A 112,865-nucleotide genomic window follows, 5' to 3' on the forward strand; every position below is an offset into this window, starting at 1 on the left:
AAGCTGCCGTTTCCCGAACTGGAGCGCTTCTGATGCGACGCGACATCGAATCGATCGACGACAGCGCGGCGCTCGTCGCGCAGGTCGACGCGGCAATCCACGACCGCCAGCCGCTGCACATCCGCGGCGCCGGCACGAAGGCGTTCCTCGGCCGCCCTGTCGAAGGCCGCACGCTCGACGTGCGCACGCATCGCGGGGTCGTGTCGTACGACCCGACCGAACTCGTCGTCACCGCGCGCGCGGGCACCCCGCTCGCCGATCTCGAAGCGATGCTCGACGCGGCCGGCCAGATGCTGCCGTGCGAGCCGCCGTCGTTCGGCGGCACGGCAACGGTCGGCGGGATGTTCGCGGCGGCGCTGTCGGGTCCGCGCCGCCCGTGGGCCGGCGCGGTGCGCGACTTCGTGCTCGGCTGCCGCGTGATTACCGGCCACGCGAAGCACCTGCGCTTCGGCGGCGAAGTGATGAAGAACGTCGCGGGCTACGACGTGTCGCGGCTGCTCGCGGGCAGCTTCGGCTGCCTCGGCGTCGTGACCGAAGTGTCGTTGAAGGTGCTGCCGAAGCCGCGCGCAACCTGCGATCTGGCGTTGCCGCTTGCCGCCAGCGAAGCCATGCAGCGCATCGCCGCGTGGCGGCGCGCGGGGCTGCCGCTCGCAGGCGCGTGCCACGCGGACGGCGTGCTGCGCGTGCGGATCGAAGGCGGCGAAGGCTCGGTGAAGGCTGCACGCGACACGATCGGCGGCGATCCGATGGACGACACCGGCGACGCATTCTGGGCACGGCTGCGCGACCTCGCGCTGCCGTTCTTCGACGATCCGCGTCCGCTGTGGCGCGTGTCGGTGCCGGCCGCCGCGCCGCTCGACGCGTTGCCGGGTGCGCAGCTCGTCGACTGGGGCGGCGCGCAACGCTGGCTGGCGAGCGACGCGGCGCCGGCCGACGTGCAGCGGCTAGCCGCGCAATGGGGCGGCCACGCGACCTGCTTCACGCCGGGCTCCACCCACGAGCCGTTCCAACCGCTGCCGCCTGCGCTGATGCGCGTACATCGACAACTCAAGGCACAGCTCGATCCGCATGCGATCTTCAATCCCGGCCGGCTCTACGCCGGCTTCTGACGCGAACCCGATCCGGACCCGCCGATGCAAACCAATCTCAGCGAAGCAAGCAAGGCCCTCGCCCGGGCCGACGAAGCGGAAGCGATCCTGCGCGCGTGCGTGCACTGCGGCTTCTGCAATGCGACCTGCCCGACCTACCAGGTGCTCGGCAACGAGCTCGACGGGCCGCGCGGCCGCATCTACCTGATCAAGCAGCTGCTCGAAGGCGAGCCGTGCGGCGAGCGCACGCAACAGCATCTCGACCGCTGCCTGACGTGCCGGAACTGCGAGACGACCTGCCCGTCCGGCGTGCGCTATCACACGCTGCTCGACATCGGCCGCGCGGAAGCCGAGAAGCGCGCACGGCGGCCGGCGCGCGAGCGCCTGCTGCGCGCGGGGCTGCGGCACGTCGTGCCGCGCCCGGCGACGTTCGCCGCGCTGCTGAAGGCCGGTCGCGCGCTGCGCCCGCTGCTGCCCGCCACGCTGCAGGACAAGATCCCGGCCGCTGTCCCCGCGGCCGCACCGCGCCCGGCCGTGCGCCACGCGCGGCGCGTGCTGATGCTCGAAGGCTGCGTGCAGCCGTCGCTGTCGCCGAACACCAATGCGGCCGCCGCGCGCGTGCTCGACCGGCTCGGCATCAGCGTCACGCCGGCGCGCGAAGCCGGCTGCTGCGGCGCGACCGAATACCACCTGAACGCGCAGGACGCGGGCCTCGCCCGCGCGCGCCGCAATATCGACGCATGGTGGCCCGCGATCGAAGCCGGCGCCGAAGCGATCGTGCTGACGGCGAGCGGCTGCGGCGCGTTCGTGAAGGAATACGGCGACCTGCTGCGCTCCGACCCCGTCTATGCGGAGAAAGCGCGGCGCGTCAGCGCGCTCGCGCGCGATCTCGCCGAAGTGATCGCCGCCGAGCCGCTCGACGCGCTGGCGGACGAGACGCCCCGCCGCGTCGCGGTCCACTGCCCGTGCACGCTACAGCACGCGCAACGCCTCGGCGGCGCGGTCGAAAGCGTGCTGACACGCCTTGGCTTCGATCTGACGAATGTCGCCGACGGCCATCTGTGCTGCGGCTCGGCCGGCACGTATTCGCTGACACAACCCGAACTCGCGACCCAACTGCGCGACAACAAACTCGATGCGCTCGAAGCCGCGCGGCCGGACCTGATTGTCACGGCCAACGTCGGCTGCCAGACTCACCTGAACGGCGCGGGCCGCACGCCCGTGCGCCACTGGATCGAGCTCGTCGACAACCGACTCGTCAACTGACCTGATTCCGGAGGACATCCATGCAGACGAAACCCGAACTCGAACTCGCCGATGCCGACCGCATGCTCGCCGCCGCCCGCGCGGAAGCGGAACGCCACGGCTGGGCCGTGTCGATCGCCGTCGTCGACGACGGCGGCCACCTGCTCGCGTTCGCGCGGCTGAACGGCGCCTCGCCGGCCAGCACCTACATCGCGCAGGACAAGGCGCGCGCGGCGGCGCTCGGCCGTCGCGAGACGAAAGCGTATGAGGATATGATCAACGGTGGCCGCACCGCGTTTCTCAGCGTGCCGCTGACGGGGTTGCTCGAAGGTGGCGTGCCGGTCTCGGTCGGCGGCCGGATTGCGGGCGCGATCGGCGTGTCTGGCGTAAAGTCGGAGCAGGACGCGCAGATCGCTCGCGCCGGCACACAGAGCGTCGCGGAATAACCAGCCAAGCCGCGCGCGCATTTTTCCCCGGGAGGATTCACGATGATCGACCAAGCAGGACTGCAAGTCGCGCCAGCGCTCAGCCAGTTCATTGAAAACGAAGCGTTGCCGGGCACCGGCATCGACAAGGCCGCGTTCTGGAGCGGTTTCTCGGCCCTGGTGCATGACCTGGCACCGCGCAATCGCGAGCTGCTCGCGGAACGCGATCGCCTGCAGCAGGAACTCGACGCATGGCACCGCGCACACCCCGGCCCGGTGCGCGACCATGCCGCGTATCGCGCATTCCTCGAGAAAATCGGCTACCTCGTGCCGGTCCCGCCGAACGTCGCGGCAGCCACCGCGAACGTCGACAGCGAGATCGCCACGCAGGCCGGCCCGCAGCTCGTCGTGCCGCTGTCGAACGCGCGCTATGCGCTGAACGCCGCGAACGCCCGCTGGGGCAGCCTGTACGACGCGCTGTACGGCACCGATGCGCTGCCTGAAGACGGCGGCGCCGAACGCACCGCGGTCTACAACCCGACGCGCGGCCAGCGCGTGATCGACTACGCGCGCAACGTGCTCGACAACGCGGCGCCGCTCGCGAGCGGCTCGCACCGCGACGCGCTGCGCTACCGCGTGCAGGACGGCCAGCTCGCCGTCGAAACCGCGCAAGGCATCGTGTCTCTCGCGCAGCCGGCACTGTTCGTCGGCTACCAGGGCGCGGCCGACGCACCGTCCGCGATCCTGCTGAAGCACAACGGCCTGCACCTCGAGATCCAGATCGATGCATCGACGCCGATCGGCCGTGCCGATCTCGCGAACGTGAAGGACGTCGTGCTCGAAGCCGCGGTCAGCACGATCATCGACTGCGAGGATTCGGTCGCGGCGGTCGACGCCGACGACAAGGTCCAGCTCTACCGCAACTGGCTCGGCCTGATGCAGGGCACGCTGGTCGAGGAAGTCGCGAAGGGCGGCAAGCGCTTCACGCGCCGCCTGAACGCCGATCGCGAATACACGACGCCCGACGGCGGCACGCTGTCGCTGCACGGCCGCTCGCTGCTGTTCGTGCGCAACGTCGGCCACCTGATGACCAACGGCGCGGTGCTCGACCGCAACGGCAACGAGATTCCGGAAGGGATCCTCGACGGCGTCGTCACGACGCTGTGCGCGCTGCACGACCTGAACGCGAAGCGCAATTCGCGCACGGGCTCGATCTACATCGTGAAGCCGAAGATGCACGGTCCGGTCGAAGTCGCGTTCGCCGATACGCTGTTCGCGCGCATCGAGGATCTGTACGGCCTGCCGCGCAACACGCTGAAGATGGGCATCATGGACGAGGAGCGCCGCACCAGCGTGAACCTCGCCGCGTGTATCGCCGCGGCCGCCGCGCGTGTCGCGTTCATCAACACCGGCTTCCTCGACCGCACCGGCGACGAGATGCACACCGCGATGGAAGCAGGCCCGATGATCCGCAAGGGCGACATGAAGTCGTCGGCATGGATCCAGTCGTACGAGCGCAACAACGTGCTCGCGGGCCTGTCGGCCGGCCTGCGCGGCCGCGCACAGATCGGCAAGGGCATGTGGGCGATGCCGGACCTGATGCACGCGATGCTCGAGCAGAAGATCGCGCATCCGCGCGCCGGCGCGAACACCGCCTGGGTGCCGTCGCCGACCGCCGCGACGCTGCACGCGTTGCACTACCACCTCGTCGACGTGCAGGCCGTCCAGCAGGCACTCGAGAAGACGCCGTACGCGAGCGAACGCGACGCGCTGCTCGAAGGGCTGCTGACCGTGCCGGTCGTCGAGCGCGCGGAGTGGAGCGACGCCGAGATCCTCAGCGAAGTGGAGAACAACGCGCAGGGCATCCTCGGCTACGTCGTGCGCTGGGTCGAACAGGGCGTCGGCTGCTCGAAGGTGCCGGACATCCACGACGTCGGCCTGATGGAAGACCGCGCGACGCTGCGCATCTCGAGCCAGCACATCGCGAACTGGCTGCGCCACGGCGTGATCACCGAGGCCTTCGTGCTCGACGTGTTCAAGCGGATGGCCCGCGTCGTCGACCAGCAGAACGCCGGCGACCCGAACTATCGCCCGATGGCGCCCGGCTACGACCAGTCGACCGCGTTCAAGGCCGCGTGCGCGCTCGCACTGCAGGGCACGTCGCAACCGAGCGGGTATACCGAGCCGCTGCTGCACCGGTTCCGCCTCGCGTTCAAGGCGCAACAGCACGGCGCATAAGGTTGCGCATGCGGGTCCGCCCGCATGCCGGCCTGACGAAACGGGCGGCCCTCTCGGCCGCCCGTTTTCATTTTCGCGTTCACACGGTCGTTGAATGGGTCCGTTGAAACCGATAATCGGTACATATTGCGCGCTTTCGTTTGTGGCACGCGCCCGCCGTTAAAACCCCGGGCTCGGCGGCCACGCGCGGCGCGACTTCTTCTGCCATGCCGCAAAACCTTGCACAGCAACGTTCTGCCCGATATGCGCAAGTTCGGGAATGCACTGAAATTTGATCCGGATCAACGGGTCGCAACATTTTCCTCGCGCGCGAACGCGCGCGCTATACTCCGATGGATTCGCATCGCCCGATTCGTCGGATCGTCGAATCGCGAGAGATGTCACCTATGAATAAGTGATTTATCGGTTTATCCAGCCACGATTACCGATAATCGGTGTCCGTTTTCTCCGCTGAACGGGAGGAATGCGCGGGAAGGGCGCGCAGCGGATCGCCGCCGTCACGTCATACGAACAATCGCATCGGCCCGCCGCCAGGCGACGATGCCCATCGATCCATACGGACCATGGCAGAAACCGACTACGCAATGCCCAGCGAAACCGGCCTGACGAGCCGTGTCGCCGCGCATCTGCGCCGGTTCCTGCTGCCGCACCTGATTTTCTATACCGGGCTGCTGATCGCGCTGCTCCTGCTGCTGCTGTGCGGGATCGTGCTGTACGAAGGCCGCATCGACGCGCGCGACCGCTCGGCCGCGATGCAGCAGAACCTTGCGCTGATGGCGTCGTGGGACATCGAGCGCAACATCGAGATCTATTCGCTGTCGCTGCAGGCCGTCGTCGAAGGCGAGAACGACCCCGAGGTCGTCAGGCTGCCGATGTCGCTGCGCCGCCAGGTGCTGTTCGACCGGGCGACGACGGCCAAATACCTCGGCGGCATCTACGTGCTCGACGCGAAGGGTGACATCTCGGTCGACGGCAAGAGCGACGTGCCGCGCAAGGCCAACTTCGCCAACGAACCGTACTTCGCCGTGCACCGCGATCACCCTGACGTCGGCCTGTACGTCAGCCCGCCGTACCATTCGCGGCTGCGCGGCGGCTCGCCGAGCATCGCGCTCAGCCGGCGGATCACGAAACCCGACGGGTCGTTCGGCGGCGTCGCGGTGATGTCGATCCGGCTCGAATATTTCCAGAACCTGTTCTCGCGGCTGTCGCTCGGCGATCGCGGCTCGATCGCGCTGATCAACACGGACGGCAGGATGCTCGCGCGCGAGCCATACGACCCCAAGATCGTCGGCCGCGACATCAGCCGTGCCAGCACGTTCCGGCGCTTCATGACGGCCAGCGAAGGCAGCTTCGCCGACACCGCGTCGATCGACGGCGTGCGGCGCCTGTACGTGTTCCGGCACCTCGACCACCTGCCGCTCATCATCATGGTCGCGCGCTCGGAAGCCGACACCTACGCCGCGTGGTACGACCGCGCGATTCCGATCGGCTCCGCGATGGCCGCGCTGGCGATCGGCTTCGTCGGCCTGTCGCTGCTGCTCGACGTGCAGTTGCGCAAGCGCCACCGGGCAGAAACCGAATTGCAGGCGCTCGCGCGCACCGATGGCCTGACGGGCCTCGACAACCGCCGGATGCTCGACGTGACGCTCGCGCGCGAATGGCGCCGCGCCGCGCGCTCGCAGCACGCGCTGTCGCTGCTGTTCATCGACGTCGACTACTTCAAGCGCTACAACGACACGCAGGGCCACCAGGCCGGCGACGACGCGCTCGCCGCGGTCGGCCACTGCATCGCCGGCTGCCTGCGCCGCCCGGCCGACTATGCGGCACGCTACGGCGGCGAGGAATTCGTCGTGGTGCTGCCCGACATCGACACGGCCGGCGCGGTGACGATCGCCGAAACGATCCGCACCGGCATCCTCGATCTCGGCATCCGGCATGACGCCGGCACGGTCGGCCGCCTGACCGTGAGCATCGGCGTGACGACGAGCTATCCCGAACACGACGACGACATGCAGGCCGCGCTGAAGCTCGCCGACGACGCGCTGTATCGCGCGAAGGAAGGCGGGCGCAACCGCATCGTCGTGCAGACGACTTCGCCCTCCGACAGTTTCGAGTCGCGGCAGGCCTGAGCGGGGCCGCATCGGGGCCGCCGCCGGGCCACCGCCGCCCGCGCGCAAAATCACCGACAATGTCGGCTCGATACGCCACCGCACCGCCGCGCGGTTGACGCGCCCGGCCGGCCCGCGCCGGTTCGCGGCCGCTTCGCACCACCATGAGACTCAAGGCAAAGATCTTCCTTCTGGCCATCGTGCCGTTCCTGCTCGCGATCGCCGGCATCGGCTTCGGCGTGCGCCAGCAGGCCACGTCGCTCGCGCGCACGCAGCACGCGACGATCCAGGCCGCGTACCTGTCGAGCAAGGAAGTCGAGCTGAAGCACTACGTCGAGCTCGCGACGAGCGCGATCATGCCGCTCTACGACGCGAGCGGCCGCAATGCGCGCGACGACGCGCTGCTGCGCACGCAGGCGCTCGCGATGCTGCAGAAGATGGATTTCGGCCCGGACGGCTATTTCTTCGTGTACGACCTGCACGGCAATTCGCTGATGCATCCGCGCGAGCCCGAACGCGTCGGCCACAACTACTGGTCGATGCGCGACCCGCAGGGTGCGCTGACGATCCAGAAGCTGATCGGCGCGGCGTCGAGCGGCGGCGGCTACGTGCGCTACGCATGGCAGCGGCCGTCGACGGGCCGCGTGGCGCCGAAGCTCGGCTACGTCGTCGCGCTCGAACGCTGGGGCTGGATGGTCGGCACCGGCATCTATCTCGACGACGTCGACACCGCGCTGCAGCGCATCGACGCGCGCGCGTCCGCGAACATCGAGCGCACGATGAGCTGGCTCACCGCGATCGCACTGACCGGCGCGGCGGCGATTGCCGTGTGCGCGCTCGTGCTGAACGTCAGCGAGTCGCGCAGTGCCGACGCGAAGCTCAAGCTGCTCGCGCAGCGCGTCGTCGAATCGCAGGAGCAGGAGCGGGCGCGGCTGTCGCGCGAACTGCACGACGGGATCAGCCAGATGATGGTGTCCGCGAAGCTGATGCTCGAATCCGCGCTCGCGCGCTTCGAGCGCGGCACGGCGCGCATGCCCGAGGCGGAGCAGGCGCTCGCGTCGGGCGTCGGGCGGCTCGGCGATACGCTGCGCGAAGTACGGCGCATCTCGCATGCGCTGCGGCCGTCGATGCTCGACGATCTCGGCCTCGCGGCCGCGCTCGAGCAGCTCGTGCGTGAACTCGGTGCGGAAAGCGGCATCGATATCGGCTATACGCAGGTCGCGCACAGCGGCACGCAGCCGCTGCCCGAGGCCGTGAACACCGCGCTGTTCCGGATCGCGCAGGAAGCGTTGAGCAACATCGTGCATCATGCGCAGGCGTCGCGCGCGGCCGTCACGCTCGACGTCGGCGCGCACGCCGTGACGCTGACGATCGCCGACAACGGCTGCGGCTTCGATGCCGAACGCTCGCAGGCCGATGTGCGCCGCGGCATCGGCCTGCGCAACATGCGCGAGCGCCTCGACGCGCTCGGCGGCATGCTGACGATCTCGTCGCAGGTCGGCCACACGATCGTCGCCGCGCGCGTGCCGCTGCGCAGCGCGGTGTGACGACACGCACCATAACAGGAGACCTTTGACGCATGAGCGCCCCCGACACCGCCCGGCCCGCCGCCCGACTGCTGCTCGTCGACGATCACCCGCTCGTGCGCGACGGCCTGCGGATGCGGCTCGAAGCGGCCGACCTGTCGGTGGTCGGCGAAGCCGGCAACGCCGACGAGGCCCTTGCGCTCGCCGCGTCGCTCGAACCCGATCTCGCGCTGATGGACGTCGGCATGAACGGGATGAACGGCATCACGCTCGCGGGCGTGTTCCACGATCGTTTTCCGGGCATCCGCGTGCTGATGCTGTCGATGCACGACAACGTCGAATACGTGACGCAGGCCGTGCGCGCCGGCGCGAGCGGCTACCTGCTGAAGGATTCGCCGGCGAGCGAGATCGTCCGCGCGATCGGCGCGGTGCTGGCCGGGCAGACGTTCTTCAGCGAAGGGCTGGCCGCGCGGATGATCCAGGCCAGCGCGACCGCGTCGCCGCTCGACCGCTTGACGCCGCGCGAACGCGACATCCTCGACGCGCTGGCGGAAGGGCTGTCGAGCAAGCAGATCGCGCAGCAGACGGGGCTGTCGGTGCGCACGGTCGAGACACACCGGCTCAACCTGAAGCGCAAGCTGGAAATCGAAGGGCAGGCCGAGCTGATCAAGTTCGCGGTCGAGCACCGGCGGCGGTAGGAGCAGCGCGCCGACGGCGTCGCTACCTCGCAATTCGTCGTCCAATTTCATACTCGTCCAATCGACCTCTCCCCGGGTCGATGAAATCCTTTCGCTTGCCGCGGCGAGCGACATCCTCACAAGCCACGCTTTCGAGTGCGCGACGTCGTCACGCGGCACACGGTATCGCCAACATGGGTTGGTGACCGGAACCGAGGAGCGAAATCATGATGCGCCGTATCGCGGTGGTCGGCGACGCGCTGGAAACCGGGGGAAGGATTCTTGCCTACGCGGGGCCGACATTCACTTTCGGCAATCCTGGCCACCAGGTTGCACTGATCGGCGGTCTCGCATTCTGCGATGCATGTAGAGGCACCGGACCGATCGCCAAGGCCGGCGGGCCACGGCGCCTCAATTTCATGGGTGAAACGGCCGCCGACGGAGACATCGTCTTATGCGGCTGCCCGACGCCACCGCGCATCAAGGCAACGCTCGCTGGCGAATCATGGTGTGACGATATGGCGGAAACATCCGGCGTGGTTGCCTCCGAAAAAAATCGGGAAGGGGGGTCAGTAATCGCGGGCGCTTACGATGAATCCGTTCACGCAATTGGAAGTGGCGCATCGACAGGCTATCCGTACGTTATCGAAACGTCAGACGGACGCATCCATTCAGGCCACCTCGACGATCGCGGGTATTTGCCTCGCATTCACACCGCAGACGAGGATGAATACGTTGTCTACTGGGGCGACGAAGCCCTCGCAAGATTGAGCGGGGACGCGTAATGCCGAACGGAAAGACAACCGTCAAGACGACCGCCGTGCCGAAATCGCACAAGGAAGTCGAGTTGAAGTCCGTGACGTTTTCCGAGCTTTGGAACAACTATGCTCACGGAAACCCGTACGATGATCCCAACGGGCATTACCAGAACCAATGCGCGATCCGGATGAGCGTAACGCTGCACAACGTCGGCATCGAGATGAAATCGTTCTCGCAGAAGCAGATCCAGCCGATGCCGGGCAAACCAACGCTGGGCCGCCTTCTGCTCAACGGCAAATCAACAGCCACGCGCGCATACGAATTCGCGGAGTGGTTGAAACTGCGTCCGATGGCAGGGTTGCCTGCGCCGGAAAATGTGACAGGAGCCGATTGGGAAAACAAGGTCAGAGATCGAACCGGCATCATTTTCTTCTTCGGGTACTGGCAACAACAGGGAGACGCTGCCGACAACTTGAGCGGCGGACACGTCGACCTCTGGAATGGCGCTCGCCTCCCGGTATCCAGTACGCGAGGCCTCTTCGCCTCGATAGGCAGACAGATCGGAATTTCCAGTCTGCAAATTCCGTTCACTGACTTCGGTTACTCCGATCTGGCAAAATCGAAAACCATTCTTTTCTGGGAAATCAGGTGAGACGCGCCGGCTTGTCGCTTGCCTACTGGGTAGCAGGCCTGATCACGACCTGGTTTGCATTCTGGATCGGGAGTCGGATCGATTGGAGGATTCATACCGGTTTGCGACTGCACTTCGGCCGCCATTCCTGCCACGAAATCGACCTCTGCTCACCACCCTGGCCAATTTTCGCGCTACTCATCGCGATTCTGCTCGGCCCGTCACTTGCATTCGCCTTCGCAGGTTGGAAGATCGGTCGTCAGCGCGTCACAGCACGAAAACTGGTACTTTCCTTGATCGCATTGGCGACGCCCACGATGCTGTTCTACATCGCTTCATACGTGATTCGATAGCATCAGAGGTTGATCGGCCACGTTCATTCCGGCCGTGATTGCGTCGCGCACGGCACCGGCGCAATACCCTGTTGCCGACTGACTTCACGCCGCATCATCAGCATCACCGCCACGCCAACACTCAGGATTCCAGAACACAAAACCGCGATCGAAAACCCGTGCGCCATCGCCTCCCGATACGCACCGAGCATGTCCGGCCGCCCCGCCGCGAACACATGCTCCATCACGGCCTGCCGCGCCAGCGTATCCGCGTGCGCGCCGCCTGCCGCCTGCATCGCGGCCGTCATCCGGTGCAACGCACCGACGCTCATCATGCTGCCCAGCACCGCGATGCCCATGCTCATTCCGGTCTGGCGCAACGCGTTCATCGTCGCCGACGCCATCCCCGCGCGCTCGGCCGGCGCCAATTCCATCACGGACATGCCGGTCGCCGGCACCGCGAGCCCCATGCCGACGCCGAGCAGCGCCAGCGCGACTCCAACCGCCATGTAGGGCGTTCCCGCCCCGAAGCCGGCCATCACCGCGAGCATCGCACCGATCAGCCCATACCCGGCCACCATCAGCGTGCGCAACGGAACGCGCGCCGCGATGCGCCCGAACAGCATCGACGTGATCGCCGTCATCACGAACTGCGGCATCAGTTGCCAGCCGGCCACGGCGGGCGCGCGCCCCTGCGCCTGCTGCAGGAACAGCGACAGGAAGAACAGGCTGCTGTACCCCGAGAATCCGAGCACGAACGACGCGAGATTGGCGCGCACCAGCCGCCGGTCGCGGAACAGCCACACCGGCAGCAGCGGCCGCTCGACGCGCGTTTCGACACGAACGAACAACGCAAACGCCACTGCGGCGCCCGCCAGCGGCGCAAGCACCTTCGCATGCGCCGCGCCGGCTTCGCCGATGCCGATCAGCCCGTACGTGAGCAACCCGAGCCACACCACGCTCAGCGCCTGCCCGAACGGATCGAACGCCGCGTGCTCCGGATGCCGCCGCTCCGGAATGCCCCATGCGCCGAGCAATACGGCCACGATGCCGATCGGCACGTTGACGAGGAAGATGTCCTGCCAGCCGCCATGCTCGACGAGCAGGCCGCCGACCAACGGCCCGAGGATCAGCGCGAGCGCGCTGAACGCGGACCAGCCGCCGATGACGCGGGCGCGTTCGCGCGCATCGGGAAACGCATGCGTGAGGATCGGCATCGCGCCGGGAATCAGCAACGCGCCGGCGAGCCCCTGGATCGCGCGGCCGATCAGCAGCGGCCCGAGCCGTCCTGCACACGCGCAGACGATCGACCCGGCCGTGAACAGGATCACGCTCGCGAGCCACACGCGCTTGTGACCGTAGCGGTCGCCGAGCGGCCCGGCCGACAGCATGAACGCCGACAGCGCGAGCGCATACGCGTTGACGACCCACTGCAGGCCGCCGATATCGGTATCGAGCGCCGTCTGCAGCGTCGGCAATGCGACGTTGACGATGCTGATGTCGAGCGTGGCGAGAAAGGTGCCGAGACAGGCGGCCAGGACGAGTGCGGCGCGACGGTAACGAGGCATGGCGGTCGGCCCTCGATGGGCTCATGAATAAGAATGATTCTTATCTTATATATCGACTGACCGTCGGTCAATGGATTGCATTGCCCGTGAGCGGAGGGCTTGGCCTAAACTGCGGGCTTTGCACGAACGGGCGTCGAGCCGCGCGATGACGGACAGGACAAAGGCAGAAACCAGGACAGCGAATGACGACGTGCCGGCAGGCAAGCCGCGTACCAAGCCGGCGGAAGTCCGCCTCGACGAATTGATGGCCGCGGCCGAGACGCTGTTCCTCGCGCAGGGCGTGGAAGCGACGACCATCAGCGAGATCGTCGAGCACGCGCAGGTCGCGAAAGGCACGTTCTATCACTACTTCGAATCGAAGTCCGACATGCTCGCCGCGCTCGCGCAGCGCTACACGGCGTCGTTCCTCGACCGGCTGCAGCACGCGGTGGACGCGTGCGACGCCGACGACTGGCTCGCGCGCCTGCGCGCGTGGATTCGCGCCAGCATCGAGACCTACGCAGCGACCTACCGCACGCACGACATCGTCTACACGAACCATCACCACCACGATCGCACGAATGCCGACAAGAACGCGATCCTCGAGCAGCTCGGTGCGATTCTCGACGGCGGCGTCCGCGCCGGCACCTGGCAGCTCGCGCACCCGCAGGTCACCGCGCTGCTGATCTACGCCGGCGTGCACGGCGCGACCGATCACATCATCGCGGCGCCGGAAACGGATCGCGCCGCGTTCGTCGCCGCGGTGGTCGACGATTGCCTGCGGATGCTCGGCGTCGCCGCCTAATACGCAGTCAACGCGCCGCCGCCATGAAAAAGGGCGCCCGAGGGCGCCCTTCATGCATCCGGATCCCGGCCTTGCAGCAGCCGTCAGTTCGTCCGCGAATTGTGCTTCTGCAGATACGCGATCAGCCCGTCGATCCCGCCCGACGCGAGCTGGCTCTTGAACTGGCCCTGGTAGACCTGGATCAGCCACGCGCCCGACATGTCGATGTCGTAGATCTTCCAGTCGTTGCCGACCTTGCCGAGACGGTAGCCGACCGACTGGCTGTCGCCCGGCGTCGTGACCGTCGACTGCACGAGCGCGTCGGCGCCCGACGCACCGCCGGCCTTGAACGAGAACTTCGCGTCCTGGCTGCCGAGCTGCGCGAGCGACGCGGCGTAGGTGCGCGTCATCAGCAGCTTGAACTGCTTGTACAGCTCCTGCTGCTGTTGCGGCGTGGCCTGCTTCCATGCGTCGCCGACCGCGATGCGGGTCGTGCGCTCGAAGTTGGTCGCGGGCAGGAAGCGCTGCTCGACGACTTGCGTGACCTTCGTCATGTCGCCGCCGCGCGCGGCCGGGTCGGCCTTCATCGCGGTAACGGTACCCTCGACCGCATTGCGGACGATGTCGACCGGCGCGCTCTGCGCGAAAGCGGAAACCGACACGGCGGCGGCCGCGACGAAAGCAAACAGATGACGTTTCATACGGATATCGCACTCGATGAGAAAAAACGACCGGCTCTTTGCATCGGCCGGTGGACCAAAGTATACCGGGCCTGACGCCCGGCTGCCGCACGGTGACCGACTGTTACCTTTCGGCTTCATTTGTCACACGCAATGCAGCCCCGCACCGATTATGTAAATATCCCCATACAAATGAACCGGTCGCCGGTATCGATTCCGCCGCCGCGAACAAATCTCCTTCCCGCCCCGAAACCCCCAACGTCACGACCGCCGCCACGCCGCGCCGGTATACTTGGCTACTTTGCCCTTGCCAGCCGCTCCCCACCGCCACATGGTGACATCTCTCATCGTCCGACTCGTTGCGTGGTCGGTGCGCCGCCCCGTCTGGGTCGTCGTCCTGTCGCTCGTCATCGCCGCCTTCAGCGGCGTCTACGTCGCGCAGCATTTCAAGATCAACACCGACATCAGCAAGCTCGTCGATGCGGAACCTCAATGGGCCGCGCTCGGCCAGGCCGTCGACAAGGCGTTCCCGCAACGCAACGGCACGATCCTCGCGGTCGTCGAAGCGCCCGCGCCCGAATTCGCGAATGCCGCCGCGCATGCGCTGACCGAAGCGCTGCAGAAGGACGCCGATGCCGGCCGCATCGGACAGGTCGCCGAGCCCGGCGGCGGGCCGTTCTTCGAGCACAACGGTTTGCTGTTCCTGTCGCCGCAGGACGTCTCCGATACGACGTCGCAGCTCGCGAGCGCGCGTCCGCTCGTCAACGAACTCGCGAAGAACCCGAGCCTCACCGGGCTCGCCACCACACTGGCCACCACGCTCGGCCAGCCGCTGCTGACCGGCCAGGTGAAGCTGTCCGCGATGGCGAAGCTGCTCGCGCGCAGCGCCGCGACGGTCGACGACGTGCTGGCCGGCAAGCCGGCCGCGTTCTCGTGGCGCGCGCTGGTCGACAACGATGCCGCGCGGCAGCCCGCGCGCGCGTTCGTCACCGTGCAGCCGGTGGTCAACTACGGTGCGCTCAAGGCGGGAGCGGAAACGAGCCAGGTTATCCGCGACGCGGCCCGTTCGCTCGACCTCGAAACGCGCTACGGCGCGGCCGTGCGCCTGACCGGCGAACAGCCGCTCGCCGACGACGAATTCGCTTCGGTCGAAGACGGTGCCGCGCTCAACGGTGCGCTCACGCTGCTCGCCGTGCTCGTGATCCTGTGGCTGGCGCTGCGCTCGAAGCGGATGATCGGCTCGGTGCTCGTCACGCTGTTCGTCGGTCTCGTCGTGACGGCCGCGCTCGGCCTCGCGATGGTCGGCTCGCTGAACATGATCTCGGTCGCGTTCATGGTGCTGTTCGTCGGCCTCGGCGTCGACTTCTCGATCCAGTACGGCGTGAAGTACCGCGAGGAACGCTTCCGCGATCCGCGCATCGATCACGCGCTGATCGGCGCCGCGCACTCGATGGGCATGCCGCTCGCGCTGGCTACCGCGGCCGTCGCCGCGAGCTTCTTCTCGTTCATCCCCACCGCGTATCGCGGCGTGTCCGAGCTGGGCCTGATCGCGGGCGTCGGGATGTTCGTCGCGCTGCTGACCACGCTCACGCTGCTGCCTGCGCTGCTGCGCCTGTTCGCGCCGCCGGGCGAATCGAAGACGCCGGGCTTCCCGTGGCTCGCGCCGGTCGACGATTACCTCGATCGTCATCGCAAGCCGATCCTGATCGGCACGCTCGTGGTCGTGATCGGTGCGCTGCCATTGCTCGCGTTCCTGCGCTTCGACTTCAACCCGCTGCACCTGAAGGATCCGAACAGCGAATCGATGGCGACGCTGCTCGCGCTGAAGGATTCGCCGGAAGCCGCCGTCAACGACGTGACGATGCTCGCGCCGTCGCTCGCCGAAGCCGACGCGGCTGCGAAACGCCTCGACGCGCTGCCCGAAGTCGGCCACACGACCACGCTGTCGACCTTCATCCCTGCCGACCAGCCCGCCAAGCGCGCGGCGATCGCCGCGGCCGCGAGCGACCTGCTGCCCGCGCTGACGCAGCCGGCCGCACCGCCCGCGACCGACGCGCAGCGCGTCGCCGCGCTCAAGCGCGTGTCGGACCTGCTCGGCTACGCGGCCGAGGATCACCCGGGCCCGGGCGCGGCCGCCGCGCAGCACCTGTCCGCGTCGCTCGCGAAACTCGCGGCCGCCGACAGCGCGACGCGCGACCGTGCCGAGCGCGCGTTCGGCGACACGCTGCGCATCGCGCTCAACCAGCTCGCGTCGCTGCTGCAGCCGCAGGACATCACGCGCGAATCGCTGCCGCCGCAACTCGTGCGCGACTGGGTCGCGCCGGATGGCCACGCGCTCGTGCAGATCTCGCCGAAGGTGCCGAAGGGCGTCGACCCGAACGACGACACGATGCTGCGCCGTTTCGCGAAGACGGTGAAGGCCGCGGAACCGGGCGCGACCGGCGGGCCGATCTCGATCCTGCATTCGGCCGACACGATCATCAACGCGTTCCTGCATGCGGCGCTGTGGTCGATCATCTCGATCACGGTCCTGCTGTGGATCACGCTGCGCCGTTTCGGCGACGTGCTGCGCACGCTGGTGCCGCTGCTCGTGTCAGGCGTCGTGACGCTCGAGATGTGCGTCGTGCTCGGCATGCCGCTCAACTTCGCGAACATCATCGCGCTGCCGCTGATGCTCGGCGTCGGCGTCGCGTTCAAGGTGTATTTCGTGATGGCGTGGCGCGCGGGGCAGACGGGGTTGCTGCACTCGAGCCTCACGCATGCCGTGCTGTTCAGCGCCGCGACGACGGCGACTGCATTCGGCAGCCTGTGGCTGTCGCACCATCCGGGCACGTCGAGCATGGGCAAGCTGCTCGCGCTGGCCCTGACCTGTACGCTGATCGGCGCCGTGGTGTTCCAGCCCGTCCTGATGGGCAAACCGCGCGTCAAACGCGCCAAGAACCAATCGCAAGGAATCAATGAATAAGGTGCGAATCATTGCGGCGACCGTCGCCGCCAGCGCGATGCTGTCCGGCTGCGCGACGGGACCGAACCGCAATCCCAACGACCCGCTCGAGCCGATGAACCGGGCGATGTACAAGTTCAACGACACGGTCGACACGAACATCGCCCAGCCGATCGCGAAGGGGTACCAGAAGGTCACGCCGACCCCGGTACGTACCGCGATCAGCAACTTCTTCTCGAACCTCGGCGATCTCGGCAACATCGCGAACAACCTGCTGCAGCTGCGCATCACCGACGCGACGGAGGATCTGATGCGCGTGGCGATGAACTCGCTGTTCGGCGTCGCCGGCCTGATCGACATCGCGACGCCGGCCGGGCTGCCGAAGCACCACCAGGATTTCGGGCTGACGATGGCGCGCTGGGGCGTGCCGTCCGGCCCGTACCTCGTGCTGCCCGTGTTCGGGCCGAGCACGATCCGCGACGGCGTCGGCCGCGCGGTGGACGTGCGTTTCAACCTGCTGAACTACATCGAGCCGGCCGCACGCAACCCGATGTACATCGCGCAGTTCATCAGCGCGCGTTCCGACCTGCTCGGTGCGACCGACCTGCTGAAGCAGGCCGCGCTCGATCCGTATTCGTTCGTGCGCGACGCGTACCTGCAGCAGCGCAAGTCGCTGACGTACCGCAGCCAGTCGTCGTCGGCCGCGCTGCCGACCTACAACGAACCGGGTGAGTCGGGCACCGTGCCGGCCGCGACGCCGGCCGTGCCGGGGCTGCCGAACTACGAGGATCCGGGCGAGTCGGGCGGCGCATCGGGTGCCACGCCGAACAGCGCGCCGGCTGCGCCGGGGTTGCCGCAGTATGACGATCCGGGCGCGGACAACGCGATGCCCGCGAGCGCGCCTGCTGCAGCACCGGCAGCAGCGTCGGCCGCCGTACCGGCGTCGTCCCGTTCGGCGACCGTGCCGGCCGCACCTGCCGCACCTGCCAGCGGTCCGGCCGCGCAGTAACGCCGCAACGGCGACCGCGCAAAGACAAAGAGCGCTGCATCATGCAGCGCTCTTTTTTTGTCCGTACGAAGCGGGAAACGGGGAAGCGGGGAAGCAGGGAGAAAGTCGCTCAGACGATCCGCATCGCGCCCGTACGCTCGAACGCGTGCCGCGCCTGGATCAGCGTCGTGCGCGCCGCGCGCGCGTCGCTTGCGACCTGCAGCAGCGGGCCGAGCTGCGACGGTTGCTTCAGCAGTTCGCGCAGGATCGGCAGGATCGCCGTGCTGCCGTCGTCGCGCAGGCCGGCCGTCGCCGCGCGCGGCAGCGTGCGCCACGCCGGATCGACGATCGCGCGGCACACGGCGAACGGCACGCCGCGCGCCGCCGCGAAGGCCGCCGCGATGTGCGACTCCATGTCGACCGCGAGTGCGCCTTTCGCCTGATGCAGCGACGTCTTCTCCTGTTCGCTGACGACCGGCGCGCCGACGGCCGCGATCGTGCCGCGCGTGACGCGCGCCCAGACCGGTGTGTCGTGCAGCGAGGCGACGAGCCGTGTGCTCCAGCCCGCATCGGTCTCCACGCGGCCGAACGGCCCGTCGATCGCGTTCGCGATCACGAGCGCGCCGGGCACCAGGTCGGGCGCAAGCCCGCCCGCCGTGCCGAAGCTGATGATGCCCGCGCAACCGCGCGCGGTCGCGTCGGCCAGCGCACGTTCGAGCCGGTCGGCCCGCGCGGCGAACACGGCCTCGACGCCATCGCCGCGTGCGATGCGCGCCTCGAATGCCATCCCCGTCACCGCGATGACGGGCAATGCGCCGTTGTGTCGTGATACGCCCACGCGTTACATCCCGACCGTGACGCGCGTCGCGTTGTCACGCTTCAGGTTGCGGTAACGCGCCAGCGCCCACAGCGGGAAGAACTTGCGATAGCCGTGGTAGCGCAGGTAGAACACGCGCGGGAAGCCCGTCGCCGTGAAGCGCGTCTCGTCCCACAGGCCTGCTTCGTTCTGCTGGGCAATCAGATAGCCGACGCCGCGCGCCACGGCCGGGTTGTTCACCTCGCCGGCCGCCATCAGGCCGAGCAGCGCCCAGGCCGTCTGCGACGCCGTGCTCGGCGCCTGCTCGAAGCCGCGGTAGTTCAGCTTGTAGCTGTCGCCGTCCTCGCCCCAGCCGCCGTCCTTGTTCTGGATCGACAGCAGCCACTGCGCGCCGCGCTTCATGCGCGGATCGTCCGGCGTCAGGCCGGCCGCATTCAGCGAGCACAGCGCGGTCCACGTGCCGTACACGTAGTTCATCCCCCAGCGGCCGTACCAGCTGCCGTCCGGTTCCTGTTCCTTCAGCATGTAGTCGAGCGCGCGGCGGGCCGGCTCGCTGTTCAGCGGCGTCTCGCCGAGCTGCGACAGCATCGACAGGCAGCGGCCCGACACGTCGGACGTCGGCGGATCGAGCAGCGCACCGTGATCGGAGAACGGGATGTTGTTCAGGTAGTACTGCGTGTTTTCCGGTTCGAACGCACCCCAGCCGCCGTCGCTGCTCTGCATGCCGACGACCCATTCGCGCGCACGCGCCATCGACTCGCGATACGTGTCCGATTGCTCGAGCTTCTGCGCACGATCCATCGCCATCACGACCACGGCCGTATCGTCGACGTCCGGGTAGTGCGCGTTCGCATACTGGAACGCCCAGCCGCCGGGCCGCACGTGCGGGCGGCGCGAGATCCAGTCGCCGCGCACGTCGAGGATCTGCAGCGGACGCAGCCATTCGAGGCCGCGCATCACCGCCTGTTCCGCGCGTGCATCGCCGGTCTCGAGCAGCGCATGCGCGGCGAGCGACGTGTCCCACACCGGCGACAGGCACGGCTGGCAATACGCTTCGTCCTCGTGCACGACGAGCAGCTTCTCGAGCGCCTTGCGCGCGATCGCACGGTTCGGATGATCTTCCGCGTAGCCGAGCACGTCGTACATCATCACCGCGTTGGCCATCGCCGGGTAGATCGCGCCGAGGCCGTCCTCGCCGTTCAGGCGCTCGTCGACGAACGACACGGCCTGGCGGATCGCGCGTTCGCGCGTGTAGCTCGGGAACAGGCCGTCGACCGCGCGCAGCGCATGGTCGACCACGCGGAAGAACGCGAACCAGCCGGCGCTCTGGTGGCCCTGGCGCGGCAGCAGCCCGGCGTTGACGGGCGGATCGATGAACAGCTCGTCGATGCGCACGCCGCGCGGGTTCTTCGCGATCGGACGCTTCGCGTTCAGCACGAGCAGCGGCACGATCACGGTACGCGCCCAGTACGACACCTTCGACAGGTGGAACGGGAACCACTGCGGCAGCAGCATGATCTCGACCGGCATCATCGGCACCGCGCGCCACGGAATCGCACCGTACAGCGCGAGCTGGATGCGCGTGAACACGTTCGACATCTCGGCGCCGCCCATCGCGTGGATCGCCTTTCGTGCGCGCTGCATGTGCTCGGCGTTCTCGTCGTCGCCGATCACCTTCAGCGCGAAATACGCCTTCACGCTCGCGCTGATGTTCGGCGCGCCGTCGGTGAACAGCGGCCAGCCGCCGTCGGCCTGCTGGATGCGGCGCAAATACTTGCCGATCTTCTGCTCGAGCTCGAGGTTCGGCGTCTCGCCGAGATAGTGCACGAGCAGCACGTATTCGGCGGGAATCGTCGAATCGGCTTCGAGCTCGTAGACCCAGTGTCCGTCCGCTTGCTGCGCGGCCAGCAGCGCGTCGGTCGCACGTGCGACGGCCGCGTCGACGCCGGCCGGCACGGCGCCGGCGGACAAGGTAGCCATTTCGGTGAGATCGTTCATCGGTCCCTCTCTTATTGTGTCTGGAGCACGTCCGCGGCCAGCTGGCCGGAACGGATCGCGCCCTCGATCGTGGCGGGCAAGCCGGTGGCAATCCAGTCGCCCGCCAACACAAGATTGGTCCAGCGCGTACGCACGGCCGGACGTTTCATTTCCTGCGACGGCACCGCCGCAAAGCCCGCGCGCGGCTCGACGACGAGCTGCCACGCGGGGATGGTTTCCGGGTTCGCGCCGGTCACGCGCGCGACGTCTTCCCAGATGCGCCGCGCGAGCGTATCGCGCGGCGTGTCGAGCCAGCGGCCCGCGTCGCGGATCGTCGCCGCGAGCTGGCCGCCGCCGGTGCGCACCGCATCGACGACGCCGTTCACGACGGTCGTCTGCAACGCTGCGCCGACCGGCGATTCGACCGCGAAATACGCGGTCACGACCGCGCTGAACGTGTCGGGCGCGGTGAGTTCAGGTACGAGCGGCTGCGCGACCTCGGGCGGCACGGCCAGCACGACCGCGTCGCCCGGCGCGAGATCGATACGCTCGCCGCCGACCGAAACCGCATCGACCGCATTGCCGTGCGCGCCGAATTCGAACGCGTCGAGCCGCGAATTCAGCCGGATCTGCGCGCCGCCATGCTGCAGCATCCGCAGCGCGGGTTCGACGAATGCGCTGCCGAGCCCGTGGCGCGCGACGAGCGGACGGCAGCCGGGGCCGCCTGCGGCAAACGTGCCGCACAGCGCGGCGCGCGCGAGTTCGGCGCTCGCATGGCGCGGCTCGACGTTCAGCACACCGAGGAAATACGGCCGCAGCCAACGATCCCACAGCACGCCGTCGCATCGCATCGTCTGTGCGAGCGAGCGGCCCGTGCGCGCGAACGCGAGCGGGGCAAGCGCGAGGTAGTCGAGCGGCGTCGTGCCCGGCGCGCGCGACGCGGCATCGAACAGCCACGACGGCCAGCGCCCGTTGCCGAAGCGCAGCGTCCAGCGCTGCTGCGACGCGACGTCCACGACCGGAAACTCGGCCAGCGCAGGCCCCGCGAGCTGATCGGCCGCGCCGATCGCGCGCAGGTAGCGCTGCGTCGCGGGCTGTCCCGCGAATACCGAGTGCAGCCCGCTGTCGAGCGTCGTGTTCAGCGTCCCGTCGAACCACGAACGGCAGCGGCCGCCCGCGTGGGCATGCGCGTCGTGCAGCACGATGCGCCGCCCGCGGCGTTGCAGCTCGACCGCGGCCGACAGGCCCGCGAGTCCGGCGCCGATCACGTGGACGGTTCTGGGCATCGACGCAGTCGACTCAGAACAGCGCGTAGCGCGCGGCGATCATCAGCATGCGTGCCTTCGGCTTGCGCAGCGGCGCGCGCGGCGCGGCAAAGCCGCGTGCGATCGCGGCTTCGAGAATGCAGCGATACGCGCCCGACATGATGCGCGGCGCCTTCACCTGCGCACGCGGGCAGGTATCCATCACGGCGTCGGCCTGACGGAAGTGCTCGAGCGCGCGCTCGACGAGCGTCGCGCACACGCGCGGCAGCGCCGGATCGCGCACGATCGTCGCCGGATCGGTGATCGCGATGCCTTCGCGCGCGAGCAGTTCGCGCGGCAGGTAGCAGCGGTTGATCGCCGCATCGTCGTCGATGTCGCGCAGGATGTTCGTCAGCTGCAATGCGCGGCCGAGGTGGTGCGACAGCTTGATCCCTTCGGCTTCCGGCATCCCGAAAATCCTCACCGACAGCCGGCCGGCCGCGCTCGCCACGCGATCGCAGAAGAGGTCGAGCGTCGGCTCGTCGGGCGCGCAGATGTCTTCGACCGCATCCATCGCCATCCCGTCGATCATCGCGTGGAAATCGTCGCGCTGCAGGTTGAACGCGTGGATCTCGCGGTCGAGCGCGGCCAGGTGGCGCGGCGGACGGCCGGCGAAACACGCGTCGATGTCCGCGCGCCAGCGATCGAGGCCCGCGTTGCGCTCGGCGCGCGGCAGGTCGCTGTCGGCGATGTCGTCGACTGCGCGGCAAAACGCGTAGACCTGGAACATCGCATCGCGCTGCACCGCAGGCAGGATGCGCATCGCCAGATAGAAGGAACTGCCCGATGTGGCGGCAGCGGCGTCGGTTTCTTGTTCGTCCACGACGGAATTGGAAACGGCCAAGACGAGCTCCACGGAGACACCCACGCGGGGCGATTGAAGAAGCCATGCCCGGCTGGGATGGTCAGGGTGTCAATGCGTGCGAGATATGCGAACGATCGACGCAGACAGGCACAAATTACCGGCCGGAAGCCGGAATTGGGCGAAAGTATAGCAATCTTTGAAGTTCGATGGCGGACACGCGCCGCGCCCGGCGGGGCGCCGGGCACCGCTGTCGGGCCGGCGCGGCGGCCTCGGCGGCAACGGGTGCCGCACGGCGCGTCAGCCGTAAACGACGTCTCGCTGCAGGTCGAGCGCAATGAGCCCCATTTCACGCGTGAGCTGCAGCATCGAGCGGCGCTCGAGGCGCGAACCCATGAAGCTCGTCACGCGGCCGTCGGGCTCGGCGGTGAACTGGAAAACCGCGCCGCCGGTGCCGAACCACGCGCCCGGCACGTCCGGCGATTCCCGCCAGTCGATTTGCTCGAACACGCGCGCGATACCCGCGCGCACCAGGTCGCCCGGGCCGATCGGCGGTGCGATGTCGCCCAGGTCGTCGAGCGAATAGGGGCCGGGCTTGTCCGGCTTCCGGTAGAAGAGATAGTCGACGTTCATGGGGCGCAATCGCGGGCAAAGTCACAAATTAGCGCGCTTCGGCACAAATTCAAATCGTATCCGGATGAAATGTGGCCTGCGCGAGACAAAGGGGTTGGATCGAAGCCGGACACGCGATCGCGCTGCGCGTTCGCGTCTGGATACCGGCGGGTTCGTCTAAGATGACACCTTTCTCGAAAAAATACGGACACCATGGAGACGAACGACACCGCCCCCCCGCAGTCCGGCCATCCCGTTTTCGTGCTCGTGCACGGCGCCTGGCATGGCGCGTGGTGCTACGCGCACGTCGCGGCTGCGCTGGCCGCGCGCGGCCACCTGTCGATCGCGCGCGACCTGCCCGCGCACGGCATCAACGCCCGCTTTCCCGCGTCGTATCTCGCACGGCCGCTCGACAAGGACGCGTTCGGCGCCGAGCCGTCGCCGGTCGCGAACACGACGCTCGACGATTACGCGACGCAGGTGATGCAGGCCGTCGACGACGCATACGCGCTCGGCCACGGCAAGGTCGTGCTGGTCGGGCACAGCATGGGCGGCCTCGCGATCACGGCGGCCGCCGAACGCGCGCCGGAAAAGATCGCGAAGATCGTCTACCTCGCGGCCTTCATGCCGGGCTCGGGCGTGCCGGGCCTCGACTACGTCCGCGCGCCCGAAAACAAGGGCGAGATGCTCGGCCCGCTGATGCTCGCAAGCCCGCGCGTGGCCGGTGCGCTGCGCATCGATCCGCGCAGCGGCGATGCCGCGTATCGCGACACGATGAAGCGCGCGTTGTACGAAGACGTGCCGCAGGCCGACTTCGACGCCGTCGCGAACCTGATGACCTGCGACGTGCCGGCCGCGCCGTTCGCGACCGCGATCCCGACGACCGCCGCGCGCTGGGGTGCGATCGACCGTCACTACATCAAGTGTCTCGAGGATCGCGTGATCCTGCCCGCGCTGCAGCAACGCTTCATCGACGAAGCCGACGCGCTCGCGCCCGGCAACCCGACCCACGTGCACCAGCTCGACAGCAGCCATTCGCCGTTCATGTCGCAGCCGGCCGTGCTGGCCGGCGTGCTCGCCGACATCGCGAAAAGCTGAGCGAAGCGGGCGCGGTTTACGCGTAGGCGACCGAACGATCGCGCCCGAGCCGCTTCGCGCGATAGAGCGCGGCGTCGGCCTCGTTGACGAGCACGTCGCTGGTCGGCGCGCCCGTCTTCGCGCACGCGCCGCCGACGCTCGCCGTCACGGGCACGCTGACCCCCTCGGCATCGACCGGCAGGCTGCCGATCGCATCGCGCACCTTGTCGGCCACCAGCATCGCCTCGTCGAGATTCGTGCACGGCAGCAGCAGCGCGAATTCCTCGCCGCCGAAGCGGCCGAACGTATCCTGCGCGCGCACGATCGACGCGACGCGACGCGCCGTCTCGCGCAGCACGGCGTCGCCGGCCGCATGCCCGAAGCGGTCGTTGATCGTCTTGAAGTGGTCGAGATCGAACAGCAGCACCGACATGTCGCCGCCGTAGCGCTGCCAGCGCGCGAATTCGTCGCCGAGTCGCGCCTCGAAGAAGCGCCGGTTCGCGATACCGGTCAGCCCGTCGCGATTCGCGTGTTCGCGCAGCTTCGCGACCGCTTCCTCGCGCTCGCGCTGCATCACGCTCACATGCGTGACGTCCGAGATCGTCACGCACACGGCCTCGACGTCGCGGCCGCGCGTGAGCGGCATGAACGTGCAGTCCTGCTGCATGTAGTCGACGCCGCCGGTAATCGGGCGGTCGTGCTCGAAGCGGAACAGGTAGGGGCGCTGCTCCCATGAACTGAAGGCGAAGCTGCCGAGCTGGAACACGCTCTCGAGCTTGCGCGACAGCCACGCGTGCGGCAGGTCCGGAAAGCGGTCGAACAGGTTGCGGCCGATCACGTCGGCCGCCGGGATGCCGCTGTGGTCCTGCATGAAGCGATTCCACATCAGCACGGTCATCGAACGGTCGAGCACGAACAGGCCGAAGCCGACCCGCTCGATCACGAGGTCGCTCAGCGACGGGGCGGCGGCCGTCATAGCGCGGACAGCAACGCGTCGAGCGCGTCGCCCATCAATCGGATCGAATCCTCGGCCATCAGCATCACGAAGTGGGCGCGGAACGTGTGGTCCTCGAGCCCGAAGTTCACCTCGAGCAGCAACGCGACGCTCCACGCAAGCATGTTCGGCTCGAAGACGTCGTCGAACGACACGTTCGCGCCGAGCAGCCCAGGCGGAAAAAACACGGGCTTGCGGCCGAGTTCGTCGAGGATCGACGCGACGCACGCCCCCATCAGCACGTTCGCGACGTCGAACACGAGCTCGTCCGGCGTCGCCATCCCGCCATACACGCCGTCGCCGAACGTGCGGTCGACGACCGACATGAGCCGCGCGACGCCCGACGTGCGGCACAGCACGATCGCCTCGCCCTTGATGTCGGAACGGAAGCCCTGGCGCACGGCGGTCACGTTGTCGTGAATGCCCGTCATCTCGCGCAGCGCGTTGCCCGCGTCGGCCGCTTTCACGACGCGCACGCGCGGCACCGACAACTCGATGAAGCGCCCGAGCAACAACGCAAGCCGCGCGGCGGCGCGGCCCATTGCAAGGTTGGCGATCTCCTGCAACGCGTCGCGTTGCTCCGCCGTGAACACCGATTCAGGCATACAACCCATACTCCTTGAGAATGGGCAGCAATGCCTCCGACGTCACGGGCTTGGCAACGAATGCGATCGCGCCCAATTCACGCACGCGTGCTTGCGCCTGCGGCTGGATATCGGCGGATACCACGATCACGAACGTGTTCAGATCTTCGTGGCGCAGTGTTTCCAGGACCTGATATCCGCTCATGTCGGGCATCGTCAGGTCCAGAAACATCACGGAAGCTTTGCCGTCACGATAGAGCGCCAAGGCCTCGCGACCATTCGCTGCATACGCGACGTCAACGTCCCAGTCTCCCGGCAGCGCCTTTGTCAGAAGTTTGCGAGCGAGCAGCGAATCGTCGGCAATTACAATCGGCAAAGGCATGGGGCGATGCGGTATACGGAATGGTCTCTCTCGCGTTAACGACCGCGCGGCGCACTTCTTTAGGGGGCCATGCGTTCGGGCGCGGGCAACCGCCTTGCGGCCGTGCGCGGGCGTCGCGACGCAGGTGCGCGCGACGCCCGCGCGGCGATCGCCGGCGGGCGCATATATCTGTCATAGGGAAAGCAAGGCGCGATTCTCGGAGTAAACCGGAGGCGATGCAACTCGCCATTTTCACCATTTCGAACAGAATCGGTCCGATCCCACGCCATTCCGAAAACAGCCCCGATCATTTTCGAGATAAGCACGCAAAATTTTTCCTTGTGTACGTTTGCGCTGCCGGATTCGTCGCGTTTTCAATCTAACAGTTTCCCTCTGTCAGATTCGACAGGATCTCGCACGTCCGGCGCGGCGCGGCGGGCCCCCCCAACTCGTTTATGATGGCAGGCACCTCTGCCTCACCCGCTTTCCTCGATGACGTCCGAACGGCCTGCCGACTCCCACGCTCCCGCCCATCCGCCCGCCGACGACTGGCAGGACGACGGCAGCTACGCGTCCGGCGCACCCGAGCACGATTTCGCGGTTCGCCGCGTGACGCTGATCGTGCTGCTCGTCGCGGCGATCGTGCTGCCGTGCATCTACGTGGTGGTGATGGCGTACAACGACCTGAAGGCGCGCGAGGCCGCCGCGGGCGACGTGACGATGCGCACGGTGCGAGTTGCCGAGGAACACGCGCTCAAGGTGTTCGACCTGAGCGAGACGCTCGATGCGCGCATCGTCGACCTCGTGCAGGACATGGACGACGCGACCGTGCGCAACAAGGAATCCGACATCCACGAAGCGCTGAACACGATCGGCGGCGGCTATCCGCAGGTGGCCGCCGTGTCGATCTTCGGCGCGAGCGGGATGCTGCTCGCCAACAGCCTCTACTATCCGGCACCGTATGCGTCGATCGCGAACCGCGACGACTTCGCGGGCATCCGCGACGGCAAGGTCATCGAACACATCTCGCGGCTGATGATGGGGCCGCTCAAGCTCGAGAACATTCCGGTGTTCAACACGGGCGTCGCACGGCGCCATAGCGACGGTTCGTTCGCCGGAATGGTGTCGATCGCACTGAAGTCGTCGTATTTCAACGCGTTCTACCGCGACCTGCTCGGCGGCGCGGGCACACCGATGACGATGGCGCTCGCGCGTTCGGACGGCGCGGTGATCGCGTCGTATCCGCCGCCGCCGTCGCTCGCGCACACCGATCGCTCGGTCACGTTCGGCGACGCGCGCAACGATGCGCGTGCGGGCGTCGTGCGCGTGCGCCACGATGGCGCGAGCAGCGAGATCGTCGCGTACCGCCAGGTCGGCAGCTACCCCGTCTACGTGACGTGCGCGTACCGCACGTCGGCAATCTGGCATGAATGGTACGAACACCTGAGCGTCCTGTTCATCTCGATGTTCGCGCCGTCGGTCGCGCTGTGGTCCGTGATCTGGCTGTCGCTCAAGCGGCTGAAGGCGGAAGAGGAGGCGTGGGACCGCTGGCAGGCCGAAGCGTCGATGCGGCGTTCGATCGAGTCGGCGTACCGGCAGTCGCGCAAGATGCAGGCGCTCGGCAACCTCGTCGGCAGCGTCGCACACGACTTCAACAACCTGCTGATGATCATCTCGAGCAACGTGCAGATCGCACGGCGGCGCGGCGTCCAGCATCTCGACAAGGAACTCGGCGCGATCGAACGCGCGCTGAAGAACGGACAGTCGCTCACGCGCCAGCTCCTCGGCGTCGCGCGCAAGCAGCCGCTGCACAACGAGACGATCGACGTCGGGCAATGGGTCGGCACGTGCCGCGAATTGCTCAAGACGTCGCTCGGGTCGAAGTCGTCGCTGGTCGTCGCGATCGAGCCCGGCGTCTGGCCGATCCGCGTCGACGTCGCGGAGCTCGAGCTCGCCGTGATCAACCTCGCGGTCAACGCGCGCGACGCGATGGCGACGGGCGGGCGCTTCACGGTCGGCGCGCGCAACGTGACACTGCGCCGCGAGGACGGCTTTCCGCTGACCGGCGATTTCGTGCAGATCTCGCTCGACGACACGGGTTCAGGCATGGCGCCCGACGTGCTCGCGCGCGCGTTCGAACCGCTGTTCACGACGAAGGCGCAGGGGATGGGAACGGGGCTCGGCCTGCCGCAGGTGTTTGCATTCTGCGAACGCTCGGGCGGCCTCGCGACGATCGACAGCGCGGTCGGCGCCGGCACCTCGGTGCGCCTCTACCTGCCGCGCGCGCGCGCCGAGGATGTCGTCGCGCGGCCGCCGGCCGTCGCACACGAAGCAGGCACCGGCGCGCTCGCCGGCCTGCACGTGCTGCTCGTCGAGGACAACAGCGAAGTCGCGGCCGGCACGGAAGCGCTGCTGTCGCTGCTCGGTCACCGCGTGACCTATGCGCCCACCGCCGACGATGCGCTGCGCCTGATCGAAGGCGCGGCCGCGAACGATGCGTTCGATCTCGTGATTTCGGATATCCACATGCCGGGCAGCCTGAACGGCATCGACCTGGCCGAAGCGGTCGAGAAGCGGCCGGGGAAGCTGCCCGTGATTCTCGTCACGGGTTATGCGGAGGAACTCGACCGCACGCGCACCGTCAACGTCCGCGTGCTGTCGAAGCCGTTCGACATCGCGCTGCTCGACGAGATCCTGCTGGGCATCCGCGAAGCGCGCGACGCACGGCACGCCGGCACGTGACCCGCTGTTGTGCGGGCCGGCGCCGGCGGTGTGAGCGGGGGAGCCGATCAGGCCGGCGTCATCAGGCCGATTTCAGCAGGCGCACCCAGCCCGCGTAGCGATCGACGAAGCCCTGCAGGAACTTGCGGGTGTCCTCGCTGACGATCTGGCCTTGATCGTCGATGCGCGCCGGGTCGTGCTTGACGAACATCTCGGGCTGGCCGAGCGTCTTCACGTCGAGGTATGCGAGCACGTTGCGCAGGTGCTGCTGCGCGAGCGCGGTGCCCGCGGCGCCCGGCGACGTGCCGAGTACCGCACCCGGCTTGCCCGACCACGAGTTGGCCCCCCACGGGCGCGAGCCCCAGTCGAGCGCGTTCTTCAGCACGCCCGGGATCGACCGGTTGTACTCGGGCGTGACGAACAGCAGCGCGTCGGCGGCTTCGATCGACTGCTTGAAGCGCTTGGCGACTTCCGGGAAATCCGCGTCGTAGTCCTGGCTGTACAGCGGCAGTTCGCCGATCTCGACGAACTCGAACGAAAAATCGGCAGGGGCGAGCGAGATCACGGCGTGCGCGAGCGCACGGTTCGTCGATGCGCGGCGCAGGCTGCCGACGACGACCGCAATACGATAGGACATGGCATTCTCCTTCCAGTGAGTGAGGAATCGGATCGATTGCTTCCGAATGGGCGACAAAGGTCTGTTTATAGGCAAGCCAGCCCGCGAGCCGTCCCACGGGGCCGTCCGGCCGACTTTCCACAAGGTTTTCCACAGAAATTGTGGATAACTCGACCGTTATGTTCTGACGTTACAGATTGCCTGCCGCGCGGCGCCGTCGACGCGCGAGCCGGGGTTCGGCAAGCATAGCGCAGCGCGCCGGCCGGTTTCGTGAATTCGTGACGGAACATGCGTTGCAGGGTGGCGATGCGCCCAGTAAGCTGCTCGCACGGCGACGCGCCCGCTCCATGACGTCCGCGCGATCGCTTCGAGACACTGCAACCCAGACATGCCGTCCACCTACGACGATCCCGTTTATCTCGCGCAACTGCGGCGCGACCTGCTGCGCTTCGCGCGGCTCCAGCTCCGCGATGCCGACGCGGCCGAAGACGCCGTGCAGGAAGCACTGGCCGCCGCGTGGTCGCACGCGGGCGATTTCGCAGGGCTGTCGGCCCACAAGACCTGGGTGTTCGGCATCCTGCGCAACAAACTGATCGACGTGCTGCGCGCGCGGCAGCGGACGGTCAGCCTGGCCGCGCTCGACGCCGAGCTCGACGGCGAATCCGTGCTCGATCGCGAACTGTTCAAGGAAAACGGACACTGGGCCGCACATGCGAAACCGCGACCGTGGCCGAAGCCCGAAACGCTATTGCAACAGCAGCAGTTCTGGACGCTGTTCCAGGTCTGCCTCGATCACCTGCCGGAGCAGATCGGACGCGTGTTCATGATGCGCGAGTTTCTCGATGTCGAGATTGCGGACATCTGCAGCGAATTGACGCTGACGACGAATCATTGCAGCGTGCTGCTGTATCGGGCGCGCACGCGCCTGCGAACCTGCCTGAGCGAAAAAGGACTGACGACCGAAGATGCTGCCGGGGAAATGTACTGACATCACGCGACTGCTGTCGGATGCGCTCGACCGGCATCTGACGCTGCACGAGCGACTACAGGTGCGCTTGCATCTGCCGACCTGCAGCGGATGCAGAGCCTATCGAGGGCAGATTTCGCTGTTGCGGACGGCCGCGAAAGCGGCGGCAGGGCGGGAGCCGGACGATGACGGTACGTCGTCCGGGGAGCGCTAGGGCGCTCGTGTTGTGCCGCTACCGTTCGCGTCGCGAGCGGCGGGCTGCCCGGCGATCGCATCGGCATCGCGTGCCGGTGCGTGTGCCGGGCTGATGCTGTAAGAAAAATACACCCATCAAGAATTATTCGAACAACGCCTTCACCGATTCGGGCGGCCGGCCGATGGCTGCCTTGCCGCGGTATACGACGATAGGCCGTTGCAAAAGAATCGGGTGCGCGGTGATCGCTGCGTAGGCTTCCGCGTCGGTCAGATCTGCGCGAGCCAGATCGAGTGCCTTGTACGGCTCCTCGCCGTCGCGCAGCATGTCGCGAACCGGGCGGCCGAGCTGCCGATGCAGCGTTTCCAGTTCCTCGACCGTCGGCGGCGTCTTCAGGTACTCGACGACGTTCAGCGGCGTGCCAGTGGTATTCAGCGACTCGACCAATGCAAGCGTCTCGCGCGACTTCGAGCATCGGGGGTTGTGGTAGATCGTGATCATCATTCAGGCCTGGATGGTAGAGCCCAGTATTGTAGCCAGTCTGTGTCGAGCGGCCGGTGGGATGGGCCAGGCCAGGCCAGACCGGTCGCGGATTCGGCCACGCGCTATACGGTCGAGCGACGTAGTGCGTCTTGAGCGCGAGAGGGGAGTGCCACAGGGCACACTTCAAAGCGTGGGTGTGTTTATGCGCATAAAGCCGGGGGGCACTATCTCGAGGTGATGGATGGCGACCCGCGAGCCAATGCCTTGTGACGGCCGCCTTGGGTGGAGGGAGGCTCGGATAATCGCGACGCAAGTCGGTTGGTTTATGCGCATAAAGCCTGCGATCGTCGGGTGAGATGCCTCACGATTCTGAGCGCAGCCGTATGCCGATGTGCCACCGCACCGAGGGTCTCGTTGGATCGGTATGTCGCCCCGTAGCGGTATCGTTGCCCTCGGATTCAGGCGACGTCGGCCCGTGCACCTTCGACTCTCGCCATCCATTGCCTCCGGTTTATGCGCATAAACGTCGCTTCCGGGCAATGCGTTGTGCCGGCGCACGTCGGTTCAGTGACTCGCCACGAGCCTGCGTACCTGGCCACGGTGTGCAGATCCCGATCCTCGCTCGCGCATGCCTGGCAATCTCGCACCCAGATCCGCTCTCTCGGTCTCCGCAGAGTTTATGCGCACAAACCCGTTCGCTCGCCGACAAGACCACTCCCATCCAGCGGAAGGGCAGCGCGTGAGCGACGATCGGCCCTCCCCGACGATGCAGCACGTCAAGGCAGAATCAGCGAGTAGCCCATCGACCTCTTCGAGCATCAGCCACGCCCTCAAAAGCCGGCCACCGATCTCCGCCGGCTCGTTTATGCGCATAAACCAATAGCCCGAATGGCTAATGCGTAGTTGTTGAACGACAATTTCATTGAAATTCAAATATCGTCCTGTAGAATTCCAACGACCAAAACAGGAGTGAAAATTGGCCGCGGAAATCATTGCAGTCACTCAACAAAAAGGTGGCGTCGGCAAAAGCACGATTGCCATGCACCTCGGCGCCGCGTTCCATGAAAAAGGGAAGCGCGTCCTCGTCATCGACGCAGACCGTCAAAACACGCTGGTTCACTGGTCGAGCGCATCGGGCGACAGCGAAAACGGCATTCCGTTTCCGGTCGTCAACCTTGCCGAAGCCGACGGCCAGATCCATCGCGAGATCAAGAAGTTCATCAACGACTACGACATCATCGTCGTGGACTGCCCGCCGTCGATCACCGAGAAAGTCTCCGGCGTCGTCCTGCTGGCCGCATCGATTGCCGTGATCCCGACATCGTCGTCGCCGGCCGATTACTGGTCGAGCGTCGGGCTGGTCAAACTGATCCAGCAGGCGCAAGTCATGAACGAAGACCTCCGCGCAGTCTTCCTGCTGAACAAGACCGAAGAGAAGCGCATGCTGACCCGCGAGCTCAAGCGTGCGCTCGAGGAACTCGGCTTCCCGCTGCTGAAGACGCAGATCCCGACGCGGGAGGCGTACAAGCAGGCGATGGCGCTCGGTCAGACCGTGCTGCAGATGAACGATCGCGGCGGCAAGCTGGCCGCTGCCGAAATTCGCGCATGTGCCGACGAAATCGTCGCCATGCTGCCCTGACTTTATGCGCACAAAGGAGTCACATGAAACCTTCCCAATTTGCCAAAGGATTCCAAGCGCGCCCGGATATCACGACGAGCGAGAAACGCACGGCGCTTGATCGGCTCAACGCGATTGACGGCATCGTCAAATCCGAGACGCCCGCCGCGGCACCGACCAAATCCGCGAAGAAAGACATCGCACCGCCGCCGGCGCCAGAACTCACGATCGATCCGTCGATCGACGAATCGCAGCAATATCGCGCGTGGCGCCTCGAAAACCGCTATGCGCCGGGGCAGGTGATCGAGCTGTCGCTGAAGGCGATCAAACATAGCCCGTTCAATCCGCGCCACTTCTATCTGAAGTCGTCGATTGCCGAACTCGCGGTCAACCTCGCGAAGCAGGGGCAGCAGCAAGCGATCCACGTGATTCCGGATTACGACAACCCGGGCACGTATTTCGTCAGCGACGGTGGCCGTCGCGTGCGGGCACTGAAGGAAGCGAACAAGGAAGCGGTCAAGGCGATCGTGATCGATGTGCCGATCGGTATCCAGAGCTACAAGCTCGGCTACGACCTCAACGTCCAGCGCGATTCGCAGACGGTGTTCGACAACGCCGTCGTGTGGCGTCGCTTCCTCGACGACAAGCATTTCCAAAGCCAGAAGGAGCTTTCCGAGCACCTCGGCCTCGACGAGTCGACGGTGGCCGTCGCGCTGTCGATCGGCAAGCTGCCGGAAGCGATCATGCAGGAAATGGTTGCGCGTCCCGATCGCTTCGGTTCGAACATGGCGTATCAGGTCGGCCGCTATCACAACGCGCGCGGTACCGAGGCCACGCTGCGGCTGATCAACAAGATCGTGTCGGACGATCTCAGCACGCGCCAGGTGTCGGACATCGTCAAGGGTCGCGTCGCGGCGCAAGAGACGCCGAAGGCAGCAGGCCGCCAGCGCTATGCGCAGCGTCTCGAGATCAAGCTCGGCGGCAAGTCGGTCGGCGACCTGAAGTCGTATGGCGAAGATCGCATCGAATTGCGCCTGCGCGGCCTCCCGAAGGACAAGCGCGACGCGATCCTCGAGCAGCTCGAGCGGATGCTGTTGTCGGAGTGATGGAAACGGCCGGCAGGGCCTGGTGAAGACGCCGGGCCCGCCCGACTGAAGGGCGGGGCCGGCGGCGGCCCGTCAGCGGGCCTGAGCGGGCCTCAGGCGGCCCGCGACTGGTTCAGCGTGAACGACAGCAGATCGCCGTCCGTCGGCTCGCCCCAGGTCTTCTGGGCCAGCCAGTCGAAAAATGCCGTCTCGGCCAGCTTGGAATCGAGGCCGCGCTTGCGCCAGTCGTCGCGCAGATGCGAACCCATCGTCGGCAGCGCCTCCGCTTCGAACGACTCGCGCGCCACTTCGCGTTCCGCGTCGCCCTGCTCTTCGTACAGCACCTTCGCTTCCTTGCGGCGGAACGCCGAGAACTCGCTCAGCAAACGCGCCTTCAGATCGTCCGGCTGGGCGGCCACGACCTTCGCGGACGGCGTGCCCGCAGGCAGCGCGTCGACCGACTCGACCGGCGGCGCATAACCCTTCTTCAGCGCATCCTTGAACAACGCCGGCGCGCTGCGCACCGGCGGCAGCGTCGTGCTGCGCATCCGCTGCTCGGTCATCTGCAGTGCGGCACGAATCCGGTTTTCCTCGCTGTCCGCGTACAGCGTCTGCGCTTCCTTCAGCGGGATCCCGAGTTTCACCATCCGGTCGACCAGCGTGCTGTCGAACACGTTCGGGTGTTCATCGAGCGCGAGCATCGGCTGCTTGCGTTCGGTTACGCGGAACTGGATCTCGGCGACCCGACGCCCTTCGCGATGCTCGATCAGCTCGACGAAGATGTTGGTGACCGCGTTGACTTCCGCGATCGCGGGGCGCAGGTAGTCGCGCTTGAAGTACTTGTACTCGCGCTTTGCCTCGTCGCCGGCTTCCGTGTCGGGCGTACCCGACAGGATCGGCCGCCACCATTCCCACGGCTCGCGCATCGTCAGGTGGCTCGGGTTCGTCAGGTAACGCACGCAGATCTCGTACAGTGCGAGACCGGCGCTGCTGCGCAGCTGGCTCTGGAACTGCAGGCTCAGGCGCGCATACTGGACCGGGTCGAGCAGCTTCTTCTTGATCTTCGGCGCGAACGAGAATTCGACCCACACGCGGCGGGTCGTCGGATCCTCGAGAATTTCCGCGTCGGCGATCAGTGTGGAGATCCCCCACTTGCGGCCGGGCTTCTGGCTCGACGTTCCCGTGCTCCATTCGACCTGCACCGACACCATGCGGCGCAGGTGTTCCTTCACCAGAGCGGTGTCGTTCGAATCGAAAGCGGAGTTGGCGACGATGTCCGACAGCAGCGCGCGATACGTATCGCCCGAGTCGTCGGCCTGCTGCGCGACGGCCAGCAGGACATTGAACAGCTTGCGAGTGAGGAGCGTGATCTTGCCGCTTTTCGGCTGAATGGCAATCGCCTCGACGGCCTTGCGCAATTCGGCTGAACTGGCACTCACCACATCCACATCGGTTTTCTTGGCGCGCTTCGTCGTGGCCATACGTCGGGTCGGAGGTGAAGTTTCCCGGAAGGATAGCGCCTGCGGTGATGTGCGTCCAGAACGACATGCTCACCATAGCCGGTGAAGCGCACCGGCAAAACGGCACTCACCCCAACCGCTCCCGAAAACGCTCACCGGTCCGCCGTTGCAGCGTTTCGGACTCTTCCAGACGTGCCGCGGGATGCGCCGATTCACAGAATTTCACCTGTGCACGACACGTGCGAATTTCGCTCCCGTATCGGCTCACCTTTCGAATTGTCGTAATTTTGCGACTGCGCAACCGTGGGTTTCGCACAGGGTTGCGATTGCACCTCGCCGCACCTTCCCGATCACCTCGCATCGGCCTGTATGCATGTACAGGCACGGCTCGCCGGAATGTCGAATCCGGATCCGGCGCCTGGAAAAGCGCCGTCGAAACCGGCCTGCCCGGCCCGATCGGGCCTGTTTGATCGGCCCGGGCGCGCATTGTACAGCGCGCCAATCGCGCCGGGTCCCGAAAATGCTCACCTTGAGCACAGCATGTTCATTCGTTCGAATGCCGACAAACGCCCGACACACGCGGGATCGACTGCCGGCGCCTCCCGAAAACACTCACCCTGAAGGAAAAATGCGGCACAGCAGCGGGCACAAGAAGGGCTCCCGAAAAACCTCACCGTAACCGCTCCGGTATCAAAAATCTCAATCCCTTCCGATACTTATGCACAAAAGGCATTTGGCTGTGCATCGCAGGGATCCCCCGAAAAACCTCACCTTTCGGGCTCAACCCTTCATACGACAACCGTATGTCAGCCCCCGAAAAATCTCACCTGTGCCAAAGAGTGGCACAGCAAAAACGAGATTTCTTCCAGTCCTGGTGGGCTTTTCGGCGAATCTGGCCGGTCAAGGGTCCCGAAAAGCCTCACCTGTGACCATTTTTTCAGCAAATACCGTTCCCGAAAAACCTCACCAATGGGTCAGGTCACAGCCTGTGATCCATGTCCCGAAAAACCTCACCTTAACGGGATCGGGGCAGGAAAACCCGGATTTCCCTCCCGAAAAACCTCACCTTTGGTGCACCACAGGCCCCCGAGAGCACTTTTGCTGTGCAAAATAACGTTCGTTTCCCGGAAATCCTCACAGCAAAATCCCGTGGAGTCCCGTGAAACCTCACCTTTCGCCAAATCTGCCCAAAAGATGGGCAGAAACGGGGCGCGAAGCAGGTCCCGCAAATTCTCACCTATGTCTGCACAGGCAGAAAACTGTGCAGTCAGGCACTGCGCGGGTTCTGTGGCTGTGCGGCCCCGAAAAGCCTCACCTTTGGGAAATCTCGTGTTTCACTGTGATCCCGAATCCGCTCACGACCTTTCCTGCAACGGCTCACGCAGCTCCCCGAACCCCATCACTTCAGCTCCCGCAGAAGATCACCTTGGCTCCCGTAAAACTTCACCTTGGCTCCCGGAAAGCCTTGCTACATAAGGCTGTGCCGTGGCGTTAACGTTTTTAACTAAGGGTTCAAGGGTGTTTACTTCTAATACTCTCAAGACATTGGCTCACGAGTTTTCCACAGACACCCCAACCCCTGAACACCCACAGGCAACCGGATCCGCTGTCATGTGAAACAAATGCCGAAATTCGGGGTCCGCAGGAAAATGCTTGTGCTACAAGGACTTGGCTAACTTTCTTCGCTTTGTTTCACGGAATCGTTAGCCATCGTCAACCAGATAGGCTCACAGATCCGATTTCTGTGCGAAACGACGTAAATTCACAACGTCAGCACGAAACAAGTATCAAGAAATACGTATTTCGTTATGATTGCCACAATTCAATGTCTGTGAGCACGGTCATGACCCTGGACGAAATGCGTCAAGTCATTCGGGAAGAACTGGAATCGCTGCGTGCCAGCGGCGCCCGGCGTCAGGAATTGTCGCTGCATGCATGCAAGCGCTTGTTCTTCGATCTCGGCATCCGGCCGTCGGCCGCCAACGTCCGCGATCTCACCCAGACCGGCAGTGCCAGCGATATTCCGAAAGACATCGACCATTTCTGGGAACGCATCCGTTCCGCGTCCAAGATCAGGCTCGACGGTGCAGCCATTCCGAAGGCGGTCGAGGAAAAGGCCGGAGCGTTACTCGGCGCACTGTATGAAGAAGCATTGAAAGCGGCGCGGGACAGCCTCGATGGCGACCGCGAGCAGGTTCGCGCCGATGTGGCTGACGCCGAACAACGGTTGCGCGACGCAACTGTCCGCCAGGAAACGCTCGAAGGCGCGCTCGCTCGTGGTGAAACCCGAAACGAGCAGTTGCAGGCCCGTGTGACGGAACTCGAGGTGCAGCTCGCGTCGCAGACGACTCACGGTTCGGCAAGCGAGGCAACGTTGCTCACCACAGTCGCGCGACTGGAAAAGGAGCTGGCCGCGGCGGCCACGCGCATCGACGCCGAACAGGCGCAGAACGCTGCGCTGCGCGACCGCATCGATGCGCTGCAGGCCGAATTGCAGCAGCGTACCGAACACTACGCGCAACAAATCAAGGATGCGGTGGCCGAAGCCGAACGCCGCGTAAAGCCGATGCTGGTCGAGCTGGACTCGCTGCGCAGCATGGCGTCGACTTACCAGAGCGGTTTGCGCGACGTTCAGCGCAAGGAATTCGATTTCCTGCAGCAACTGAGCTCGGCCAAAGCCCGCGCGGATCGGCTGGAAGAACAGCTGCGCACCCAGAGCGATGAGCTGGACCGCGCGACGCGCGACGTGAATTCGTTGCGTGCGAGCCGAGGCATGAATCCGGAAATCGCTGCGTTGATCCGGCGCCTGGCCGATGCCGGGCAACTGGATGCGGAAGCGTACGCCGCGATCGGCACCTCGCTCGATCAGGAGATTCCGGCGCCGACGCAGTGCCCGCATTGCGATGGCGAACCGGAGTTGTCACATGGTGACGAGGGTTTCGAGGTGGCGTGCCCCGAGTGCGAGCACGCTTCGGGCGCATGGCCGTCCCGGTTGGAAGCCGTCGCGCGGTTTGCCCATAGCTGACCCGAAGGCCGGCGGCACCGCACAGGTGAGACGATCCGGGACGCTTGAGGTGAGGTTTTTCGGGAGCTGTGAAACGGTGAGGCTGCGCCACGCAAGGCCACTCACGGATCGTTTCGCGTGAGTAGCCATTTCCCGATCAGTGAGTTTCGTCGCTGTCCGTTGCGTCACCGTTGTTGTCGGCCAGTCCGTCGCGCCAGTTTTTCCATGCGCGATGCAGGCGGTTCGACGAGACCGGCCGCATGAAGCCGAGCCATTTGCCGACCCGCTCGGACGGCACGTCGTGTTCGAACAGTTCGGCCGCATAGGTATTGCGCAGCGTCTGCGGGCTCGCGCGTGCGGTGCGCGACGATGTGAGCCCGGCCGATTCGACGATCGCGTCGATGGCGCGCAGCATCGTCGCCTTGTGCATCGGCCGTCCGGCATGCGATGCGGGGAATACGAGTTCTCCCGGAATCTCCTGGCGTTTGCGCTCGGTGAGCCATGCTTCGAGCAGCGCGATCGCAAACGATGCGAGATGGGTTTCTCGCGCGTAATCCGGATGCGTCGACTCGATCTGCAGCGACGTGCCGCTCGTATTGATGCAACTAATCGTGAGTGCGCGCGCTTCGCCGGTTTTGATGCCGGCGCCGAGAAATGCGGCGACGAGCGCGCGATCGCGCCGCTCTTTCCAGTAAGCGGACCCCGATACGCCGATCGGTGAAAACAGATAGGCGAGCAACGTCGCGCGCTCGGCCGGCGTGAGAAAACCGGTGGGCTCGTTGTCGCGTGCCTTTCGCCAGTTCGCTTCGCCATCCTGAGCAATGAAGCGCGCCGGATTGGTCGATGCGTATTCGGTGCGCCGGATGTGGTCGAGCACACGCTCGATCAGTCGCAGATAGCGCATGCGCTGGGTTTTCTTGATTGGCAACTCGCCGACGAAGTTTGCGATGGTTGCCGTGTCGACCGTTGCCAGATTCTTCTGATGTGCACGCATCCACGCGAGAAACGCGCCCCATTGCGCGCGATAGACATCGGCCGACGAGCGGCGATAGTCCTGCATTGCAAGCCAGGCGTCGAACGCGGCTTCGGGCGACACGATCCAGTCGGATGCGCCGCGGTCGAACAGATCCTTTTCTTCCGGGCGCGCAGCGGTGTCGGGAGAGGCGGGAGGGGACATGGTGTTTATTCCGTTAGTTGCGTATATGGTAACCCTTTCCGCAACATGTCGAGCAGCAGGAGACTGGACCGGCCGCCGTGCGTTGCGGCCGGGGCCTGGCCATCAGTCGCCCCACGCCTTGGACTGACGGGGAGCGCGCTCGCGCGGCGCCGTGTCGTGCGACGTTGCCGCGGCTTCATACGCGAGAACCGCGAACGAAAAGACGGCGGGCAGCGCATTCGAGCGCCCGAAGTCGATTGGATCGTCCGTTTCGGGAAACGTCATGTCCGACGGCCGTTCGAACAGTTGACGCATGCCGGCTTCGTGCCGGCTGGCAAAGCCGAGATCGGCGAGTGCCTCGGCTTCGATCGCGTGCAGCAGGCGCCACGTCAGCGGCACGCGCTGGCGGATGTAGCGCCCGGCGATATGCCGGACGATCAGCTCGAGATCGTGCGCGGCAGCCTTGAAGCTGAGCGCGGCCAAATCTTGTTCTTCTGTCATTGCAGGCTCCTGTCGACCGGGGCGGGCGCCTCGGTGCACCGGCTCCGGCCCGTGCATGGCGGAATGTCCGTATACTGTACAAACATACAGTATTTTCCGCAACTGGCCTGCAATCGACCTTTTGGCCGGCTATCCGCGCCGTCAGCGATGGATCACGATCAGTAGTGCCCGCGCCTCGGCCTTGCCGGGATTGCGGATCGCGTGCGGCTCGTCGGCCGGGTAGCGTGCGGTGTCGCCCACCTTCAGGCGCCGGCTGGCCGCTGCCGCTTCGATTTCCATCGCGCCCTGCAACACGGTGAGGTGCTCGCGCGTGCCGGGTTCGTGTGCGTTCGATACCAGCGCGCCGCCGCCCGGCAGTGTCAGTTCGTACCACTCGAACTTGCCGGCGAGGTCGATCGGGCCCCATACGCGCAGCTGGTACCGGCCGTCGTGGCCGGCGAGCGTCGGGATGTCGTGCGGGCCGTCCACGCGGATCGTCTCGGGCGCCTTTGGCTGCGAGAACAGTTCGTCGAGCGTGATGCCGAGCGCGTTCGTCAGCCGCCACGCGACGGCGATCGTCGGGTTGGCCTTGTCGCGCTCGATCTCGGAGAGCATCGATTTCGATACGCCGGCCGCGCGCGACAGGTCGTCGAGCGTCAGCTTGCGCTCGTTGCGCAGCCGCTGGATCTGCTCGCCGACACGCGGCGGCGTGACGGCCGGCGGTTGCGGTGCGGTGTCGGCAGGCGTGCGCCGCGACCGGGAGGAACTTGCCATTTGGATTCCGTTCGCTTAGAGTTGTTCGATATTTCGAATTCTAGTTCGGAATATCGGATAAATGCGGTCAACCGAACGACCGACTATAACAGTAGCAGGCCGTTGCGCCGCCGCCACGAGCGGTGCGCAGCGGAATGCGAATCCCTGTCAGGAGCTTTGCGATGCGTGATGCCTTTCTCGCCCAGGTGCGCGGGACGCTCGACCAGATCCGCGCGGACGGTTTTTACAAGACCGAGCGCGAGATCGCGAGTCCCCAGGCGGCGGCCGTGCGGCTCGCCGGCGGTGCCGGCGTGCTCAATTTCTGCGCGAACAACTATCTGGGTCTGGCGAACGATTCGCGCCTGATCGATGCGGCGAAGGCCGGCCTCGACCAGGACGGCTTCGGCATGGCATCGGTGCGTTTCATCTGCGGCACCCAAACCGTCCACAAGCAACTGGAAAGCGCACTGGCCGCGTTTCTCGGCACCGAGGACAGCATCCTCTATTCGAGCTGCTTCGACGCGAACGGCGGGCTGTTCGAGACGTTGCTCGACGAGAACGACGCGATCATCAGCGACGAGCTGAACCACGCAAGCATCATCGACGGCATCCGCCTCTGCAAGGCGAAGCGTTTCCGTTACAAGAACAACGACCTGGCCGACCTCGAGGCGAAGCTGAAGGAAGCCGACGCGGCGGGCGCGCGCCACAAGCTTATCGCGACCGACGGCGTGTTCTCGATGGATGGCATCATCGCCGACCTGAAAGGCATCTGCGATCTCGCCGATCGCTACGGCGCGCTCGTGATGGTCGACGATTCGCATGCGGTCGGCTTCATCGGCACGCACGGCCGCGGCACGCCCGAGCATTGCGGCGTCGAAGGCCGTGTCGACATCATCACGGGCACGCTCGGCAAGGCGCTCGGCGGCGCATCGGGCGGCTACGTCGCCGCGCGTCGCGAGGTGATCGAGCTGCTGCGCCAGCGCTCGCGTCCGTACCTGTTCTCGAATACGCTCACGCCGAGCATCGCGGCGGCATCGCTGAAGGTGCTGGAACTGCTCGGCAGCGACGAAGGCGCGAAGCTGCGCGAGCGCGTGCGCGAGAACGGCGCGCGTTTCCGCCAGCAGATGACCGAAGCGGGTTTCACGCTCGTGCCCGGCGCGCATCCGATCATCCCGGTGATGCTCGGCGATGCGCAGCTCGCGACGAACATGGCCGACAAGCTGCTCGCCGAAGGCGTCTACGTGATCGGCTTCTCGTTTCCCGTCGTGCCGCGCGGCCGCGCGCGCATCCGTACGCAGATGAGCGCCGCGCATACGCCCGAGCAGATCGACCAGACGGTCGCTGCGTTCGTGCGCGTCGGCAAGTCGCTCGGCATCATCTGAAGGAGGCGCGACCATGAAAGCACTGGCAAAGCTCGAGCGCGGCCCCGGCCTTACGCTCACGCGCGTGAAGCGTCCCGAAGTCGGCCACAACGACGTGCTGATCAAGATCCGCCGCACGGCGATCTGCGGCACCGACATCCATATCTGGAAGTGGGACGACTGGGCGCAGAAGACGATTCCCGTGCCGATGCACGTCGGTCATGAATACGTCGGCGAGATCGTCGAGATGGGGCAGGAAGTGCGCGGCTTCGCGATCGGCGATCGCGTGTCCGGCGAAGGGCACATCACGTGCGGTTTCTGCCGCAACTGCCGCGCGGGGCGCCGGCATCTGTGCCGCAACACGGTCGGCGTCGGCGTGAACCGCGAAGGCGCGTTCGCCGAGTACCTGGCGATTCCAGCATTCAATGCGTTCAAGATTCCGCCGGAGATCTCCGACGATCTCGCGTCGATCTTCGATCCGTTCGGCAATGCGACGCATACGGCGCTGTCGTTCAACCTCGTCGGCGAAGACGTGCTGATTACCGGCGCTGGCCCGATCGGCATCATGGCCGTCGCGATCGCGAAGCACGTCGGCGCGCGCAACGTCGTCATTACCGACATCAACGACTACCGGCTGGAGCTCGCGCGCAAGATGGGCGCGACGCGTGCGGTCAACGTTGCACGCGAGTCGCTGCGCGACGTGATGTCCGACCTGCACATGACCGAAGGCTTCGACGTCGGTCTCGAGATGTCCGGCGTGCCGAGCGCGTTCACGAGCATGCTCGAGGCGATGAACCACGGCGGCAAGGTTGCGCTGCTCGGCATCCCGCCCGCGCAAACCGCGATCGACTGGAACCAGGTGATCTTCAAGGGGCTCGAGATCAAGGGTATCTACGGCCGCGAGATGTTCGAGACCTGGTACAAGATGGTCGCGATGCTGCAGAGCGGCCTCGACCTGTCGCCGATCATCACGCATCGCTTCGCGGCCGACGATTACGAGCAAGGCTTCGCCGCGATGCTGTCCGGCGAAAGTGGCAAGGTGATTCTCGACTGGACGGTTTGAGTCGCGTGTCGAAACGGGGCAGCGCGGCAGGTTTGCCGCCTGCCCCGTTTTCTTTTTCACGCTCGCCGTCGCCACCGGAATGCGCGATTCAGCGCTTGAGGTGAGATTATTCGGGAGCTGTGTTTGCGCGCCGAATCGCAACACGATCTCGCATCGGTGACTTGCAATCGCACGTTCGCTTCACCCGTCGACTGCCGCCCCGCTTCTTCCCGTCACGCGATTCGGCGCCTGCTGCCTCCTCTTCCGCGTAATTCCCTGCTTCGCTCGTCGTGCGATCGTTCGCTGTCGGCCGCATGCGATGTCGCGTCGGACCGGAACATCAACCGTGAGCTGCGCGCCGCGTTGCAACTCACTCATACTCGCGCACGATGCAATGGCATCGACCGGTGCGCAGCGCGTTACCTGATCCGCTCACCATTCAATCCGCGCGGGTCGAGCTGAAGATTCAACACGACGAGCCAGCGTTTCGGGCACTGCGGCGCAACGTCGATCGGCTCGCCGGATGTGCCGGGAACCGTGACGAACCCGTGTTGCGCCGCGTACCGGTACGCGCGCAACGCATCCGCCTGCAGCCAGAAGCTGACGAGCGCGCACGTCACGAAACGGAACAGCAGCACCGCCGCGGCATCCGGCGCGAAACCGGCGGTGACCAGCAGGCCTTCGAACGCGAACGTCAGCGCGTGCGCAACCGCGATCGCGACGATCGTCAGCTTCATCACGCCGCGCAGCCGCAGCGCTGCACGCACGCGGGCCTGGCGGACGTCGAGCTGCGTGCGATCGTCGCCGCCATCGTGCTTCGGTGCATCGTGTTTCATGACGCAGCACCGGCTTGCCGCACGACGTCGATCTGCGTCGAGTCGTACGCATGCAGGCGCCCGTCCGCGACGCTGACGGCCATGCACAGGATCGTGCTGTCGTAGTTGTGTCCCGGAAAGCGCACGACGTCGACCGGCTGAAAACCTTCGCGACGATAGAAATCGACGAGCCGGACGGCCGCGTACGGCGCGTCGAGCGCGAGATGCGTCGCGCCGCGCGCGGCCGCCCGACGTTGCGCGAACGCGAGCAGCGAGCGGCCGATGCCGCGATCCTGCCAGACCGGATCGACGGCCAGCTGGCCGAGTGTTGCGACGCGCCGGCTGCGATACGGATCGCAACGGGAATCGGGATCGTGCGACAGCATCGTCATCGTCGCGACCAGATGGGCGTTGCCAAGCGCGACGAAGCATTCGCCGGTCAGCACGCGTTCGCGCGTCGCCGATGCCGGTTGATCGACGCCCGGGCAGTTGAAGCCCAGTGCGCCGAGCGGCGCGAACGCGCGATGCAACAGCGCGGTCAGCACGTCGTACGAATCGTTGTGCGGATCGAAGCGCCGCACGACGACGCGGCCGTCGAGCCGCTTCGCATAAGCCGCATAGGCGCGCACGGGGCGCGCGGATTCCGGTCGCTGCATGATGTCCTTTCGCCCAGACAGGGTGACCGAAGTGTAGTGAGCGTCGCGTCCTGGCTTCAAGAAAAAATGTCGTAAACGCGGCGGGCCGGGACGCGATTCGGCCCTCTCGCCGGCAGGGCTTTTTCACATGGGTGTTGACGATGGAGAACGATCGTTCTACCGTAAACCCATGAACACACTTCACGACTCCACCGGCGAACCGGGCGTGCGCGACCGGCTGCTCGACGCGGCCGAAGCGCTGATCTATTCGGGCGGCATCCATGCAACGGGTGTCGATGCAATCGTCAAGCGATCCGGCGCGGCCCGAAAGAGCTTCTATTCGCATTTCGAATCGAAAGAGGCGCTGGTCGTCGCCGCGCTCGAACGCCGTGACGCGCGCTGGATGCGCTGGTTCGTCGACGCCACGCTGGCACGCGGCAAGACGCCGCGCGCGCAGCTGCTCGGCATGTTCGACGTACTGCGCGACTGGTTCGGGCAGCCCGATTTTCACGGCTGTGCGTTCCTGAACGCGGCCGGCGAGATTCCCGATGCCGACGATCCCGTGCGCGTCGTCGCACGCATGCACAAGGCACGCCTGCTGGCGTTCGTGCGCGAGTGCGTCGACGCGTATGCCGACGAAACGGGCATCGAGCGCCGCGGGCTTGCGCGCATCGCGCGTCAATGGCTCGTGCTGATCGACGGCGCGATCGGCGTGGCGCTCGTCAGTGGCGATGCAAGCGCCGCGCGCGATGCGCGCGCGACAGCCGAACTGCTGCTCGATACCGTATCGCGGTAGCCGACGCAGCGAATCCGAACCGGCCGCGTACGTGCGCGGCCAGAACCCTGAACAGGAGCAATCCATGTCCGCATCCCCTGAAGTCCGTCCGCCCGTTCCGCCCTTCACGCTCGAAACGGCGCGCCAGAAGGTGCGTGCCGCCGAGGACGGGTGGAACACGCGCGATCCGCAGCGCGTGTCGCTCGCCTATACGCCGCAAAGCCGATGGCGCAATCGCGCGGAGTTCGTCACGGGCCGCGACGAGATCGTCGCGCTGCTGCAGCGGAAGTGGGCGCGCGAACTCGACTACCGGCTGATCAAGGAACTGTGGGCGTTCGACGGCAATCGCATCGCGGTGCGCTTCGCGTACGAATGGCACGACGACGCGGGCAACTGGTTCCGCTCGTACGGCAACGAGAACTGGGAGTTCGACGAAAACGGTTTGATGGCGCATCGTCATGCGAGCATCAATGATCTGCCGATTCGCGAGGCCGATCGTCTCTATCACTGGCCGCTCGGCCGTCGTCCGGACGATCATCCGGGGCTGTCCGATCTCGGGCTGTGAGGTTGGCGTCGATGCAGCGCAGCGGCGAATGCCTCACCCGGATTGAATGGTGAGGAAATTCGGGAGCCGATACGCTGAGGTGAGATTTTTCGGGATGAAGTGAAATGTCGCGTTGGACTGTGTGTTTCGAACCGCTCGGCGCGACATCGCGCGGGTGAAGCGGGCACGTTGACGTGCAGCGGTGTGCTTCACCGCGTGATGCATCTCGCCGATTGCATCGGTCCGGCATTGACGATCGGTGTGGGCGTGCGTGACGTGCAACTCACCGATCGGATCGATTTCGACGGGCGACGGTGCAAGCAGTGCGCGTTACGGTGCGATGCTGCTCACCGCTCGATTTCACCGCATCCACGCCGGATCCATTGGCACGAGTGCGCAAACGCATCGCGTGCCGCTCACCGCAGACGGATTCATGAAGTGCCGCCCGGCGCGAGCGCCGGGCGCGATCCCCGGTTCTCAGCCCGCAATGCGCGCGGCGATCGCCTCACCGACTTCCTGTGTGCCCGCCTGGCCGCCGAGATCGCGCGTATGCGGCCCGGTGCGCAGCACGTCCTCGATCGCCGCGACGATCGCGTCATGCGCGTCGCGTTCGCGGCCCGCGCCGTTGCCGAGGAAGTCGAGCATCATCGCCGCCGACCAGATCATCGCGACCGGGTTCGCGATGTGTTGCCCCGCGATGTCGGGTGCCGACCCATGCACGGGTTCGAACAGCGACGGGAACGTGCGGTCGGGGTTCAGGTTCGCCGACGGCGCGATGCCGATCGTGCCCGTACAGGCCGGCCCGAGATCCGACAGGATGTCGCCGAACAGGTTCGACGCGACGACGACGTCGAAGCGATCCGGCTGCAACACGAAGCGCGCGCACAGGATGTCGATGTGCTGCTTGTCGACGGCGATCTCGGGATAGCGTTCGGCCATTTCGGCCGCGCGTGCGTCCCACCACGGCATGCTGATCGCGATGCCGTTGCTCTTCGTCGCGACGGTGAGGCGCTTCGCGCGCCGCTGTGCCAGCTCGAACGCGAATTTCAGCACGCGCTCGGTGCCATGCCGCGTGAAGATCGACTGCTGCATCACGACTTCCCGATCGGTGCCTTCGAACATCGTGCCGCCGACCGACGAATATTCGCCCTCGGTGTTCTCGCGCACGATCATGAAGTCGATGTCGCCCGCACGGCGGCCCGCGAGCGGCGATGGCACGCCGTCGAACAGGCGCGCGGGCCGCAGGTTGATGTACTGGTCGAATTCGCGGCGGAATTTCAGCAGCGAGCCCCACAGCGAGATGTGATCGGGCACCGTCGCGGGCCAGCCGACCGCGCCGAACAGGATCGCGTCCATGCCCGACAGTTGCGCCTTCCAGTCGTCCGGCATCATCTTGCCGTGCTGCGCGTAGTAGTCGCAGCTCGCCCAGTCGATCTCGACGAAGTCGAAGCGGATGCCGAAGCGCGCGGTCACGGCGTCGAGCGCACGCAGGCCCTCGGGCATCACTTCGCGGCCGATGCCGTCGCCGGGAATCACGGCAATCCTGTAGGTCCTGTCGGTCATGTAACTCTCCTTGTCTGGTCGGCCGGCTGCCGGGGAGGCAGCAGCCCGTCACGCCATTCTATTTATTTCCATCCGGATTAAAATCGCGGGAAAGGTTAATCGACTTTCCACGAATCGTGAACAAATCGCCGAATCTCGACGACCTGCGCGTGTTCAGCCTGGTCGTCCGCCTGACGAGCTTCAGCGCGGCCGCCGAGCAGCTCGCGGTGTCGCCCGCTTACGTCAGCAAACGCATCGCGTTGCTCGAGGCGCAGCTCGGCACGCGGCTGCTGCATCGCTCGACGCGCCGCGTGACCGTCACCGAAGCCGGCGAACGCGTGTTCGCGCGCGCCGAGAAGATTCTCGACGACGTCGATCATCTCGTCGAGGACGTGTCGACCACCCGCACGGTGCCGCGCGGCACGCTGCGCATCTCGAGCAGCTTCGGCTTTGGCCGGCACGTGGTCGCCCCGGCGCTGCTCGACTTCAGTGCGCGCTATCCGCAACTGAACGTGCGGCTCGATCTGTTCGACCGGCTCGTCGACGTCGCGGGCGAAGGCTACGACCTCGACGTGCGCATCGGCGACGAGATCGCCGATCACCTGATCGCGCGCCGCCTCGCCGCGAACCATCGCGTGCTGTGCGCGTCGCCCGACTATCTCGCACGACGCGGCATGCCGCGCTCGCTCGCGGATCTCGCGTCGCACGACTGTCTTGCAATCAAGGAGCGCGACCATCCGTTCGGCGTCTGGCGGTTGAACGTGCGCGGCGAAACGGTCACGGTGAAGGTCGGCGGCGCGCTGTCGACGAACCACGGCGAGGTGGCCGTGCAATGGGCGCTGGCCGGCCGCGGGATCGTGCTGCGCTCGATCTGGGAAGCCGCGCCGCTGATCGAGCGCGGTGAACTGTGTCGCGTGCTGCCGGACGCGATCCAGCCCGCGAACATCTGGGCCGTGTATCCGGAACGCGTCGCGGCGTCGGCGAAGGTGCGCGTGTGTGTAGATTTTCTGGCGGAGACGCTGGCAGGGATGAATGCCGCAGCGGGTGACGATACGGCCTGAAATCGTCTAAAGGTGAGCTTTTACGGGGGGCGTGCGCAGGCACCGGCGCGACGTGGATCTGCCTGCCGGGCAGACCTTTGACGGTGCCTGCGCGAGACTCACGCCGCGCTCGACGTACCGAGCATCAAGTCGAGATTCTGCACGGCCGCGCCGGATGCGCCCTTGCCGAGATTGTCGAACACGGCGGACAGCAACACCTGCCCGCGATCTTCATTGACGAACACGCCGAGCCGCAGGTCATTGGTGCCGTTCAGCGCTTGCGGATCGAGATGCGTGATCGCGTGCGTGTCAGCAAGCGGCGTGACGTCGACGTGACGCGCGGCGGCGTAGTGGTGCGCGAGACACGCATGCAGTTGCTCACCGGTCACGCCGGCCGGAAGCAGGCGCAGCTCGATCGGTACGGTGAGCACGATGCCTTGCCGATAGGCACCGTAGGCCGGCACGAAGAACGGGCGGTGTGCGAGCCCGGCATGCAGCCGGATCTCGGGGACATGCTTGTGCTCCAGAGCCAGGCCGTACACCTGCAGCGGCAGCATGCGTGCGGCGGCGTCGCCGGATTCGAATGCTTCGACGGCGGCCCTTCCGCCTCCCGAGTAACCGGAGACCGCGTGGATGCTCGCCGGGTAGTCGCGCGGCAGCAGGCCGGCCTGCAACAGCGGGCGAAGCAGGCCGATCGCGCCCGTCGGGTAGCAGCCCGGATTGGTGACGCGCTTCGCGTGCGCAATGTGCTGCGCGTGTCCGTCGGCGATCTCGGGAAAGCCGTAGACCCATTCGGGCTGCGTGCGATGGGCCGAACTTGCATCGATCACGCGTACCGCGGGGTTCCGGATGAAGCCGACCGCTTCGCGCGCGGCCGCATCGGGCAGGCACAGGATCGCGATATCGCATGCGTTGAGCGCGTCGGCGCGCCGCACGGGGTCCTTGCGTTCGGCAGCCGGAAGCGTGAGCAACTGCAAGTCGGCGCGGTCGCGCAGACGCTCCAGAATCTGCAGTCCGGTCGTGCCCTGGTCGCCGTCGATGAAGACAGTGGGGAAGCTCATGATGGTCGTGTTCCTCGCGTTCGATCGTCGGGGGAAGCCGTATGGTCCGCCGAACGCCTAGAATAGGAAAAGTTGAATTTGCTGATCGTTTGATTCAGCTTTTCTGAACGAGAGGTGTTCGATGCGCGAGATCAGTCTGGACCGCCTGCGTACGCTGGTCGCGATCGCGGACCAGGGATCCTTTGTCGCGGCGGCGCAATGGCTTCATCTCGCACCGCCAACCGTCAGTCTTCACGTTGCCGAGCTGGAAAGCCGGGTCGGTGCGCCGCTGCTGACCCGCACGCGTGGCAACGTGCGGCCTTCGACGATCGGCGAAGTGCTGGTGGAGCGGGCGCGGCGTCTGCTGGCCGAGGTCGAATCGACGCTGGACGATGTGCAGCGACAGGTGCAGGGATTGACCGGACGGGTGCGCCTGGGCGCATCGACCGGGGCGATTGCGCACTTGTTGCCGCAGGCGGTGGCCGGGTTGCGTGCGCAGCATCCGGATATCGATGTGCAGATCGCGGTGCTCACGTCGCAGGATACGCTGGCGCGCATTGCGCAAGGCACACTCGATGTCGGGCTGGTTGCGCTGCCGCAGGCGCCGGTCGCGGGGTTATCGATCCGCCCGTGGCGGCGCGATCCGGTGATGGCTTTTCTGCCGGCGGACTGGCCGCTTCCGGCCCGGGTGACGCCGGCGTATCTGGCCGCGCGCCCATTGATTCTCAACGATGCGACGACGCGTCTGTCACGGCTCACGACGGAGTGGTTCGCGCTCGGCGGCCACCGGCCCGAGCCGCGGATCGAACTCAACTACAACGATGCGATCAAGAGCCTGGTCGCCGCCGGGTACGGCGCGACGCTTTTGCCGCACGAGGCCGGCGCGCCGCTGCCGGATGCGCGGATCGTCATGCGGCCGCTACGCCCGGCGTTGTGGCGCGAGCTGGGGATTGCGCATCGGGCCGGTCCCGTCGAGCGGGCGACGCAGCACGTGCTCGATGCGCTGTGGGCGCTCGGCGGGCGATAGCGGATCGTCGCGCGGTGGCACGAGCGGGCGAACGCGCGTTCAGAGCCGGTTGTCCTTCGCAAGCGTGAGCACGCGCGCCCAGCGCTGTGCGTCGCGCTTGTCCGTCATCGGCAGCTTCCATTCGCTGCGCGCGGCGTCGCGCACGCGCACGACGAGATGCCAGCGGCCGCCGATCGGCGCGGCCTGGCAGCCGTCGAGCTGCGACAGCGTATAGCGGCCGTCCGCGCCGTCATGCGACAGCCACAGCAGCCCTTGCGTCGCGGACACGCGCAACTCGCCCCACGCGCGATGCACGATGTGCGTCCAGCCTTCTTCCTTCGTATTCGGCGCGATGTCGCGGCGGCGTTTGATCCACCCCGCGATCAGCGCGATCAGGATCGCGGCGGCGAGCACGGCGGCCGCGATCGCGACCGGCGGGCCGAACTGCGCGGCGATGACGTGAAACAGGTGAACCGCGCCCCATCCGGCGGCGATGAGCGCGAACAGCGCAATGAAAATCGGCATTGTCGAATCTGAAATGAGGACGGGCCGGCGCACGACGCGCGCCGGCCCGTTGCACACGGCATTACCGGCGGCGGTGAATGTCGTGCGTGACGAAGCCCGCGTCGTTGTTGGGCAGCGCGAGGCCGTCCTTCACTGCGAGCGTCTTGCGGATGTCGTCGAGACCCGCGGACCAGTGGTCACGCATCGTCGACAGACCGAACTGATAGTCCTTGTAATGATGCTCGTACGCCTTCTGCTGGTAGATCAGGTGCTGGATGTTGTACTTCTTCCCGCTCGACATCGCGTCGGCTTCGACGCACCACGGGTCGTTCTTGCGTTGCGCTTCCGGCACCTGTTCGAGCACGTGGCGCAGCACGTTGCGGTAGCGCTGTTCGCGCTGCAGCGTGTCGGTGACGAAACGCGTGCGGCTCGAATACTGCACGTCCTTCGTGCGTTCGGCGACGTCGGCCATCGTGCGCGGCAGCGGCCCGCGTGCGCTCCACAGATCGACCTGGAACGCGAGCGTGTCGCGGCGCGGCCGGGCGCGGAGCACTTCCATCAGCGGCGTGTTCGACACGACGCCGCCGTCCCAGTAATACTCGCCGTCGATCTCGACGGGCGGGAACGCGGGCGGCAGCGCACCGGACGCCATGAAATGCTCGGGCGCGAGACGGATGCGCGAGTTGTCGAAGTACACGAAGTTGCCGGTGCCGACGTTGACCGCGCCGACCGACACGCGCGTCTCGCCCGAATTGATCCGGTCGAAATCGCACAGCTTCAGCAGTGTCGTGCGCAGCGCCGACGTGTCGTACCAGCTGATTTTCTCGGGATGGTCGGACACGCCCGGCAGCGGCGGCGGGAAGCGCGGCACGAAGAAGCCTTGCTGGCCCTGCATCATTGCGCTGGCCGCCTGCGACGCGGTGAAGAACGTGCGGATCTGGTCGATGCTGTTGAACAGCGCGAATTCGAACGCGGCCGGAATCGTCGGAAAGAACGCCGGCTGGCAGATCGTTTCCCAGAATTCGCGCAGGCGCTCGACGCGATGCTCGGGCGCGTTGCCCGCGATCAGCGCGGTGTTGAGCGCGCCGATCGAGATGCCCGCGATCCAGTCGAGCGGAATGCCGGCCTCGTGCAGCCCTTCGAACACGCCGGCCTGATAGGCGCCGAGCGCGCCGCCGCCCTGCAGGACGAGCGCGATGGTTTCGTATGGCAGCGACCGTGCGGGGGCCGGTGCGCCGGCTTCGTGATGCAGGTCCGCCGCATCGACGGCCTGCTTTTCGGTGGGGGCGCGCGGCTTCACTGCATGAACCAGCCGTGGCTGACGATGAACGACTGCCCCGTGAGCGCGGCGCTCGGGAATGCCGACAGGAACAGCACCGTCTGCGCGACGTCCTGCACCGTCGTGAACACCCCGTCGACCGTGTTGCCGAGCATCACCTTCTTCACCACTTCCTCTTCGCTGATGCCGAGCTCCTTCGCCTGCTCCGGAATCTGCTTGTCGACCAGCGGCGTGCGCACGAAGCCCGGACACACGACGTGCGAGCGCACGTTGTGCTTCGCGCCTTCCTTCGCCAGCACCCGTGCCAGACCGAGCAGGCCGTGCTTGGCCGTCACGTATGCCGATTTCAGCGGCGACGCTTCGTGCGAGTGCACCGAACCCATGTAGATCACGACGCCGCCGCGATCGTCCTTGTACATGTGCTTGAGCGCGGCCTTCGTCGTCAGGAATGCGCCGTCGACGTGGATCGCCTGCATCTTCTTCCAGTCGGAGAACGCATAGTTCTCGATCGGGTTGACGATCTGGATGCCCGCGTTCGACACGAGGATGTCGACCGAGCCGAACGTTTCGGCAACCTTGTCGATGCCGCTGTTCACGGCTTCCTCGTTCGTCACGTCCATCGCGACGCCGATCGCCTTGCCGCCTGCCTTGTTGATCTCGTCGGCGACCGCGTTCGCGCCGTCCTGGTTCAGGTCGGCGATCGCGACGGCCGCGCCTGCCTTGGCGAGCTCGAGTGCGATTTCCTTGCCGATGCCGCTCGCGGCGCCCGTGACGACTGCGGTCTTGCCATTCAGGTTGCTCATGTTCGAATTCCCGTGGTGAAAGGATTGACAGGGAGAAAGGACTGCGGACGTGTTACTGAGCCAGGTAATCGTAGACGACTTCGCCGAGGCCCAGCGTCAAATCTGCGACCAGGTGCCGGGCTTCGACGATTTCGAGCACGGGCAGGTCGGCCACCGGTGCGAGCGCGTGCGGCGCCAGCTCGAGCGATGCGGGGCCCGTCCATGCACCCTTCATCTTGATGTCCTGCATGTAATAGCGCACCAGTTCGCAGACGCGCGCGGTGCCGTCGACGTGCGGGATGATCTTCAGCAGGAAATTGGGGCCGGCGAGCCGTTTCGTCTGCTCGTCGATGTCGAGTTCCTTGTGCTTGTAACCCATCGTGCCGGTGGCGACGCGCACCTTGCCGTAGTCGAGCGTGCCGAGGAGGTGATCGGTGTTCACGTGCAGCGTGGGCGACGCGAGCTTCTTCGGGAAGCCCCACAGCTCGCGGCCGCCGGCGATCGGCGGGTGATCGTCGAGATACATCGCGAGCGTATAGCCGCCCGGCTGGCCGTTGTACTCGACGGGGATCACCTGGCCGCTTTCGGTGTAGTCGCCGAAGCCGGTCGAATCGGCCATGCGAATGAATTCGTAATGCACGAGCGGCTCGGTGACCTGCAGCGGCTCGGGGACAATTTCACGGAGACGGTCCGGATCGGTGCGGTACGTGATGATCAGAAACTCACGATCGACGAAACGGTACGGGCCCATCGGGAAGGCAGGGCTGGTCAACGGCATCGCAAACGCTTTCGATCGGACATCGCTGGGTTTCATGCGGACTCCTTGTTGTTGATCGCTTCGTGGATGAGTGGTCGTAATCGTATGCCTGTGCGTTGCCGTTGTGCGATGCCGCATTTGGAATTAATTGTTGCCGATTTCGAATAATTTGCGGCGTAAATATTGAGATGAACGATGCAAACGGCCTGAATGGCGCCCGGCGGCTCGATGGTCGCATGCATCGATGACGCCATGATGTGAAAAAGGTGAGCCTTTACGGGAGGCGGGGTGAGCCTTTACAGGAGACGGTCGCGCGGGAATATGACAATTGTGTGAACTTGTGTTGCAGTGCAGGCTCTAAGTGCGTTCGCCGCGGCGGGCCTCGCCCCGTGCGGCCGCCCCATTAAGCATCGCTTAAGCGGGCACGCCCTAGCATCGTTCGTATCCGGCCGGGCAACCGGTCGACCTTTTACGCCCCACGCAACCGGATTCATGCAGAACCTCAATCTCACCCTCTTTTCCGCCATCAACGCCGGGGTTGCACCGCAGCCGGGCGTCGCCCGCCTTGCCATTTTTGCCGCCGACTGGCTCGTCTATGCGCTGCCGGCGATGTTGCTGCTGACCTGGATCTTCGGCGCGCGCCCGGCGCGGCGCCAGGCGATCGAAGCCGGCGTCTGCGTCTGCGTGGCACTCGCGCTCGCGCAGGTACTCGGACATTTGTGGTTTTCGCCGCGCCCGTTCATGGCCGGCGTCGGTACGCAGCTGATTCCGCATGCACCGGACAGCTCGTTTCCGAGCGATCACATGACGTTCGCGTGGAGCATGGCGGTCGGCCTGATGCTCGGTAGCACGACGCGTGTCACCGGGTTCGTGATGGCTGCGCTGGCCGTGGTCATCGCATGGGGGCGCGTCTACGCGGGTGTGCACTGGCCGTTCGACATGGCGGGCGGCGTGCTGGTCGGCACGGCCGGCGCGCTGGCCGCGCATCTGTACGGGCAACGCGTGAGCGCGCCGCTCGAACGGATCGGCGATTCGGTGCATGCCGTCGTGATGGGGCGCCGGCACGCGCCGTAAACAGCGGGAGGTCGTTGGGCAGGACGCCGTCAGCCGGGTGTCTTGGTCGACGCATCGGCCGATGCGGACGGGCCACCGCCCGCATCGTGCAGTTCGGGTGTATCGGCCGGGTGCTGAGCGGCATCGCGGTCGAGGGCGCTTTCCTTCAGGATCGCGCACATCGCGACAAACAGCGCGAGTACCACCGCGGCAAGGCCGCAATAACCGGCGATCTTCAGGTTGCGAAGGAAAGGCGAAGCGTGGCTTGCTTTTGTCATGACCGGGCGCTCCTGGGCGGGCTGCGGCGGCTGTCGCCTGACAGCGGCGTCGCAGACATAGATATATACCAGCCGCGATACCGGTGCCAAGCCCGCTGGTGCGCCGGCGCCACGATTGTTTCAGCGTGTGCGCATGCCGTCTGTTCGGCGCCAGCGACCCGTAGACGTCAGTCTTCCAGCGTTTCGTGCACGGCCGCCGCGCCGCGTTTCCAGTAGGCCGCCGCGCGGATGCGCGACTTGTCGATGCCGCGCTCGCCGGTCAGGTGCTGGCGTACCGCGCGCATCGACAGCGCTTCGCCGGCCGCCCACACGTAGCCGTCGCCGGACGGCGGCAGCGGCAGGTCGCGAACGGCATTCAGCAGCACGTCGCCATTCGCCGCGTCGGCTTCCGCGCGAAAGCGCCAGATTTCATGCACGTCGGCGCGCGTGTCGAATGCGATCTGCGCGGAGCGATCGGCGACTTCCAGCACGACGGCCGCTCGCGCACCTTCCGGCAATTCCTCGAGACGCCGCGCGACGGCCGGCAGCGCCGTATCGTCGCCGATCAGCAGATGCCAGTCGAAGCCGGTCGGGACAACGAACGAACCGCGCGGGCCGCCGATGCCGAGCCATTGGCCGACGCGGGCCTGCGTGGCCCACTGCGACGCCGGGCCCGGATGGTTCAGCACGAATTCCAGATCGAGTTCGCAGGCGGCGCGGTCGAAGCGGCGCGGCGTGAAGTCGCGCGCGACCGGCTTCGGTTCGCCTTCCGGAAACTCGGGGCCGTTCTCGCCGAGCGTCGGCAGTGCGGGCCGTTCGGCGCCGGGCGGCGGGAAAAATACCTTCACGTGATCGTCGAACGACGCGGATTCGAAATCCGCGAGATCGGGGCCGCCGAGCGTGACGCGCAGCAGATGCGGCGTCACGGCATGCACGCGCAGGACCTGCAACAGGCGGAACTTGAGGGTGTGGCGCACGCGGGTGACGGTGCGCTCGGATGTGTTCTGCATCAATCCGTTCTCCTTGGGTTTTGACGGGGCGGCGCGGATCACGCGCCGGAGCCGCCTTCGATTTCGGCCGTCGCGCGGCGCATGATGGCCGCGATGCGGCGCTGTTCGTCGGCATCGGCGGCGCTCTTGTGCAGCAGCGCCCGCTTGAGTGCGAGGCGCGCCTCGACGAACTCCGGCAGCCAGCCGGCCTGCGATTCGTCCTGCGCTTCGGTGCCCGCCGATTCCCCGGCGAACGCGCGGCGCATGAATTCCATCTTGCGGGCGAGGTGCGTGAGGCGCGCGAACAGCGTGTCGACGCGTTCGCGCTGTGCGTTGAGATGCGTGCGACCGGCGTCGGTCAGCGCATAGCGCTTGCGGTTGCCTTCCGCCTGCGACGCGACGAAGCCGACTTCTTCGAGATACGTGAGCGCCGGATACACCATGCCGGGGCTCGGGCTGTAGAAACCATTCGAGCGCGTGTCGAGCGCCTTGATCAGCTCGTAGCCGTGGCTCGGCTGCTCGGCGACCAGTGCGAGGAGCAGCAGCTGGAGATCGTCGGAGCTGAACTGGCGGCCGCGCGGCATGCCGTCGTCGCCGAAATCGCCAAAGCCGCCGCGCCCGCCACGGCCACCGAACGGGCCGCCACCGAATGGATCGTGGCCGCGGCGGTGGCGGCCGATCGCGTACCAGAGACCGGCGAACCAGTCAGGGCGGGCCTGCGCACCATGACCGTCGCATCGGGCATGGCCGCGGAAGTGGTTGTGTCGCATGATCCTGTCCTATGTGTCGTAAAACATATCTAAAGATATATTTCGAAAGATAGGGCGTCAAGGGGAATTATTGGGGTTGGATAGGGTGTGTGGCTGTTGTAGGTTGGCAAAAAAGGCGGCTTTTTTGCAGTATTTGATCTGATGTATAGGAAATGACACTCAATAGTTTTTGTCGATGATTCTGGTGTTTTTTGCCTGGTCGATCTGTCTCCCGTTAAGTACGGTGCCTGCGGGCTGGTGGGGATTTCGCGTTCGCTGTTCCACTACGAATCACGGCGCCGCGTTGACGACGAATCGCTTACCTGTCGAATGATGGCCATCGCGGCGCAGAAGTGCCGCTACGGCTATCGCCGAATACGTGCTGTTGCAGCGCGAGGGCTGGGGTACCTACGCACTGAGATTGACGCAGCGAGTCTGCTCGGACGGCTCGACCATGAATCCGCTAGAGCTCGCCATGAAGAGGCTTAAGGAATCTTTGGATGCAGCCAGGCGAGCCAAGAACGGTCCTCAGCGCGCAATCTATGAGCTGGACATGGCTCTGGAGCCTTTGGAACTGAAGTTCTATGACGTCGAGCAAGACTATGACAATCCACGTGGCGGTCAGTGCCTTAGTCACGTCAGCCTCAAGCTGGGTCCTGAGCACGAGCCTTACCTGACTGCACTCTATCGCTATCAATACTTCGTCCAGAGGGCGCTGGGGAATTTCAAGGGTCTTGCGCGACTGCAGGCCTGCATCGCTCGGGAAATCGGTGTGCCAGTCGGACCTCTGGTTTGCCATGCCACGCTCGCGACCCTGGAGGAAGGCGCGGGCGAAGGTGAGCAAACTCGGTGGGGGCGTCGTGCGTTGGATGCCTTGGTGAAGGATTGCGAGGCGATTAACGCGCAATCGATCCAGGGGTGACTGTCTGGCAGTTGGGGAAACCTGGTCTGGGAGCGTGTTCTACTGATCCGCAAGAAACTGCTGCTGACTGGCGATTAATGATGCGCCGCAGGCGGTTTTCATGCCATGCAAGGCGACAGCGCGACCTTCAATCGAATACTGGCTCGATCCCTGAATGATCGGGAATATACCTTTACATTTCGGGCAACTGACCATATGGCCAACGCCAGCCGCTGGCCGACCACTGAGATCCATGCCTCCGAAGCCATCGAGCACGACACCGCCGTGATCGGTCATGTCACCCTTGCGAATGATGGGTTGCATTTTGCCAACTCAATACGTCATTCTTTCTCAATTATTACTCGACTGTCGTCGTGATATTTCGAAAATATCATTTCACATCGGTAAATTTGGGGTCCTTTACTATGTCATCATCGTCGCTGGAGTAGTAAAGAAATCCAAGCGCCTTTGTTTCCACAAGAATACCTTCTGACAACTTTCCGCCTCCGACCAACTCTTGGTCGGTAAGCCAGTCGTCATACCCATCTACACATTGGCGCTTGTCGAAATCACACACGACAAGGCCAACAACGTCCCCCTCGACGATAACATGATCGCCAATGTGGATATCTAGCCCAGATGAAACGTATTTCACGATGCGCCTCTTCCCTATCAAGGTGGGTTGAGAAATGGTTCAACCGGCACCATGCTTGATGTCAATTGCTCCGGCTTAAGCACATATTTTTGCTTCGCCCAGAAGCAGTCGCACTTCGGATATGGCATTTGATTGGCCTGGAACATATTGTGATGCGACCCGTACACGCCATGTTGCATTTCATTGTCGGGTATCACGTCAAGCGGTCTGTACCCAAACGTGCCAACGGCGATGATTTTCCCTGACACGGTTTTGCATGGGTTGCATTTGTTCGGGCAATCATCTTTTTCCTTGACCTTTTCTTGCGTACCGTCCGTGGACCTCGTCATGTACCAGATGCCCGCTCCGATCATGACCAGCGCGCCAATTCCCGCGCCGATCAGTGTCCCGGGCCCGGGAACGACACTTCCGATACCGGCACCGATCGCTATTGTGCCGAGACCACTAGGATCAATCTTCCGTGTCGGAATGCCATCCGCATAGGCGTAAAAATTTGGCCCGCCACGCAGTCCGATCGGGTCCTGATTGATGTATCGACCTATAGCTGGATCGTAGTATCGATGCCGGTTGTAGTACAGCCCGGACTCTCTATCCCTGAATTGCCCCGGAAACCGGATCGGATTGTCGATCTCGTCGGCGATCATCGATTTCGTCTGCCCGTAGCCGTCGAAGTCCGCCGCCCACACGACCCGACGCGTCTCGTCGTAGAGTTCCTGCGGCGCGCCAAGGTGATCGGTAACGTAGAAGTACCGTTTGCCACGCTCGAGCCGAGCCACAGGCCCGGCATGGTCCGGATGGGCAACATAGGTCACGGACTTGTCGTTGCGCGGTGTCTGCCCCGCATGGACCTCCTGCAGCAGCCAGTCGCCGTCCCAGACGAACAACGTCGTAGACGGCGCTGCGCCGGCGGGCGTGTGAACCTTTGCGATCCGTCGGCCGAGCGCGTCGTATTGGTATTCGGTGCGGCTGCCGTCGGCCTGTTCGATACTGGCGAGTTGATGCCCGCTGTCGTAGCGGTAGCGCGTTTCCACGGGTTCAGGTGTTGTCACGGGTGTGACGGCATCTCTACGGGCCAGCAACCTGTCGAGCAGCCCCGGATTGTGATCCGGCTCGGGCACCTCCTGCAACGCACGCGCGACGCGACCGGTACGGTTGCCGTGCCCGTCGTAGCTGAAATCGAGTTGGGAGCGCGTCGGCCCGGCGATCGCGATGAATCGCTTTAGCCGATCGCCAGGCGCTTCCGGAACGGTGGCCGTATCGGACGTCGACATGGCTACGCTGTCGGGTTCCGATCCGTGGTCCAGCCGCGAAAGCAGGTTGCCGGCTGGGTCATACCGATACGTTTCCCCTGACGGGTGCGGGACAGCTTCGCCTCCCAGCCGGTTCACACTGGCCAACCGCGCGAGCGGATCGTATTGGAAGTGACGCTCGCCTCGCCACGTGTCAGCGAGTCGCGTGATCTGTCCGGCCGCATCGTAATCCCACGCGCGCCACGGACGCGGTTCCGCACGTGGCTGCCCCCGCTCATCGAGATCCTGCAAGCGCTGCGTTTGAAGGAGCCCTGCGTCGTTGTACGCGAACAACTGCGCGATAGGGCCTTGAGCCGCATGAATCGTCCGATGCAACGCGTCGCGCTCGAAACTCGCCAGCGGTTCGCCGTCGAGCAGTAGCCCGTGGATATGACCACTGCCGTAACGTTGCCAAGTCAGCGTGCCGACGCCAGGCAACTGCATCCCGCTGCGGTTGCCGGCTGCATCGAACGTGTGCTGGAGCCGCCAAACTCGCCCGTGGTGCGATTGAACCTCGGCCGTCCGCCGGCCGGCAGCATCGTATTCGTACGTGATCTGCGATGGTTCGCTGTCTTTCGGTTCGTGGCGGATCTGCGTCAGCAGACCACGAGCGTCGTAGCCGAATGTGGTGTGTGTGCCATCCCCGAGTCGTCGCTCGATCGGTCGTCCCAGACTGTCGTACAGCAGTGTCGTGCGCAATTGGCCATCATTGCCGTGATCGATTTGCGCGATCTGTTCGCCAGCGGCGTTGTATTCGACTTGCTGGCGTCGCCCATCGAATCCCGTTTGCGCAATCATGCGACCGTGCGCGTCATACTCGAACGTGCAGTGCTCGCCCTTTGCATTGGTCAGCGCCACGAGCCGCCCGAGCGCGTCGTAACCGTAACCGGTGGTGCTGCCGTCCGGCGCTTCTATCCGGACGATCTGGCCGTAGGCGTCTCGTGTCACCTGCGTCGTGCGCCCGAGCGGATCGGTATGGGCGATCGCCTGTCCTGCCCGATCGTACGTCGTTGTCCAGGTGCCGAGCCCGGCAGGCGCGATCGCTGTCGGCAGTCCGGCAGCATTACCGTAAAATCTGCTCGTCTGCCCCAGTGCGTTCGTCTGGTGGGTTTGCCGCCCGCGCTCATCGTAACCGTACTGCGTCGTGAAGCCCGAGCAGTCGGTGCGTGCGATCAACTGACCGGCGTCGTTGAATTGTGTTTTCGTCACGTTACCGAGCGCGTCGGTGTGCGCGACAGCCAGGCCATTCTCAAACGTGGTACCAGATGTGTTGCCGAGCGGGTCGATCTCCTTGACCAGATGGCCGTCGGTGTCGTACTCGCGTTGCCAGATATGCCCGGCGGGATCGGTAATTCGCGTCGGCAGGTTCTGGTCGTTGTATTCAATGCGCGTCAGCTGGCCCGCGGCGTCACGGATCGCGATCGGATTCCCGTTTGTGTCGCTGACCGATTGCGTCTTGCGGCCGAGTGCGTCGACGCGCGCCGCGACATTACCCGTCTCGTCGAACTCGGTCTGGTCCGCGCTACCGTCCGAATGAACGACCTGGTCGACCGCCCATAGGCCGTTATAGCGGTACGTCGTCGAGTTCCCGAGCGCATCCGTCACCTGCGTCATCCGGGCGGCCGGTTGATAAGAGAAGCGTGCTTCGCGCGTCACGACTGGCTGGCCGTTGGCGTCGAGTGTGTACGCGTAGGTTCTGATGCAGCGCGCCTGTGGCGTCTCGCCGTCCCACTCGGCGACGAATGTTGCGCCGGCCGGCGTCTCGTAGCGCGTGAGCAGGTGCGTGTGATACGCGTAGGTCCAGGTCAAATTGCCGCTGTCGATCGCCTGAACGAGATCGCCGTGATCGTCGTATCGATACGCGGCAAGTTTCTGCGTCGAAGTGCCGTGCTCGTCGAGCAAATGGACTTCGGTGATGCGGCCTTCATCGTCGTGCCGGCACGATACCGTATGGCAGTTGTTCTGGATCTGATGCAGGTTGCCGCTCCGCGTATACCTAAACGACAGCAACTGCTTGTCGCGGGTCTCGTAGCGCTCCAACAGCCAACGATCGGATTCGCTCGGATGCGGGCTATACGTCTCGACGATGCCATTCGGAAAGCGTACCGCGTATCTCGCGAGCCGGTCGATATCGTCAAGCCGCTGAAGCGTGTATTTCTCGATCGGATGAAAGTGTTCCTGACCCGGATCGAGCACCGGAAATTGCAGCTGTCGGCCGTCGAAGTCGATATAAACAAGCTTCGGTGTACCGGCGATCGTCACGTGACGTACTTCGGTCGCGTACTGCAGTTTCCATGCGACGCCGAAACCGCCGGTTCGCTGATCGGCACTGCGATAACGTCGATTCCAACGGATCGGCATCCGTCCCGGCAATGTGAAATCGTCGTGCGTGAGCAACTTCTGGCCTGTTGCAACGTCCACCGGATGCGCGCTGGTGGTCTTCTTCGCGCACTCCGCACAATCGGCCTCCGTGACGGGCGCAAGACCTTTGGCACTGCCGCCGCTTTGCGTGACCGGCCCCTCGAGGTAGATCCCCGTACCCTTCAGGTGAATACCTGCCGCGTCGATCGTAATCGTGCCGCCCGGACCGATTAGCTGCGCTGTCTTCGCGCCCGAGAGGCTTGCCTGGCCCGAATCGGTGATCCGGATCTGGTTGCTGTTCGCGCTCTGAACCGGATCGGGGATTTGCGGGCTGAAGCCGGGAGAAATGTCGAGCGGCGTCTCCTGGTCTTTCTTGACCGCGTCGCCGACGGCCTTGCCTCGTACCGTCACCTCATAGGTATGCCCGACATGCGCGGTCCAGTCCTGAACCACGCGATCGACGCGATCCATGCCGACCGTGCTGGCCATCTGCAGTACGACGTTGCGCAGATACAGGCCGCCGACATTCACGTTGTAGGCCAGACCGACGTTGAGCATTTTGCCAAGTCCGACCGATTGCACCGAGGCCAGGCCGACTGTCTCAAACTTGACGCCGCCGGTTGACAAGGTCCAGTTCTGGCCAATGCTGGCCTTCTCGTCGTTCCCAACCGATTTTTCGCGGTCGTTGCCGACCGAGTGCGATTCGTCGTTCTCGACCTCGATGCGCTGATCTTTCTCTGCATGCAGCCAGACTTCTTCCTGCCCTTTTCGGTCTTCGAAACGCAACGCGTTCGCCGTACCATTGTCGCCGCCCGTCGTCGAGCGTGTCAGGATGCCGCTCTGGGTCGCATTGTCCGGCAGCCCCCACGGCGGCATGTTTGCCGCGTTGTAGACGGATGCAATAATTAGCGGACGATCAGGATTGCCGTCGGCGAAGGTCACGACGACCTCGTCGCCAATGCGAGGGAGCTGGATCATCCCGAATCCGCTGCTGGCCCAGGGTTGCGCGACGCGCACCCAACACGAGCTCCCCTGATCCTGCTTGCCGAGCCGATCCCATGGCAACTGGATCTTCACGCGACCGAGCGTGTCGGTATAAATTTCCTCGCCCTTCGGTCCGACCACGACAGCTGTCTGCACGCCATGGATCATCGGCCGAGGACTCGTCAGCAGCGGCCGATACGGGATCTTCTTGCGGATGCAGCGGAATTCGGCCGAATAGATCGCGCTGCCCGACACTGCCGTGGTTTGCGACCCCGGTTTTGCCTGGTAGTTGTTCGTTCCGTGGTGCCGGATCGACGTCAACAGAAAGTGCCGATCCTCGGGCTGCGCCTGGTCATGATCGTAGTGCGTATCGAGTTGGAAGTACCGCTCGAGCTCAAGCCTGCGATAGTGACTCTTGCCGACGAAGATCTTGCTGTGGGCAGCCAGTGCCTCGGTCCGGAATCGAGCGAGTTGTTCGCCCCGATCGGAATCGGGAAAACCATGGGCGCCGAGATAGTCGTAGATCTCATAGTTGTCGACCTCGCCCTGATCGACAGCCGTGTCGCGCTCGACATACCGTCGCGCGCTCGGAGCCTTGTAGTCCCCTGTCTTGAGCGCAACGCTGCCCGACGAGAATCTGCGACGCGATACGAAGGATGTGACGACCTGGTTGCTTTCCAGGATCTCGTCGGTCGAATAGCGGAGCACCGGACTGTGCCCGGCAATCGGGCCGACGTTGATCGACGAGTCTGTGACGACTAATGTATGGCTGTCCTTCTTGTGCTCGAAATAGAAGAACAGCCCCTCCTCCTGCATCAGGCGCAGCGCAAAAGAGAGATCGGTCTCCTTGTACTGCGTGCAGTAGCTGCGATTGACCGTTGGCGCGGATAGACGAAACACAACGTCGCCGAATCTCCGGTATCGATGCATCACGTCGTTGAGAATCTCGTCGACTTTCTGCTCCTGAAAAATCCGGATATCCTGACGGCGATCCATAAAGGCCAGCCACGGGCGGGCGATAGCCTCGTAGGTCGCCAGGCCACCATCGGTGCCGGTATGTATAAAATCGGTGACGTAGCCGTGGAAATAGCGCACGTCCGTGCTGGCAAGCGCGTCGGTCAGCTGCAGGGTGACCGTCACCGGCTTGCCGATCAGTTGCTTGAGCTCGATGTTCGGGTCCTGGGACGCGAGCATGAACTTCATTTCAAACAGTTCGCCCAACGCCTCTTCGCAGACGAACTCGGTCAGCACGAGCGCCGAGCGACCGGACAGCGGCGTGTCGATCGTGAACAGCCGATTGTTTTGCAGAGCGAAGAATTCCTTCGCGATCTCTTGAAGGGAAGGCGGCGACATAGGCGATGACGTCCTGTCGTTGTTGATTCTTTTCTCGGACCGGGAGGCAGCCTCCTCCCATATTTCGGTCCTCTCTCATCGGACACGCTACCCCGATCTTATGATCCTAACAAAGTCGTTTTCGACAGGCACGATCTTTCATTCATTATTTCCTATTGATGGCGATCTTCAGGTATTTGTGTTTTATTATTGCCAATTTTAGAATTTGCACCGGATTGATAGTCATGCGGGCCCTATGCAGGTGGCCTATTGTTGCTCGGTTCTGAGAATTCGCGCGTAGCCTGAGGGGCGCACTCAGACTTCGCTACGGCATCCGTCAGAAGGATCTGGCAGTTGCCATGGCGCTTGAGCAAAGCTACGTTTCGGCCATTGAGCTCGGTACGAAGGACCCTCCCTCGCAGGCAGTCGTCGATCGGCTCTCAGCGTGCTTGCGGCTCTCAGACGACGAACTTTCAAGTCTGCACGACGCCCGGTTGCTTTCGCAACGACACTTCACGATTCCTCACACGGCGTCTGCCGACATATGCCGTCTCTGCAGTGAGCTTTGGCGTGATCTCGACACGCTGAGCGATGTTCAGGTGCCCGTCGAGGGGAGCACGCACCTCTTCGGGCTGTATCTCTTCGTGCCGCACTACTATTGCCGCCGCTCGACTTTCAGTTCAGGTGCTGAACATGCTTGAGCGAGATCACCCAACAAAGCTCTGCATATCGATTCGACAAAGCGCGAACACTCGTCGTGGCCTTCGTATCGAGGTGTCCATCTGATCACGGAAGCGGTCGTTAGCCGTTCGCTATTTGCATACTATGCACACATTTACAGCACACGCGAGCCTGCCATCGGGCCTTGAACCTCAAGCAACCAGGGCTTCGGCAACTCGTATGCGGGGTAGGTCGGACCGTCTCGATTCATGAGCACCACCTTTTGTGGGGGGAGGCACCGTGCGCGCAAGTCTTTGATTTTAAAAACTTCTAGGCAGGGGTTCGATCGGGGATCAACTTTTCTGCGAATTTTGTAGGGAGGGGTCATCTTTTCTGCCACATGGTCGCGGGAAAACTCGCAGAAAAGATGGCCAAATCATTGATTTGCATGGTCCGCAGAGGCCCCCTAACAGTGCCGGACTGCGCGCGCGAGGCGTTCTGTCGGTGCATTCCGATGATGCCGCTGGCGGGTCGATCCCAACGACCGGACGGATGATGCCGGATCCGGTGCCGTGGTCGTTCGATCAAATGATCGGCACGCGCGGATGCCGAAGCGAATTCGCTGGTCGACAGCGTTGCGAAACATTCGCCGTGGTGCAGCACGATTTATCGAATAAGTTAAGCAATGGCGATTATAAAAACATCAATGAACATTGTTTAATTTATTGAAACTGTCAGATTTTATTTTCGGCCGATCAAACAAAATTTCCGCGGCGGCAAAGGTCATTAAATTTGCACCGTCATTCAATATCGTCTTGTTGGTTTGGCGTATGTCTGGCGGAGGTTTGCGCGGATATGAAGAATTTCGACCCTTTTATTTTCGAACTGGAATTTCTTCGAAAATGTAAAGCATTGCAATATAAGATCGCCGGCTGGGTATTCCGGTTGCGGTGCGTGATTTTATTTGGCAGGATTTTCATCGGGCTGGATGGTTTTACAACAACAACGCGCTCGACAATTTAATTTGATGAAAATAACGCGCGGCGCCTGGACAACGATTTGAAAGGAAGCTGACCAGAAAACAGGTAACGAGGCGCGGACATTCGGCACGGTTCGCGATCATTGAATCAATCGCTTGCCCGGCAGCGTCGATGCGTCACTCGAGCGAACCGGGCGAATCCGACACGGGGCGGCCATGGCGATACTCAAGAACGATTCATCCGGGGAAGCATGCCTGCTCCGCGCGTATCACGTATTCGGCCGCGACGATGCACGCTGCGACACGGTCATCCGGGACGGGTCGGTGTCCCGTGTGCATGCCCATATCCGCTGGGTCGGCGGGCTGTGGGAGCTCCACGATCACAGCAGCAACGGCACGTCGGTATCGGGCGTGTCGTTGCGCGACGGCGAGCACGCGGTGCTGCGGCAAGGTGACGTGATCCGCTTCGGCAGGGCCGGTGTGGCGCCCTGGCGCGTGGAGACGCTCGACGATCCCGCCGATACGCTGTGGCCGATCCGCGGCGCCGCGGCCCCGATCGTGCTCGCGCCGCGCCAGAGCCTGCCTGCTCCTGCCGCGCAACCGGTCACGATCGTCCGTTCGCCGGCCGGCGAATGGCTGTGCGACGACACGTTGCCGCCGCGCGCGCTCCATGACGGCGACGAAGTGTCGACCGGCGACCTCGCGTGGCGCCTCGACCTCGTGCGCAACGCCTCGACGGTGATGCTCGCCGCCTCCACCGTTCCGGCCGCGCCCGCGCAGTTGCTCGAATTCTTCGTCAGCCGGAACGAGGAGCACGTGCGCATGCTGCTGCATGTCCGCGGCGGCGTGGTCGACCTCGGCGAGCGCGCCCATCACTACAGCCTCGTCACGCTCGCTCGCGCACGTTCGGCCGACATGCAGGCCGGCTACGACGCCGCCACGCAAGGATGGATCGAACTCGACCGCCTCGCGCGCATGCTCGGCATCGACACGTCCCATGTCAACGTGCAGATTCATCGTGCGCGAAGCCAGTTCGCGGCCCTGCCGGGGCTGGGCGCGAGCCAGCTCGTCGAGCGCCGGCGCGGCAGCGTCCGCTTCGGCGATTTTCCGTTCCGGATCATGCGCGGCGAGCACCTCGAATGCCAGTCGGTGCCGGTCGCCGGGCCGCGTATCGGCGTGCCGCGTGCGGCGCCGGGCCCGGTTGTCCATTGCTCGTGAACGCGGGGGAGCCGGCCGTGTCGACGACCCTATCCCGCCCGCCCGCCGGGCCGGACGCCCCTGAACCGGGTCAGCATGCCGTGCCGCTCGCGGCGCTTGCCGGCAAGTGGCATTACCGGCTCGGCCCGCTGCTCGGCGAAGGCGGCAACGGCGTGGTGTTTCGTGCGACCTGCGACGAGACCGGGCAAGACGTCGCGATCAAGCTGATGCGAGACGATGCCGCGCTGACCGCAGCGGAGCGCGCGCGCCGGCGTGCGCGCTTCCGGCGCGAAACGAGCCTGTGCGAGGCGCTGCGGCATCCGAACATCGTTGCGCTGCTGGATCAGGGGGAGGCGCTCGACGGGCGGCTGTTCGCCGTATTCGAACTGGTGGAGGGCCGGACCGTGCGCGACCGGCTCGCCACGGAGGGGCCGCTGTCGGCCGTCGACACCGGGCGGCTGATGACGGAGGTGCTCGACGCGCTCGCGGCCGCGCATCGGCGCGGCATCGTGCATCGGGATCTGACACCGCAGAACATCGTGATCGCGATGGCCGATGACGGGCCGCACGCGAAGCTCCTCGATTTCGGCATCGGTGCGTTGCTGCCCGGTACCGACGACATCGCGCGCCAGACCGCCACGCTCGCGACCGAGGTGCTCGGCTCACCGCCTTATTGCGCACCGGAGCAGTTGCGCAACGAGCCGCCGACGCCGGCGAGCGACCTGTATGCGTGGGGCCTGATCGTGATCGAATGCCTGACGGGCGATGTCGTCATGCAGGGCGCAAGCGTGGCCGACATCCTCTATCAGCAGCTGAGCCCGGTGGATGTCGCGCTCCCGCCGTCGATCGCATCGCATCCGCTCGGCGCGGTGCTGCGGCGCGCCCTGAACAAGAATCCGCAGCAGCGCGCGGCGTCGGCCGACGCGCTCGCGGCGCAGTTTCGTGCGCTCAACTTCGCGGCGCTCGTCGGCCAGTTCGACGCCGGTCGTGCCGGCCGGCAGACGCGTTCGCGCCCGCCTGCGCCCCACGGCGAGACGATCGCCGCGGTCGGCGAATATCGCCAGATCACCACGCTGTGCTGTTGCGTGACGATTGCCGGAGAGGGCCCGCAACGCCATGCCGGCACCGAGCACGGCAATGCGCTCGACGGCTACGAGGCGCAGTGGCTGACGAAGTGTGCCGATATCGCGGTCGGCTACGGCGCGCACGCGGGCGGACGGCTCGGCGACACGCTGCTGTTCCATTTCGGTCTGCAGGGTGACATCGACCGGCCCGCACGCCGCGCGGCGCGGGCGGCGCTCGACATGGTGCGGGTCGCCGAGCGTGCCCTGCTGCCGGTGCCGTCGGCCGCCGTCGGCGTGGCCGGCGCAGGAGAAAGCTGGCGGGTCGAAGTGGCCGCCGCGATTCATGTCGGGCAGGTGCTCGCGCACGCATCGCACATGTCGGGCGCATCGACGTCGGCCGCGGTGTCGCGGCTGTTGCGGCTGGCCGGGCCCGGACAGGTTCTGATCAGCGACGACGCGCGGCTCGTGCTCGAACGGCATGCCGATTCCCGGCCGACCGCATTGCGGCTCGCGCGGGCGGGCCTCGTATCGCAGCCGGTTCATGAACTGCTCGGCGAGCGGCAGGCCGATACGCCGTTCGATTCGCTCGACGCCGGCATGCGGACACCGATGGTCGGCCGCGCGCGCGAGCTCGACGCGCTGCTGCGCGCATGGCAGGAGACGCAAGGGCGCCATCGTCGTGCGATGCGCGGCGAGCCTGCGCCGCTCGGCGTGCCGCGGCTCATTGTCGGCGATGCGGGCTTCGGCAAGTCGCGGCTCGCGCACGAGCTGTGCGAGGCCGTCCGGACCCGCGGCCACGCGTTCGCGCATTGCGGGTGCCTGCCCGAGCGGGAAAACCATGCGCTGTTCCCGGTCCTGCGGTTCATCGGCGCGCATTGGCATATCGAAGCCGATCGCGAGCCTGGGGCGGCGCTCGCGGCGATCGACGCGATGATCGCGCCACTCGATTGCGATCATGCGGCAGCCCGGGTCGCGCTCGCGACCTGGCTCGGGCTGCCTTGCGATGCGAACGGGTTCCTGTGGTCGAGCGTACGCGAGCAACATGCGCTGTTCGACGTCCTGGAACAACTGATCATGTCGCTCGGCAACGGCGCACCGGTTCTGCTCGTGGTCGAGGACGTTCAATGGATCGATCGCTCGACCGAGGCGTTTCTCGCGTATCTGCAGCGCTCGCCGCGCGCGGCGGCACTTTGCATTGTGCTCACGTCACGCCCCGACAAGCTCGCCCGCTGGCGCGGCGCGACCGACCGCCTGGTGCTGCGCCGCCTGCCGCGCGACGATGCGCAGCGCCTGATGTCGGCGCATCTGGGCACGGGCGCATTCGATCCGGCGTGGCTCGACCGTCTCGCCGATCGCACGGCGGGCATTCCGCTGTTCATCGAGGCCGTCGCGCGCGAGTTGGCGATGAGCGGCGCGGACGGCTCGCTCGCCGGACCGTGGGCAACGGATCCCGATCCGCTTCCGCTCAGTCTCGGCGGCATGCTCGGCCTTGCATTCGACCGGATCGACGACGCGCGCGACACCGCGCAGCTCGCCGCGACCATCGGGCTCGAGGTGGAGGCGCAACTGCTCGCCGAGGCATCGCCGCACGATCGGGCCACGCTGGACGCGCATCTGCGGCTGCTGCTCGAAGAGCGGATCGTGTATGCGCAACATCGACGCGATCGCGTGTTCTATTCGTTCCGCCATGCGCTGATTCGCGATGCGGCGTACGAATCGATGCCGCCTGCCGTGCGGCGCGGCAACCATGCGCGCGTCGGCCGTGCGCTGGTCGAGCAAGCCGATCGCGGCGCCGGCGCGCATGCGTTCGGCGTCGCCGGGCACTTCGCGCGTGCAGGCGCCTGGGCGGATGCGATCGCTCACGGCATCGACGCCGCGCGCCGCGCACTCGAGCGTTCCCGGTACGACGATGCGATCCGCTATGGGCAGGCCGTGTTCGACTGGCTCGGCAATGCCGACTACGCGCAGCGCGAGCACGACAGCGCGCGCGTCCGCGCCACGCTGACGCACGCGACGATGGCGCGCTTCGGCTGGGCCGATCCGCAGGTGCGCGAGCACGCGGAGCAGCTGCTGCGGCACATGCAGACGCTCGATGATCCGGAACTCGAGATCAGCGCGTTGTGGACGCTGTCGACCTATTACCACGTCGCAGGCGATCGTCCCACCGTGCGCGCGATCGGCCTGCGGCTGGATGCACTCGCGACCGAGCGCGGCGATGCCGGCGTCCAGGTCGCGGCGGATGCGATGCGCGGCATGAGCCTGTGGGTCGACGGCCACTTTGCGCGCGCCCGTACTGCGTTCGATGCGGCGCTGGCCGGCTACGACGTACGGCGCGATGCGGGCCACCGGCGCATCCTCGGGCTCGATACGCGCGCGTGGACGATGGCATCGCTCGCGAGCGTGCGCTGGTGCATGGACGACGACCCGCAGCCGGCGCTCGCGATGGCGCGCGACGCCGTGTATTGCGCGACGTGCCTCGACCATCTGCCGACGCTCGGCGTCACGATGATGTACCTCGCTCGCACGTACCAGCTCGCAGGCGATCGCGACGCGGCGCGCTCGCTGTCGGAAGCGATTCTCCGCCTGTCGGATGCACACCGGCTGCGTGCGGTCGGGCACTACGCGGCGATCATTCATGCGTGGGCGCAGGGGGATCGCGCGGGTGTCGTCGCGCATCTGGACGCGCAGCGGCAATCGGGCGGCCTGCTGGGGCTGACCTACTACGCGTCGCTGCTCGCCGAGCTGGATGCCGGACGCGGCGACTACGGTGCCGCGCTCGCGCAGGTCGGGCAGTGTCTCGCATGGTGCGAGTCGACCGGGGAACGGTATTACGAAGCCCAGCTGTTGCTGAAGCAGTGCGAGTACTTGCGCCAGGCCGATCCGCGTTGCGGCGGCGTGGCCGCGCTGGACGCGTGCCGGCGCGCAGTCGAAATTGCAACGGCGGCGGGCATGGGCCGGATCGCCAGGCTCGCCGAAGCGACGTTGCAGTCGTTGCCGTAAGCAGTTCCATTCGTCATTCAGGAGAACAGACCGATGAGCAAGGATCTTCGATTACCGACGTACGAACAGTTTCTCGAATACCGCGCGACCGTCATCCGGGCGATCGCCCTCGCATGGCATTCCCCGGCGTTTCTGCACGAGCTCGAGAACGATCCGGTCCACGCGTTGCGCGAGCATTTCGACTATCACTTTCCGTTCAAGCTCGACCTGAAGGTGCAGATCAAGTCGTCGGCGTGGACGCCGACCGTCAATGGCGACTGGACGGCCGGCCAGAAAAACAGGCTCACGCTGTATTTGCCGCCCGCGCCGGCCGACGAGGCCCAGTTCGCGCAAGCCCTGGCCGCGTACAACGCGAGCCACATCACCATCATGGAATGATTCCGGGGAAACCGACATGTCAAAGGACAACGCCAATCCGACGCTCGAATCGATGCTGGAGTTTCAGAAGGTCTATCTGCGCGCGATCGCGCTTTCATGGCGGGACCCGGCGTTCAAGGGCGAACTGCTGGACAAGCCGCTGGATACGCTCGCGAAATACTTCGGTTACCAGTGTCCGTGGATCATCGACATCGAGATCGCGAAGACCGACGGCGATCATGGCTGGACGGGCGACGGGAAAGGCGGCGGGAGCTGGAACCTGCCGCGCAACGTGATGACGGTCGGCATACCGGAGCAGCCGACGCACCTGGACGAGGAGGCCGTCGCGCTCGCAGCCTACTGCGACGCGGGTCCGTGTTACCTGTTCACCTGTTGCTGACCCGGCGCGGCTGAGCCGCGCACCGTTGCGCGGCCCGGGGCGGTTGCCCGGGCCGGGCGACGTTTTTCCGATCCGTCGCACGGAACCAGACGATGCTCGAAGACCTTTCGCGCGTGTTGCGCTTCAAGCCGCATTTGCTCGTGCTCGATGCAGGGTCCGAGACCCTGTTCGTCGTCGACGAATTCAGGCGCGCAATGCTGTCCGGCGCGATCTACGTACAGATTGCCGCCTGTGTGCGGGCGCGCATGACGGTCGCCGAAATCGTGACGTCGCTGGCCGGCACGTTCGGCGAATGGGATGTGCTCGCGCGGCTCGATCACCTGGTGCGCCGCGGGTACGTGCGTGCCGATCCGCCGCACGACGACGACGCGGCGCGCGGCTTCTTCGAGCGCGCCGGGCTGGACGGCGACGCGGCGCAGGCGCGCGTCGCGCAACTGCGCGTCGCGGTGGAAACCTTCGGCGCCGACGGCGCGGCGCTGCGGCGTGCGCTCGATACGGCCGGCATCGCTGTCGTGCCGGATGCCGAACTGACGGTTGCGATCGCCGATACGCACGACCGCGACGACCTCGCCGCATGCGCCGCCCGCGTGACGGCGCGCGGCGGCGCGCTGCTGGTCGTGGCGGCGAGCGGTGTGCAGACGTTGATCGGGCCGCTGCTGGCCGGCGGCGGCGCGCATGCCGATGCGCCGTGCATCGAATGCGTGCGCTACTGGATTCGCATCAACCGGCCGGTCGAGGCGCTGCTGGCGCGTCATCACGGCAGCGGCGCGGCGCGTCTGCCGCCGGCCGCGTCGCGTGCCGGGGCCGCGGCGGCGGCGGCGCTCGTCGCGGCGACGGTCGAGCAGATCGCGGTCAACCGCGCGGTGGCGGAACGTTTGCACACGCATATCGTCGCGCAACGCATCGACACGCTGGCCGTCGAACGCCACCGCGTGATCCGGCGTCCGCAATGCCCGTGCTGCGGCAATCCCGCGTGGATGCGCGAGCAGGCGGCGCGCGCGCCGCGGCTTGCCGGGCATGCGCCGTTGGCACGCGCCGACGGTGGTTACCGGACCGCCGGTCCGCAACAGGTGTTCGAGCGCCACGCGCACCTGATCTCGCCGGTCAGCGGCGCGATTGCGTATCTGCATCCGATGCCGAAGCGGCACGCGGGCCTGCGCAAGGTCTATGCGTCGGGTTTTCTCGTGTGCCCGGCCGCCGTGCCGGAGAGCAACCGGTTCGACCGGATCTGCTCCGGCAAGGGCAGCACCGACGAGCAAGCCCGCGTGAGCGCACTGTGCGAAGCGCTCGAACGCTTCAGCAGCGTGTATCAGGGCGACGAGGCGACCGTGACCGGCAGCATGGAAAGCCTGCTCGCCGATCCGGCCGGTGACGCCGAGCCCATCCACGTGAACGAACTTCAGCAGTTCAGCGATCGGCAATTCGACGCGCGCGACGCGATCAATGCATTGACCCGCGATGTTCGCAAGCAGGTGCCGCCGCGCTTCACGTCGCGCGACGTCATCGACTGGACGACTGCGTGGTCGCTCGTGAATGGCAGGCGCCGGCTCGTGCCGCTCAGCTACTGCTATGCGGAAACGCCCGGCAGTGCGCAGGCCCTGGCCGCCTGCGTGCACAACCCCAACGGCTGCGCGGCCGGTTCGAGCGTCGACGAGGCGATTCTGCAAGGCATGCTCGAGTTGATCGAGCGCGATGCGGTCGCGATCTGGTGGTACAACCGGGTCGCCCGCCCCGGCATCGATCTCGCGAGTTTCGGCGACGCGTATTTCGACGCGCTCGAACACGAATACGCGACCTTCGGATGGCGTGTGTGGGTGCTCGACATCACCACCGATCTCGGGGTGCCGACCGTGGCCGCGCTCGCGGAGAATCCGCAGGACGGGCGTTTCTCGATCGGCTTCGGTTGCCACCCCGATGGCCGGATCGCGGTGCAGCGGGCGCTGACCGAAGTCAACCAGTTGCTCGATATCGCAGCGGATGCACCGCATCCGTGGGATCGCGACACGCTGCCGGAAACCGGATTCCTGTATCCGGCGGCGGGCGTGCCCGCAACGACACGCTCGACGTGGCAGCCGATCGATGCCGGGTCGTTGCCGGCGGCGCTCGCGCATTGCACCGGGCGCATCGCGGCGGCCGGCATGGACGTGCTCGTCGTCGACAAGACACGGCCCGACATCGGCTTGTGCGTGGTGCAGGTCATCGCGCCGGGGCTGTGCCATTTCTGGCCGCGCTTCGGTGCGCAACGGTTGTACTCGGTGCCGGTGAGACTCGGTTGGCGCGCGCAGCCGTGCGACGAAACGGCGTTGAATCCGGCGCTGCTGTTTCTGTGACCTGATCGCGGGCCCGCCTGGCCGGAAAGCGGCATCGGGCGGACCGGTTCGGCCCGCCCGGTGTCGCCGGGCGCCTCGTGCGAAGCCTGCACCGGCCGTGTCGAGGCGCCCGTCCGGGATCAGCGGTTGTTGGCGGTGATGTACGGATCCCAGGTGACATAGCCCTTCAGTTGCGCGTGGCGGTCGTAGATGGCGACGACGAACGTGTAGGTTTCGGTGCCGGGCCGGATCACGGTGGCCTGCGCGTAGTAGTCCGCGCGCGGCTCTTCGTTCACGCGGTTGCTGCCGGGCCAGCCCGCCGCCGGGTAAGGCTCGGTGACGTTGGCGGTGAGGTACGACACCTCGCTCAGCAGATTGCCGCTGACCGCCGTGAAGCGATACATGAAGCACTTGTAGTCGGCCACGTCGGTCAACGACACGGTGCGCCAGCGGATCACGTCGTTGACGTCGGCCTTGATCCGCAGATTGCTGCCGGCTTCGCCCTGGTTCACGCCCTGCAGCGGGCCCTGGCCGTAGCCATACGCCGCGTTGGCCAGCGTGGTGATCATGTAGACGGTGTCGGGGTTGTTCCCGAGCGACGTGGGCTTGTCCGGATTCGTGCTGAGCACGTTGTTGTTCTTTCTCAGGATTTCGTCGACGTCGAACGCGGTCAGCACATCGATGATGTTGAAGGTACTCAGGATCTGGGACATGACGGTTCCTTTCACGCTTTATCGTTGAAGAACACTCGGCTGAGTGACGACGCTCGCGGCGTCTGAATCTCTTCCGTCCTGCGCAGCGTCGCTTGCGGAGACACCGGGCGCACGGAAGAGTGACGACAGCGTACGAAGGATCGATTCCCAAATCGATTACACATGCTTACAGCGCGCGTGCCGGCGCGTGTTCCCGTTCCCGTCAGATCCCCATCCGCCCCGCCACTCCGTCGCGATCGACGAACTTGTGTTTCAGTGCGGCCCCGATGTGCAGGGCCAGCAGCAATCCGAGCGTCAGTACGAGCGCGCGATGCAGCGCATCCGTCAGGAGTCGCAACGGCTCGTCGCGGCCAACGAGGATCGGCAGGTTCGCGATGCCGAAGAAGCTGACCGCGTGCGCACCCGCAAGGCGGTGCACGTAGCCGGTCAGCGGTACGAGAAACAGCAGCAGGTACAGCACGCCGTGCAATGCGCCGGCGATCCGTGCCTGCCACGCCGGAACGCTGCCCGGCAGCGGCGGCGGCGTGTGCGTCGCGCGCCACGCGAGGCGCGGCACGGTCAGCATGAAGATCAGGCTGCCGATCGACGCGTGATAGAACAGGATGCCGTTGAACTGCGACGAGTTGTGCGGAAACGTATCCATGTAGAGCCCGATCGACAGGTTCAACAGGATCAGGATCGCGATCGACCAGTGCATGGCGATCGCAAAGCGTGCGTAGGCGGTGTGGTTGGGCTGTGACATGATCGGTCTCGCGGAATCGGGTGGGGCGTCGCGCGCCCGCACGTCCGGCGCGGCGAACGGCGTGGCGACACCCGATGTACCGGCGCGGCGCCGGATTTATTCCCGATGCCGGAGAGGATCGCTGTCTGGCGTGGTTGTTACGGCATGCAGAAAGAAGGATGAAAGGCCGCAGGACGCGGCGCGTCACGCCCCCGGCACGGTGCGGTGCGCAAGCCGGTAAGCGCCGGGGCTGCATCCGAACCGCGCCTTGAACGCGCGGCCGAAGTGCGTGATGTCCGAGAAGCCGCATGCGATCGCCAGCTCCAGCAGATTCCGGTTGGTATCCGCCGGATCCTCCAGCGCACGCCGGCTCGCCTGCAGCCGGTATTCCTGGATCAGGCTTTGCGGCGTCTGGTCGGTCGCCGCGAGTGCGCTGTAAAGCGTGCGCCTCGACACGTTCAGCGCGCTGGCCAGCCGGTCCGGCGACAGGTCGGGGTCGTGGTAGTGATGCGCGAGATGGATTTCCGCATTCATGCGCAGCGTCGCGCTGCGCGCGTCGGCGCCGGTGAGCGAATCGCCGGCCTCGCGGCGGATCACCGAATCGAGCAGCATCAGCGTCGACTGTTCGAAGCCGAACAGGCTTTCCGGATCGTTCGGCACCTGCCCGTCCATCAGGAAGTGGATCGACTGCAGTGCCAGCCGCGCATTGCCGACGGTCTGGCGTACCTGGACGCCCGCGCGTTCGACGAACCACCGCCACATCGTGCTGCTGCGCGGCGGCGTCAGCGCGGCGACGAAGCGCGACGCATGCGCGGATTCGATCCGGTACGGCTGAGTCGCGTCGTAGATCACCCATTCCCCGGGATTGACGGTCGACGTCGTGTGGCGTTGCGTGATGCGGCTTTGCCCGGCGATCTGGAACAGGATCTTGTAGCAGTCGCTTTCGGTGCGCGCGGCCAGTGCGCGATCGCGGTCGACCCGGACGGCCGTGGTGTCCACCTCCGCCATGCGCAGCCCGCCCACCGATGCGACGCGCACCGACATCTGGAAAAGAGGGCCGGTGTCGTGAAAAACCAGCGGCAGGAAACTGTCTGCGACGAGTTCTCGCAGGTTTGCGCTGCCGTTACTGGCGCTGACGACGAGTTCATGTGCCATGGCCGGGAGAGGGGAGGTGCCGGGAACGCACCAAGATTAATGCAAATGAAAAAAGCCGGTACGGTGGCCATGCCGTTCTGCACGCTGAAGCTAAAAGTGTGCACGGAGCGCCGAGGTATGCCGGCGGACCACTTCTAGAATCGGAACGCGGTCGACAAGCCGTCCGCGCATCGGGCTTTCGCCGCGGCGATTCCCGTCGCGCCGCAACGAACCGCACGGGCTGGCTCGCGCCATCAGGAACCATCACCGATTTTCAAGGAGACACCGCCGGAGGCCAGGCGACGCACGTGGCGGCACGACGCGCCGGCGAACGTTGCGCGGACGACGGCGGGCGCATACCAGGATGTCCGATAAAACTTTCGACTACATCGTCATTGGCGCCGGGTCGGCCGGCTGCACCATTGCGACCCGCCTCGTCGAGCGCCGCAAGGGCACCGTGCTGCTGCTGGAAGCGGGCGGGCACGACAAGGACCTGTTCATCCACATGCCGGGCGGGCTTGCCAAGGCCATTCCGCGTCACACCTGGCCGTATGCGGCCGAACCGTCGGACGACGTGAAGGGCCGCTCGATCGCGGTGCCGCAGGGGCGCGTGCTCGGCGGATCGAGTTCGGTCAACGGGATGCTGTACGTGCGCGGGCACCGCAACGACTACGACCGTTGGGAGAACGAATTCGGCTGCAAGGGCTGGGGCGCGGACGACATGCTGCGCTACTTCGCGAAGGCGGAAAACAACGAATCGCTGACGGCGCCCTATCACGGCAACACAGGGCATCTGCAGGTCACCGAGATCCGCTACCGGCATCCGCTGTCGCAGGCGTTCGTGCGGGCCGGCCAGCAGATGGGCCTCGATTACCTGGTCGACTACAACGGCGAGCGGCAGGAAGGCGTCGGGTTCTATCAGGCGACGATCTTCAACGGCGAGCGTGGCTCGACCGCCGCGACCTACCTGAAATCGATCCGGAACCGCCCTGAATTCAGCCTCGAAGTCGATGCGCTGGTCGAGCGCGTCGAGATCGAAGCCGGCCGTGCGACCGGCGTCACCTATCGCCAGGGCAGCCGTCGCGTAACCGCGAAGGCGCGTGCGGAAATCATCGTGACGGCCGGCGCGATCGGTTCGCCGAAGATCCTGCAGCTGTCCGGCATCGGGCCGCGCAGCGTGCTCGACGGCGCGGGCGTCGCGGTCAAGCACGTGCTGCCGGTCGGCGAGAACTTCCACGATCACATGCACATGTCGGTCAACGCGACGATCCGCACACCGGTGTCGCTCTACGGCCAGGACAAGGGATGGCGCGCGCTCAAGCATGGCATCGAATGGAAGTTGTTCCGCTCGGGCATCCTGACTTCGCCGGTGCTCGAGGGGTTCGCGTTCGTGGATACCTGCGGGCAGGGGCAGCCGGACGTGCAGTTCCATTTCCTGCCAACGATCGATTCGTTCGACGACCCGATCGGCGTGACGCAGGGCAGGACGCACGGCATCACGATCAAGACGGGCCATCTGCAACCGCATTCGCGCGGACGCGTGACGATCCGCTCGTCGAATCCGGCAGACCTGCCGCGCATCGACGGGCGCTATCTGGCCGACCGCCGCGACGTCGACGGCCAGATTCGCGCGGCGAAGCTGGCGCTGAAGATCCTGCGCCAGCCCGCGCTCGCGGAGCACGTCGACGAGATCTTCTCGCCGGATTGTCCGCCCGATGACGAAGCGGGCATCGAGGACTGGGTGCGCGGCGCAGCGAAGACCGTTTATCACCCGGTGGGCACGTGCCGGATGGGCACGGATGCGGCGTCGTCCGTCGTCGATCCGCAACTGCGTGTACACGGCATCGCCGGGCTGCGCGTGGCCGACAGCTCGACGATGCCGAGCATCCCGAGCGGCAACACGAACGCGCCGACCATCGCACTCGCCGAAAAGGCATCGGACCTGATCGCCAACGCGGCTTGATCGGGCGTTTCATTCACATGGGTTTCCGGAGGCAGGCAAATGGCATTGGTGCAGATGCTGGACGAGGTCAAACGGTTTCTCGCGCGCGAGCACGGTCACTACATCGACGGCCGGGCCGTCGCCGGCAGCGGCGGCGAACGGATCGAGGTACGCAACCCGGCCACGCGCGCGGTGATCGGCTCCGTCGCGCAGGCGACCGCCGACGAGATCGAGGCGGCGGTTGAATCGTCGCATCGTGCGTTTCGCGGCGCGTGGGCGCAGGTGACGCCGGCCGATCGCGAGCGCATCCTGCTGCGGTTCGCGGATCTGATCGACGCGCACGGAGAAGAGATCGCGCAAATCGAAACGGCGCAGTCGGGCAAGCTGATCGGCCTGTCGCGCGCGATCGAAGTGAGCTGGTCGGCGCGCTGGCTGCGTTACTACGCGGGCTGGGCCACCAAGATCGCGGGCGAAACGCTCGCGCCGTCGTTTCCGAGCATGAACGGCGAGCGGTACACGTCGTTCACGTTGCGCGAGCCGCTCGGCGTGGTGTTCGGCATCATCCCGTGGAATTTTCCGGTGATGATTCCCGTGTGGAAATTCGGCGCGGCGCTCGCGACCGGCAATACGGTGCTGATCAAGTCGTCGGAGTTCACGCCGCTCACGATGCTGCGCATCGCCGAGCTGGGCACCGAAGCCGGCTTGCCGCCGGGCACGCTGAACGTGATCAACGGCTCGGGCAGGGTCGGTGCGTCGGTGATCCGCGATCCGCGCATCGCGAAAGTGTCGTTCACGGGCTCGGTACCGACCGGCCGCATCATCGGTGAGGAAGCCGTCAAAGCGAACTTCACGCGCGTCACGCTCGAGCTGGGCGGCAAGAACGCGGCGGGCTTCTTGCGCGATACGCCGGTCGAGAAAATCCTGGATGGCGTGATCGAGGCCGGGTTCCTGCACAGCGGGCAGGTGTGCGCATCGGCGGAGCGCTACTTCGTGCATCGTTCGCAGTTCGACGAGGTGGTCGAGAAGCTGAAGGCGCGGCTGGACAGCTTCCAGCCGTCCGACCCGATGGACGACGCGGGCATGATCGGCCCGGTGTGCAACGAGCCGCAATTTCGCAAGTGCCTCGACGCGTTCGACTTGGCGCGCGCGGACGGCGACACGATCGTCACGGGCGGCGGTGCCTATGCGCGCGACGGCTTTTACGTGAAACCGACGGTCGTGCTGCCGAAGTCGCTGCAATCGAGTGTGTACCGCAACGAAGTCTTCGGCCCGGTCGGCGCGTTCGTGCCGTTCGACGATGACGAAGAACTGATCGCGATGATGAACGACACGCCATTCGGGCTGACCGCGAGCCTGTGGACGAACGATCTCTCGAAGGCGCTGCGCTATGTCCCGCGCATCGAGGCCGGCACTGTGTGGGTGAACATGCATACGCTCGTCGATCCGGCCGTGCCGTTTGGCGGTGCGAAAGGATCGGGTATTGGCCGTGAGTACGGCTCGTCGTTCATCGATGCCTATACGGAACCGAAATCCGTCACGATTCGTTTCTGAGTCGAGCAAGTGACAGGCGCGTTGCCGGATGAAAACCCGGCAGCGCGCCCGCTGGCGTCGGCCGCGATATCGCGGCCGGCGCTTTTTTCCATCAGAACCGCGTACTGAACCCGATGCGCGCAATCGACTGCAGCGCACCGCTCGATGCACCGTTCGCATCCATCACGCCGTTGATCTGCGCGTTGCTGCCGTGGCCGGTGCGCTGATGCACGCCCGCCACGTACACCATCGTGCGCTTCGACAGCCAGTACTGGACGGCGGCCAGGAATTGATGCGCGTGAGCGTTGTCGAGCGTGTCGTTGCCCTTCATGTACGTGTAGCTCGCGCCGACGACCCATCCGGGCGACGGATGCCATGCGGCACCGGCTTCGGCCGACCACGCGCCCGCGCCGTTCTGTGCGTTGTGCACGGTCGTGAAGAGCGCCTTCCCCGTGATCGTGCCGATCGTGTAATGCACGCCCGCGCCCCAGTTGCGCACGCTGGTGGGCGGCAGCCCGCCGGCCGCGCCGTACTTCTGGTTCGTATAGGCCGCGCCCGCGCCGAACGGGCCGTTGTCGTAGCTCGCACCGACGCTGACGGTGTTGTTCGCGCCGACCGACCCGGCGACGTTGCCGAAGCCGTACAGCGCGCCGACGGTCAGGCCCGACAGCGACGGGCTCGTGTACTTGACCGAATTCGCGACGCGATTGCTGCCCGCGACACGGTCCCAGTCGAATGCGCCGGTCGGGTTGTTCGGCAGCGCGAGCTTGTCGAACGGCCCGTTGCGAAAACCGTACAGGCCGACGAGATCCTGTGCGATCTCGTTGCCGCTGGCGGCCAGCGAATCGACCATGAATTCGTACTGGTTGCCGAGTGTCAGCGTGCCGTACCGGTCGTTCTGCAGCCCGACGTAGGCCGTGCGCGCGAACAGCCCGCCGCCGATGATCGAGCCGTTGCCCAGCGAATACTGGTTCACGAGCCGGAAAATCGCACGCGTGCCCGCGCCGAGATCCTCCTTGCCTTCGAAGCCGAGCAGGTTCGGAAAGAAGATGTTGTCGTCGAATTTCGCGGCGCCGTGGCCGCTTTGGTTGCTGACATAGCTGATGCCGGCATCCATCAGCCCGAACATCGTCACGCTGCTCTGTGCAAACGCCGCAGCCGGAATCGTGCAGGCCGCGAGTGCCAGAAAGGTCTTTTTCGTCATCTCCAAAGTGCTCCTCACATGTTTCCGATCGGATCGGATATTTTTAATTGGACTACTGATTGATATGAAGAAAGATGAAGCGGGTGAATCCCGATTCAGCGGCAGCCGAAGGACGCCGCGGCGCGCAACGGGCATCGGCAGGTCTCGTCGGCCGCCGATGCCAGCGCGCGCCCTGCGCTAGACCGTCGAATACCCGCCGTCCACCGGCAGGACCGCGCCGGTCACGAACGATGCGCCGGGCGAGCACAGGAACAGGATCGCTTCCGCGACCTCGTCGGCCGTGCCCCAGCGCCCGAGCGGCGTGCGCTCGAGGATGCGGCGCGACGCCTGCGTGTCGGCCATCAGGCCGCTGCTGAGCGGCGTGTCGATCCAGCCGGGCGCGACCGCGTTCACGCGGATGCCGCGATCGGCCCACGCCTGCGCGAGCGAGCGCGTGAGCTGCGCGATGCCGCCCTTGCTGGCGCTGTACGCGGGCCGGTCCTTGCTGCCGAAGTACGTGTACATCGACGCGATATTGACGATGCTGCCGCCGTTCGCCGACAGCGCGGGCCGTGCGGCATCGGACGCGCGCATCACCGACGTCAGGTTCACGTTCAGCACAAGCTCGAACTGATCCATCCGGTATTCGTCCGCGTGCCGGCTGATGCCGACGCCGTTGACGAGCACGTCGAGCCGCGGCAGCGCGGCGATCGTGCGTGTCAGCGCGTCGTTGTCGGCCACGTCGAGCGCCACGCAGCGGATGCCGGCATGCACGGGCGCATGCGGGCCGGCCGCGTCGAGCCCGAGTGCGACGACCGACGCGCCCGCCTGCGCGAACCGCAGCGCGGTACGCGCGCCGATGCCCGACGTGCCGCCCGTCACGACGACGGACTGCCCTTCAAACGCCCACTGACGACTCATGCTCGACACTCCCGACGGTGTGTGCGCGACGGGCCGGCCGTTGCGCGGGTGAAACGAGGATCTTGATCTGTGCGCGGTCGGCGAGCAGCGCGTCGAAGCCGTCGGCGACGGCGTCTTCGAGCGACACGGTGCGCGTGACGATCGACGTGAGGTCGAGCGCGCCCGACGCGACAATGCGCAGCAGGTCTTCATACGCATGCCGGTAGCCGACGCTCGCGGTGAAGGTCAGCTCGTCGTTGACCGCACGGAACGCGTCGAAGCCCGCATGCGGCATCAGGCCGACCATCACGAGACGGCCGCCCTTGCGCAGCGCCTGCATGGCCGATTCGAACGTGGCGGGCAACCCGGCCGCTTCGAAACTCGTATCGACGCCGAGCCCGCCCGTGGCCGAGCGGATCGCGTCCTGCAGCGCGAGCGCGCTGAATGCACGCGCATCGAATGCATGCGTCGCACCGACGCGCGTCGCCGCCGCGAGCCGTTCGGGCGATACGTCGACGGCCACGATCGTCGTCGCGCCCTGCAGCTTCGCGAGCATGATCAGCAGCAGGCCGATCGGCCCGAGCCCGAACACCGCGCAGCTCTCGCCGAGCCGCAGTTCGCCGCGCCGCAGCGCATGCAGCGCAACGGCGGCCGGCTCCATCACCGCAGCCTGCTCGAGGCTCACGCCGTCGGGCAGGCGATGCAGCATGTAGGCCGGCACGACCGCGAAGTCGGCCATCCCGCCGTCGCCCATCAGCCCGGCGAAGCCCATCGACACGCACAGGTTGTACGACCCCGCGCGGCAGTACGCGCACTGGCTGCAGCGGTACTCGGGCTCGACCGCGACGCGGTCGCCCGCGCGCAGCGCCGTCACGCCTGCGCCGACTTCGACGACGGTGCCGCAGAACTCGTGGCCGAGCGTCAGCGGCGCGGTGCGTTGCGACAGCGGGTGCGGCGCATCGACCGGAATCGCATGCGGGCCGTCCGCATATTCGTGCAGGTCGCTGCCGCAGATGCCGCAATACGCGACCGCGATGCGGACGTCGCCGGGGCCGACGCGCGGCGTGTCGATTTCCACGAGACGGACGTCGCGCGGGCCATGCCATTGAAGTGCGCGCATGTCAGCGTCCTCCGAGGTTTTGCGTATCGAGGCGGCCGGCGGCAGCGCCGGCGAGCGCGCGCTTGCGCAGCACGGCCGGCGCGGTTTCGACGAGGCCGAACGACAGCACGCACGCGAGGATCGCGCCGGTAGCCGACGTCCACATCGCGAACTGCAGGCCGTACTTGTCGGCCGCGAAGCCGGCGACGGTCGGCGCGACGAAGCCGCCGATCAGCTCGCCCGCGCCCATGATCAGCCCGAGCGCGCTCGCAATCGCGCGCGGCGGCACCGTCTCGGCCGGGATCGTCGCCATGAACAACGTGAAGCAGCCGAGGCCCGTGTACGTGACGAACACGAGCGCGCCGAGCGCCCAGACCGAGCCGACATGGATCAGCACGACCGGGCACACGGCCGCAATCAGCGCGAACACGATCATCGTCGGCTTGCGGCCGATCCGGTCGGAGATCGCCGGTACCGCGAAGCCCCAGAACACCCATGCGGCGCCGAGACAGGTCATCACGACGCCCATGTCGGACGGCGACAGATGGCGGCTTTCCACGAGGAAGACGGGCGCGAACGAGATGATCACGACGAACCACGTGAGGAAGAAGCAGCTGATCAGCACGCAGAGCAGGATGTTGCGTTCCTTCAGCAGCGCCCAGCGGTTGATGGCTGCGCCGCTCGCTGCCGGCGCGCCGGCGCTTTCGGCCTGCGCATGCCGCACGCCGTCGGGCGGCACTTCGCGCACCCAGCGCCAGATGCAGAACGCGATCAGGAAGCCTGGAATGCACGACACGTAGAACGCTTCGCGCCAACCGTACGCGGTCGCGATGCCGATCACGACCGGCGGGCCGATCATCGCGCCGAGCAGGCCGGCGGCCGAGCCCTGCAGCAGGCCCATGTTCAGCCCGCGGCGGCTCGGCGTCGAGCTTTCGACCATCAGCGACTGCGACAGCGGCAGCACGGGGCCTTCGGCGATGCCCATCAGTGCGCGAAACGCGATCAGGCTTGCGAAGCCGCCGACGAGCCCCGACAGCGCCGAGCACACGGAAAAGCCGAACACGGCCGCGATCAGCAACGGCTTGCGCGTGCCGCGCGCGTCGGACCACGCGCCGGTCGCGGCGCCCGACAGCGCCCACGTGAGCGCGAGCGCGGACGACACCATGCCGAGCTGCGTGTTCGTCAGGTGCAGCTCGGCCGACATGAACGGAAACAGGAACGACAGCGCGAGGCGGTCGAAGAACACGAAGCCGAACGTCATGAACAGGATCAGCAACAGCCTGTTCTCATACGTCCAGGCCGATCTGGAGGAGGTTGGGGATGTCATGGGGAGCCTCGCCGTGCGTCAGCGGAACAGCTTCTCGATCGCTTGCGCGCCGAGGCCGACCTTCTCGTAGTGCGCCTTGCACATCGCGATGTACGAGTGCACGTCGAAGTAGCCGTCGGGGTTGCCTTCCTCGTCGAGCCAGATCAGCGGCCCGGTGACGATGAAGAACGCGCGCATCGGCTCCGGATGATCGAACGCGACCAGCGTGTGGCCTTCGCCCGGCGTCTCGTACACGAAATCGCCGCGCGTCGCGGTCCATTCGTGCTCCAGGTAGCCCCATTTCCCCGACAGCGTGTACGCGAACACCTCGTGCGGGTGATAGTGACGGTTCACGAGCCCGGCTTCCTTCGCCATCAGGATGTCGCACCATTTGTTCTGCGACGGCGAGATCCACAGCGGCCGCGACGAAACCGTTTCGGTGAACGGAACGTAATAGCGCTCGTCGTCGGTGGCCGCGTTCGGGATGTAGGCTTCGGGCAGCGCATCGGGCTTGAACGGATTGGCAATCGCCGGGATGTTTTGCCAGAATTCGGATACGGCTTTGTCGACCACGGTTTGTCTCCTTGCATGAGTTGTCGTGGGCTCGACTTTAGCCAGCCGGTGCGCGCCACTCTTGACTGGACTGGACGAATTGCTTGACCGCGCCGGACATTGCATCGCACCAAAATCCAGACGAACCATCCCCCAATCCGTGCCGCTCCGCACGACAGGCGCCCGCAGGAGGCGACGTGACGAATTCGACCGTTTTTTCATGCACGCGAGGCTCGACGGCCGACGTGCCGGCGCGCGACAGGATGGCGTACTGGGATGCATTCAATGCGGCGACGCTGGTCGGGCTGCGCTGCTCGTCGCTGTCGCCGGCCGGGCTCGAGGTCGAGAAGACCGACATCGCGCTGCCGGGCCTCGGCATCGCCGACATCAGCGGCCGGGACCACGTGATCGAGCGCAGCCCCGCGTTGGTGCGCCAGTTGCCGAAGGAATCGCTGTTCGCGTGCCAGATCCTCAGCGGGCGCGCGTATTTCATCCAGCGTGACCGGTGCCTGCTTGCGGAAGCCGGCGATGTCGTCGTCTACGACACGCGCGTGCCTTATCTGTTCGGATTCCTGACGCCGATGCGGCAGCTGCTGATCGACATTCCGGTCACGTCGTTCGACGATCGGCTCGATGCCGAGCTGGCTGCGCTGCCGCTGCGGATCGCACCGAAACCGGGCGCGGGCGCGATGCTCGGCGCGACGTTGCGTGCGAGCGTCGAGCGGTTCATGAAGGCGCCCGTCGAGCGCGATGCCGCGCGCTTCGCCGAGCACACGCGCACGCTGATCGCGGAACTCATCGACACGGAAGTGAACGGTGCGGGTGCGACGCGCGCGTCGCTGTCGTACCTGCTGACCGCGAAGCAGTACATCGCAACGCACCTCGGCGAGCCGGAGCTCGGGCCGCAGGCCGTCGCCGATGCGGTCGGGCTGTCGCTGCGGCACCTGGGCCGTCTCTTCGCGGCGGAGGGCGAGTCGATCACGCAGCACATCTGGTCGGAGCGGCTGTCGCACGCCCATCGCGAGCTGACCGATGCGCGGCTGCGCAAGACGAGCGTCGGAGAGATCGCGTTTCGCTGGGGGTTTTCGAGCCAGGCGCACTTCAGCCGCGCGATTCGCGAGCGCTACGGTGCGTCGCCGATGGCGCTGCGCGATGCGGCGCGGGCGGGCGGGGGCTGATAGCCGGTTTCCGAAGGTTCGGCGGCGCGTGAGTCACGCGCCGCTTTTGTTTTCGTCGCGCGTACGGCAGTAACGCGCCCGCCGCGTCACTCCGCCAGCATGAACTCGGCACAGCGCTCCGCGATCATGATCGTCGGCGCGTTGGTGTTGCCGGACACGATGCGCGGCATCACCGACGCATCGCAGATCCGCAATCCGTCGACGCCCTGCACCTTGAGGCGCGGCGTGACGACGGCGTCCGCATCGTTGCCCATGCGGCAGGTGCCGGCCGGGTGATAGACGGTTTTCGCACGACGCCGCACGTGGTCGGCAAGCGCCGCATCGGTCAGCGTCTCGGCTTCGCGAACGATGCGCGCGAGCGACGGCGCGCGGATGATCTGCCGCGCGAGCGCGACGCCGCGCACGAGGCCGTCGACATCGGCCGGATCGGACAGCGCGCCGCTGTCGAACAGGATCGGCGCGGCCGGATCGTTGCCGCGCAGTTGCACGGAACCGCGTGAACGCGGCCTGAGCAGGCACGGGTTGATCGACAGGCCGTGGCCGGGCAGCGGTTCGCGGTCGACGTCACCGACGAGCGTCGGCAGCACGTGGAACTGGATGTCCGGGCGGCCGTTGCCCGTCGTATCGACGAACGCGCCCGATTCGACGACGTTCGACGTCAGCAGGCCCGTGCGGCACAGCATCCATTGCAGCCCGTGTCGCCATGCCTTCAACCCGCGATCCTCGCCCAGCAGGCTGACCGGCGCTTGACTGCGGCCGTAGATCGATACCTCGAGGTGGTCTTGATAGTTCGCGCCGACGTCGCGGCTGTCATGCAGCACGTCGATGCCGTGCGCGCCCAGGTGCGCGCCGGGCCCGATGCCCGACAGCATCAGCAGCTTCGGCGTGCTCAGCGCGCCGGCCGCGAGCACGACATCGGCGCGCGCCGCGGCCGACCCCGTCGCGCCGCTTTCGGTGCGCCATTCGACGCCGGTCGCGCGCCGGCCGTCGAACCGGATGCGCGTCACGCGGCAGCCGGTCAGCACACGCAGGTTCGGATGGGCGATCGCGTCGGCCAGATAGGTGGCTGCGGTGCTGCCGCGCTGCCCGTCGAAGATCGTCGTGTGATAGAAGCCGACGCCGTGCTGCGCGGCGCCGTTGAAGTCGTCGTTGTACGCGATGCCGGTTTCCTGCGCGGCCTTCACGAACGCGAGGCTCAGCGGGTGCCGGAAGCGCGTGTCGCCGACCTTCAACGGCCCGTCGGTGCCATGAAACGGCTCGGACAGCCGCAGGTGCGATTCGGCCCGCTTGAACACCGGCAGCACGTCGTCCCAGCCCCAGCCCGTGCAGCCGAGTGCGGCCCAGTCGTCATAGTCCTCGCGCGTGCCGCGCACGTACAGCATCGCGTTGACCGAGCTGCCGCCGCCGAGCGTGCGGCCCTGCGGCACGTAGGTCTTGCGTCCCGCCGCGCCAGGTTGCGGCTCGCTCTCGAACGTGACCGTGCGCTGCGTGCCGAGCACACGGATGAAGGTCGCCGGAATCCGGATGAACAGGCTGTCGTCCTTCGGGCCGTCCTCGAGCAGCAACACGCGCCGGCCGGCCTTCACCAGCCGGTGCGCAACCGTGCAGCCGGCCGAACCGCCGCCGACGACGATGTGGTCGTACGTCTCCATCCCGCTTCTTCTCCTTGCTGTCCGGCGGCGGAACGAGTGCCGCCGCGCAGGAAGCCAGCTTAGCGAGCGGGTTGCGGCCCCATTTGACCGGGACGGACGCCGTGCTTGCCTCGTCCGGACATGGCGGCGGGGGGGCGGCGCGCACGCGCGCTAGCGCGCGTCGGCGGGGGCGCGCGTGTCGCTCGGCGTCTCGCCGAAACGTGCGCGATAGCTGCGGCTGAAGTGCGCGCTGTTGTTGAAGCCCCAGCGGAACGCGATTTCGCTGACCGTCAGGTGCTTCAGCGACCGGTCGCGCAGGTCGGCGCGGCAGCGTTCGAGCCGCCGCGCGAGGATGTAGCGCGTGAGCGGCATCCCTTCGATCTCGAACACGCGCGCAAGCTGGCGTGGCGACAGGTTGATCGCGCGGCTGACCGACCGGCTGTCGAGTTCGTCGTCGGCGAGATGGCTGTCGATGAACGCCTTTGCGCGCGACAGCGTGTGGACGGTCGACTTCGTCGGCGATGCGTCGCCGTCGCGCAGCCGCAGCATCGACTGCACGAGATCGAGGATCGCGGCGGCGCGCCGTTCGCGTGCGTCGGGCGCGGGCTCCTGCGGCGCGGCGAGCAGCGCGTACACCTGCCGCACGGCCCACGACGTCACACCGTCGTCGCGATCGATCTTGACGAGGCTGCGGTAGCGCCACGGCCCCACACGCGCTTCGAACACGTCGCGCGGCACGTCGAGCACGGTCATCGCCATGTCCGCGGGAAAGCCGTGACCGTACGGCATCGACGTGTCGTACAGCACGAGGTCGCCGGGCCCGTGCTGCATGCAGTCGACGTCCTGGAACGTGTAACCCCGCCCTTCGTGCATCAGGCAGATGAACACCGCGTCGCGCTGGTCTGCGTGGATGTTGTGCGGCGTGCGCACGACCGCGTGCCGGTTCGCGACGATGTCGCATGCGCCGAACAGCCCGAGATCGCGCTTGCGCATCGACGCGTCGATGCCTTCGGACGACTTTCCGCTGCATTCGATCCGCACGAGCGTGCGCGCGACATGGTCGACCCAGAAGTCGACGCGCTCGGCGCCGCGTACGGCGCGCGTCGAGACCGTGGCGATCTCCGTGCTGGTGTCCGGCATGACGTTCTCCCAATGACCGCCTGAGCGGCGCAGTCTCGGGCACGCCGAATGGCGCGGTCAATCCGTGAAAGACCCGGGGCAAGCGCGTGACGCGCTTGCAGCGGGGCGCTGCGGGCGGTTGCGCGATCGATGTCCGGCAGAGTCAAAGGAAGCGGCCGTGCGAGTCAAAACACGTGTGCGATTTTGGGCTAGGCCGTGCCGGGTTACTTCGATGAAGACGACGGCAGCCCGAGCGACACGTCCTGCTCGTAGCCCATCTTGCCGTCACGGAACTCGACGCTCACGTAGCCGGCCCGCCGCGCGTCGGCGACGTTCGCGTAGATCGACGTCATCACCATCCCCGCATCGCAGCCGAGTGCGATCGTGCGGTCGATGCGGCCCGTCGCGATGTTCACGGCCCGCAGCGATTGCATCGCCACGCCGCACTTGTCGGACAGCGCATAGGCGCCGACCAGCATGTGCGTCTTCGTGCGATACCACATCGGGATCTCGACGGTGCCGTCGAGCTGCGGGTGATCCTGGTCGTTGTCGTTCAGTCGCCCGACTTCGTTCAGCGTGATCGGGAGCGTGTTGCGGCCGTCGTCCCAGGTGCCGGTTGCCGTTTTTCCGGCGACCGTCAGCGCGATCGGGCAGGGCTTCGGCCGCGCTGGCGATGCGGCCGGCACGACCGGCGAGTCGGCGTTCGATGCGGGTGATGACGCTTCGCACAGCGTCATGCGGCCGTCGGGCTCGCGGTGGCCCCGCAACGGGATCGGTTTGCGATGCGCGTCGTAGTAATAGCTGCCGTCGACGCGCCAGCGGCCTGCGTCGTTGTGGTTGATTGCGTCGTAGGTCTGCAGCGATACGTGGACGGGTGCATTGCCGATCGTGCCGGTGTAATTCGCGATTTCGTACCAGCCTGCAAAGGACACGGCCGGCGCGCAGGCGAGCAGTGCGGCAATCGCTGCGGCGAACGGGCGGGAGAATCGGGCGCGGCGCGTGATTCGGATCATCGACGGTTTGTGTGCGTGGGACGGGTTCGGGCGCGAAGGAGGCTCGCCATTGTATCCATCCGTCATTCCGCGAACTTCCGCCTTCGCGCACGCGGCGAAACCGAAGCACTCAGGACACAGGCCGGTCGTGAAACCGCGCGGATTGCGCGGCTCCGCCGGCCGGCCCGCCGCCGTCGCGGACCTCAGGTCGCGCTCGCCTCGTCGATCTGGCGGATATCGTCCTGATCGAGCTGAACGCGGATCGCTTCGCCGAGCAGTTCGAGCTGCGCGAGCGACGTCGCGCTGGCGATCGGCGCGGTGATCGTCGGCCGCGCGATCTGCCACGCGAGCGCGATCGCGGCCGGTTGCGTGCGGTGCTTCTCCGACACGGCATCGAGCGCCGCGAGGATGCGCAGCCCGCGTTCGTTGAGATAGCCGGCGACGCGATCGCCGCGCACGCTCTTCTTCAGGTCGGCCTCGCTGCGGTACTTGCCCGACAGGAAGCCGCTCGCGAGCGCGTAGTAGTTCACGACGCCGAGCTTCAGGTCGCGCACGACCGGCTCGAGATCGCGTTCGTAGTCGGCACGGTCGATCAGGTTGTATTCGGGCTGGATGACCTGGTACGCGGGCAACCCGTCGCGCTGGCTGATGGCGGCGGCTTCGCGCAGGCGCGCGCCGCTGTAGTTCGATGCGCCGATGATGCGCACCTTGCCCGCGTCGATCAGCGCCTGGTACGCGCCGAGCGTTTCTTCGAGCGGGGCCGTGTCGGCGAGGTCGCGGTGCGAGAAATACAGGTCGATGTAGTCGGTCTGCAGGCGGCGCAGCGAATCGTCGACGGCCTTCAGGACGTTGCCCTTCGACAGCCCGGCGCGCGCGGCCAGCAGGCCGACCTTGGTCGCGATCACGACCTGCTCGCGCTTGCCGGAACGCTTGAGCCACTTGCCGATGATCGTTTCCGATTCGCCGCCGCTGTTGCCGGGTACCCAGGCCGAATAGACGTCGGCCGTGTCGATGAAGTTGATGCCGGTGTCGGCGAGCGCGTCGAGCAGTGCGAACGATGCGTGCTCGTCGACGGTCCAGCCGAAGACGTTGCCGCCGAATGCGAGCGGCGAAACCTGGATAGTCGACGTGCCGAGGGTGCGGTGTGCCATGTTCTGCTCCGATAGCTGCGGGTGAAGGGATGGGACTGCGGGAGGTGAAGCCGGTCGCGTTGAGACGGCAAAGCGCGTGGCGAGGTTCCGTCACGGGCGTGCCAACCGGCGTGTTTCGCGATCGTGCGCCGGGATGCCGGACAAGGTGACGTCATCATGGCGCCGATATCCGTTCGAGCGTCGCAGCCGGCGCACGCAAGATGCTGTATTTATTACCGATTTTCCGTGCGGAACTAGGGAAACGACGCAGGACGCCAATGTTGTCGCGGTGGATTGTCTACGATATCCTTTCATCCCAAAATTAAGAGCGGCAACAGGCCGCTGCCATACGAACGAATAATCATTCTGAGGCGGTCATGGCTGACCTTGCGGCACTCATTCGAACCCCGTTTTTTCTGCAAGACAAGCGCCTGCTTGCGCTGTCTTTCCCTCACGACGACGCCCCCTCGGTTACCGACTCGTATGGCCGGCAACGTCCGGCGCGGCTGGTTGCCGAGCGGCTCGTCGCGCACGAGGGGCTCGGGATCGACTTCACGTTCGAGCTGACGCTGCTGTCCGGCGAAGCGGGCGTCACGCTGGCCGACATGCTGGGCAAGCTGCTCGCGGTGTCGATGGTGCGCCCCGACGGCGGTCTTCGCTATTTCACCGGCTATTGCACGGAGTTTTCGCTCGTCCGCAACGACGACTCGATCGCGGAATATCGCGCGGTGCTGCGCCCGTGGAGCCACTTCCTGCGGACCCGCGTGAACAACCGCCTGTTCCTCGGGCAGTCGCTTCAGCAGCAGATCGGCACGCTGCTCGCCGATTACCAGGGGCTCGCACCGTCCTGGGACTGGCGCGTGCGAGGCGACGATCCCGCGCGCACCATGAACGTCCAGGGCGGAGGGCTCGGCGAAAGCGACTGGAACTACATCGTTCGCCATCTGGAAGCCGTCGGGTTCCTGTACTGGTGGGAGCACGACGAGAAGGGCCTGAAGCTGATCGTCGGTGACGACAGCACCGTGCAGTGCCCGGCCATCGACGGCCGTTCGCCGGAGATCCGCTTCCAGACGCACGACGGCCCGATGGCCGCGGACGCCATTTCGCAATGGTCCGCGGTGCGGTCGCTGTCCGCGGGCAGTTACAGCGCGACGGCGTTCGACTTCAAGGCGCCGCATGCCGCCCATGCGCAGATTCCGACGCTTCACCCGCCGGGCGTCGCGCCGCAGGTCGAGCACCATGAATACGTGGGGCACTACGGTTTCGTGAAGGACGCGCGCGCCGGCGATGCGCTGACGCGCGTGCGGATGGAAGAGATCGAGGCGGCGGCATCGCGTTTCGACGCAGCCGGCAACCATCACGGCATCCTGCCCGGGCGCTGGTTCCAGCTGTCCGATCACTTCAGCGTGTCGTCGGGCAGCCCGGAGGATCACCGCTACCTGATTCTCGAAGCCCGGCACGAAGCGGCGAACAATTACCTGCAGGCCGACGGCAAGCCCGAGTACCGCAACCGCTTCGTCGCGGGCCTCCGGCATACGCCGTGGCGCCCGGGCCGCGGGTTCAACAGCGAACCCGTGCGCGTGCTGGCGCCGCAAACCGCGACCGTCGCGGGCGCGAAGGGCGCCGGCAGCGTCGATGTCGACGAGTACGGCCGGGTCTGCATCGTGTACCACTGGGATCGCGCGGCACAGCTCAGCGCGCGGATTCGCGTGGCCGCCGGCTGGGCCGGTGGCGAGAAGGGCATGATTGCCCATCCGCGCGTGGGTAGCGAGGTGCTGGTGATGTGCCTCGACGGCAATCCCGACCGGCCCGTCGTGTCGGGCACCACGTACAACGCGGAACGGATGCCGCCGTGGGCGCTTCCCGACCAGCAGGTGCTGACGGGGTTGCGCAGCCGCGAGTTGTCCGGTGACGGCGGCAATGCGGCGGGCGGCCGGTCGAATCACGTGCTGCTCGACGACACGCCGCAGCAGCTGCAGTTGAAGCTGCGCAGCGATACCGACGCGAGCGAACTGACGCTGGGACATAACGTCCGCATCGACCAGACGCAAGGGCGCACCGATCAGCGCGCGCGCGGTTTCGAGTTGCGGACCGACGCGCACGGTGCGGTACGCGCGGCCAAGGGTTTGCTGGTGACGAGCGAAGCGCGCTACGAGGCGCGCGCTCATGCGACGGACCTCGGCGAGACCGTCGCGCGCCTCGACAAGGCGCACGATCTGCATGAATCGCTGTCGGGTTCCGCGCATGACGTGAAGGCGCAGGAGTCCGGCGACCAGGATGCGGTCCATCAGGCGCTCAGGGCGCAGAACGACGGCCTCAAGGGGAGCGGCGGGAATCCGCAGCAGGGCGAGTTTCCGGAGTTCGCGCAGCCGTTCCTGGCGCTCGCCAGCCCGGCCGGCATCCTGACCACGACGACGGGGTCGACCCACGTCGCGAGCGACCAGCACGTCGCGTTGACGAGCGGCGCCCATACGAGCATTGGCACGGGCAAGAGCATGCTGGTCAGCGCGCAGGAGGCGGTGCGCGTCGCCGCGTTCGAGAAAGGCATCCGGCTCGTGGCAGCCGCCGCGGACATCGACATCCAGGCGCTGAAGGACAGCGTCAACGTGCTGGCCAAGCTGGACGTGAAGGTCGATGCGAACCGCATCACCATCACCGCAAAGGAAGAAGTCCTGATCAACGGCGGCACCAGCTATACGCGCTGGAACGGCAGCGGCATCGTCCACGGGACCAAGGGCGAATGGACTGCGCATGCCGCATCGCATACGTTCATCGGGCCGGACAGCCTGCCGGTGCCCGCGCAGGCGTTCCCGGGCACGGCGTGCGCGCCGTGCATGGTCAATGCGGCGTCGATGGCATCGCCGTTCGCGGCCAAGGCGTGAGGCAAGGCAGCGAATGACGAATGACCTGATGGCCGCGCAGGCGGCCGACGCGCTGCAGGCTGCACTGTCGTCGCAGGACGGGCTGCACGCTTACGTACTGATCGACGGCGCATTGCTGGAGACCCTGGCGGACGAAGAAAAGGCGTCGTGGCCCGCGTTTGTCGCGGCGTCGCTGCTCGACAACGCCGACGACGATGCACGAGCGGTCGGACCGTTGCTGTTCGAATGGGCGCCCCTCGCCGACGGCGCGGACGCGATCGAACCGCGCAGCATTCCGTGGCCGGCGGCGAGCCTGCTCGTTTCGCCGTTGCCGCTCGAGCGACTGGCCGCGCATCTTGCGCCGATGGTGGATGTCCAGCTCGAGCAGATGGAGAGCGTGATGCTGATGCGCTTCTTCGATCCGCGCGTGTTGCCGTTCTGGCTCGACATGCTGCCCGCTGCGCATCGCGCGTATCTGGCGCAGGGCGTGCGGCACTGGATTCACCGGGATACCGAGCTGCAGATCCGGACGGCGGAAATCGCCGTGCCCGCCCACGCCAGGCAGGCCGCCGAATTTCCGCTGCAGTTGTCCCAGGCGCAGGAGGACGGCCTGCTCGCCGCCTGCTATCCGTACACGATGCTCGAGCGGCTGCGTGCCGAAAAGCCCGCGCTGCTGGCGTCGTTGCCGGCCGCGCAGCACTACGGCTTCGTGCGCGATCAACTGGCACGATGCCAGGCGCACGGCGCCGAAAGCGCGGTGTCGCTGCTGATCTATTGCGAACTGGCATTGCGGTACGGCGCGCGCTTCGACGAGGACCCGGCGATGGCCGCCGTGTTCGACGCGGTGGCGCAAGGACAGGCGTTTCCGGACGCGCTGGCGCTGGTGCCGGCGGAGGGCTGGCAGCGGATGCAGGAAGCAGCGGGATGACGGCTGGCGCGAATGTCGTCGCACGCCGTGCGCATCGCCGCTGAGCTCGATCGAGTCAGGTTTGTCGTACGGGCGTCATGCGCACCTAAATGGATGTCACGAGAGAACAACGATGTCGAGAACGAAACACCGCTGGATCGCGCTGCTGTCGGTTCTGGCTTTCTTTGCGGCAGGGTGCAGCAAGGCCGAGAGTGGCCCGGAAAGCCTCGGAACCGGCGCGACCGCCAAATGGAACGATCCGAACTACGAGATCATCAAGGCCGGCTCGTACAACTATTCGGACTACGACATTTACCGGGTCTACCTGCTGCCGCCGGGCCAGGGCAACCTGGATGATGCCGCGAGTGTCGACGGTGCGCGGGCGACGCCGCGGACGCAGAGCTACTGGAGCGGCGGCAAGGGGTCGCGGCCGAGTCTCGCATGGGATTTCCGCTGGAAAACGCCAAAGAAGTTCAAGGTGTGGTGGGAGCGCGTGGTCGACAAGCGCGCGATGGAAGCGTCGTCCCGGAACTACGACGAATACACGCATCGCGAAACCCAGCCCGGGATGGCGTGGTGCGAGGGCGAAATCACGATCACGCGCCCGCCCATCAAGGACAAGGACGGTAACGTGTTGCTGCATTTCTTTCCGGACGGCCGAGTCGAAGGGGACATGGATTTCAGCCTGGGCCGTGCGCCGACCAAGGTCGAGCTTTCCCGGCGGGACGGCCAGCCCAAGCTGACGGATCGCGCATGCGTGAAGGAAATTCCGAATCCGTTCTACGGCCGCAAGAAGCCGGCGCAATGGAATTGACGCCGGACGCATTGCCGGAACAGGAGCCTATCTGCCATGAGCAATCCCCCCATCATCCGACGCATCACCGATATCACGCCTGCCGAGGACGCCATCCGGAGCAAGCAGCGGGAAGCGCTCGATCCGCTGCTGATCGAGCAATGCAAGGAATGTCCTAAACCCGTTTGGTTCACGGCGTTTTTCGATGGTACCGGCAACAACTACGATGCCGACGGCGGCGGTTCGACGGACGTCAACCGGACCAAGTACAGCAACATCGCCAAGCTCTGGCAGTTTGCGCATGCTGAAGACGACGTGTTTCCTCGTACGTCCCGCAACTACGTGGAGGGCGTTGGTACACCGTGCAGCAAAGTGGGTGACACCGGTAAAGGGCTCGATAACGCGCTCGGTATGGCCGCTGCGCGAAAAGGCGAATTGCGCATCCAATGGATGCTGAACGAACTCGATCGGCACGTGACCCGACACATGCCGGCCGTGAGCCAGATCAATGTGGCCGTGTTCGGCTTCTCGCGCGGCGCGACGGAAGCACGTGCCTTCGTCCGCATGCTGACCCAGAAGCTCACCGAGAATATCGGTGGGCGGCTTTGGTGGAACAAGAAGAACATGAAGGGGCATCGTCCCGAACTGGTCGTCTATTTCCTGGGAATTCTCGATACGGTGTCGTCGACGGGCTTTGGTGGCAGCCGCCTCGAAAAGAAGGCGCCGACCCTCGTTCAGCCGATCCTCGGGCCGTTCTTCGGGACGATTGCCGGTGGCGTGTTGCGTGGTCTCGACAAAGGCGGCCATGCAGAGTGGGCGAACGATATCCGCATTCCGGGCTACGTGCGGCAGTGCGTTCACTATGTGGCGTCGCAGGAAGTCCGGGAGAAATTCCCCGGCGATTCGGTGCGCGAGGACCAGATGGTTCCGGGGAACTGCCGCGAGGTGTACTACCCGGGCATGCACTCGGACGTGGGCGGCGGGTACGAGCGCGATTACCAGGAGGGGCGCACCAACGAGCTGGCCAACGTCGCGTTGAACAACCTCTATATCGAGGGATGGAAGGCCGGCGTGCCGTTCCGTTCGCCGCAAGAAGTCATGGCGAGCGCGGGGCAACTGTTCGAGATCTCCAAGGACCTGGAGGCAGCCTGGAACATGTACATGGGCCAGGGCAACGAGAAGCGCGCGGGCGTGGCGCCGAATAGCGACAGGCTCGAACCCCAGATCATCTGGCACATGAATCGCTACTACCAGTGGCGTGCCAGCCGCAGCCGGCGCCTGCACGACGGTCGGCTGAAGCCGCCGGGCGGCGTGAATTCGTACATGGCCACTACCGACAGCGAATGGAACGACGACGCCGAAAGCATCCGCGAGGACGCCGGCGGCTACTTCACGAGCTACGTATCGGAGCAGCACAAGGCCATCGATGCGGCCACGCGGGTCAAGGGCAACTGGCTGGGCGGCATCGATCCCGCGGCACGCGCGACGTTCGACCGGTTCTTCGACCATTACGTGCACGACTCGATTGCCGGGTTCAAGAAACAGATGGATGACGGTCACGTCGGCTTTGCCGAATCGAGCCGCTGGTCGGTCAACCGCCAGTACTTCATGGGCAAACGCGCCCAGAAGTACCTGTACTGGCGCTACGAAGGTGACAAGGCCGAGCATGCCGACACGCGGGTGGCCAAGGCCGATCCGGCCAAACAGAAGGATCCGATGGCGGCCAACGAGCCTCAGCTCGCGAGCAACCAGCCTGCGATGACCGGCGGCGCGCTGCCTGACGCGGCATCGACGGCCTGATGCCGAGCGCGATGCCGTTCGCTATCGCGAACGGTTGACCTGAGGTCGCGGCAGACCGGATCTGCCGCGACACCCCTTTCCCTACCGCAACTGCACCGCCGCGAGAAACAGCACCATGCTGCCGATCGCACCATCCAGCACGCGCCACGCCATCGCCTTGCGGAACCACGGCGCCAGCAATCGCGCCCCGTATCCGAGCCCGAGGAACCATACGACGCTGACCGTCATCGCGCCGATCGCGAACGCGAGCCGCGCGCCTTCCGGCTCGCGCGCGCCGGCCGTGCCGATCAGCAGGAACGTGTCGAGATAGACGTGCGGGTTGAGCCACGTGAACGCGAGGGTCATCAGCACGATCGAGAGCCCGCTCTGCGGCGGCGGCGCGATTGCGTCGCCGCGCACGTCGAGCGTTTCGTGGCCCGGCTTGAACGCACGGCGCAGCGCATTGATGCCGAACCACGCGAGATAGGCGAGGCCGACATACAGCACCGCGTGAACGAAGGCCGGATAGCGCTCGACGAGTACCGATGCGCCACCGACCCCCGCGCCGATCAGGATCATGTCGGACGCCGCACACAGCAGCACGATCTTGCCGACATGCGAGCGCATGATGCCCTGACGGAGCACGAACGCATTCTGTGCGCCGATGGTGACGATGAGCGATCCGCACAGGGCGGCGCCGTGGGAGAAAGCGAGCCAGTTCATGATGATGGGCAGCGTTAGAAGCAGTAGACGAATGAATCGGGTAGCGCTAGTCTGCGGTCAGCATGAAGATAAGAGAAGCTAAATCACCTAATGCAGATTAAGGAAATCTAATGCTCGACTACGCGTTGCTCGATGCCCTCGCAGCCGTGATCCGGCACGGTTCGTTCGAGCGGGCGGCCAAGGAGCTGAATGTCACGCCGTCGGCCGTGTCGCAGCGCGTGAAGCTGCTGGAGGAACGGGTTGGCAGCGTGCTCGTCAAGCGCGGGCAGCCGTGCGTCGTGACGACGTCGGGCGCGCTGCTGTGCCGGCACACCGAGCGCGTGCAACTGCTGGAAGCCGAACTGGGCGGCCGGATGCCGGCGCTGCCGGGCCAGATCGCGAGCGCATGGCCGACGTTGCGCGTGGCCGTCAACGACGACAGCGTCGCGACGTGGTTCATCGATGCGGTCGGGCCGTTTTGCACGGAGCGCGAGACATTGCTCGACCTCGTGATCGACGACCAGGATTACACGGCGTCGCGCATTCGCGACGGCAGCGTGCAGGGCGCGGTGACCGCGCAGGCGGAGCCGATCCAGGGATGCCGGTCGGAGCGGCTCGGGCGGATCCGCTATCGCGCGGTGTGCTCGCCGGCGTTTTACGAACGCTATTTCGGTGCGGGCATCACGCGCGATGCGCTGCGCCGCGCGCCATGCGTGATGTTCAATCCGAAGGACGGGCTGCAGGCGCGTTTCATCCGGCGCGTGACGCGCGCGGATCTCGATCCGCCGCAGCACTGGATACCGCACGTCGCAGGCTATCTGCGCGCATGCGAAACGGGATTGGGATGGGGGATGTGCCCGGACCGGATGGTCGATCGCCAACTGGCGGCGGGTGAGCTCGTGGACATGTCGCGCGGGCGGACCATCGACATCGATCTCTACTGGCAGAGCTGGCGTCTGTCGATCGGCTGGCTCGACGATTTCAGCGCGGCGCTGAAGACGCGCGCCGCACTGTTTCTCGATTGATTCGGGATGCGATGCAGGCGGCGCGCGAACCGCGCGCACCGCGCAGGATCAGACCTGATGCAGGCCGTCGAAGTCGACGATCTGCACGTGGCGGCCCTGCATTTCGATCAGGCCGCGTTTCTGGAACTTGGACAGCGTGCGGCTGACCGTTTCGAGCGTCATGCCGAGATAGCTGCCGATGTCTTCGCGCGTCATCCGCAGGTTGAATTCCGACGGCGAGTACCCGCGCTTCAGGTAACGCGACGAGACGTCGAGCAGGAACGCGGCGACGCGCTCTTCGGCATTCAGCGAACCGAGCAGCATCGTTTGCGACGTTTCGCGCACGATCTGTTCGCTCATCAGCTTGTGCATGCGCAGCTGCATCGAGCCGGCTTCCGAGCACAGGGTCTTCAGCGCGCTGTACGGGATCACGCAGACGGAGCTGTCTTCCAGCGCGACCGCGGTGCGCGGATGGGCATCGTCGCAGATGCCGTCGAGGCCGAGCGCTTCACCGGCAAGATGCAGGCCCGTGACTTGTTCGCGGCCGTCATGGCGCGTCGCGACGGTTTTCAGCGAACCCGAGCGCACGGCATACAGGTTGTCGAATGCGTCGCCTTCGCGGAACAGCGCTTCACCGCGCTTCACGGGGCGCGCTGCGCAGATGACCGACTCGAGGCGACTGAGTGCTTCAGGTGCCAGGCCCTGCGGCATGCACAGGTGCCGCATTGCGCACGACGAGCAGTGCGCGGCCTGGCGAGGAGCCCAGCTACCGGCATGAGGCGTGGCGGCGGGACGTGTGGCGACGGGCGTCAGCATGATCGTTTACTCCGGCGTTGAATCGACGGAATCATTGTCCCACCGCAAGTTGCCGCTGTCGGGTGACAAAACGTCGCGACCGGTGGCGCCTGCCGGATGGCGTTCAGGCGGCCTGTTCGTCGACGTTCGCGGCCGCCGGAATCAACAGCACGGGCAGCGTCGCGTGCCGCACGCATTGTTCGGCGATGCTGCCGAGCACGAGGCGGCGGAACCCGCGGCGGCCGTGCGTGCCGAGCACGAGCAGATCGGCGCCGAACGCTGTTGCGCCGTCGAGGATCAGCGACGAGACATCGTTGAGCGACGTCGCTTCGTTCAGCCGCGTTTCGCCCTTCACGCCGGCTGCCTGCATCAGCTTCGAGAAATCCCGAGCGAGTTCGTTGCCCTGTGCGACGAGCTGATCGCGCAGCACGGACGGATCGTAGCCGGGCACGTTGTAGTAGATCGCGGCGTTCTCGACGACGTAGAACGGCTGCAGCTCGGCGCCGTGCGCTTTCGCGAGCGCCAGTGCGGCATCGAACGCATGGCGGGACGTGTCGCTGCCGTCGACGGCAACCAGAATACGCTTGTACATAGTGTCTCCGAGTGGCGGGTTGAAACGAAGTCGGCCGGATGGCCGATCAGGCTGGGCAATGCGCAATGCTGCGAGGCAGAGTAAACCAACGGCGGGGACTTTGCAGCGAGGTGCCCGTCGGGTCGCGTGGTCGCATCGCGTCTGTTGCAGCGGCGAACGGCCATGCGCGCGGCGCATGCTGCACCGCGCGAGATGTGGCGCGTGGCTGGATCGATGCCGCTGTTCGCGCCGGCGGCGGAGCGCAGATGCACGCAGCGACGTGATGCGTTGCGTGGGTACGCGCATCGACCGTGCGCGACCGGCACATCGATGCACCGCACGCATCGCCATTCAATCGCAACTGCGCCGTTTCGACATGACTTCGATCAACGCAACGGCATCGGCACGATGTGCGGCATGCATGAAACCGTCGACGCCGATGCGTGAAATCGTTCACTCGAGCGTCGGTCGCGCGCGCCGACCCGTCGGCATCGGTCGTCGACCGGTGCCGCTCCGCAAACGAACGACCGATTCAAACGCCCGGCTAGCTCGGCACGGCCGTCAGCTCGATGATGCGTTCCGGCCGCCGTCCGTGGCCGGGCCAGTACGTGCTGCCGTACATCCTGTGAACGGGGCCGAACCACGCATCGCCGGGCGATGGCGCGTCGAAGCCTTTCTCGACCACCATGTAGCCCGCGCGCAGTGCGAACGCCGGGTGGTTGCCGCCGGGGCGGCTGTCGAAACCGGCGAAGCCGTCGCCGGCTTCCGGCATCGCGTTGACGAGCGAGGCGTTGCTGCCCGTGATCTGGTCGGGCGAGAACGGCCCGCCGCCGGCGAGGCGCGACGCTTCGCGATTTTTGCCGTCGGTGTCGACCGTGCTGTCGTGCGTGTCGTCGTTGTCGAGCTCGATGCTGCGCGGGCGTACACGACCTGTTTGACCGGATGATTCCATCGCGGCTCTCCTGGCGGCGAAACGCTCCGGATCGAAGCAAATCCCGTTCCGGGCACGACGGGAAAAGGCGCGCGGGCGATCGCCGCGGTCGCGCGACGCGCACTGATTTGTCATGATTTATTTCAGCTAGAAGACGCGTTTTCTACAGAGTATGATTCTTTTCCTGCGAAGCGGCGACAGGGGATGAAGTCTCGCCGCCTCTGCCCGCGCCGGGGCGCCGCAGCACCCTTAAAGACGGGTAGTGAACAACAAAGCAAGGGACTAGAGGTGGCGGATTCATGCAAGCGACTACTGCCTTCACGCACCGCGGTTATCTGTTGAACTGCGCGCCCGCGCGCGCCAGCGATGGTTCGTTCAAACCCTACGTCGTGATCTCCCGATCGAGCGACGGGGAACTCGTTGCGAACCGTTTTTTCCCGATCGAGCTCCAGTTCAACGACGAAGGCGACGCAATCGCGCACGCACGCGACTGGGCCGTGCGATGGATCGACGCGAGCAGCATCACGATGTGACGCCGCCGCGCTCGCACAGCGCCGGCCGTCCGGCCGATCCCCGGTGTACCGCTCCGGGACAAAAAACGCGGTAATCTTGTGGAACCCGTCACTTTATTAGCGGCCGTGCGACCGAGCGCGGTCGCCTGCATTGGCATATGTCGACATCACCCGTCCGTCAGTGGGACCTCGAAGAAATCGTTGCCGGCTTGCGCGAGTCGCGCGAGGAACTCCATCGCACGCGCCATCCGCGCGGCATCCGCGAACTGCCGTCGCGCGATGCGATCTGCAAGATTGTGACCGGCCTGCGCGCGTCGATGTTTCCGACGCATTACGGCGCGCCGGACCTGACCGACGAAAGCGTCGACTACTACGTCGGCCACACGCTCGAAAGCACGTTGCGCATCCTGTCCGAGCAGATCCGCCGTGCGCTGCCGTTTCTGCCCGAACATGCCGATACGCCGTTCGCCGAGCTCGACGAACGTGCGTTCGAGATCGCGCGCGAATTCGGCCGGCAGTTGCCGGCGGTGCGCGCGCTGCTCGTCAGCGACATCCAGGCCGCGTACGCGGGCGATCCGGCCGCGCAGCACATCACCGAGATCCTGTTGTGCTACCCCGGCGTGCTCGCGATGATGCACCACCGGCTCGCGCATGCGCTGCACCAGCTCGGCGTGCCGCTGCTCGCGCGATTCATCAATGAAATCGCGCACTCGGCCACCGGCATCGACATCCACCCGGGCGCGCAGATCGGCCCGAGCTTCTTCATCGACCACGGCACCGGTGTCGTGATCGGCGAAACCGCGATCATCGGCGAGCGCGTGCGCGTGTACCAGGCCGTCACGCTCGGCGCGAAGAGTTTCCCGGCCGATGGCGAAGGCGCGCTGGTGAAGGGCAATGCCCGGCACCCGATCGTCGAGGACGACGTGGTGATCTATGCGGGTGCGACGATTCTCGGCCGCGTGACGATCGGGCGCGGCTCGGTGATCGGCGGCAACGTGTGGCTCACGCACAGCGTGCCGGCCGGCACGAGCGTCGCGCAGGGCAAGGTCCGCGAAGGCGGGAGCGCCGAGAAGCCGTAATGCGGCGGGCGGCGGGCGGCGGGCGGCGGCGCGCCCGGTTCGCGCGGGCGCGTGCCGTGTGCGTCAGTGCTTGCCGGCGGGCGAGCGGTGCTTGTACAGCACGTCCTGGTCGACGCGGATCAGGTTCTGCCCCGCATCCACAACGAAATCCACGCCGTTGTACGCATTGCCCGTCAGCAGCAGGATCGCGCTCGCGACGTCGTCGGGGCCGGCGATGCGCGCGAGCGGCGTCGACGCGCGGCTCGCGTGTTCGAAGTCGGCCTGCGTCTGGTCGTCGCTCGGCAGCATCAGCCCGGGGAATACGGCATTCACGCGCAGCACCGGCGCGGACGACAGCGCGAGCATCTGCGTGAGGTTGCCGAGCGCGGCCTTGGCGACCGTGTAGCTGAAGTGGTCGCGATGAAAGTTTTCCTTGATCTTCTGGTCGACCACATTCACGACGACTCCCTGCGTGCCGGCCGCACGCGCCCGTTCGTAGAACGCGCGCGTGAGCAGGATCGGCGCACGGCAGTTGACGGCCCACGCCTGGTCGAACGCCGCGAGGTCGAAGCTCGGGAAATGGTCCTGCCAGAACACCGACGCGTTGTTGACCAGCACGTCGAGGCGCCCGAAGCGCGCATACACCTGGTCGATCAGCGCGGTGATCTGTGCGGCATCCGACAGGTCGGCCTGCAGCGCGACCGAATCGTGCCCGCGTTCGGCGATCGCGCGGGCGGCCGCTTGCGCGGCATCGGCCGAACGATCGTAATGCACCGCGGTGCGATACCCATGCTTCGCGAAATACTCGGCGAACGCGCGCCCGGCCCGGCGCGCGGCGCCGGTCACGAGCACGACGGGCGCGTGCGCCGCTTGCTTCGTCTGCGCCATCAGGTATTCGTCAGGTTGACTGAAGAAGGATTGGCGACGATCGACAGGAATTCGCGCCGCGTCGACGGATCGGTGCGGAACGTGCCGAGCATGCGCGACGTGACCATTTCAACGCCCGGCTTGTGCACGCCGCGCGTCGAGATGCACTGGTGCGCGGCTTCGAGGATCACGCCGACACCCTTCGGCTGCAGCACGTCGAACAGCGTATCGGCGATCTGCACGGTCATCTTTTCCTGGATCTGCAGGCGCTTCGCGAATGCGTCGACGAGGCGCGCGAGCTTCGAGATACCGACCACGCGATGGTTCGGCAGATACGCGACGTGCGCGCGGCCGATGATCGGCACCATGTGGTGCTCGCAGTAGCTCTCGAAGCGGATGTCCTTCAGCACGATCATCTCGTCGTAACCGTCGACTTCGCTGAACGTGCGCGCGAGGATGTCGCGCGGCTCCAGCGCATAGCCGGCGAAGAACTGCTCGTATGCACGCACGACGCGTGCGGGCGTATCGATCAGGCCTTCGCGGGCGGGATCGTCGCCGGCCCAGCGCAACAGCACGCGGACGGCGTCTTCTGCTTCTTCACGGCTCGGCCGGGATGCGGCCGGCTCGGTCACTGCGGATTTCTTACCCTTACCCATGTAGTGGCTCCATCGAAGGCCGCCAGCGGCGGCGGATATCCGGCCATTGTTTCATGCTTTCGCGGGTCGTGCGTGCGGGCTGCCGCTCGCCCTTCGTCACTTCGGCCATTCGTCCTGCTCGTCGTTGAACAGCGACGCGACGACGCCGCGCAGCCACGCGGTGCGCGGATCGTTGTGGTACTTGCGATGCCAGTGCTGTTTCAGGTCGAAGCGCGGCAGGGCGAGCGGCGGCTCGACGGGCACGATGAACGCGTGCTCGGCCGCATACGCATAGCCGATCGCGTGCGGCACCGTCGCGATCAGGTCGGTGCGGCTCAGGATGAACGGCAGGCTCATGAAGTGCGGCGTCTCGAGCACCGCGCGGCGCTGCATGCGCTGCTTCGCCAGATATTTCTCGAGCACCTCCTGGCTGCGGCCTTCGGCGCGCACCACCGCGTGCCCGCACGCGAGGAACTGCTCGACCGTGAACGGCGGCGCCTGCTCGAACGGATGGCCGCGCCGCATCAGGCACACGAACCGGTGCGTGAACAACCGCTGCTGGAAGAAGTTGTTGCCGTCGAGGTCGGGGAAGTAGCCGACCGCGAGATCGATCGACCCGGCTTCGAGGCCACGCCCGACTTCGTCGTGCGCGAGCGAGACCGAACGCAGGTTCGCATGCGGTGCGCGTGTCGCGAAAGCCTGCAGCAGCTTCGGCAGGAACACGATCTCGCCGACGTCCGACAGCGCGATCGAGAACGTATGCGTGCTCTCGGCCGGATCGAAGTCGTGCGGCGCGACGAGGCCGCGCTCGATCTGCGCGAGGGAATCGCGGGCGGCCGGCAGCAGCGCGAGCGCGCGCGGCGTCGGCTCCATCCCGCGCGACGTGCGCACGAACAGCGGATCGCCGAAATACTCGCGCAGCCGGCCGAGCGCGGTGCTCACGCGCGGCTGGCTCACGCCGAGCAGGTCGCCCGCGCGGCTCACGTTGCGGGTGTCGTCGAGCGCGACGAGGTAGGGAATCAGGTTCAGATCGAGCGTATCCATCGCCGGTCCAGTATCGTCAAAACGTATACAACATATCTCCTGAATCGCGTTGCCGCATAGTCGGGAAAGCGCTCAAATGTGTTCGACGATTCGAATTAATGTTCAGGAGACGAACAATGCGCACCCAAGTCGCGATCATCGGCGCCGGGCCGTCCGGCCTTTTGCTGTCCCATCTGCTGCGCCTGCAAGGCGTCGATTCCATCCTCGTCGAAGCGCGTTCGCGCGAATACTGCGAGAACCGCATCCGCGCCGGCGTGCTGGAGCAGGGCACGGTCGACACGCTGAACGAAGCCGGTCTCGGCGACCGGATGCGCCGCGAAGGGCTCGAACATCACGGCATCGAACTGCTGTTCGACGGCCAGCGCCATCGCATCGACCTGTCCGAACTGACCGGCGGGCGCGCGATCACCGTCTACAGCCAGCACGAAGTCGTGCGCGACCTGATCGCGGCCGGCGTCGAGCATGGCCATTCGATGCATTTCGAAGTCAGCGATGTCGCGCTGCACGACGTCGAAGGCGAGCACCCGTTCGTCACGTTCAAGCACGCGGACGGCCGCGCCGACCGCATCGACTGCGACTACGTCGCCGGCTGCGACGGCTTCCACGGCATCGCACGCCAGACGATCCCGGCCGAACGGCTGAATACGTTCGAGCGCGTCTACCCGTTCGCCTGGCTCGGCATCCTCGCCGATGCGGCGCCGTCGCTCGACGAACTCGTGTACGCGCACCACGACAACGGCTTCGCGCTGTTCTCGATGCGCTCGCCGACGGTCACGCGCCTGTACCTGCAGTGCAAGCCGGACGAGGACCTGGCCGAATGGTCCGACACGCGGATCTGGGATGAACTGCACACGCGCTTCTCGAACGATACCGGCTGGACGCCGACCGAGGGCCGGATCACGCAGAAGAGCGTGACGCCGATGCGCAGTTTCGTGTCGGAGACGATGCAGCACGGACGCCTGTTCCTCGCCGGCGACGCCGCGCACATCGTGCCGCCGACCGGCGCGAAGGGGATGAACCTCGCGGTGGCCGACGTCCGCGCGCTGTCCCGCGCGCTCGGCGCGCGCTACCGGACGGGCGACGCGACGCCGCTCGACACGTATTCGGCGACCTGCCTCGAACGCGTGTGGCGCGCCGAGCACTTCTCGTACTTCATGACGAACATGCTGCACGCGTCGCCGGACGATTCGCCGTTCGTCAATCGCCTGAAGTTTGCCGAGCTGAAATACGTGACGCGCTCGCGGGCCGCCGCGCAGTCGCTCGCCGAAAACTATGTCGGCCTGCCGTTCGACGACGCGACGGCCCCCGAGGGAACCCGCCTTGACAACGCGCTGTGCGCGACTCTATGATCGGCCCATCGTTCGCTAATCGAATCTAGGTTCGAATAGCGAACAAATACCGGGATCGACATCGGCCCCGGCGCGGCACGCGGCACGCGCGTGTCCCCTCGACAGGCCGCGCATCGAGCCGCGGGTTCGTATCAGGAAGAGACATGGTCAACAAGATTTTCGAATCGCTCCAGTCGGCGGTGGCCGACATCCACGATGGCGCGACAATCATGATCGGCGGCTTCGGCACGGCCGGCATGCCGTCCGAGCTGATCGACGCGCTGATCGCACAGGGCGCGCGCGACCTGACGATCGTCAACAACAACGCGGGTAACGGCGAGACCGGCCTCGCGGCGCTGCTGAAGGCGAAGCAGGTGCGCAAGATCATCTGCTCGTTTCCGCGCCAGAGCGATTCGCAGGTGTTCGACGGGCTGTACCGCGCGGGCGAGATCGAGCTGGAACTCGTGCCGCAGGGCAATCTCGCGGAGCGCATCCGCGCGGCGGGCGCCGGCATCGGCGGCTTCTTCACGCCGACGGGTTACGGCACCAAGCTCGCGGAGGGCAAGGAAACGCGCGTGATCGACGGCAAGCCGTACGTGTTCGAGACGCCGATCCATGCCGATTTCGCGCTCGTGAAGGCGTACAAGGGCGATCGCTGGGGCAACCTCGTGTATCGCAAGACCGCGCGCAACTTCGGGCCGATCATGGCCAGCGCCGCGAAGGTCGCGATCGTGCAGGTGTCGGAAGTCGTGCCGCTCGGTGCGCTGAACCCGGAACACATCGTGACGCCGGGCATTTTCGTCCAGCGCGTCGTCGAAGTGCCGCAGGCTGCGCATGCAGCCGAGCTGGCTGCCGAACATGCATCGCAAGCCGCCTGAGGAGACCGAGATGAAACGACTGACCCGCGATGAAATGGCCAAGCGCGTTGCCCAGGACATCCCCGAAGGCGCATACGTGAACCTCGGCATCGGCGTGCCGACGCTGGTGGCGAACCACCTCGACCCGAGCAAGGAAATCTTCCTGCACAGCGAGAACGGCCTGCTCGGCATGGGCCCCGCGCCCGCGCCCGGCGAGGAAGACGACGAACTGATCAATGCCGGCAAGCAGCACGTGACGCTGCTCACCGGCGGCGCGTATTTCCACCATGCCGATTCGTTCGCGATGATGCGCGGCGGCCACCTCGACTACTGCGTGCTCGGTGCGTTCCAGGTGTCGGCGAGCGGCGACCTCGCGAACTGGCACACGGGCGCGCCCGATGCGATTCCGGCCGTCGGCGGCGCGATGGATCTCGCGATCGGCGCGAAGCAGGTGTTCGTGATGATGGAGCACCTGACGAAGCAGGGCGAAAGCAAGATCGTCGCGCAGTGCTCGTATCCGGTCACCGGCGTGCAATGCGTGAGCCGTATCTATACGGATCTCGCGGTGCTCGACGTGACGGCCGACGGCCTCGCGGTGAGCGAGATCTTCACCGACCTGTCGTTCGACGAACTGCAGAAGCTGACCGGCGTGCCGCTGATCGACGCGACGCGGAAGGCCGCTGCGTGAACCGCCGGCGTGCCGCCGCGTGCGCTCGCGCGCAGGCCGGCACGCTTGGGTGGACAATAGGCGCACGCCGTTTCCCCTATCTGATGCCATGCTCGAAGACAGCGCCCGCCTGACCTCCCTCATCTGCGGCACCGAGCCGCTCAACCGGATCTGGTCGCCCCGCGCGACGATCCAGCGGATGCTCGACGTCGAGGCCGCGCTCGCGCGTGCGCTCGCCGCGCAGCAGGTGATTCCCGCCGCCGCGGTCGCGCCGATCGAGCGCGCGTGCGACGCCGGCCGGCTCAACGCCGACGCGCTCGCGCACGGCGCGGCGCTCGGCGGCAATCTCGCGATTCCGCTCGTCAGGCAGCTCACCGCGCAGGTGAAGGCCGACGACCCCGAGGCCGCGAAGTTCGTGCATTGGGGCGCGACGAGCCAGGACATCATCGATACCGCAACCGTGCTGCAGCTGCGCGACACGCTCGACGTGCTGGAACCGATGCTCGACGAAGCGTGCGCGTCGCTCGCGGCGCTCGCGCGCGCTCATCGCGCGACGCCGATGATCGGCCGCACGTGGCTGCAGCAGGCGCTGCCGATCACGCTCGGCCTGAAATTCGCTCAATGGCTCGATGCGCTGCTGCGCCACCGCGCGCGTTTCGCCGAATTGCGCGAGCGCGTGCTCGTGCTGCAGTTCGGCGGCGCGGCCGGCACGCTCGCGAGCCTGCGCGAGCAGGCGGCGGGCGTGACGGCTGCACTCGCGGCCGACCTGAGGCTCGCGGCGCCGGCCGTGCCGTGGCACACGCAGCGCGACCGCATCGCGGAAGCCGCGTCCTGCTTCGGCATGCTGACGGGCACGCTCGGCAAGATCGCGCGCGACGTGTCGCTGCAGATGCAGACCGAAGTCGGCGAGCTCGGCGAACCGGCCGCCGCCGGCAAGGGCGGCTCGTCGACGATGCCGCACAAGCGCAACCCGGTCGGCTGCGCGGCCGTGCTGACCGCCGCAGTGCGCGCACCGAACCTCGTTGCGACCGTGTTCGCGGGGATGGTGCAGGAACACGAGCGCGCGCTCGGCGGCTGGCAGGCCGAATGGGATGCGCTGCCCGACCTCGCGCGCCTGACGGGCGGCGCGCTCGCGCAGATCGCGCAGATCGTCGCGGGCCTCGACGTCAATACCGAACGCCTCGCCGCGAACCTCGACCTGACGCACGGCCTGATCCTCGGCGAAGCGGTGATGCTTGCGCTCGGCGACCGCATCGGCCGGCTCGACGCACACCATGTCGTCGAGCACGCATCGAAGGAAGCCGTGCGCACCGGCGCGACGCTGTTCGACGTGCTCGCCGCCGACGCGACCGTGTCGGCCCACCTGTCGCGCGACGCGCTCGCGCGGCTGCTCGATCCCGCACATTACGTCGGCGAGGCGCAGGCCTATGTCGACGCCGTGCTCGCGCTGCATGCGGGCACGACTCAACCAGGAGAACATTGATGCCTTTCGCCACTGTCAACGGCGTGAATCTGCATTACCGGATCGACCGTGCCGCGCGCGCCGACGCGCCGTGGCTCGTCTTCTCGAACTCGCTCGGTGCCGACCTGCAGATGTGGGCGCCGCAGATCCGTCCGCTCACGCAGCACTTCAACATCCTGCGCTACGACACGCGCGGCCACGGCCACTCCGACGCGCCGGCCGGTTCGTACACGATCGAGCAGCTTGCCGGCGACGTGATCGGCCTGCTCGACCACGTCGGCATCGACTGCGCGCATTTCTGCGGGATCTCGATGGGCGGGCTGACGGGCGCCGCGCTCGCCGCGCGCTACCCGTCGCGCATCGTGCGTGCGGTGCTGTCGAATACCGCCGCGAAGATCGGCTCGCCGGAAGTGTGGGCGCCGCGAGCGCAGAAGGCGCGCGCCGAAGGGATGGCCGCGCTCGCCGACGCCGTGCTGCCGCGCTGGTTCACCGATGCATTCGTCGAACGCGAGCCGCGCCTGTTCGACGCGATCCGCGATACGTTCGTGCATACCGACAAGGATGGCTATGCGGCGAACTGCGACGCGCTGAACGCGGCCGACCTGCGCGACGAAGTGAAGGGCATCACGCTGCCGGTGCTCGTCGTGACCGGCGCGAAGGACATGTCGACGCCGCCCGATCAGGGCCGCGCGCTCGCTGCCGCGATTCCCGGCGCGCTGCACATCGAATTCGACGCCGCGCATATTTCGAACATCGAGTGCACCGACGGCTTCAACCGCGCGCTGCTCGATTTCCTCAACGCGTGAGGGCATGGCGATGGACGACCAGGAACGTTACGAAGCAGGGATGAAGGTGCGCCGCGCAGTGCTCGGCGACGCGCACGTCGACCGTTCGATCGAGAACCGCACCGAGGTGACCGACGAATTCCAGAACCTGATCACGCGCTATGCATGGGGCGAGATCTGGACGCGCGACGGCCTGCCGCGCCATACGCGCAGCCTGCTGACCATCGCGATGATGGTCGCGCTGAACCGTGGCGAGGAACTGGCGCTGCACCTGCGCGCCGCGCGCAACAACGGCGTGACGCGCGACGAGATCAAGGAAGTGCTGCTGCAAACCGCGATCTACTGCGGCGTGCCGGCTGCGAACTCCGCATTCCATCTCGCGGACAAGATTTTCAAGGAACAGGACGAGGCCGGTTAAGCAACGGCTGTAGTGCGATCCTGAGCCGGGGCCTGCCGTCGATGGTTGGCGGGCCGTCGACGATGAATGAACGCGCCGGCAGAGTATCGGCGCGCGGCGCACCGGATGGCCGGTGCGCGAACAAAGGCAAGACGCGGTTCCGAGGCCGCGTCGCTTATAAACATACTGGCTTTGCATGGGGCTGGAGCAAGCGCTGAAGCGCGAACTCCGGTCGACCGCGAAGCATGGGATCCAGGCAAGCGCTAAAGGGCCAACCTGGATCCACACAGGAGACTAGCGATGAATCGCACACCCGTGGTCGATGTCCAGACCTTCATCAACGAGCAGCCGTTCGGCGGCTTTCAATGGCTCGTGTTCCTCATGTGTTTCGTGATCGTGCTGCTCGACGGTTTCGATACGGCCGCGATCGGCTTCATCGCACCGTCGCTGCTCGGCGAATGGAACCTGACCAAACCCGATCTCGCACCGGTGCTGAGCGCCGCGCTGTTCGGCCTCGCGTGCGGTGCGCTCGTGTCGGGCCCGCTGTCCGACCGGCTCGGCCGCCGCTCGTTGCTGCTCGGCTCGGTGTTCCTGTTTGGCGTTGCATGCCTGATGTCCGCCTTTTCGAACACAATCGGACACCTGACGATCCTGCGCTTCATCACCGGCGTCGGGCTCGGCGCGGCGATGCCGAACGCGGTCACGATGATGGGCGAGTTCTGCCCGGACAAGCGCCGCGCGACCGTGATCAACCTGATGTTCTGCGGGTTCCCGCTCGGCGCGGCGTTCGGCGGTTTCCTGGCCGCGTGGATGATTCCGCATTTCGGCTGGCGCAGCGTGCTGATGCTCGGCGGCGTGACACCGCTGCTGCTCGGCGTGCTGTTGCTGCTGAAGATGCCGGAATCGGTGCGCTTCATGGTCGCGAGCGGCCAGCAGGTGGACAAGATCCGCGCCACGCTCGCACGCATCTCGCGCGACGCGCTGAACGCCGGCTCGTTCGCGATGACCGAAGCCGCGCCGCAGACGGGCAGCAAGGGTCTCGGCGTCGTGCTGTCGCGCTCGTACATCGTCGGCTCGGTGATGCTG

Annotated in this window: 103 protein-coding genes (2 of these 103 running past the window's edge); 54 read left to right on the forward strand and 49 right to left on the reverse strand. The window is 66.0% G+C overall.

Features of this window, described 5'->3' with window-relative positions; genetic code table 11:
- The 11 genes from glcD to BLA15945_RS05480 form a co-directional block, all read left to right on the forward strand.
- Positions 1 to 33, forward strand: partial view of a glycolate oxidase subunit GlcD gene (gene glcD, locus BLA15945_RS05430; RefSeq protein WP_059238352.1) — the final stretch only. Its footprint begins 1,467 nt before the window's first position; the window shows 33 of its 1,500 coding nt (coding positions 1,468-1,500); the start codon falls outside the window, past its left edge; it ends in the stop codon at positions 31 to 33.
- Positions 33 to 1,109, forward strand: a complete 1,077-nt coding sequence (gene glcE / locus BLA15945_RS05435) for a glycolate oxidase subunit GlcE (RefSeq protein WP_174991707.1) — start codon at positions 33 to 35, stop codon at positions 1,107 to 1,109. The genes glcD and glcE overlap by 1 nt, the downstream gene beginning before the upstream one ends.
- Before the next feature lie 24 nt (positions 1,110 to 1,133).
- Positions 1,134 to 2,354, forward strand: a complete 1,221-nt coding sequence (gene glcF / locus BLA15945_RS05440; protein ID WP_174991708.1) for a glycolate oxidase subunit GlcF — start codon at positions 1,134 to 1,136, stop codon at positions 2,352 to 2,354.
- Positions 2,355 to 2,374: 20 nt separating this feature from the next.
- Entirely contained in the window at positions 2,375 to 2,779 is a 405-nt protein-coding gene (locus BLA15945_RS05445) for a GlcG/HbpS family heme-binding protein (RefSeq protein WP_174991709.1), read from the forward strand.
- 42 nt (positions 2,780 to 2,821) lie between these two features.
- A complete protein-coding gene (locus BLA15945_RS05450) occupies positions 2,822 to 4,996 on the forward strand; it encodes a malate synthase G (RefSeq protein ID WP_174991710.1) in 2,175 nt (724 codons plus the stop codon).
- Positions 4,997 to 5,559: 563 nt separating this feature from the next.
- Positions 5,560 to 7,125: a sensor domain-containing diguanylate cyclase gene (locus BLA15945_RS05455; protein WP_174991711.1), complete on the forward strand. Its 1,566-nt coding sequence runs from the start codon at positions 5,560 to 5,562 to the stop codon at positions 7,123 to 7,125.
- A 143-nt stretch (positions 7,126 to 7,268) separates the two neighbouring features.
- A complete protein-coding gene (locus BLA15945_RS05460; protein WP_174991712.1) occupies positions 7,269 to 8,651 on the forward strand; it encodes a cache domain-containing protein in 1,383 nt (460 codons plus the stop codon).
- Between the two features lie 32 nt (positions 8,652 to 8,683).
- The gene (locus BLA15945_RS05465; RefSeq protein ID WP_059238338.1) at positions 8,684 to 9,328 is read left to right on the forward strand and encodes a response regulator; all 645 of its coding nucleotides are present in this window, start codon (positions 8,684 to 8,686) and stop codon (positions 9,326 to 9,328) included.
- 206 nt (positions 9,329 to 9,534) lie between these two features.
- On the forward strand, positions 9,535 to 10,092 hold the full coding sequence (locus BLA15945_RS05470; protein ID WP_081051976.1) for a PAAR domain-containing protein: 558 nt from the start codon (positions 9,535 to 9,537) through the stop codon (positions 10,090 to 10,092).
- Positions 10,092 to 10,718, forward strand: a complete 627-nt coding sequence (locus BLA15945_RS05475) for a type VI secretion system amidase effector protein Tae4 (protein WP_174991713.1) — start codon at positions 10,092 to 10,094, stop codon at positions 10,716 to 10,718. The genes BLA15945_RS05470 and BLA15945_RS05475 overlap by 1 nt, the downstream gene beginning before the upstream one ends.
- A gap of 11 nt (positions 10,719 to 10,729) precedes the next feature.
- The gene (locus tag BLA15945_RS05480; protein ID WP_174991714.1) at positions 10,730 to 11,050 is read left to right on the forward strand and encodes a hypothetical protein; all 321 of its coding nucleotides are present in this window, start codon (positions 10,730 to 10,732) and stop codon (positions 11,048 to 11,050) included.
- Between the two features lie 23 nt (positions 11,051 to 11,073).
- Here BLA15945_RS05480 and BLA15945_RS05485 read toward each other — a convergent pair whose 3' ends face one another.
- Complete coding sequence (locus BLA15945_RS05485; RefSeq protein ID WP_059238334.1) at positions 11,074 to 12,597, reverse strand: MFS transporter; 1,524 nt, start codon at positions 12,595 to 12,597, stop codon at positions 11,074 to 11,076.
- Positions 12,598 to 12,742: 145 nt separating this feature from the next.
- Here BLA15945_RS05485 and BLA15945_RS05490 point away from each other — a divergent pair, with 145 nt between their 5' ends.
- Positions 12,743 to 13,381, forward strand: a complete 639-nt coding sequence (locus BLA15945_RS05490) for a TetR/AcrR family transcriptional regulator (RefSeq protein ID WP_059238332.1) — start codon at positions 12,743 to 12,745, stop codon at positions 13,379 to 13,381.
- Positions 13,382 to 13,464: 83 nt separating this feature from the next.
- Here BLA15945_RS05490 and BLA15945_RS05495 read toward each other — a convergent pair whose 3' ends face one another.
- Complete coding sequence (locus tag BLA15945_RS05495) at positions 13,465 to 14,061, reverse strand: MlaC/ttg2D family ABC transporter substrate-binding protein (protein WP_059238330.1); 597 nt, start codon at positions 14,059 to 14,061, stop codon at positions 13,465 to 13,467.
- Between the two features lie 310 nt (positions 14,062 to 14,371).
- Here BLA15945_RS05495 and hpnN point away from each other — a divergent pair, with 310 nt between their 5' ends.
- Positions 14,372 to 17,005 carry a hopanoid transporter HpnN gene (hpnN, locus tag BLA15945_RS05500; protein ID WP_174991715.1) on the forward strand — a complete coding sequence of 878 codons (2,634 nt, stop codon included), beginning with the start codon at positions 14,372 to 14,374 and terminating at the stop codon, positions 17,003 to 17,005.
- Positions 16,998 to 17,993, forward strand: coding sequence for an MlaA family lipoprotein (locus BLA15945_RS05505; protein ID WP_174991716.1), 996 nt, complete (start codon positions 16,998 to 17,000; stop codon positions 17,991 to 17,993). Before hpnN ends, BLA15945_RS05505 begins: the two co-directional genes overlap by 8 nt.
- A gap of 109 nt (positions 17,994 to 18,102) precedes the next feature.
- Here the strand turns inward: BLA15945_RS05505 and BLA15945_RS05510 are convergent, their stop codons facing one another.
- The 5 genes from BLA15945_RS05510 to BLA15945_RS05530 form a co-directional block, all read right to left on the reverse strand.
- Positions 18,103 to 18,759, reverse strand: coding sequence for a phosphorylase (locus tag BLA15945_RS05510; RefSeq protein WP_059238323.1), 657 nt, complete (start codon positions 18,757 to 18,759; stop codon positions 18,103 to 18,105).
- 54 nt (positions 18,760 to 18,813) lie between these two features.
- Positions 18,814 to 20,787, reverse strand: coding sequence for a squalene--hopene cyclase (shc, locus tag BLA15945_RS05515; RefSeq protein WP_174991717.1), 1,974 nt, complete (start codon positions 20,785 to 20,787; stop codon positions 18,814 to 18,816).
- 11 nt (positions 20,788 to 20,798) lie between these two features.
- Positions 20,799 to 22,052: a hydroxysqualene dehydroxylase HpnE gene (hpnE, locus tag BLA15945_RS05520; RefSeq protein ID WP_174991718.1), complete on the reverse strand. Its 1,254-nt coding sequence runs from the start codon at positions 22,050 to 22,052 to the stop codon at positions 20,799 to 20,801.
- 13 nt (positions 22,053 to 22,065) lie between these two features.
- Entirely contained in the window at positions 22,066 to 22,914 is an 849-nt protein-coding gene (gene hpnD, locus BLA15945_RS05525; protein WP_059238317.1) for a presqualene diphosphate synthase HpnD, read from the reverse strand.
- Positions 22,915 to 23,172: 258 nt separating this feature from the next.
- Positions 23,173 to 23,505 carry a hypothetical protein gene (locus BLA15945_RS05530; protein WP_059238315.1) on the reverse strand — a complete coding sequence of 111 codons (333 nt, stop codon included), beginning with the start codon at positions 23,503 to 23,505 and terminating at the stop codon, positions 23,173 to 23,175.
- A gap of 192 nt (positions 23,506 to 23,697) precedes the next feature.
- Between BLA15945_RS05530 and BLA15945_RS05535 the strand changes: the two genes are divergently transcribed.
- Complete coding sequence (locus tag BLA15945_RS05535; protein WP_059238313.1) at positions 23,698 to 24,582, forward strand: alpha/beta fold hydrolase; 885 nt, start codon at positions 23,698 to 23,700, stop codon at positions 24,580 to 24,582.
- Between the two features lie 16 nt (positions 24,583 to 24,598).
- Here BLA15945_RS05535 and BLA15945_RS05540 read toward each other — a convergent pair whose 3' ends face one another.
- Genes BLA15945_RS05540 through BLA15945_RS05550 form a run of 3 tightly spaced genes read right to left on the reverse strand, consistent with a single transcriptional unit; the run spans position 24,599 to position 26,521 of the window.
- Positions 24,599 to 25,537, reverse strand: coding sequence for a GGDEF domain-containing protein (locus tag BLA15945_RS05540; protein WP_059238311.1), 939 nt, complete (start codon positions 25,535 to 25,537; stop codon positions 24,599 to 24,601).
- Positions 25,534 to 26,160 (reverse strand): chemotaxis protein CheC, encoded by a 627-nt coding sequence (locus tag BLA15945_RS05545; protein WP_059238309.1) that lies wholly within the window; start codon positions 26,158 to 26,160, stop codon positions 25,534 to 25,536. Before BLA15945_RS05545 ends, BLA15945_RS05540 begins: the two co-directional genes overlap by 4 nt.
- Positions 26,153 to 26,521 carry a response regulator gene (locus BLA15945_RS05550; protein WP_011548759.1) on the reverse strand — a complete coding sequence of 123 codons (369 nt, stop codon included), beginning with the start codon at positions 26,519 to 26,521 and terminating at the stop codon, positions 26,153 to 26,155. The genes BLA15945_RS05545 and BLA15945_RS05550 overlap by 8 nt, the downstream gene beginning before the upstream one ends.
- A 471-nt stretch (positions 26,522 to 26,992) precedes the next feature.
- On the opposite strand from BLA15945_RS05550, the gene BLA15945_RS05555 reads away from it, so the two are divergent.
- Positions 26,993 to 29,242: a hybrid sensor histidine kinase/response regulator gene (locus BLA15945_RS05555; RefSeq protein WP_174991719.1), complete on the forward strand. Its 2,250-nt coding sequence runs from the start codon at positions 26,993 to 26,995 to the stop codon at positions 29,240 to 29,242.
- A 61-nt stretch (positions 29,243 to 29,303) separates the two neighbouring features.
- Here BLA15945_RS05555 and BLA15945_RS05560 read toward each other — a convergent pair whose 3' ends face one another.
- Positions 29,304 to 29,858: an NADPH-dependent FMN reductase gene (locus BLA15945_RS05560; protein ID WP_059238305.1), complete on the reverse strand. Its 555-nt coding sequence runs from the start codon at positions 29,856 to 29,858 to the stop codon at positions 29,304 to 29,306.
- Positions 29,859 to 30,225: 367 nt separating this feature from the next.
- On the opposite strand from BLA15945_RS05560, the gene BLA15945_RS05565 reads away from it, so the two are divergent.
- Entirely contained in the window at positions 30,226 to 30,825 is a 600-nt protein-coding gene (locus BLA15945_RS05565; RefSeq protein WP_174991720.1) for an RNA polymerase factor sigma-70, read from the forward strand.
- Positions 30,803 to 31,018 (forward strand): zf-HC2 domain-containing protein, encoded by a 216-nt coding sequence (locus tag BLA15945_RS05570; RefSeq protein WP_081051974.1) that lies wholly within the window; start codon positions 30,803 to 30,805, stop codon positions 31,016 to 31,018. The genes BLA15945_RS05565 and BLA15945_RS05570 overlap by 23 nt, the downstream gene beginning before the upstream one ends.
- A gap of 123 nt (positions 31,019 to 31,141) precedes the next feature.
- On the opposite strand, the gene arsC is transcribed toward BLA15945_RS05570, so the two are convergent.
- Positions 31,142 to 31,498, reverse strand: a complete 357-nt coding sequence (gene arsC, locus BLA15945_RS05575; protein ID WP_059240865.1) for an arsenate reductase (glutaredoxin) — start codon at positions 31,496 to 31,498, stop codon at positions 31,142 to 31,144.
- Positions 31,499 to 32,456: 958 nt separating this feature from the next.
- On the opposite strand from arsC, the gene parA reads away from it, so the two are divergent.
- Entirely contained in the window at positions 32,457 to 33,119 is a 663-nt protein-coding gene (parA, locus tag BLA15945_RS05580; protein WP_059238301.1) for a ParA family partition ATPase, read from the forward strand.
- A 23-nt stretch (positions 33,120 to 33,142) separates the two neighbouring features.
- Entirely contained in the window at positions 33,143 to 34,204 is a 1,062-nt protein-coding gene (locus tag BLA15945_RS05585) for a ParB/RepB/Spo0J family partition protein (RefSeq protein WP_059238299.1), read from the forward strand.
- Between the two features lie 92 nt (positions 34,205 to 34,296).
- On the opposite strand, the gene BLA15945_RS05590 is transcribed toward BLA15945_RS05585, so the two are convergent.
- Complete coding sequence (locus BLA15945_RS05590; RefSeq protein ID WP_059238296.1) at positions 34,297 to 35,664, reverse strand: replication initiation protein; 1,368 nt, start codon at positions 35,662 to 35,664, stop codon at positions 34,297 to 34,299.
- 1,822 nt (positions 35,665 to 37,486) lie between these two features.
- Here BLA15945_RS05590 and BLA15945_RS05595 point away from each other — a divergent pair.
- The gene (locus BLA15945_RS05595; RefSeq protein WP_174991721.1) at positions 37,487 to 38,668 is read left to right on the forward strand and encodes a DNA-binding protein; all 1,182 of its coding nucleotides are present in this window, start codon (positions 37,487 to 37,489) and stop codon (positions 38,666 to 38,668) included.
- Positions 38,669 to 38,804: 136 nt separating this feature from the next.
- Here the strand turns inward: BLA15945_RS05595 and BLA15945_RS05600 are convergent, their stop codons facing one another.
- From BLA15945_RS05600 to BLA15945_RS05610, 3 genes are all read right to left on the reverse strand, one after another.
- The gene (locus BLA15945_RS05600) at positions 38,805 to 39,824 is read right to left on the reverse strand and encodes a tyrosine-type recombinase/integrase (protein WP_059238292.1); all 1,020 of its coding nucleotides are present in this window, start codon (positions 39,822 to 39,824) and stop codon (positions 38,805 to 38,807) included.
- Positions 39,825 to 39,926: 102 nt separating this feature from the next.
- Positions 39,927 to 40,304, reverse strand: a complete 378-nt coding sequence (locus BLA15945_RS05605) for a DUF2471 family protein (RefSeq protein WP_059238290.1) — start codon at positions 40,302 to 40,304, stop codon at positions 39,927 to 39,929.
- A gap of 141 nt (positions 40,305 to 40,445) precedes the next feature.
- Positions 40,446 to 41,057 carry a helix-turn-helix domain-containing protein gene (locus tag BLA15945_RS05610; protein WP_174991722.1) on the reverse strand — a complete coding sequence of 204 codons (612 nt, stop codon included), beginning with the start codon at positions 41,055 to 41,057 and terminating at the stop codon, positions 40,446 to 40,448.
- Positions 41,058 to 41,218: 161 nt separating this feature from the next.
- Here BLA15945_RS05610 and BLA15945_RS05615 point away from each other — a divergent pair, with 161 nt between their 5' ends.
- Both BLA15945_RS05615 and tdh read left to right on the forward strand, forming a co-directional pair.
- Positions 41,219 to 42,418: a glycine C-acetyltransferase gene (locus tag BLA15945_RS05615; RefSeq protein WP_059238286.1), complete on the forward strand. Its 1,200-nt coding sequence runs from the start codon at positions 41,219 to 41,221 to the stop codon at positions 42,416 to 42,418.
- 13 nt (positions 42,419 to 42,431) lie between these two features.
- Positions 42,432 to 43,460 carry an L-threonine 3-dehydrogenase gene (gene tdh, locus BLA15945_RS05620; RefSeq protein WP_059238284.1) on the forward strand — a complete coding sequence of 343 codons (1,029 nt, stop codon included), beginning with the start codon at positions 42,432 to 42,434 and terminating at the stop codon, positions 43,458 to 43,460.
- Between the two features lie 398 nt (positions 43,461 to 43,858).
- Here the strand turns inward: tdh and BLA15945_RS05625 are convergent, their stop codons facing one another.
- Positions 43,859 to 44,275, reverse strand: a complete 417-nt coding sequence (locus BLA15945_RS05625) for a hypothetical protein (RefSeq protein ID WP_174991723.1) — start codon at positions 44,273 to 44,275, stop codon at positions 43,859 to 43,861.
- Entirely contained in the window at positions 44,272 to 44,910 is a 639-nt protein-coding gene (locus tag BLA15945_RS05630) for a GNAT family N-acetyltransferase (RefSeq protein ID WP_174991724.1), read from the reverse strand. The genes BLA15945_RS05625 and BLA15945_RS05630 overlap by 4 nt, the downstream gene beginning before the upstream one ends.
- Before the next feature lie 169 nt (positions 44,911 to 45,079).
- On the opposite strand from BLA15945_RS05630, the gene BLA15945_RS05635 reads away from it, so the two are divergent.
- Both BLA15945_RS05635 and BLA15945_RS05640 read left to right on the forward strand, forming a co-directional pair.
- Entirely contained in the window at positions 45,080 to 45,685 is a 606-nt protein-coding gene (locus tag BLA15945_RS05635; RefSeq protein WP_059238278.1) for a TetR/AcrR family transcriptional regulator, read from the forward strand.
- A gap of 64 nt (positions 45,686 to 45,749) precedes the next feature.
- Positions 45,750 to 46,229: a nuclear transport factor 2 family protein gene (locus BLA15945_RS05640; RefSeq protein WP_050013484.1), complete on the forward strand. Its 480-nt coding sequence runs from the start codon at positions 45,750 to 45,752 to the stop codon at positions 46,227 to 46,229.
- 456 nt (positions 46,230 to 46,685) lie between these two features.
- Here BLA15945_RS05640 and BLA15945_RS05645 read toward each other — a convergent pair whose 3' ends face one another.
- Positions 46,686 to 47,771 carry a tartrate dehydrogenase gene (locus BLA15945_RS05645; RefSeq protein ID WP_174991725.1) on the reverse strand — a complete coding sequence of 362 codons (1,086 nt, stop codon included), beginning with the start codon at positions 47,769 to 47,771 and terminating at the stop codon, positions 46,686 to 46,688.
- 116 nt (positions 47,772 to 47,887) lie between these two features.
- Between BLA15945_RS05645 and BLA15945_RS05650 the strand changes: the two genes are divergently transcribed.
- Positions 47,888 to 48,811, forward strand: coding sequence for a LysR substrate-binding domain-containing protein (locus tag BLA15945_RS05650; RefSeq protein WP_174991726.1), 924 nt, complete (start codon positions 47,888 to 47,890; stop codon positions 48,809 to 48,811).
- A gap of 98 nt (positions 48,812 to 48,909) precedes the next feature.
- Here the strand turns inward: BLA15945_RS05650 and argC are convergent, their stop codons facing one another.
- On the reverse strand, positions 48,910 to 49,851 hold the full coding sequence (gene argC / locus BLA15945_RS05655) for an N-acetyl-gamma-glutamyl-phosphate reductase (protein WP_059238272.1): 942 nt from the start codon (positions 49,849 to 49,851) through the stop codon (positions 48,910 to 48,912).
- 121 nt (positions 49,852 to 49,972) lie between these two features.
- On the opposite strand from argC, the gene BLA15945_RS05660 reads away from it, so the two are divergent.
- Positions 49,973 to 50,857 (forward strand): LysR family transcriptional regulator, encoded by an 885-nt coding sequence (locus tag BLA15945_RS05660; RefSeq protein WP_059238270.1) that lies wholly within the window; start codon positions 49,973 to 49,975, stop codon positions 50,855 to 50,857.
- Between the two features lie 39 nt (positions 50,858 to 50,896).
- Here the strand turns inward: BLA15945_RS05660 and BLA15945_RS05665 are convergent, their stop codons facing one another.
- The 4 genes from BLA15945_RS05665 to BLA15945_RS05680 all read right to left on the reverse strand — a co-directional run bounded on the left by BLA15945_RS05665 (position 50,897) and on the right by BLA15945_RS05680 (position 54,215).
- Positions 50,897 to 51,361 (reverse strand): hypothetical protein, encoded by a 465-nt coding sequence (locus BLA15945_RS05665; protein WP_174991727.1) that lies wholly within the window; start codon positions 51,359 to 51,361, stop codon positions 50,897 to 50,899.
- Between the two features lie 61 nt (positions 51,362 to 51,422).
- A complete protein-coding gene (locus BLA15945_RS05670; RefSeq protein ID WP_174991728.1) occupies positions 51,423 to 52,640 on the reverse strand; it encodes a patatin-like phospholipase family protein in 1,218 nt (405 codons plus the stop codon).
- Positions 52,637 to 53,422, reverse strand: coding sequence for a 3-hydroxybutyrate dehydrogenase (locus BLA15945_RS05675; RefSeq protein ID WP_105391308.1), 786 nt, complete (start codon positions 53,420 to 53,422; stop codon positions 52,637 to 52,639). The genes BLA15945_RS05670 and BLA15945_RS05675 overlap by 4 nt, the downstream gene beginning before the upstream one ends.
- Positions 53,423 to 53,474: 52 nt before the next feature.
- Complete coding sequence (locus BLA15945_RS05680) at positions 53,475 to 54,215, reverse strand: acetoacetate decarboxylase (protein WP_059238261.1); 741 nt, start codon at positions 54,213 to 54,215, stop codon at positions 53,475 to 53,477.
- 435 nt (positions 54,216 to 54,650) lie between these two features.
- On the opposite strand from BLA15945_RS05680, the gene BLA15945_RS05685 reads away from it, so the two are divergent.
- Positions 54,651 to 55,232, forward strand: coding sequence for a phosphatase PAP2 family protein (locus BLA15945_RS05685; protein WP_174991729.1), 582 nt, complete (start codon positions 54,651 to 54,653; stop codon positions 55,230 to 55,232).
- 29 nt (positions 55,233 to 55,261) lie between these two features.
- Here BLA15945_RS05685 and BLA15945_RS05690 read toward each other — a convergent pair whose 3' ends face one another.
- The 3 genes from BLA15945_RS05690 to BLA15945_RS05700 form a co-directional block, all read right to left on the reverse strand.
- Entirely contained in the window at positions 55,262 to 55,489 is a 228-nt protein-coding gene (locus BLA15945_RS05690) for a hypothetical protein (RefSeq protein WP_174991730.1), read from the reverse strand.
- 167 nt (positions 55,490 to 55,656) lie between these two features.
- Positions 55,657 to 56,478, reverse strand: a complete 822-nt coding sequence (locus BLA15945_RS05695) for a siderophore-interacting protein (protein ID WP_174991731.1) — start codon at positions 56,476 to 56,478, stop codon at positions 55,657 to 55,659.
- A gap of 38 nt (positions 56,479 to 56,516) precedes the next feature.
- On the reverse strand, positions 56,517 to 57,227 hold the full coding sequence (locus tag BLA15945_RS05700; RefSeq protein ID WP_174991732.1) for a PadR family transcriptional regulator: 711 nt from the start codon (positions 57,225 to 57,227) through the stop codon (positions 56,517 to 56,519).
- Positions 57,228 to 57,660: 433 nt separating this feature from the next.
- Between BLA15945_RS05700 and BLA15945_RS05705 the strand changes: the two genes are divergently transcribed.
- Positions 57,661 to 58,128: a hypothetical protein gene (locus BLA15945_RS05705; protein WP_155627245.1), complete on the forward strand. Its 468-nt coding sequence runs from the start codon at positions 57,661 to 57,663 to the stop codon at positions 58,126 to 58,128.
- Between the two features lie 39 nt (positions 58,129 to 58,167).
- Here the strand turns inward: BLA15945_RS05705 and BLA15945_RS05710 are convergent, their stop codons facing one another.
- The 3 genes from BLA15945_RS05710 to tssI form a co-directional block, all read right to left on the reverse strand.
- Entirely contained in the window at positions 58,168 to 58,431 is a 264-nt protein-coding gene (locus BLA15945_RS05710) for a PAAR domain-containing protein (protein ID WP_081051972.1), read from the reverse strand.
- 67 nt (positions 58,432 to 58,498) lie between these two features.
- A complete protein-coding gene (locus tag BLA15945_RS05715; RefSeq protein WP_155627244.1) occupies positions 58,499 to 58,762 on the reverse strand; it encodes a hypothetical protein in 264 nt (87 codons plus the stop codon).
- Between the two features lie 17 nt (positions 58,763 to 58,779).
- Positions 58,780 to 64,749, reverse strand: coding sequence for a type VI secretion system tip protein TssI/VgrG (tssI, locus tag BLA15945_RS37950; RefSeq protein WP_174991733.1), 5,970 nt, complete (start codon positions 64,747 to 64,749; stop codon positions 58,780 to 58,782).
- Positions 64,750 to 65,030: 281 nt separating this feature from the next.
- On the opposite strand from tssI, the gene BLA15945_RS05725 reads away from it, so the two are divergent.
- The 7 genes from BLA15945_RS05725 to BLA15945_RS05755 all read left to right on the forward strand — a co-directional run bounded on the left by BLA15945_RS05725 (position 65,031) and on the right by BLA15945_RS05755 (position 74,715).
- Positions 65,031 to 65,429: a helix-turn-helix domain-containing protein gene (locus BLA15945_RS05725; RefSeq protein ID WP_081051971.1), complete on the forward strand. Its 399-nt coding sequence runs from the start codon at positions 65,031 to 65,033 to the stop codon at positions 65,427 to 65,429.
- Positions 65,430 to 65,892: 463 nt separating this feature from the next.
- A complete protein-coding gene (locus tag BLA15945_RS05730; RefSeq protein ID WP_155627243.1) occupies positions 65,893 to 66,117 on the forward strand; it encodes a hypothetical protein in 225 nt (74 codons plus the stop codon).
- Positions 66,118 to 66,583: 466 nt separating this feature from the next.
- Positions 66,584 to 67,585, forward strand: coding sequence for an FHA domain-containing protein (locus tag BLA15945_RS05735; RefSeq protein WP_174991734.1), 1,002 nt, complete (start codon positions 66,584 to 66,586; stop codon positions 67,583 to 67,585).
- Positions 67,582 to 71,628, forward strand: coding sequence for a TOMM system kinase/cyclase fusion protein (locus BLA15945_RS05740; protein ID WP_174991735.1), 4,047 nt, complete (start codon positions 67,582 to 67,584; stop codon positions 71,626 to 71,628). The genes BLA15945_RS05735 and BLA15945_RS05740 overlap by 4 nt, the downstream gene beginning before the upstream one ends.
- A gap of 33 nt (positions 71,629 to 71,661) precedes the next feature.
- Positions 71,662 to 72,006 carry a BMA_0021/BMA_0022 family TOMM bacteriocin gene (locus BLA15945_RS05745; protein ID WP_174991736.1) on the forward strand — a complete coding sequence of 115 codons (345 nt, stop codon included), beginning with the start codon at positions 71,662 to 71,664 and terminating at the stop codon, positions 72,004 to 72,006.
- 16 nt (positions 72,007 to 72,022) lie between these two features.
- Positions 72,023 to 72,385, forward strand: coding sequence for a BMA_0021/BMA_0022 family TOMM bacteriocin (locus BLA15945_RS05750; RefSeq protein WP_059238242.1), 363 nt, complete (start codon positions 72,023 to 72,025; stop codon positions 72,383 to 72,385).
- Positions 72,386 to 72,477: 92 nt separating this feature from the next.
- On the forward strand, positions 72,478 to 74,715 hold the full coding sequence (locus BLA15945_RS05755; RefSeq protein WP_174991737.1) for a TOMM precursor leader peptide-binding protein: 2,238 nt from the start codon (positions 72,478 to 72,480) through the stop codon (positions 74,713 to 74,715).
- A 119-nt stretch (positions 74,716 to 74,834) separates the two neighbouring features.
- On the opposite strand, the gene BLA15945_RS05760 is transcribed toward BLA15945_RS05755, so the two are convergent.
- The 3 genes from BLA15945_RS05760 to BLA15945_RS05770 form a co-directional block, all read right to left on the reverse strand.
- Positions 74,835 to 75,407, reverse strand: a complete 573-nt coding sequence (locus BLA15945_RS05760) for an AidA/PixA family protein (RefSeq protein WP_059238238.1) — start codon at positions 75,405 to 75,407, stop codon at positions 74,835 to 74,837.
- A gap of 202 nt (positions 75,408 to 75,609) precedes the next feature.
- Complete coding sequence (locus tag BLA15945_RS05765; RefSeq protein WP_059238236.1) at positions 75,610 to 76,149, reverse strand: cytochrome b; 540 nt, start codon at positions 76,147 to 76,149, stop codon at positions 75,610 to 75,612.
- A 183-nt stretch (positions 76,150 to 76,332) separates the two neighbouring features.
- Positions 76,333 to 77,283, reverse strand: coding sequence for a helix-turn-helix domain-containing protein (locus BLA15945_RS05770; protein WP_174991738.1), 951 nt, complete (start codon positions 77,281 to 77,283; stop codon positions 76,333 to 76,335).
- 343 nt (positions 77,284 to 77,626) lie between these two features.
- Between BLA15945_RS05770 and BLA15945_RS05775 the strand changes: the two genes are divergently transcribed.
- Both BLA15945_RS05775 and BLA15945_RS05780 read left to right on the forward strand, forming a co-directional pair.
- The gene (locus BLA15945_RS05775) at positions 77,627 to 79,225 is read left to right on the forward strand and encodes a GMC family oxidoreductase (protein WP_174991739.1); all 1,599 of its coding nucleotides are present in this window, start codon (positions 77,627 to 77,629) and stop codon (positions 79,223 to 79,225) included.
- A 39-nt stretch (positions 79,226 to 79,264) separates the two neighbouring features.
- Positions 79,265 to 80,755, forward strand: a complete 1,491-nt coding sequence (locus tag BLA15945_RS05780; protein ID WP_174991740.1) for an aldehyde dehydrogenase family protein — start codon at positions 79,265 to 79,267, stop codon at positions 80,753 to 80,755.
- A 91-nt stretch (positions 80,756 to 80,846) separates the two neighbouring features.
- Here the strand turns inward: BLA15945_RS05780 and BLA15945_RS05785 are convergent, their stop codons facing one another.
- The 5 genes from BLA15945_RS05785 to BLA15945_RS05805 all read right to left on the reverse strand — a co-directional run bounded on the left by BLA15945_RS05785 (position 80,847) and on the right by BLA15945_RS05805 (position 85,795).
- Positions 80,847 to 81,938: a porin gene (locus tag BLA15945_RS05785; protein WP_174991741.1), complete on the reverse strand. Its 1,092-nt coding sequence runs from the start codon at positions 81,936 to 81,938 to the stop codon at positions 80,847 to 80,849.
- A gap of 177 nt (positions 81,939 to 82,115) precedes the next feature.
- Positions 82,116 to 82,838 (reverse strand): SDR family NAD(P)-dependent oxidoreductase, encoded by a 723-nt coding sequence (locus BLA15945_RS05790; RefSeq protein ID WP_059238225.1) that lies wholly within the window; start codon positions 82,836 to 82,838, stop codon positions 82,116 to 82,118.
- Positions 82,816 to 83,937: a 2,3-butanediol dehydrogenase gene (locus tag BLA15945_RS05795; protein ID WP_174991742.1), complete on the reverse strand. Its 1,122-nt coding sequence runs from the start codon at positions 83,935 to 83,937 to the stop codon at positions 82,816 to 82,818. The genes BLA15945_RS05790 and BLA15945_RS05795 overlap by 23 nt, the downstream gene beginning before the upstream one ends.
- Before the next feature lies 1 nt (position 83,938).
- Positions 83,939 to 85,243: an MFS transporter gene (locus tag BLA15945_RS05800; protein WP_059238221.1), complete on the reverse strand. Its 1,305-nt coding sequence runs from the start codon at positions 85,241 to 85,243 to the stop codon at positions 83,939 to 83,941.
- A gap of 18 nt (positions 85,244 to 85,261) precedes the next feature.
- Positions 85,262 to 85,795, reverse strand: coding sequence for a 2,4'-dihydroxyacetophenone dioxygenase family protein (locus tag BLA15945_RS05805; RefSeq protein WP_174991743.1), 534 nt, complete (start codon positions 85,793 to 85,795; stop codon positions 85,262 to 85,264).
- Positions 85,796 to 85,971: 176 nt separating this feature from the next.
- Between BLA15945_RS05805 and BLA15945_RS05810 the strand changes: the two genes are divergently transcribed.
- Positions 85,972 to 86,952 (forward strand): helix-turn-helix domain-containing protein, encoded by a 981-nt coding sequence (locus tag BLA15945_RS05810; RefSeq protein ID WP_059238217.1) that lies wholly within the window; start codon positions 85,972 to 85,974, stop codon positions 86,950 to 86,952.
- 86 nt (positions 86,953 to 87,038) lie between these two features.
- On the opposite strand, the gene BLA15945_RS05815 is transcribed toward BLA15945_RS05810, so the two are convergent.
- The 4 genes from BLA15945_RS05815 to BLA15945_RS05830 all read right to left on the reverse strand — a co-directional run bounded on the left by BLA15945_RS05815 (position 87,039) and on the right by BLA15945_RS05830 (position 91,845).
- The gene (locus BLA15945_RS05815; protein ID WP_174991744.1) at positions 87,039 to 88,604 is read right to left on the reverse strand and encodes a GMC family oxidoreductase; all 1,566 of its coding nucleotides are present in this window, start codon (positions 88,602 to 88,604) and stop codon (positions 87,039 to 87,041) included.
- A gap of 150 nt (positions 88,605 to 88,754) precedes the next feature.
- Positions 88,755 to 89,723 carry a helix-turn-helix domain-containing protein gene (locus BLA15945_RS05820; RefSeq protein ID WP_059238209.1) on the reverse strand — a complete coding sequence of 323 codons (969 nt, stop codon included), beginning with the start codon at positions 89,721 to 89,723 and terminating at the stop codon, positions 88,755 to 88,757.
- A gap of 203 nt (positions 89,724 to 89,926) precedes the next feature.
- Entirely contained in the window at positions 89,927 to 90,715 is a 789-nt protein-coding gene (locus tag BLA15945_RS05825; protein ID WP_174991745.1) for a hypothetical protein, read from the reverse strand.
- A gap of 182 nt (positions 90,716 to 90,897) precedes the next feature.
- The gene (locus BLA15945_RS05830) at positions 90,898 to 91,845 is read right to left on the reverse strand and encodes an aldo/keto reductase (RefSeq protein WP_174991746.1); all 948 of its coding nucleotides are present in this window, start codon (positions 91,843 to 91,845) and stop codon (positions 90,898 to 90,900) included.
- Between the two features lie 356 nt (positions 91,846 to 92,201).
- Between BLA15945_RS05830 and BLA15945_RS05835 the strand changes: the two genes are divergently transcribed.
- The 4 genes from BLA15945_RS05835 (at position 92,202) to BLA15945_RS05850 (ending at position 98,185) form a co-directional block, all read left to right on the forward strand.
- The gene (locus BLA15945_RS05835) at positions 92,202 to 94,706 is read left to right on the forward strand and encodes a type VI secretion system Vgr family protein (protein ID WP_174991747.1); all 2,505 of its coding nucleotides are present in this window, start codon (positions 92,202 to 92,204) and stop codon (positions 94,704 to 94,706) included.
- Positions 94,707 to 94,719: 13 nt separating this feature from the next.
- Positions 94,720 to 95,613, forward strand: a complete 894-nt coding sequence (locus BLA15945_RS05840; RefSeq protein WP_174991748.1) for a DUF4123 domain-containing protein — start codon at positions 94,720 to 94,722, stop codon at positions 95,611 to 95,613.
- A gap of 112 nt (positions 95,614 to 95,725) precedes the next feature.
- Entirely contained in the window at positions 95,726 to 96,406 is a 681-nt protein-coding gene (locus tag BLA15945_RS05845) for a DUF3304 domain-containing protein (protein ID WP_174991749.1), read from the forward strand.
- Positions 96,407 to 96,442: 36 nt separating this feature from the next.
- On the forward strand, positions 96,443 to 98,185 hold the full coding sequence (locus tag BLA15945_RS05850) for a T6SS phospholipase effector Tle1-like catalytic domain-containing protein (RefSeq protein ID WP_174991750.1): 1,743 nt from the start codon (positions 96,443 to 96,445) through the stop codon (positions 98,183 to 98,185).
- A gap of 81 nt (positions 98,186 to 98,266) precedes the next feature.
- Here the strand turns inward: BLA15945_RS05850 and BLA15945_RS05855 are convergent, their stop codons facing one another.
- A complete protein-coding gene (locus tag BLA15945_RS05855; RefSeq protein WP_174991751.1) occupies positions 98,267 to 98,887 on the reverse strand; it encodes a LysE/ArgO family amino acid transporter in 621 nt (206 codons plus the stop codon).
- A gap of 110 nt (positions 98,888 to 98,997) precedes the next feature.
- Between BLA15945_RS05855 and BLA15945_RS05860 the strand changes: the two genes are divergently transcribed.
- Positions 98,998 to 99,891 carry a LysR family transcriptional regulator ArgP gene (locus tag BLA15945_RS05860; protein WP_174991752.1) on the forward strand — a complete coding sequence of 298 codons (894 nt, stop codon included), beginning with the start codon at positions 98,998 to 99,000 and terminating at the stop codon, positions 99,889 to 99,891.
- Positions 99,892 to 99,939: 48 nt separating this feature from the next.
- Here BLA15945_RS05860 and fnr read toward each other — a convergent pair whose 3' ends face one another.
- The gene (fnr, locus tag BLA15945_RS05865) at positions 99,940 to 100,686 is read right to left on the reverse strand and encodes a fumarate/nitrate reduction transcriptional regulator Fnr (protein ID WP_059238191.1); all 747 of its coding nucleotides are present in this window, start codon (positions 100,684 to 100,686) and stop codon (positions 99,940 to 99,942) included.
- Between the two features lie 103 nt (positions 100,687 to 100,789).
- Positions 100,790 to 101,257 carry a universal stress protein gene (locus BLA15945_RS05870; protein WP_059238189.1) on the reverse strand — a complete coding sequence of 156 codons (468 nt, stop codon included), beginning with the start codon at positions 101,255 to 101,257 and terminating at the stop codon, positions 100,790 to 100,792.
- Positions 101,258 to 101,419: 162 nt separating this feature from the next.
- Between BLA15945_RS05870 and BLA15945_RS05875 the strand changes: the two genes are divergently transcribed.
- Positions 101,420 to 101,683 (forward strand): hypothetical protein, encoded by a 264-nt coding sequence (locus BLA15945_RS05875; RefSeq protein ID WP_059238188.1) that lies wholly within the window; start codon positions 101,420 to 101,422, stop codon positions 101,681 to 101,683.
- Positions 101,684 to 101,780: 97 nt separating this feature from the next.
- Here BLA15945_RS05875 and BLA15945_RS05880 read toward each other — a convergent pair whose 3' ends face one another.
- Positions 101,781 to 102,188 (reverse strand): DUF3005 domain-containing protein, encoded by a 408-nt coding sequence (locus BLA15945_RS05880; protein WP_059238186.1) that lies wholly within the window; start codon positions 102,186 to 102,188, stop codon positions 101,781 to 101,783.
- Between the two features lie 278 nt (positions 102,189 to 102,466).
- Between BLA15945_RS05880 and BLA15945_RS05885 the strand changes: the two genes are divergently transcribed.
- Both BLA15945_RS05885 and epsC read left to right on the forward strand, forming a co-directional pair.
- A complete protein-coding gene (locus tag BLA15945_RS05885; RefSeq protein ID WP_059238184.1) occupies positions 102,467 to 102,700 on the forward strand; it encodes a hypothetical protein in 234 nt (77 codons plus the stop codon).
- Between the two features lie 137 nt (positions 102,701 to 102,837).
- Positions 102,838 to 103,758, forward strand: coding sequence for a serine O-acetyltransferase EpsC (gene epsC / locus BLA15945_RS05890; protein ID WP_059238182.1), 921 nt, complete (start codon positions 102,838 to 102,840; stop codon positions 103,756 to 103,758).
- Positions 103,759 to 103,821: 63 nt separating this feature from the next.
- On the opposite strand, the gene BLA15945_RS05895 is transcribed toward epsC, so the two are convergent.
- From BLA15945_RS05895 to BLA15945_RS05905, 3 genes are all read right to left on the reverse strand, one after another.
- Complete coding sequence (locus tag BLA15945_RS05895; RefSeq protein WP_059238180.1) at positions 103,822 to 104,625, reverse strand: SDR family oxidoreductase; 804 nt, start codon at positions 104,623 to 104,625, stop codon at positions 103,822 to 103,824.
- Entirely contained in the window at positions 104,625 to 105,260 is a 636-nt protein-coding gene (gene folE, locus BLA15945_RS05900; protein WP_059238178.1) for a GTP cyclohydrolase I FolE, read from the reverse strand. Before folE ends, BLA15945_RS05895 begins: the two co-directional genes overlap by 1 nt.
- Before the next feature lie 96 nt (positions 105,261 to 105,356).
- Positions 105,357 to 106,283 carry a LysR family transcriptional regulator gene (locus BLA15945_RS05905; RefSeq protein WP_174991753.1) on the reverse strand — a complete coding sequence of 309 codons (927 nt, stop codon included), beginning with the start codon at positions 106,281 to 106,283 and terminating at the stop codon, positions 105,357 to 105,359.
- Positions 106,284 to 106,399: 116 nt separating this feature from the next.
- Here BLA15945_RS05905 and pobA point away from each other — a divergent pair, with 116 nt between their 5' ends.
- From pobA to BLA15945_RS05940, 7 genes are all read left to right on the forward strand, one after another.
- A complete protein-coding gene (pobA, locus tag BLA15945_RS05910) occupies positions 106,400 to 107,632 on the forward strand; it encodes a 4-hydroxybenzoate 3-monooxygenase (RefSeq protein WP_174991754.1) in 1,233 nt (410 codons plus the stop codon).
- A 143-nt stretch (positions 107,633 to 107,775) separates the two neighbouring features.
- Complete coding sequence (locus tag BLA15945_RS05915) at positions 107,776 to 108,489, forward strand: 3-oxoacid CoA-transferase subunit A (RefSeq protein ID WP_059238171.1); 714 nt, start codon at positions 107,776 to 107,778, stop codon at positions 108,487 to 108,489.
- A gap of 10 nt (positions 108,490 to 108,499) precedes the next feature.
- A complete protein-coding gene (locus BLA15945_RS05920; protein WP_174991755.1) occupies positions 108,500 to 109,156 on the forward strand; it encodes a CoA transferase subunit B in 657 nt (218 codons plus the stop codon).
- A gap of 88 nt (positions 109,157 to 109,244) precedes the next feature.
- Entirely contained in the window at positions 109,245 to 110,618 is a 1,374-nt protein-coding gene (locus tag BLA15945_RS05925) for a 3-carboxy-cis,cis-muconate cycloisomerase (protein WP_174991756.1), read from the forward strand.
- Positions 110,618 to 111,403, forward strand: a complete 786-nt coding sequence (pcaD, locus tag BLA15945_RS05930; RefSeq protein WP_059238167.1) for a 3-oxoadipate enol-lactonase — start codon at positions 110,618 to 110,620, stop codon at positions 111,401 to 111,403. Before BLA15945_RS05925 ends, pcaD begins: the two co-directional genes overlap by 1 nt.
- 10 nt (positions 111,404 to 111,413) lie before the next feature.
- Positions 111,414 to 111,800, forward strand: coding sequence for a 4-carboxymuconolactone decarboxylase (gene pcaC / locus BLA15945_RS05935; protein ID WP_059240862.1), 387 nt, complete (start codon positions 111,414 to 111,416; stop codon positions 111,798 to 111,800).
- A 279-nt stretch (positions 111,801 to 112,079) separates the two neighbouring features.
- Positions 112,080 to 112,865 carry the 5' portion of an MFS transporter gene (locus BLA15945_RS05940; RefSeq protein WP_059238166.1) on the forward strand. 573 nt of this gene lie beyond the right edge of the window, so only the first 786 of its 1,359 coding nucleotides appear in the window; its start codon is at positions 112,080 to 112,082; its stop codon lies off the right edge, out of view.

This window comes from Burkholderia arboris (assembly GCF_902499125.1).
In the GTDB taxonomy this organism is placed as follows: Bacteria; Pseudomonadota; Gammaproteobacteria; order Burkholderiales; family Burkholderiaceae; genus Burkholderia; species Burkholderia arboris.

Excerpts from the sequence above, each read along its gene's own strand:
- glcE (WP_174991707.1), top strand. The coding sequence starts at position 33 with ATGCGACGCGACATCGAATCGATCGACGACAGCGCGGCGCTCGTCGCG.
- glcF (WP_174991708.1), top strand. The coding sequence starts at position 1,134 with ATGCAAACCAATCTCAGCGAAGCAAGCAAGGCCCTCGCCCGGGCCGAC.
- BLA15945_RS05445 (WP_174991709.1), top strand. The coding sequence starts at position 2,375 with ATGCAGACGAAACCCGAACTCGAACTCGCCGATGCCGACCGCATGCTC.
- BLA15945_RS05450 (WP_174991710.1), top strand. The coding sequence starts at position 2,822 with ATGATCGACCAAGCAGGACTGCAAGTCGCGCCAGCGCTCAGCCAGTTC.
- BLA15945_RS05455 (WP_174991711.1), top strand. The coding sequence starts at position 5,560 with ATGGCAGAAACCGACTACGCAATGCCCAGCGAAACCGGCCTGACGAGC.
- BLA15945_RS05460 (WP_174991712.1), top strand. The coding sequence starts at position 7,269 with ATGAGACTCAAGGCAAAGATCTTCCTTCTGGCCATCGTGCCGTTCCTG.
- BLA15945_RS05465 (WP_059238338.1), top strand. The coding sequence starts at position 8,684 with ATGAGCGCCCCCGACACCGCCCGGCCCGCCGCCCGACTGCTGCTCGTC.
- BLA15945_RS05470 (WP_081051976.1), top strand. The coding sequence starts at position 9,535 with ATGATGCGCCGTATCGCGGTGGTCGGCGACGCGCTGGAAACCGGGGGA.
- BLA15945_RS05475 (WP_174991713.1), top strand. The coding sequence starts at position 10,092 with ATGCCGAACGGAAAGACAACCGTCAAGACGACCGCCGTGCCGAAATCG.
- BLA15945_RS05485 (WP_059238334.1), bottom strand. The coding sequence starts at position 12,597 with ATGCCTCGTTACCGTCGCGCCGCACTCGTCCTGGCCGCCTGTCTCGGC.
- BLA15945_RS05490 (WP_059238332.1), top strand. The coding sequence starts at position 12,743 with ATGACGGACAGGACAAAGGCAGAAACCAGGACAGCGAATGACGACGTG.
- BLA15945_RS05495 (WP_059238330.1), bottom strand. The coding sequence starts at position 14,061 with ATGAAACGTCATCTGTTTGCTTTCGTCGCGGCCGCCGCCGTGTCGGTT.
- hpnN (WP_174991715.1), top strand. The coding sequence starts at position 14,372 with ATGGTGACATCTCTCATCGTCCGACTCGTTGCGTGGTCGGTGCGCCGC.
- BLA15945_RS05505 (WP_174991716.1), top strand. The coding sequence starts at position 16,998 with ATGAATAAGGTGCGAATCATTGCGGCGACCGTCGCCGCCAGCGCGATG.
- BLA15945_RS05510 (WP_059238323.1), bottom strand. The coding sequence starts at position 18,759 with ATGGCATTCGAGGCGCGCATCGCACGCGGCGATGGCGTCGAGGCCGTG.
- shc (WP_174991717.1), bottom strand. The coding sequence starts at position 20,787 with ATGAACGATCTCACCGAAATGGCTACCTTGTCCGCCGGCGCCGTGCCG.
- hpnE (WP_174991718.1), bottom strand. The coding sequence starts at position 22,052 with ATGCCCAGAACCGTCCACGTGATCGGCGCCGGACTCGCGGGCCTGTCG.
- BLA15945_RS05530 (WP_059238315.1), bottom strand. The coding sequence starts at position 23,505 with ATGAACGTCGACTATCTCTTCTACCGGAAGCCGGACAAGCCCGGCCCC.
- BLA15945_RS05535 (WP_059238313.1), top strand. The coding sequence starts at position 23,698 with ATGGAGACGAACGACACCGCCCCCCCGCAGTCCGGCCATCCCGTTTTC.
- BLA15945_RS05540 (WP_059238311.1), bottom strand. The coding sequence starts at position 25,537 with ATGACGGCCGCCGCCCCGTCGCTGAGCGACCTCGTGATCGAGCGGGTC.
- BLA15945_RS05545 (WP_059238309.1), bottom strand. The coding sequence starts at position 26,160 with ATGCCTGAATCGGTGTTCACGGCGGAGCAACGCGACGCGTTGCAGGAG.
- BLA15945_RS05550 (WP_011548759.1), bottom strand. The coding sequence starts at position 26,521 with ATGCCTTTGCCGATTGTAATTGCCGACGATTCGCTGCTCGCTCGCAAA.
- BLA15945_RS05555 (WP_174991719.1), top strand. The coding sequence starts at position 26,993 with ATGACGTCCGAACGGCCTGCCGACTCCCACGCTCCCGCCCATCCGCCC.
- BLA15945_RS05560 (WP_059238305.1), bottom strand. The coding sequence starts at position 29,858 with ATGTCCTATCGTATTGCGGTCGTCGTCGGCAGCCTGCGCCGCGCATCG.
- BLA15945_RS05565 (WP_174991720.1), top strand. The coding sequence starts at position 30,226 with ATGCCGTCCACCTACGACGATCCCGTTTATCTCGCGCAACTGCGGCGC.
- BLA15945_RS05570 (WP_081051974.1), top strand. The coding sequence starts at position 30,803 with ATGCTGCCGGGGAAATGTACTGACATCACGCGACTGCTGTCGGATGCG.
- arsC (WP_059240865.1), bottom strand. The coding sequence starts at position 31,498 with ATGATCACGATCTACCACAACCCCCGATGCTCGAAGTCGCGCGAGACG.
- BLA15945_RS05585 (WP_059238299.1), top strand. The coding sequence starts at position 33,143 with ATGAAACCTTCCCAATTTGCCAAAGGATTCCAAGCGCGCCCGGATATC.
- BLA15945_RS05590 (WP_059238296.1), bottom strand. The coding sequence starts at position 35,664 with ATGGCCACGACGAAGCGCGCCAAGAAAACCGATGTGGATGTGGTGAGT.
- BLA15945_RS05595 (WP_174991721.1), top strand. The coding sequence starts at position 37,487 with ATGACCCTGGACGAAATGCGTCAAGTCATTCGGGAAGAACTGGAATCG.
- BLA15945_RS05600 (WP_059238292.1), bottom strand. The coding sequence starts at position 39,824 with ATGTCCCCTCCCGCCTCTCCCGACACCGCTGCGCGCCCGGAAGAAAAG.
- BLA15945_RS05605 (WP_059238290.1), bottom strand. The coding sequence starts at position 40,304 with ATGACAGAAGAACAAGATTTGGCCGCGCTCAGCTTCAAGGCTGCCGCG.
- BLA15945_RS05610 (WP_174991722.1), bottom strand. The coding sequence starts at position 41,057 with ATGGCAAGTTCCTCCCGGTCGCGGCGCACGCCTGCCGACACCGCACCG.
- BLA15945_RS05615 (WP_059238286.1), top strand. The coding sequence starts at position 41,219 with ATGCGTGATGCCTTTCTCGCCCAGGTGCGCGGGACGCTCGACCAGATC.
- tdh (WP_059238284.1), top strand. The coding sequence starts at position 42,432 with ATGAAAGCACTGGCAAAGCTCGAGCGCGGCCCCGGCCTTACGCTCACG.
- BLA15945_RS05625 (WP_174991723.1), bottom strand. The coding sequence starts at position 44,275 with ATGAAACACGATGCACCGAAGCACGATGGCGGCGACGATCGCACGCAG.
- BLA15945_RS05630 (WP_174991724.1), bottom strand. The coding sequence starts at position 44,910 with ATGCAGCGACCGGAATCCGCGCGCCCCGTGCGCGCCTATGCGGCTTAT.
- BLA15945_RS05635 (WP_059238278.1), top strand. The coding sequence starts at position 45,080 with ATGAACACACTTCACGACTCCACCGGCGAACCGGGCGTGCGCGACCGG.
- BLA15945_RS05640 (WP_050013484.1), top strand. The coding sequence starts at position 45,750 with ATGTCCGCATCCCCTGAAGTCCGTCCGCCCGTTCCGCCCTTCACGCTC.
- BLA15945_RS05645 (WP_174991725.1), bottom strand. The coding sequence starts at position 47,771 with ATGACCGACAGGACCTACAGGATTGCCGTGATTCCCGGCGACGGCATC.
- argC (WP_059238272.1), bottom strand. The coding sequence starts at position 49,851 with ATGAGCTTCCCCACTGTCTTCATCGACGGCGACCAGGGCACGACCGGA.
- BLA15945_RS05660 (WP_059238270.1), top strand. The coding sequence starts at position 49,973 with ATGCGCGAGATCAGTCTGGACCGCCTGCGTACGCTGGTCGCGATCGCG.
- BLA15945_RS05665 (WP_174991727.1), bottom strand. The coding sequence starts at position 51,361 with ATGCCGATTTTCATTGCGCTGTTCGCGCTCATCGCCGCCGGATGGGGC.
- BLA15945_RS05675 (WP_105391308.1), bottom strand. The coding sequence starts at position 53,422 with ATGAGCAACCTGAATGGCAAGACCGCAGTCGTCACGGGCGCCGCGAGC.
- BLA15945_RS05680 (WP_059238261.1), bottom strand. The coding sequence starts at position 54,215 with ATGAAACCCAGCGATGTCCGATCGAAAGCGTTTGCGATGCCGTTGACC.
- BLA15945_RS05685 (WP_174991729.1), top strand. The coding sequence starts at position 54,651 with ATGCAGAACCTCAATCTCACCCTCTTTTCCGCCATCAACGCCGGGGTT.
- BLA15945_RS05690 (WP_174991730.1), bottom strand. The coding sequence starts at position 55,489 with ATGACAAAAGCAAGCCACGCTTCGCCTTTCCTTCGCAACCTGAAGATC.
- BLA15945_RS05695 (WP_174991731.1), bottom strand. The coding sequence starts at position 56,478 with ATGCAGAACACATCCGAGCGCACCGTCACCCGCGTGCGCCACACCCTC.
- BLA15945_RS05700 (WP_174991732.1), bottom strand. The coding sequence starts at position 57,227 with ATGCGACACAACCACTTCCGCGGCCATGCCCGATGCGACGGTCATGGT.
- BLA15945_RS05705 (WP_155627245.1), top strand. The coding sequence starts at position 57,661 with ATGAATCCGCTAGAGCTCGCCATGAAGAGGCTTAAGGAATCTTTGGAT.
- BLA15945_RS05710 (WP_081051972.1), bottom strand. The coding sequence starts at position 58,431 with ATGCAACCCATCATTCGCAAGGGTGACATGACCGATCACGGCGGTGTC.
- tssI (WP_174991733.1), bottom strand. The coding sequence starts at position 64,749 with ATGTCGCCGCCTTCCCTTCAAGAGATCGCGAAGGAATTCTTCGCTCTG.
- BLA15945_RS05735 (WP_174991734.1), top strand. The coding sequence starts at position 66,584 with ATGGCGATACTCAAGAACGATTCATCCGGGGAAGCATGCCTGCTCCGC.
- BLA15945_RS05745 (WP_174991736.1), top strand. The coding sequence starts at position 71,662 with ATGAGCAAGGATCTTCGATTACCGACGTACGAACAGTTTCTCGAATAC.
- BLA15945_RS05750 (WP_059238242.1), top strand. The coding sequence starts at position 72,023 with ATGTCAAAGGACAACGCCAATCCGACGCTCGAATCGATGCTGGAGTTT.
- BLA15945_RS05755 (WP_174991737.1), top strand. The coding sequence starts at position 72,478 with ATGCTCGAAGACCTTTCGCGCGTGTTGCGCTTCAAGCCGCATTTGCTC.
- BLA15945_RS05760 (WP_059238238.1), bottom strand. The coding sequence starts at position 75,407 with ATGTCCCAGATCCTGAGTACCTTCAACATCATCGATGTGCTGACCGCG.
- BLA15945_RS05765 (WP_059238236.1), bottom strand. The coding sequence starts at position 76,149 with ATGTCACAGCCCAACCACACCGCCTACGCACGCTTTGCGATCGCCATG.
- BLA15945_RS05770 (WP_174991738.1), bottom strand. The coding sequence starts at position 77,283 with ATGGCACATGAACTCGTCGTCAGCGCCAGTAACGGCAGCGCAAACCTG.
- BLA15945_RS05775 (WP_174991739.1), top strand. The coding sequence starts at position 77,627 with ATGTCCGATAAAACTTTCGACTACATCGTCATTGGCGCCGGGTCGGCC.
- BLA15945_RS05780 (WP_174991740.1), top strand. The coding sequence starts at position 79,265 with ATGGCATTGGTGCAGATGCTGGACGAGGTCAAACGGTTTCTCGCGCGC.
- BLA15945_RS05785 (WP_174991741.1), bottom strand. The coding sequence starts at position 81,938 with ATGACGAAAAAGACCTTTCTGGCACTCGCGGCCTGCACGATTCCGGCT.
- BLA15945_RS05790 (WP_059238225.1), bottom strand. The coding sequence starts at position 82,838 with ATGAGTCGTCAGTGGGCGTTTGAAGGGCAGTCCGTCGTCGTGACGGGC.
- BLA15945_RS05795 (WP_174991742.1), bottom strand. The coding sequence starts at position 83,937 with ATGCGCGCACTTCAATGGCATGGCCCGCGCGACGTCCGTCTCGTGGAA.
- BLA15945_RS05800 (WP_059238221.1), bottom strand. The coding sequence starts at position 85,243 with ATGACATCCCCAACCTCCTCCAGATCGGCCTGGACGTATGAGAACAGG.
- BLA15945_RS05815 (WP_174991744.1), bottom strand. The coding sequence starts at position 88,604 with ATGGAGACGTACGACCACATCGTCGTCGGCGGCGGTTCGGCCGGCTGC.
- BLA15945_RS05820 (WP_059238209.1), bottom strand. The coding sequence starts at position 89,723 with ATGCCGGACACCAGCACGGAGATCGCCACGGTCTCGACGCGCGCCGTA.
- BLA15945_RS05825 (WP_174991745.1), bottom strand. The coding sequence starts at position 90,715 with ATGATCCGAATCACGCGCCGCGCCCGATTCTCCCGCCCGTTCGCCGCA.
- BLA15945_RS05830 (WP_174991746.1), bottom strand. The coding sequence starts at position 91,845 with ATGGCACACCGCACCCTCGGCACGTCGACTATCCAGGTTTCGCCGCTC.
- BLA15945_RS05835 (WP_174991747.1), top strand. The coding sequence starts at position 92,202 with ATGGCTGACCTTGCGGCACTCATTCGAACCCCGTTTTTTCTGCAAGAC.
- BLA15945_RS05840 (WP_174991748.1), top strand. The coding sequence starts at position 94,720 with ATGACGAATGACCTGATGGCCGCGCAGGCGGCCGACGCGCTGCAGGCT.
- BLA15945_RS05845 (WP_174991749.1), top strand. The coding sequence starts at position 95,726 with ATGTCGAGAACGAAACACCGCTGGATCGCGCTGCTGTCGGTTCTGGCT.
- BLA15945_RS05850 (WP_174991750.1), top strand. The coding sequence starts at position 96,443 with ATGAGCAATCCCCCCATCATCCGACGCATCACCGATATCACGCCTGCC.
- BLA15945_RS05855 (WP_174991751.1), bottom strand. The coding sequence starts at position 98,887 with ATGAACTGGCTCGCTTTCTCCCACGGCGCCGCCCTGTGCGGATCGCTC.
- BLA15945_RS05860 (WP_174991752.1), top strand. The coding sequence starts at position 98,998 with ATGCTCGACTACGCGTTGCTCGATGCCCTCGCAGCCGTGATCCGGCAC.
- fnr (WP_059238191.1), bottom strand. The coding sequence starts at position 100,686 with ATGCTGACGCCCGTCGCCACACGTCCCGCCGCCACGCCTCATGCCGGT.
- BLA15945_RS05870 (WP_059238189.1), bottom strand. The coding sequence starts at position 101,257 with ATGTACAAGCGTATTCTGGTTGCCGTCGACGGCAGCGACACGTCCCGC.
- BLA15945_RS05875 (WP_059238188.1), top strand. The coding sequence starts at position 101,420 with ATGCGCGCGGCGCATGCTGCACCGCGCGAGATGTGGCGCGTGGCTGGA.
- BLA15945_RS05880 (WP_059238186.1), bottom strand. The coding sequence starts at position 102,188 with ATGGAATCATCCGGTCAAACAGGTCGTGTACGCCCGCGCAGCATCGAG.
- BLA15945_RS05885 (WP_059238184.1), top strand. The coding sequence starts at position 102,467 with ATGCAAGCGACTACTGCCTTCACGCACCGCGGTTATCTGTTGAACTGC.
- epsC (WP_059238182.1), top strand. The coding sequence starts at position 102,838 with ATGTCGACATCACCCGTCCGTCAGTGGGACCTCGAAGAAATCGTTGCC.
- BLA15945_RS05895 (WP_059238180.1), bottom strand. The coding sequence starts at position 104,625 with ATGGCGCAGACGAAGCAAGCGGCGCACGCGCCCGTCGTGCTCGTGACC.
- folE (WP_059238178.1), bottom strand. The coding sequence starts at position 105,260 with ATGGGTAAGGGTAAGAAATCCGCAGTGACCGAGCCGGCCGCATCCCGG.
- BLA15945_RS05905 (WP_174991753.1), bottom strand. The coding sequence starts at position 106,283 with ATGGATACGCTCGATCTGAACCTGATTCCCTACCTCGTCGCGCTCGAC.
- pobA (WP_174991754.1), top strand. The coding sequence starts at position 106,400 with ATGCGCACCCAAGTCGCGATCATCGGCGCCGGGCCGTCCGGCCTTTTG.
- BLA15945_RS05915 (WP_059238171.1), top strand. The coding sequence starts at position 107,776 with ATGGTCAACAAGATTTTCGAATCGCTCCAGTCGGCGGTGGCCGACATC.
- BLA15945_RS05920 (WP_174991755.1), top strand. The coding sequence starts at position 108,500 with ATGAAACGACTGACCCGCGATGAAATGGCCAAGCGCGTTGCCCAGGAC.
- BLA15945_RS05925 (WP_174991756.1), top strand. The coding sequence starts at position 109,245 with ATGCTCGAAGACAGCGCCCGCCTGACCTCCCTCATCTGCGGCACCGAG.
- pcaD (WP_059238167.1), top strand. The coding sequence starts at position 110,618 with ATGCCTTTCGCCACTGTCAACGGCGTGAATCTGCATTACCGGATCGAC.
- pcaC (WP_059240862.1), top strand. The coding sequence starts at position 111,414 with ATGGACGACCAGGAACGTTACGAAGCAGGGATGAAGGTGCGCCGCGCA.